Annotated in this window: 115 protein-coding genes and 1 riboswitch (2 of these 116 cut by a window edge); of the genes, 55 read left to right on the top strand and 60 right to left on the bottom strand. The window is 48.6% G+C overall.

What is annotated here, in order from left to right:
• The 8 genes from L9G74_RS04655 to L9G74_RS04620 all read right to left on the bottom strand — a co-directional run.
• Nucleotides 1–107 carry the 5' portion of a TonB-dependent receptor domain-containing protein gene (locus L9G74_RS04655; RefSeq protein ID WP_238895110.1) on the bottom strand. It extends 1,801 nt beyond the left edge of the window, so 107 of the gene's 1,908 nt are visible here — the first part of the coding sequence; the start codon lies at nt 105–107; the stop codon falls past the left edge of the window.
• Nucleotides 108–727: 620 nt separating this feature from the next.
• Nucleotides 728–1,768, bottom strand: a complete 1,041-nt coding sequence (locus L9G74_RS04650) for a DUF2157 domain-containing protein (protein ID WP_238895109.1) — start codon at nt 1,766–1,768, stop codon at nt 728–730.
• A gap of 41 nt (nt 1,769–1,809) precedes the next feature.
• Nucleotides 1,810–2,151, bottom strand: coding sequence for a hypothetical protein (locus L9G74_RS04645; protein WP_238895108.1), 342 nt, complete (start codon nt 2,149–2,151; stop codon nt 1,810–1,812).
• A 13-nt stretch (nt 2,152–2,164) separates the two neighbouring features.
• On the bottom strand, nt 2,165–2,506 hold the full coding sequence (locus L9G74_RS04640; RefSeq protein WP_238895107.1) for an immunity protein CdiI family protein: 342 nt from the start codon (nt 2,504–2,506) through the stop codon (nt 2,165–2,167).
• Between the two features lie 201 nt (nt 2,507–2,707).
• Nucleotides 2,708–3,205: a hypothetical protein gene (locus L9G74_RS04635; protein ID WP_238895106.1), complete on the bottom strand. Its 498-nt coding sequence runs from the start codon at nt 3,203–3,205 to the stop codon at nt 2,708–2,710.
• Nucleotides 3,206–3,214: 9 nt separating this feature from the next.
• A complete protein-coding gene (locus tag L9G74_RS04630; protein ID WP_238895105.1) occupies nt 3,215–3,457 on the bottom strand; it encodes a hypothetical protein in 243 nt (80 codons plus the stop codon).
• Between the two features lie 15 nt (nt 3,458–3,472).
• Nucleotides 3,473–4,252: a hypothetical protein gene (locus L9G74_RS04625; protein WP_238895104.1), complete on the bottom strand. Its 780-nt coding sequence runs from the start codon at nt 4,250–4,252 to the stop codon at nt 3,473–3,475.
• 2 nt (nt 4,253–4,254) lie between these two features.
• Nucleotides 4,255–5,052: a hypothetical protein gene (locus L9G74_RS04620; RefSeq protein WP_238895103.1), complete on the bottom strand. Its 798-nt coding sequence runs from the start codon at nt 5,050–5,052 to the stop codon at nt 4,255–4,257.
• A 227-nt stretch (nt 5,053–5,279) separates the two neighbouring features.
• Here L9G74_RS04620 and L9G74_RS04615 point away from each other — a divergent pair, with 227 nt between their 5' ends.
• From L9G74_RS04615 to L9G74_RS04605, 3 genes are read left to right on the top strand one after another with little or no spacing between them, the layout of a single operon-like run.
• Nucleotides 5,280–5,816: an SMI1/KNR4 family protein gene (locus L9G74_RS04615; protein WP_238895102.1), complete on the top strand. Its 537-nt coding sequence runs from the start codon at nt 5,280–5,282 to the stop codon at nt 5,814–5,816.
• Nucleotides 5,817–5,836: 20 nt separating this feature from the next.
• Complete coding sequence (locus L9G74_RS04610) at nt 5,837–6,124, top strand: DUF2306 domain-containing protein (RefSeq protein WP_238895101.1); 288 nt, start codon at nt 5,837–5,839, stop codon at nt 6,122–6,124.
• Nucleotides 6,125–6,154: 30 nt separating this feature from the next.
• Nucleotides 6,155–7,420, top strand: coding sequence for a hypothetical protein (locus L9G74_RS04605; protein ID WP_238895100.1), 1,266 nt, complete (start codon nt 6,155–6,157; stop codon nt 7,418–7,420).
• A gap of 292 nt (nt 7,421–7,712) precedes the next feature.
• On the opposite strand, the gene L9G74_RS04600 is transcribed toward L9G74_RS04605, so the two are convergent.
• From L9G74_RS04600 to L9G74_RS04540, 13 genes are all read right to left on the bottom strand, one after another.
• Nucleotides 7,713–8,543, bottom strand: coding sequence for a TIR domain-containing protein (locus L9G74_RS04600; protein ID WP_238895099.1), 831 nt, complete (start codon nt 8,541–8,543; stop codon nt 7,713–7,715).
• Between the two features lie 109 nt (nt 8,544–8,652).
• Nucleotides 8,653–8,967: a hypothetical protein gene (locus tag L9G74_RS04595; protein ID WP_238895098.1), complete on the bottom strand. Its 315-nt coding sequence runs from the start codon at nt 8,965–8,967 to the stop codon at nt 8,653–8,655.
• Between the two features lie 503 nt (nt 8,968–9,470).
• Complete coding sequence (locus L9G74_RS04590; RefSeq protein WP_238895097.1) at nt 9,471–9,791, bottom strand: hypothetical protein; 321 nt, start codon at nt 9,789–9,791, stop codon at nt 9,471–9,473.
• Between the two features lie 127 nt (nt 9,792–9,918).
• Nucleotides 9,919–10,359: a hypothetical protein gene (locus L9G74_RS04585; protein WP_238895096.1), complete on the bottom strand. Its 441-nt coding sequence runs from the start codon at nt 10,357–10,359 to the stop codon at nt 9,919–9,921.
• Nucleotides 10,360–10,567: 208 nt separating this feature from the next.
• On the bottom strand, nt 10,568–10,924 hold the full coding sequence (locus L9G74_RS04580) for a hypothetical protein (protein WP_238895095.1): 357 nt from the start codon (nt 10,922–10,924) through the stop codon (nt 10,568–10,570).
• 83 nt (nt 10,925–11,007) lie between these two features.
• Nucleotides 11,008–11,724, bottom strand: a complete 717-nt coding sequence (locus L9G74_RS04575; RefSeq protein ID WP_238895094.1) for a YwqG family protein — start codon at nt 11,722–11,724, stop codon at nt 11,008–11,010.
• A gap of 108 nt (nt 11,725–11,832) precedes the next feature.
• On the bottom strand, nt 11,833–12,351 hold the full coding sequence (locus L9G74_RS04570) for a hypothetical protein (protein WP_238895093.1): 519 nt from the start codon (nt 12,349–12,351) through the stop codon (nt 11,833–11,835).
• A 30-nt stretch (nt 12,352–12,381) separates the two neighbouring features.
• Entirely contained in the window at nt 12,382–12,909 is a 528-nt protein-coding gene (locus L9G74_RS04565) for a DUF3916 domain-containing protein (RefSeq protein ID WP_238895092.1), read from the bottom strand.
• 115 nt (nt 12,910–13,024) lie between these two features.
• On the bottom strand, nt 13,025–13,621 hold the full coding sequence (locus tag L9G74_RS04560; RefSeq protein WP_238895091.1) for a hypothetical protein: 597 nt from the start codon (nt 13,619–13,621) through the stop codon (nt 13,025–13,027).
• 10 nt (nt 13,622–13,631) lie between these two features.
• Nucleotides 13,632–14,252 carry a hypothetical protein gene (locus tag L9G74_RS04555; RefSeq protein WP_238895090.1) on the bottom strand — a complete coding sequence of 207 codons (621 nt, stop codon included), beginning with the start codon at nt 14,250–14,252 and terminating at the stop codon, nt 13,632–13,634.
• A 146-nt stretch (nt 14,253–14,398) separates the two neighbouring features.
• Nucleotides 14,399–15,553, bottom strand: coding sequence for an acetyltransferase domain-containing protein (locus L9G74_RS04550; protein WP_238895089.1), 1,155 nt, complete (start codon nt 15,551–15,553; stop codon nt 14,399–14,401).
• Nucleotides 15,543–17,654, bottom strand: coding sequence for a TonB-dependent siderophore receptor (locus tag L9G74_RS04545; protein ID WP_238895088.1), 2,112 nt, complete (start codon nt 17,652–17,654; stop codon nt 15,543–15,545). Before L9G74_RS04545 ends, L9G74_RS04550 begins: the two co-directional genes overlap by 11 nt.
• A gap of 57 nt (nt 17,655–17,711) precedes the next feature.
• Entirely contained in the window at nt 17,712–18,068 is a 357-nt protein-coding gene (locus tag L9G74_RS04540) for a hypothetical protein (protein WP_238895087.1), read from the bottom strand.
• 184 nt (nt 18,069–18,252) lie between these two features.
• Between L9G74_RS04540 and L9G74_RS04535 the strand changes: the two genes are divergently transcribed.
• From L9G74_RS04535 to L9G74_RS04510, 6 genes are all read left to right on the top strand, one after another.
• Complete coding sequence (locus tag L9G74_RS04535) at nt 18,253–18,678, top strand: Hsp20/alpha crystallin family protein (protein WP_238895086.1); 426 nt, start codon at nt 18,253–18,255, stop codon at nt 18,676–18,678.
• Nucleotides 18,679–19,019: 341 nt separating this feature from the next.
• On the top strand, nt 19,020–20,672 hold the full coding sequence (locus L9G74_RS04530) for an OpgD/OpgG family glucan biosynthesis protein (protein WP_238895085.1): 1,653 nt from the start codon (nt 19,020–19,022) through the stop codon (nt 20,670–20,672).
• A gap of 329 nt (nt 20,673–21,001) precedes the next feature.
• A complete protein-coding gene (locus L9G74_RS04525; protein WP_238895084.1) occupies nt 21,002–21,784 on the top strand; it encodes a hypothetical protein in 783 nt (260 codons plus the stop codon).
• Nucleotides 21,785–21,789: 5 nt separating this feature from the next.
• Nucleotides 21,790–22,584: a hypothetical protein gene (locus L9G74_RS04520; RefSeq protein ID WP_238895083.1), complete on the top strand. Its 795-nt coding sequence runs from the start codon at nt 21,790–21,792 to the stop codon at nt 22,582–22,584.
• A 354-nt stretch (nt 22,585–22,938) separates the two neighbouring features.
• Entirely contained in the window at nt 22,939–23,721 is a 783-nt protein-coding gene (locus L9G74_RS04515; RefSeq protein ID WP_238895082.1) for a hypothetical protein, read from the top strand.
• 319 nt (nt 23,722–24,040) lie between these two features.
• Nucleotides 24,041–26,161 carry a TonB-dependent receptor gene (locus tag L9G74_RS04510; RefSeq protein WP_238895081.1) on the top strand — a complete coding sequence of 707 codons (2,121 nt, stop codon included), beginning with the start codon at nt 24,041–24,043 and terminating at the stop codon, nt 26,159–26,161.
• A 67-nt stretch (nt 26,162–26,228) separates the two neighbouring features.
• Here the strand turns inward: L9G74_RS04510 and L9G74_RS04505 are convergent, their stop codons facing one another.
• A complete protein-coding gene (locus tag L9G74_RS04505; RefSeq protein WP_238895080.1) occupies nt 26,229–27,023 on the bottom strand; it encodes a TIGR00266 family protein in 795 nt (264 codons plus the stop codon).
• Between the two features lie 21 nt (nt 27,024–27,044).
• Nucleotides 27,045–27,251, bottom strand: coding sequence for a DUF4177 domain-containing protein (locus tag L9G74_RS04500; protein WP_238895079.1), 207 nt, complete (start codon nt 27,249–27,251; stop codon nt 27,045–27,047).
• A gap of 181 nt (nt 27,252–27,432) precedes the next feature.
• Between L9G74_RS04500 and L9G74_RS04495 the strand changes: the two genes are divergently transcribed.
• The 3 genes from L9G74_RS04495 (at nt 27,433) to L9G74_RS04485 (ending at nt 30,113) form a co-directional block, all read left to right on the top strand.
• On the top strand, nt 27,433–28,047 hold the full coding sequence (locus L9G74_RS04495; protein WP_238895078.1) for a LysE family translocator: 615 nt from the start codon (nt 27,433–27,435) through the stop codon (nt 28,045–28,047).
• 30 nt (nt 28,048–28,077) lie between these two features.
• Complete coding sequence (gene tsaA, locus L9G74_RS04490) at nt 28,078–28,560, top strand: tRNA (N6-threonylcarbamoyladenosine(37)-N6)-methyltransferase TrmO (RefSeq protein ID WP_238895077.1); 483 nt, start codon at nt 28,078–28,080, stop codon at nt 28,558–28,560.
• A 134-nt stretch (nt 28,561–28,694) separates the two neighbouring features.
• On the top strand, nt 28,695–30,113 hold the full coding sequence (locus L9G74_RS04485; RefSeq protein WP_326521503.1) for an MFS transporter: 1,419 nt from the start codon (nt 28,695–28,697) through the stop codon (nt 30,111–30,113).
• Between the two features lie 134 nt (nt 30,114–30,247).
• On the opposite strand, the gene L9G74_RS04480 is transcribed toward L9G74_RS04485, so the two are convergent.
• Both L9G74_RS04480 and L9G74_RS04475 read right to left on the bottom strand, forming a co-directional pair.
• Complete coding sequence (locus L9G74_RS04480) at nt 30,248–30,568, bottom strand: YbjQ family protein (RefSeq protein WP_238895075.1); 321 nt, start codon at nt 30,566–30,568, stop codon at nt 30,248–30,250.
• Between the two features lie 27 nt (nt 30,569–30,595).
• Nucleotides 30,596–32,536 carry a hypothetical protein gene (locus L9G74_RS04475; protein WP_238895074.1) on the bottom strand — a complete coding sequence of 647 codons (1,941 nt, stop codon included), beginning with the start codon at nt 32,534–32,536 and terminating at the stop codon, nt 30,596–30,598.
• A 366-nt stretch (nt 32,537–32,902) separates the two neighbouring features.
• On the opposite strand from L9G74_RS04475, the gene ppk1 reads away from it, so the two are divergent.
• From ppk1 to L9G74_RS04435, 8 genes are all read left to right on the top strand, one after another.
• A complete protein-coding gene (gene ppk1 / locus L9G74_RS04470) occupies nt 32,903–35,026 on the top strand; it encodes a polyphosphate kinase 1 (protein WP_238895073.1) in 2,124 nt (707 codons plus the stop codon).
• 32 nt (nt 35,027–35,058) lie between these two features.
• Nucleotides 35,059–36,507 (top strand): Ppx/GppA phosphatase family protein, encoded by a 1,449-nt coding sequence (locus L9G74_RS04465; protein WP_238895174.1) that lies wholly within the window; start codon nt 35,059–35,061, stop codon nt 36,505–36,507.
• A 712-nt stretch (nt 36,508–37,219) separates the two neighbouring features.
• Nucleotides 37,220–40,081 carry a TonB-dependent receptor domain-containing protein gene (locus tag L9G74_RS04460; RefSeq protein ID WP_238895072.1) on the top strand — a complete coding sequence of 954 codons (2,862 nt, stop codon included), beginning with the start codon at nt 37,220–37,222 and terminating at the stop codon, nt 40,079–40,081.
• Nucleotides 40,082–40,344: 263 nt separating this feature from the next.
• Nucleotides 40,345–40,545: a hypothetical protein gene (locus L9G74_RS04455; protein ID WP_238895071.1), complete on the top strand. Its 201-nt coding sequence runs from the start codon at nt 40,345–40,347 to the stop codon at nt 40,543–40,545.
• A 257-nt stretch (nt 40,546–40,802) separates the two neighbouring features.
• Nucleotides 40,803–41,108 carry a hypothetical protein gene (locus tag L9G74_RS04450; RefSeq protein WP_238895070.1) on the top strand — a complete coding sequence of 102 codons (306 nt, stop codon included), beginning with the start codon at nt 40,803–40,805 and terminating at the stop codon, nt 41,106–41,108.
• Nucleotides 41,109–41,213: 105 nt separating this feature from the next.
• Nucleotides 41,214–41,915 (top strand): aspartate/glutamate racemase family protein, encoded by a 702-nt coding sequence (locus L9G74_RS04445; RefSeq protein ID WP_238895069.1) that lies wholly within the window; start codon nt 41,214–41,216, stop codon nt 41,913–41,915.
• Nucleotides 41,916–41,937: 22 nt separating this feature from the next.
• Nucleotides 41,938–42,579, top strand: coding sequence for a LysE family translocator (locus L9G74_RS04440; protein WP_238895068.1), 642 nt, complete (start codon nt 41,938–41,940; stop codon nt 42,577–42,579).
• An 86-nt stretch (nt 42,580–42,665) separates the two neighbouring features.
• Nucleotides 42,666–44,198, top strand: a complete 1,533-nt coding sequence (locus L9G74_RS04435) for a carboxylesterase/lipase family protein (protein ID WP_238895067.1) — start codon at nt 42,666–42,668, stop codon at nt 44,196–44,198.
• Nucleotides 44,199–44,262: 64 nt separating this feature from the next.
• Here the strand turns inward: L9G74_RS04435 and L9G74_RS04430 are convergent, their stop codons facing one another.
• Complete coding sequence (locus tag L9G74_RS04430) at nt 44,263–44,736, bottom strand: CreA family protein (protein WP_238895066.1); 474 nt, start codon at nt 44,734–44,736, stop codon at nt 44,263–44,265.
• An 11-nt stretch (nt 44,737–44,747) separates the two neighbouring features.
• Complete coding sequence (locus tag L9G74_RS04425) at nt 44,748–45,965, bottom strand: GNAT family N-acetyltransferase (RefSeq protein ID WP_238895065.1); 1,218 nt, start codon at nt 45,963–45,965, stop codon at nt 44,748–44,750.
• Nucleotides 45,966–46,299: 334 nt separating this feature from the next.
• On the opposite strand from L9G74_RS04425, the gene L9G74_RS04420 reads away from it, so the two are divergent.
• The 7 genes from L9G74_RS04420 (at nt 46,300) to pstB (ending at nt 53,979) form a co-directional block, all read left to right on the top strand.
• On the top strand, nt 46,300–47,523 hold the full coding sequence (locus L9G74_RS04420; protein ID WP_438944548.1) for a multidrug effflux MFS transporter: 1,224 nt from the start codon (nt 46,300–46,302) through the stop codon (nt 47,521–47,523).
• A gap of 279 nt (nt 47,524–47,802) precedes the next feature.
• Nucleotides 47,803–49,524 (top strand): acetolactate synthase 3 large subunit, encoded by a 1,722-nt coding sequence (locus L9G74_RS04415; RefSeq protein WP_238895063.1) that lies wholly within the window; start codon nt 47,803–47,805, stop codon nt 49,522–49,524.
• Complete coding sequence (gene ilvN, locus L9G74_RS04410; RefSeq protein ID WP_238895062.1) at nt 49,524–50,021, top strand: acetolactate synthase small subunit; 498 nt, start codon at nt 49,524–49,526, stop codon at nt 50,019–50,021. Before L9G74_RS04415 ends, ilvN begins: the two co-directional genes overlap by 1 nt.
• 270 nt (nt 50,022–50,291) lie before the next feature.
• Entirely contained in the window at nt 50,292–51,335 is a 1,044-nt protein-coding gene (gene pstS, locus L9G74_RS04405; RefSeq protein WP_238895061.1) for a phosphate ABC transporter substrate-binding protein PstS, read from the top strand.
• Between the two features lie 69 nt (nt 51,336–51,404).
• Nucleotides 51,405–52,340: a phosphate ABC transporter permease subunit PstC gene (pstC, locus tag L9G74_RS04400; RefSeq protein WP_238895060.1), complete on the top strand. Its 936-nt coding sequence runs from the start codon at nt 51,405–51,407 to the stop codon at nt 52,338–52,340.
• Nucleotides 52,337–53,167 carry a phosphate ABC transporter permease PstA gene (gene pstA, locus L9G74_RS04395; protein WP_238895059.1) on the top strand — a complete coding sequence of 277 codons (831 nt, stop codon included), beginning with the start codon at nt 52,337–52,339 and terminating at the stop codon, nt 53,165–53,167. The genes pstC and pstA overlap by 4 nt, the downstream gene beginning before the upstream one ends.
• Nucleotides 53,167–53,979, top strand: a complete 813-nt coding sequence (gene pstB / locus L9G74_RS04390; RefSeq protein WP_238895058.1) for a phosphate ABC transporter ATP-binding protein PstB — start codon at nt 53,167–53,169, stop codon at nt 53,977–53,979. Before pstA ends, pstB begins: the two co-directional genes overlap by 1 nt.
• A 170-nt stretch (nt 53,980–54,149) precedes the next feature.
• Here the strand turns inward: pstB and L9G74_RS04385 are convergent, their stop codons facing one another.
• The gene (locus L9G74_RS04385) at nt 54,150–54,383 is read right to left on the bottom strand and encodes a hypothetical protein (protein ID WP_238895057.1); all 234 of its coding nucleotides are present in this window, start codon (nt 54,381–54,383) and stop codon (nt 54,150–54,152) included.
• Between the two features lie 51 nt (nt 54,384–54,434).
• Nucleotides 54,435–54,734 (bottom strand): hypothetical protein, encoded by a 300-nt coding sequence (locus L9G74_RS04380; RefSeq protein WP_238895056.1) that lies wholly within the window; start codon nt 54,732–54,734, stop codon nt 54,435–54,437.
• A 235-nt stretch (nt 54,735–54,969) separates the two neighbouring features.
• On the opposite strand from L9G74_RS04380, the gene L9G74_RS04375 reads away from it, so the two are divergent.
• Nucleotides 54,970–55,647 (top strand): CPBP family intramembrane glutamic endopeptidase, encoded by a 678-nt coding sequence (locus tag L9G74_RS04375; RefSeq protein ID WP_238895055.1) that lies wholly within the window; start codon nt 54,970–54,972, stop codon nt 55,645–55,647.
• Between the two features lie 134 nt (nt 55,648–55,781).
• On the opposite strand, the gene L9G74_RS04370 is transcribed toward L9G74_RS04375, so the two are convergent.
• The 5 genes from L9G74_RS04370 to L9G74_RS04350 all read right to left on the bottom strand — a co-directional run bounded on the left by L9G74_RS04370 (nt 55,782) and on the right by L9G74_RS04350 (nt 58,998).
• The gene (locus tag L9G74_RS04370; RefSeq protein ID WP_438944545.1) at nt 55,782–56,438 is read right to left on the bottom strand and encodes a Vat family streptogramin A O-acetyltransferase; all 657 of its coding nucleotides are present in this window, start codon (nt 56,436–56,438) and stop codon (nt 55,782–55,784) included.
• 21 nt (nt 56,439–56,459) lie between these two features.
• On the bottom strand, nt 56,460–56,957 hold the full coding sequence (locus tag L9G74_RS04365; RefSeq protein ID WP_238895053.1) for a P-loop nucleotide/nucleoside kinase family protein: 498 nt from the start codon (nt 56,955–56,957) through the stop codon (nt 56,460–56,462).
• 128 nt (nt 56,958–57,085) lie between these two features.
• Complete coding sequence (locus L9G74_RS04360) at nt 57,086–57,502, bottom strand: GFA family protein (RefSeq protein ID WP_238895052.1); 417 nt, start codon at nt 57,500–57,502, stop codon at nt 57,086–57,088.
• A gap of 16 nt (nt 57,503–57,518) precedes the next feature.
• Nucleotides 57,519–58,271 (bottom strand): alpha/beta hydrolase, encoded by a 753-nt coding sequence (locus tag L9G74_RS04355; RefSeq protein WP_238895051.1) that lies wholly within the window; start codon nt 58,269–58,271, stop codon nt 57,519–57,521.
• A 79-nt stretch (nt 58,272–58,350) separates the two neighbouring features.
• The gene (locus L9G74_RS04350; protein ID WP_238895050.1) at nt 58,351–58,998 is read right to left on the bottom strand and encodes an MBL fold metallo-hydrolase; all 648 of its coding nucleotides are present in this window, start codon (nt 58,996–58,998) and stop codon (nt 58,351–58,353) included.
• Between the two features lie 181 nt (nt 58,999–59,179).
• Here L9G74_RS04350 and L9G74_RS04345 point away from each other — a divergent pair, with 181 nt between their 5' ends.
• The 6 genes from L9G74_RS04345 to L9G74_RS04320 all read left to right on the top strand — a co-directional run bounded on the left by L9G74_RS04345 (nt 59,180) and on the right by L9G74_RS04320 (nt 68,523).
• Nucleotides 59,180–60,463 (top strand): alpha/beta fold hydrolase, encoded by a 1,284-nt coding sequence (locus tag L9G74_RS04345; RefSeq protein WP_238895049.1) that lies wholly within the window; start codon nt 59,180–59,182, stop codon nt 60,461–60,463.
• Nucleotides 60,464–60,868: 405 nt separating this feature from the next.
• Complete coding sequence (locus L9G74_RS04340; protein ID WP_238895048.1) at nt 60,869–63,277, top strand: TonB-dependent receptor; 2,409 nt, start codon at nt 60,869–60,871, stop codon at nt 63,275–63,277.
• Between the two features lie 68 nt (nt 63,278–63,345).
• Nucleotides 63,346–65,475, top strand: coding sequence for a S9 family peptidase (locus L9G74_RS04335; protein WP_238895047.1), 2,130 nt, complete (start codon nt 63,346–63,348; stop codon nt 65,473–65,475).
• Between the two features lie 185 nt (nt 65,476–65,660).
• On the top strand, nt 65,661–65,888 hold the full coding sequence (locus L9G74_RS04330) for a hypothetical protein (RefSeq protein ID WP_238895046.1): 228 nt from the start codon (nt 65,661–65,663) through the stop codon (nt 65,886–65,888).
• A 552-nt stretch (nt 65,889–66,440) separates the two neighbouring features.
• The gene (locus tag L9G74_RS04325; protein WP_238895045.1) at nt 66,441–67,391 is read left to right on the top strand and encodes a TerC family protein; all 951 of its coding nucleotides are present in this window, start codon (nt 66,441–66,443) and stop codon (nt 67,389–67,391) included.
• A gap of 445 nt (nt 67,392–67,836) precedes the next feature.
• A complete protein-coding gene (locus L9G74_RS04320) occupies nt 67,837–68,523 on the top strand; it encodes a hypothetical protein (RefSeq protein WP_238895044.1) in 687 nt (228 codons plus the stop codon).
• 239 nt (nt 68,524–68,762) lie between these two features.
• On the opposite strand, the gene L9G74_RS04315 is transcribed toward L9G74_RS04320, so the two are convergent.
• Genes L9G74_RS04315 through L9G74_RS04300 form a run of 4 tightly spaced genes read right to left on the bottom strand, consistent with a single transcriptional unit; the run spans nt 68,763 to nt 72,393 of the window.
• On the bottom strand, nt 68,763–69,893 hold the full coding sequence (locus L9G74_RS04315; RefSeq protein WP_238895043.1) for an ABC transporter permease: 1,131 nt from the start codon (nt 69,891–69,893) through the stop codon (nt 68,763–68,765).
• Nucleotides 69,883–70,803, bottom strand: coding sequence for an ABC transporter ATP-binding protein (locus L9G74_RS04310; RefSeq protein WP_238895042.1), 921 nt, complete (start codon nt 70,801–70,803; stop codon nt 69,883–69,885). The genes L9G74_RS04315 and L9G74_RS04310 overlap by 11 nt, the downstream gene beginning before the upstream one ends.
• Nucleotides 70,800–71,744, bottom strand: coding sequence for an HlyD family secretion protein (locus L9G74_RS04305; protein WP_238895041.1), 945 nt, complete (start codon nt 71,742–71,744; stop codon nt 70,800–70,802). Before L9G74_RS04305 ends, L9G74_RS04310 begins: the two co-directional genes overlap by 4 nt.
• On the bottom strand, nt 71,731–72,393 hold the full coding sequence (locus L9G74_RS04300) for a TetR/AcrR family transcriptional regulator (protein ID WP_238895040.1): 663 nt from the start codon (nt 72,391–72,393) through the stop codon (nt 71,731–71,733). Before L9G74_RS04300 ends, L9G74_RS04305 begins: the two co-directional genes overlap by 14 nt.
• A gap of 833 nt (nt 72,394–73,226) precedes the next feature.
• On the opposite strand from L9G74_RS04300, the gene L9G74_RS04295 reads away from it, so the two are divergent.
• Together L9G74_RS04295 and L9G74_RS04290 are read left to right on the top strand one after the other, a co-directional pair.
• Complete coding sequence (locus tag L9G74_RS04295; RefSeq protein WP_238895039.1) at nt 73,227–73,700, top strand: magnesium-dependent phosphatase-1; 474 nt, start codon at nt 73,227–73,229, stop codon at nt 73,698–73,700.
• Between the two features lie 20 nt (nt 73,701–73,720).
• On the top strand, nt 73,721–75,193 hold the full coding sequence (locus tag L9G74_RS04290) for a hypothetical protein (RefSeq protein WP_238895038.1): 1,473 nt from the start codon (nt 73,721–73,723) through the stop codon (nt 75,191–75,193).
• A 76-nt stretch (nt 75,194–75,269) separates the two neighbouring features.
• Here the strand turns inward: L9G74_RS04290 and L9G74_RS04285 are convergent, their stop codons facing one another.
• Entirely contained in the window at nt 75,270–76,202 is a 933-nt protein-coding gene (locus L9G74_RS04285) for a class I SAM-dependent methyltransferase (RefSeq protein ID WP_238895037.1), read from the bottom strand.
• A complete protein-coding gene (locus L9G74_RS04280; protein WP_238895036.1) occupies nt 76,202–77,320 on the bottom strand; it encodes an AI-2E family transporter in 1,119 nt (372 codons plus the stop codon). Before L9G74_RS04280 ends, L9G74_RS04285 begins: the two co-directional genes overlap by 1 nt.
• A gap of 82 nt (nt 77,321–77,402) precedes the next feature.
• Between L9G74_RS04280 and folX the strand changes: the two genes are divergently transcribed.
• The 4 genes from folX to L9G74_RS04260 all read left to right on the top strand — a co-directional run bounded on the left by folX (nt 77,403) and on the right by L9G74_RS04260 (nt 80,044).
• Nucleotides 77,403–77,771, top strand: coding sequence for a dihydroneopterin triphosphate 2'-epimerase (gene folX / locus L9G74_RS04275; protein WP_238895173.1), 369 nt, complete (start codon nt 77,403–77,405; stop codon nt 77,769–77,771).
• A gap of 199 nt (nt 77,772–77,970) precedes the next feature.
• Complete coding sequence (locus tag L9G74_RS04270) at nt 77,971–78,867, top strand: TIGR01777 family oxidoreductase (RefSeq protein WP_238895035.1); 897 nt, start codon at nt 77,971–77,973, stop codon at nt 78,865–78,867.
• Between the two features lie 64 nt (nt 78,868–78,931).
• On the top strand, nt 78,932–79,162 hold the full coding sequence (locus L9G74_RS04265) for a hypothetical protein (RefSeq protein ID WP_238895034.1): 231 nt from the start codon (nt 78,932–78,934) through the stop codon (nt 79,160–79,162).
• A 270-nt stretch (nt 79,163–79,432) separates the two neighbouring features.
• The gene (locus L9G74_RS04260; RefSeq protein WP_238895033.1) at nt 79,433–80,044 is read left to right on the top strand and encodes a hypothetical protein; all 612 of its coding nucleotides are present in this window, start codon (nt 79,433–79,435) and stop codon (nt 80,042–80,044) included.
• 122 nt (nt 80,045–80,166) lie between these two features.
• Here the strand turns inward: L9G74_RS04260 and L9G74_RS04255 are convergent, their stop codons facing one another.
• The 3 genes from L9G74_RS04255 to L9G74_RS04245 all read right to left on the bottom strand — a co-directional run bounded on the left by L9G74_RS04255 (nt 80,167) and on the right by L9G74_RS04245 (nt 82,196).
• Nucleotides 80,167–80,562, bottom strand: coding sequence for a hypothetical protein (locus L9G74_RS04255; RefSeq protein WP_238895032.1), 396 nt, complete (start codon nt 80,560–80,562; stop codon nt 80,167–80,169).
• A gap of 152 nt (nt 80,563–80,714) precedes the next feature.
• Nucleotides 80,715–81,302 (bottom strand): GNAT family N-acetyltransferase, encoded by a 588-nt coding sequence (locus tag L9G74_RS04250; RefSeq protein WP_238895031.1) that lies wholly within the window; start codon nt 81,300–81,302, stop codon nt 80,715–80,717.
• Nucleotides 81,303–81,572: 270 nt separating this feature from the next.
• Nucleotides 81,573–82,196, bottom strand: a complete 624-nt coding sequence (locus L9G74_RS04245; protein WP_238895172.1) for a 2OG-Fe(II) oxygenase — start codon at nt 82,194–82,196, stop codon at nt 81,573–81,575.
• Nucleotides 82,197–82,496: 300 nt separating this feature from the next.
• On the opposite strand from L9G74_RS04245, the gene L9G74_RS04240 reads away from it, so the two are divergent.
• Both L9G74_RS04240 and L9G74_RS04235 read left to right on the top strand, forming a co-directional pair.
• The gene (locus L9G74_RS04240) at nt 82,497–82,745 is read left to right on the top strand and encodes a type II toxin-antitoxin system Phd/YefM family antitoxin (RefSeq protein WP_238895030.1); all 249 of its coding nucleotides are present in this window, start codon (nt 82,497–82,499) and stop codon (nt 82,743–82,745) included.
• Nucleotides 82,735–83,037 (top strand): type II toxin-antitoxin system RelE family toxin, encoded by a 303-nt coding sequence (locus L9G74_RS04235; protein WP_238895029.1) that lies wholly within the window; start codon nt 82,735–82,737, stop codon nt 83,035–83,037. The genes L9G74_RS04240 and L9G74_RS04235 overlap by 11 nt, the downstream gene beginning before the upstream one ends.
• On the opposite strand, the gene L9G74_RS04230 is transcribed toward L9G74_RS04235, so the two are convergent.
• The 8 genes from L9G74_RS04230 to L9G74_RS04195 all read right to left on the bottom strand — a co-directional run bounded on the left by L9G74_RS04230 (nt 83,034) and on the right by L9G74_RS04195 (nt 89,475).
• Entirely contained in the window at nt 83,034–83,246 is a 213-nt protein-coding gene (locus L9G74_RS04230) for a hypothetical protein (protein ID WP_238895028.1), read from the bottom strand. The genes L9G74_RS04235 and L9G74_RS04230 overlap by 4 nt on opposite strands.
• A gap of 91 nt (nt 83,247–83,337) precedes the next feature.
• Complete coding sequence (locus L9G74_RS04225; RefSeq protein ID WP_238895027.1) at nt 83,338–83,613, bottom strand: hypothetical protein; 276 nt, start codon at nt 83,611–83,613, stop codon at nt 83,338–83,340.
• Between the two features lie 77 nt (nt 83,614–83,690).
• Nucleotides 83,691–84,242, bottom strand: a complete 552-nt coding sequence (locus tag L9G74_RS04220) for an NAD(P)H nitroreductase (protein ID WP_238895026.1) — start codon at nt 84,240–84,242, stop codon at nt 83,691–83,693.
• Nucleotides 84,243–84,320: 78 nt separating this feature from the next.
• Nucleotides 84,321–85,166 (bottom strand): DUF6279 family lipoprotein, encoded by an 846-nt coding sequence (locus L9G74_RS04215; RefSeq protein WP_238895025.1) that lies wholly within the window; start codon nt 85,164–85,166, stop codon nt 84,321–84,323.
• 84 nt (nt 85,167–85,250) lie between these two features.
• Entirely contained in the window at nt 85,251–86,321 is a 1,071-nt protein-coding gene (locus L9G74_RS04210) for a phosphotransferase (protein ID WP_238895024.1), read from the bottom strand.
• Complete coding sequence (gene pnuC / locus L9G74_RS04205) at nt 86,318–86,953, bottom strand: nicotinamide riboside transporter PnuC (RefSeq protein ID WP_238895023.1); 636 nt, start codon at nt 86,951–86,953, stop codon at nt 86,318–86,320. Before pnuC ends, L9G74_RS04210 begins: the two co-directional genes overlap by 4 nt.
• Before the next feature lie 11 nt (nt 86,954–86,964).
• The gene (locus L9G74_RS04200) at nt 86,965–87,228 is read right to left on the bottom strand and encodes a YkoF family thiamine/hydroxymethylpyrimidine-binding protein (protein WP_238895022.1); all 264 of its coding nucleotides are present in this window, start codon (nt 87,226–87,228) and stop codon (nt 86,965–86,967) included.
• A gap of 81 nt (nt 87,229–87,309) precedes the next feature.
• Nucleotides 87,310–89,475: a TonB-dependent receptor gene (locus tag L9G74_RS04195; protein WP_238895021.1), complete on the bottom strand. Its 2,166-nt coding sequence runs from the start codon at nt 89,473–89,475 to the stop codon at nt 87,310–87,312.
• Between the two features lie 56 nt (nt 89,476–89,531).
• A riboswitch (TPP riboswitch) is annotated at nt 89,532–89,644 on the bottom strand.
• A 180-nt stretch (nt 89,645–89,824) separates the two neighbouring features.
• On the opposite strand from L9G74_RS04195, the gene L9G74_RS04190 reads away from it, so the two are divergent.
• Both L9G74_RS04190 and L9G74_RS04185 read left to right on the top strand, forming a co-directional pair.
• Nucleotides 89,825–90,664: a hypothetical protein gene (locus L9G74_RS04190; protein ID WP_238895020.1), complete on the top strand. Its 840-nt coding sequence runs from the start codon at nt 89,825–89,827 to the stop codon at nt 90,662–90,664.
• 44 nt (nt 90,665–90,708) lie between these two features.
• Complete coding sequence (locus L9G74_RS04185) at nt 90,709–91,011, top strand: hypothetical protein (protein ID WP_238895019.1); 303 nt, start codon at nt 90,709–90,711, stop codon at nt 91,009–91,011.
• Nucleotides 91,012–91,020: 9 nt separating this feature from the next.
• On the opposite strand, the gene L9G74_RS04180 is transcribed toward L9G74_RS04185, so the two are convergent.
• The 5 genes from L9G74_RS04180 to L9G74_RS04160 form a co-directional block, all read right to left on the bottom strand.
• Nucleotides 91,021–91,407: a hypothetical protein gene (locus tag L9G74_RS04180; protein ID WP_238895018.1), complete on the bottom strand. Its 387-nt coding sequence runs from the start codon at nt 91,405–91,407 to the stop codon at nt 91,021–91,023.
• Nucleotides 91,408–91,469: 62 nt separating this feature from the next.
• Entirely contained in the window at nt 91,470–91,997 is a 528-nt protein-coding gene (locus tag L9G74_RS04175; RefSeq protein WP_238895017.1) for a CbrC family protein, read from the bottom strand.
• 91 nt (nt 91,998–92,088) lie between these two features.
• Nucleotides 92,089–92,805: a hypothetical protein gene (locus L9G74_RS04170; protein ID WP_238895016.1), complete on the bottom strand. Its 717-nt coding sequence runs from the start codon at nt 92,803–92,805 to the stop codon at nt 92,089–92,091.
• Nucleotides 92,806–92,866: 61 nt separating this feature from the next.
• Nucleotides 92,867–96,190 carry an ankyrin repeat domain-containing protein gene (locus L9G74_RS04165; protein WP_238895015.1) on the bottom strand — a complete coding sequence of 1,108 codons (3,324 nt, stop codon included), beginning with the start codon at nt 96,188–96,190 and terminating at the stop codon, nt 92,867–92,869.
• A gap of 247 nt (nt 96,191–96,437) precedes the next feature.
• Entirely contained in the window at nt 96,438–96,857 is a 420-nt protein-coding gene (locus tag L9G74_RS04160) for a DUF7716 domain-containing protein (protein ID WP_238895014.1), read from the bottom strand.
• A 528-nt stretch (nt 96,858–97,385) separates the two neighbouring features.
• Here L9G74_RS04160 and L9G74_RS04155 point away from each other — a divergent pair.
• Nucleotides 97,386–99,359, top strand: coding sequence for a TonB-dependent receptor plug domain-containing protein (locus L9G74_RS04155; RefSeq protein WP_238895013.1), 1,974 nt, complete (start codon nt 97,386–97,388; stop codon nt 99,357–99,359).
• Nucleotides 99,360–100,066: 707 nt separating this feature from the next.
• Here the strand turns inward: L9G74_RS04155 and L9G74_RS04150 are convergent.
• Both L9G74_RS04150 and L9G74_RS04145 read right to left on the bottom strand, forming a co-directional pair.
• Nucleotides 100,067–103,135: a DUF748 domain-containing protein gene (locus L9G74_RS04150; RefSeq protein ID WP_238895012.1), complete on the bottom strand. Its 3,069-nt coding sequence runs from the start codon at nt 103,133–103,135 to the stop codon at nt 100,067–100,069.
• A gap of 148 nt (nt 103,136–103,283) precedes the next feature.
• A complete protein-coding gene (locus L9G74_RS04145) occupies nt 103,284–103,892 on the bottom strand; it encodes a BUD32 family EKC/KEOPS complex subunit (RefSeq protein ID WP_238895011.1) in 609 nt (202 codons plus the stop codon).
• Nucleotides 103,893–104,345: 453 nt separating this feature from the next.
• Between L9G74_RS04145 and L9G74_RS04140 the strand changes: the two genes are divergently transcribed.
• The 9 genes from L9G74_RS04140 (at nt 104,346) to L9G74_RS04100 (ending at nt 112,724) form a co-directional block, all read left to right on the top strand.
• Nucleotides 104,346–104,999, top strand: coding sequence for a hypothetical protein (locus L9G74_RS04140; RefSeq protein WP_238895010.1), 654 nt, complete (start codon nt 104,346–104,348; stop codon nt 104,997–104,999).
• Nucleotides 105,000–105,001: 2 nt separating this feature from the next.
• Nucleotides 105,002–105,676, top strand: coding sequence for an ABC transporter ATP-binding protein (locus L9G74_RS04135; protein WP_238895009.1), 675 nt, complete (start codon nt 105,002–105,004; stop codon nt 105,674–105,676).
• Nucleotides 105,673–106,926, top strand: a complete 1,254-nt coding sequence (locus L9G74_RS04130) for an ABC transporter permease (protein WP_238895008.1) — start codon at nt 105,673–105,675, stop codon at nt 106,924–106,926. The genes L9G74_RS04135 and L9G74_RS04130 overlap by 4 nt, the downstream gene beginning before the upstream one ends.
• The gene (locus L9G74_RS04125) at nt 106,919–107,713 is read left to right on the top strand and encodes an outer membrane lipoprotein-sorting protein (protein ID WP_238895007.1); all 795 of its coding nucleotides are present in this window, start codon (nt 106,919–106,921) and stop codon (nt 107,711–107,713) included. Before L9G74_RS04130 ends, L9G74_RS04125 begins: the two co-directional genes overlap by 8 nt.
• Complete coding sequence (locus L9G74_RS04120; protein WP_238895006.1) at nt 107,710–108,990, top strand: hypothetical protein; 1,281 nt, start codon at nt 107,710–107,712, stop codon at nt 108,988–108,990. Before L9G74_RS04125 ends, L9G74_RS04120 begins: the two co-directional genes overlap by 4 nt.
• Nucleotides 108,990–110,048 carry a sensor histidine kinase gene (locus L9G74_RS04115; RefSeq protein ID WP_238895005.1) on the top strand — a complete coding sequence of 353 codons (1,059 nt, stop codon included), beginning with the start codon at nt 108,990–108,992 and terminating at the stop codon, nt 110,046–110,048. The genes L9G74_RS04120 and L9G74_RS04115 overlap by 1 nt, the downstream gene beginning before the upstream one ends.
• Before the next feature lie 2 nt (nt 110,049–110,050).
• Complete coding sequence (locus L9G74_RS04110) at nt 110,051–110,821, top strand: LytR/AlgR family response regulator transcription factor (protein ID WP_238895004.1); 771 nt, start codon at nt 110,051–110,053, stop codon at nt 110,819–110,821.
• 136 nt (nt 110,822–110,957) lie between these two features.
• Nucleotides 110,958–111,527, top strand: a complete 570-nt coding sequence (locus tag L9G74_RS04105; RefSeq protein WP_238895003.1) for a LemA family protein — start codon at nt 110,958–110,960, stop codon at nt 111,525–111,527.
• 93 nt (nt 111,528–111,620) lie between these two features.
• A complete protein-coding gene (locus L9G74_RS04100; RefSeq protein WP_238895002.1) occupies nt 111,621–112,724 on the top strand; it encodes a hypothetical protein in 1,104 nt (367 codons plus the stop codon).
• Between the two features lie 72 nt (nt 112,725–112,796).
• On the opposite strand, the gene L9G74_RS04095 is transcribed toward L9G74_RS04100, so the two are convergent.
• Nucleotides 112,797–113,207: a GFA family protein gene (locus L9G74_RS04095; protein WP_238895001.1), complete on the bottom strand. Its 411-nt coding sequence runs from the start codon at nt 113,205–113,207 to the stop codon at nt 112,797–112,799.
• 123 nt (nt 113,208–113,330) lie between these two features.
• Between L9G74_RS04095 and L9G74_RS04090 the strand changes: the two genes are divergently transcribed.
• Complete coding sequence (locus tag L9G74_RS04090) at nt 113,331–113,822, top strand: aldo/keto reductase (protein ID WP_238895000.1); 492 nt, start codon at nt 113,331–113,333, stop codon at nt 113,820–113,822.
• Nucleotides 113,823–113,947: 125 nt separating this feature from the next.
• Here L9G74_RS04090 and L9G74_RS04085 read toward each other — a convergent pair whose 3' ends face one another.
• Nucleotides 113,948–115,343, bottom strand: partial view of a TonB-dependent receptor gene (locus L9G74_RS04085; protein ID WP_238894999.1) — the final stretch only. It continues 1,406 nt past the right edge of the window; the window shows 1,396 of its 2,802 coding nt (coding positions 1,407–2,802); its start codon lies beyond the right edge, outside the window — the gene reads right to left on this strand; the stop codon is at nt 113,948–113,950.

The following is a 115,343-nucleotide window of genomic DNA, read 5'->3' as shown; positions in this document are numbered from 1 at the left end:
GCACTGGCGGTAACGACAATACGTTCCATATCACCATCATCAGCCCAAATCTGTCCACTGACCATTAAAGCCAACGCGCTCAGCGTTAATGCTGCTGTTTTTTTCATCCTTTATCCCTCAAGAAAATTAACTCATCGAGAATCATGCCCCGCTAATGGCTTACTTGAGGTTGCTGATATTGTTTGGCTGTTATCCAAATGCAACGCGTGTGAATTGCAGCGCGGCGAGCGACGCATAGTCAACTAAGTGCAACAACGGTCAGCAGCTCACAAGACATATTTGGGGGGAAGCGTCTCGAAAACGGGGCGAGGTTAGCAATCGCAACAAACAATTACAAATGATATTTATTCGTATTTGCTTTTATAAATAGGTTTTTACCAAAAAGTGTTTAATCTTTACTTTAGCATCATCTAACTAAGCTAAATTTCAGTATCTTACTGTACGGTTTAGGATTTTTTGCTTACCTCAGTAACCGCAGTAATAAGCAAAAGCCACGAAGATAAGCGTCATTGATGAAGTTAGCCACCGAGCAGACATTCATCTCCTGCGCTAGCGCAAGCAAGACGCGGTGAGTTACTGGCAAGAGTCCTCGCGTTAACAAAGCACTGTTAAACGTTGACCATGGCAAAGCGCTACTGCCAAAGCGGCAACCACTGATGTGTTTCCAGTTCAAAGATCCGCTGCTAAAAACCATTAATGAAACTGGCGCATAGGCAGCTAACCACCATTATGACAACACGTCTTTACTCGCCAACAACTCCTGCACTACCGCAGGCAGATAACAGCGTACTTTTTGGGTAATGCTCTGTTCATGTTTTTGCCATAACACGCCAAGATAGACAATCAGCAAGCCTAGCAGCGTCAACGACATCGGAAACAACCAGCTATCTTTGAATACATCATCCGCCAGATGCCCGAGATAAAACGTACAACCCAAGGCGCCGAACACTACAAACACCCGCCGCACCAGCACAGCACCGACAGCGATCATCAACAAATTAATGCCGAAATACCCTAATTTGGCGAGTTCACTATCAGATTCTTGCGTGGTCAAACCGCACCAAAATGCCAACACACCAAACAGATAGATCCAAAAAGCGTAATCGGCACTATGGCGCGCACGAATATCGACCCAAAACGCCAGCGCTATCATCAACAGCCCTGCATACATCGACACCAACTTGCGCAGTTGCCAACTGTAGTCATCGCCTGCCAGCATGACGGTAACGTCCATTGTCAGGTACCACAGCGTCACCGCAATCGGCATCAACATGAACGGATATTTGAGTTTCCACGCCATGATCACGCCTACCGACAAGGTGCCTAGCTCCATATATAGCCAATACCAACGCACATAATGGTGATAGTCACGATAGTTACCCGCCGATTCCGGCCACAGCCCCAACGCTTGTTGCACACCATAGATAGCTAACGGCGTTAAAACCACCACAAACGTGGCGCAGATACCAGCAGGAATAACCAGCGATTGTTTGGCAAACCAGCGCGTTAACGATAGCCCTAACAGCGCATACACCAGCGAAATCGCCACAATACCTAGGCCGCCAAATGCCTCCCAGCCAAGGTTCATAAACAGGCTCATGGCACCAATGGCAATCAAACCACCGACATAATAGAGAATATGAGTAAAGCTGAATTGGGCTTCGTTGCGGCTTTGCTGCTCGAAAAAGCTAAACAGTCGCTCCGCCTGCTCGGCTGAAACTATCTGCTGCTCCACCGCTTGCTTGAGCCGTTGACGGGTGAGTTTCATAAAGACGTCCTTGCTTTAAATAAATAATCACCAAGCGACAGTTAACATTCAATCACCACATCGCCCGGGCCGAGTCGCACATGGTTAAGCGGCTGTTCGAGACACTCCACCTCGCACCAGTCAACTGGATTATCCGATTCACAATCTTCGATAATGCGATACTCACTACTGGGCGTATTACACAGCTGCGCCGGTAGACGGGTGAAGTTCGCCGCGGATGTTACGCCGTATTGATCACATTGAGAGAGTAAACTAAGCGCCGCTTCCAGTTGCTGCTTTTGCGCGATAAGTTCGGCCTTCACCGCTGCGTCTTGCGGGGAATGTAACTGCGCCACAACTGCCGCCAGTGCATGTTTTAGCGTGACTTGCGCATAATCCGCCATGTGCCATTAATCCTTATTGCTGCGAGTCAATAACTTGCCGAGTGTTACTGCTAATATCAAAGTAAACCCAGTCAACCTCGGTCATGCCCTGACTTAAACACTCCCGCTGTAGTGCTTGTATCAGGTGATAACCTTGCGCAACAAAACTGGCTTTTTCCGTAGCATCGGCAAAACCTGAGACGACCGGATTATCCGCTACATACGTGGCTTGATATTGCGCATCCCACGCATCAATCTGCTGCTGCAACTCAATCGAAATAGCCAACGATACGGGATCAATATTTTCGCTGACACCGCCATCAATACTGCACCACAGAGGGAAACACTCATAGTCAGCCATTAGCATTATTTGCATTAACACTCCTTATTGAGTCTTTCCGTTGCTGGTGAATGGTTGTTCGTTCTTATCACCCGATCTCGCCTCCATTACGCTCAGTGATAGCACCTTAAAAAACTAATCAGCTGCAGCAACTTAACGCTTGGCGGCGGTTCAGTGGCTGACATGCCACTGAACCGCCGTCACTCAATGTCCAACGGCGCAAAATCTATTCGCTGCTTACTCAATAATACTCGCCATGAACGCTGCCTTGGCCGCCTCAAATTCATCATAATTGGCACTGTTATCAGTAGTTAAAAACTGCAACCAATGCTGAGTTTCTGACGCTGTGAGTTGGAACTGCTGGCAAATGTTTACTACCGCCTCAGGCTCATCCTCAAAGCAGTCGTAGGCACGGCAGAAAATCGCAAACATCAGTTGACGGTAATTGGCATATTCTTGCCTCACTGCACCATCCTCGGTGAAGAGTTCGATAAAACACTGCTGCTGCGGATGATGGAACACCATAGTCGAAAAATCAGCATCGGCAATCACGGGCATCAATACCCCTTGTGAATATGCCGCTTGTTCGGCGTCCGTCATCAAGAAGTATTCTTCTGGGCAACCAACCAAAATGGTGATGTCATCCTTGGCATACTCCCCGGCATATAACCGCTGAAAAAATGCCGGAAATCCCATCTGCTCAAAATACGCTAACGCCTGCGCTTTGGTCGTCATCGTTTTACCTCAAATGCAAACGGCACAAATTGTATCAAACCACTGTTTTTGCTGTGGCGTCAGCGGCGAGCCGACTTTAACGGCACCGCCAAGCTCATGCAAAAATCCCTTGCCTGCTGGCATCTGCCCCCGCGCCAGCCCATCGTCAATATGTTGCTGCCACTTGGCTAATTGCGCGCCAGTAAAATAGTCGTGCGCCAGCGCTGCCATGGCGGCGTAACATTCTTCGTTTGTCGGCCATTCGAGAGCCATCGTACCTTTCCTCGGTTATTCGGTATAACTCAGTAATAACAACGGCTGGTGAGTCACCACCTGCTCAACTTGCTGTAGCTGTTCAGGAGTGATATCGCGGTAAACCTGCTGCATTAACATGAGCAGTTGCGTGACATCAGCGCCGGTTAACGCGCGGGTTTGGTAAAAGCCTAAATAGCTAGCTCCCACCCCAAGCAACCGATACCCAAAATCACGCTGTAGCCGCTCCGCCAAGCGATAGCTTTCCATCGGTGACAAATCACTGCTGAAATAGCCATTAGGTAAGCCAAGCAGTGCCTCAAGCGGCTCACTGACTGGCACTTTGATCAGCAATATCACATCATCAATCACGCTAAGCGGTTGCTGGTTGGCGCGCAAAAAATCTACTTCATAGTCCGTGGTAAAACCGATATTGCGCTCAATCACTTGCTCAAAACTGGTCTCGGCTAACCGCTGCTGAAAATTGGTTTGGCGAATGATCATTTCGGCGGGAAGCGTCACATAGCCAACGTGCTTGCCATCTTCAAAGCGCGTCGCTGGCAAATGCGACAGATCTAACGCGGTGCTGAGGGTGCGAACGTCATCGAGGTCATGCGATAAGCAAGCATGACAAGAGGTGTAATCGGCTTGTGCCAGATCATCTAAGGTGAGCAACCATTGATGGTCTGGCTCGGCGGCGCGCTGCTGCTCGTAGAATGCCAACACCTCATCAAAACTTTGGTAGTCGGTCAGTCGATAATAATCACAACATAAATCAACGCGTTCATGCGGCGCGCTGCGGAATTCCGTTTTCATTGTTAGCTCCTCATATCCTCAAACAGTTGCGGCAACTGCTGCTGCCAAGTAAACCACTCGGCCATGGTGATACCAAAGGTCGGTGCCGTCAGCGTTGGCGTGATTGGACTTTGCGCTTTGATGAGTTCGACCTGCCCTGCTGGATCGGGCAGCCAATTTAAGCCAGCCACATACCATTGCTCGACTCGCGCCTCACCAGCGCGTGGTAACGTCAACGCGGCTACGCCGTCAAGCTCAGCCAATTGCGGCGGTTGGCTGAAACGTTTGGCAAATAGCTGTATAGCGGGCATCTGGTTATAGCCATACATATCAAACACGTAGGCGCAGTAGTAATAGTCGCCATAACGAATGCTAACCACATCACCTTGGCGGAAAAACGTCGGGCTGTCGGCTTTATTGGGTTTGCGGGCAATGAGGCTAGTTGGCGTGCTGAGCAGCGTTTTCAGCGCATCACTTTGGCGGAAAAATTGATCCGACAACACCACGCGCTCATTCAATAGGTCGATATCCTTGAGCGCTTGCGCAGTTAAAACGGTATCGACTAAACCATACTTGTGCAGCAAAATCGCCATTAACAGGCGGTTTTTGTAGGAATAATACTGCGGAGATTCACTATTGGGTTGTGGGTCCGTCAACGCTAACTGCCAACGATGTTTGAGCGGATTGATGATCAGTTCCTGTGGGCTTTCACCTTGGCTGAGGCTACGCCACTGCCAATTTAATAAGCCACGGATATCCGTCTCCATCGTGTTGATGTACGAGCTGTTAACGATCTGTTTTGCTATCGCGCCATGTTCCATATGCTTAACGTCCTAACGACTGTTTCCAGTAAAACAACTTGCGCGACACCATACTGGCTGTGACATAATAAGTCACGCAATTGCACCGTTTTTATTTGTTATGCTCACCTATCGGCTTTTTTGACACGCCTAAGTCACACTCGGTCAGCAAAATATCAACACTCGCACCAGCAGTTACTCTGGCGGATTTAATACGGCTAGAGTGTAGTAACGGATAGAGTTGAATTATGGGTTTTAGCGAATATTGTCAGCGACTTAGCGCCTTGTATCTGGCTCAACAAGTGCCATTTAACTTAGCGGCACCAGCCACTGACGCCGCACTGCTTGCGGCCGAACAACAACTCGGTTTTAGCATCGCCCCAAGTCTGCGTAGCGCTTGGCAAGTGGCCGATGGTGGTGACAGTTGGCAAGCCATGTTTGCCCGTCCAAATTTCCTCACCGGGTATGATTTTTTATCGCTGCAACAAGCGTTGGCCGCGCGAGCGAGCATGCAACGGCGTGCGCCCAACTATGCCGACTATCAAGCTCCCGAACCGCGTGACTCACGCATTGATACTGGCTGGTATCAAGCTCATTGGTTGCCTTTTGCCGCATTCGGCGGTGGTGAGTTGCTATTGATATTTGATCACAAGCAGCAACAAATCATCGGCTTTCAACACGATCCCGATGCCATAGTGTGGGTGTGCGACGATTTTTCGCAACTACTGCACGCCTCACTGACGGCTTTTGAACAAGATCCTGATGAATTTATTTTCCCTGAATAACCCAATACCACGGAGTTTTTATGCAGTGTCCCGCATGTACTGAGAAATTTAGTGCCCGCAAAATCAAAAAGGTGCGCGATGGTCAACGCGGCATGGAGTTTCAATGCCCGCATTGTAGCGAGTGGCTGTTTAACGAACCTAAGATGGTCAAACTGAAAATGTTTGGTGCGCTGGTGATGCTAGTCAGCGCTGTGTCTAGTTTCTTTATCCACGACGAACAGCTACTGCAAAGCCTGTCTTGGGTCACTTTCAGCGGTGCCGTTATTGCACTGTTTGCCATTTACAAAGGCAAGTTGCTGAAAGCATAAGCTAAAGGAATACAATACAAGGATGTTGCTATGAGTGAAAAAGTAAACTGTATCAGCGCCGATTGTGCCGCGATGATCCTACCAGAAACCGCCGAACGTACCGGCGGCTTGTGTATGCCATGTCAGCGAAAACAGCAGCAACAAGCTGAACAGGCTTATATCGCCGCCAATCGGCAAGATATTGATCCCTATGCCGGATTAACCGATGCGGTCGAGATTATTAAACAGCGCCATGTGCAGCGGCCGTTTAATAAGTTAATCCGCTATGCCAGCTACCAAGGCGATATCACCGCGTTATATCAGCAGTTAAACCAATCCCAAGTCGATGATTTGATCGCGCACGACATTGCGCGCCATCAAGCAGGCGACAATGATTACTTTAGTGACTTGTCGTTAGAGTTGGCCGCATTCAGCCAAGGCGATCTCAGCCGCTTGCAACACTATCTACTGCAACACCATGCTGATGCGCCCGCGATGATCTTTCGCAGTGCCGATGCAGCCATGACGCAGTTATTGCTTGAGCGCATTGAGCAATACCGCACAGACCGCGGCGAGCTCAACAATCTACTTTGCGCATTAGCGTGGATTGGCAATGCACAAGTCGTGCAGCAATTTGCCGCGTGGCGCCGCACACCACCGAATTGGGCGTCATTGCTTTATTGCCCGCCGTGGCAATATGCCCATGAAGCTGGCTGGGAGTTGGATGCCAATGACCAACGGCGCAACTTGTACTTTGATGCTTGTTACCCGTTAGAAATCACCGCTAACCGCAGCGGTCATCATGCGTTTACCACCGAATCCACGCCCTGCCCGCAATGTCAGCATCCGCTCACGATCATGCTAGGTATAGATTTAACCGCGCCTGAGTGTCGATTTCTGCCATTTGATGGTGATGTATTAGCACTAAAGAACTGCCAAGTGTGCAGCTGTTTTGGCGGCGCAGAGTTATTCACCCGTATTGGTGCTGGAGGCGCCAACTGTTGGCTCGATACCGAGGCCGTTATGCAAGAAGATGATTGGGAACTCGCCCCCGCGACCAATTTCAAACTAGGCAAGCAGCGCCCCGCCTGGTTTGCCGCGCATGAATTTTTAAGCGCCACCACCCAATCACAACTTGGCGGCTTGCCTGCTTGGGTACAAGATACCGATTATCCTTGTTGCCCGCAGTGCCAACAAACTATGACCTTTGTCGCGCAAATCAGCCGCGCCGAGACAGAGGAATATGGTGAAGGGATGCATTATCTGTTTGTTTGCCCAAGCTGCCAGCTCAGCACTGCTGGCTATCAGCAAACCTAAACATCAAGCTAGCGCAGGTGCGAACAACGCTTCGCACCACGCTGGATTTGTAAGCCATGTCGGCTCAAAACAACTGGCATGCTGGAACGTGGTAACGTTGGCTAACAAGCAATGCGTTAGCCTTTGCCTGCGGTTTTCAGTTCAATACAGACTGAAAACATATAACGTAACTCCAACGCGGTTGGGACATTTTTGAGTTAAAGCATCAACCCTAACTCGTCAATTTCGAATAAAAATTTCTATGGGTTAACGCCGCGTTCACCGGCTTGTCCGGTGCAACGCTTTGTTAGCCTTAAATTAGTTTGTTCATGTCTATTTTATAGCCAGACTGTTTCATCTCTTTTGCTAGTTGTAGGTGCCAAGCCGATCCTTCATCGAGACTAATGTATACGACACCACTAATGTCGTTTGGAAGCTCAAGCTTACCGTCAACTAGAGCGGAGACGTTTTGGCGACCAAGTCTACCGATAAGATAGCCATGTTCAAAAACCACATTCTGCCTCGCGCGAACATTCAAATTATCGGATTCTGACTTAACATTACCAACATCATCGGGGGTATATAGAACAATTGCGAATCCAACATCTGAATAATGCTCGATTTTTTCAATTATCGTTCTTCCAGAACTAGCTTTCTCATGAAGGATAATTGCTTCAAAGCCTAACTTCTCAACAAATCTAGCAGCTTTATTTTGAGCGCTTTCATCATGACCATGAACAATAAACACTCTAGTGGGCTCGCCTTCTTTAGCCTTTTCGGTATTGCTTTTAGTTTCTGTTAGGGCTTTCTTGTATCCGACAGCGCCTTCGATAAAGTCATCTGTTACATCTGTAGCTCTTCCAATTGCTTGGTATGTGTAAGATGGCCCTCCAATAAACGCAACTGATGATGCTTGATCCTCAGCTTTAATCTGAGGGATAAAAGACTCAATTGTTCTTTCGCTTTTTGAGATTGTTATTCGCTCTAGATCATTTGGTTGAACAGTTTTTCCGTTAATGACGATTGGCATTCCTTTCTCATAGGGCTCAACAAATCTTGAAATCAACTGTTCTTTGGTGAGATCTGTTTTGTACTCACCGTAATACTTATCTGATTTTGGTTTAATTATTACGTGATAGAACACGATTTCTCCTTAAAGAGGCTAACGCTTTGCTAATTGGCTGCCGCAGCGCAGCGTAGGCAGTCCAGTGAAGGCCATGTTGTTTGTGGCCGGAACGAAATTAAGCAATTTGTTATACGTTTTTGCATTTACTTTCTTCATGGCTGCCACTTGTTTTTAGCTGAACGTCTTTGACTGAAGGGTTGGCATTTGAAAGTGCGACATAAACCTCAGCAACCATAACTGGCCCTGCACAATAGTCAACGTCTAAGGTAACCAGTGAAAACTTTATTTGTTTCAACTTACTTTCTAATTCTGTTGAGTTCAGCTCTTCATCCGAGCTGTTGATTGAATAGCTGCTTTCCTTTACAAAAATTGTGACCGACTCATTGGCAAGTACTTTGCCACTAATTGCCAAAAGAAATACTAAAACCAGAATGTAACGCATGAATCCCTCCAAAACGTATAACATTTTATTCGTGCGCATGCGCGTTTACCTCGTTGGACCAGTTAAAACGCGCACAGTTAACTATTTGTATGTAATGAACTTATCAGCATTTTACTCAATTCACCATCTGGAAAAACGCGCATGTGCGTTTCTCAAACTTATTACCTAACCCATATATTTTATAACCAAATGAATTTATTGATATTTATTTATATTGGAATGTAAAAACGCGCATGGGGTTGGGATAAAAATCGCCATGATTTCAATATGACTGCATACCCGTACAGCTTTTAGGTATTTCAAAGAAGGACAACATTTGCGTGAAATGGATGAAAATTTGTAGGCGAGAAAGTCAGCATTTGACTGCACCACAGACAACGAGTTAACTCGTTTTGGAGCAAACTCGCAGCTAATTGGTGAGAGCAGCAATGGCGACGCTAAGTACAGATGAAACAACAAAAAGGCTATCGAACACCCTAAATGTGCGTGACAACATGCCCTGGTTAGCTTTGACTACAGCCTTTGTTTAACAGCCATTGCTGCAAGTTTTGCAGCCATATTTTTGAGTTGCCAGCACTGTGGTGATGGTTATTCTCAGCAAAGCATCGCACAAAGTTGTGAATTTCTTGTTCAGACATCTTTAGCATTAACGACACCTCAGCAATTGTCGCAGCGATTCCACGGTCTTCCGCAGAGGCAAATGCCGCTTGCCATATTTCAATATCCGTTTTGAATTCCACCCAAATATCTTGGTAGTACCAAGTCTCTAGTAGGTATACCAAGATTGGAAATTCGTCTCTTAACGCTGCTGCTCTATTCATCATGTAAACCGCTCAGAAACGGCGCGTCGCCTCAGTTTGTTATATGTGGTTCCAGCATAGGTTTTGAGCCAATTTAAACCGTTGCAAAAATGTCGAGCACGATGTTTTTACTGACAAGATTTTCGGTACTTTAACGCCCCAGCAGCCAATTTTCTGGCAACGTGATGACCATTTTTTCATGATCATACTCAGGTGCATTTTGGGCACCGGCATCTAACAGCTCTTGAGGAATCCGGCTGTTAAACCACTCCTCATCCAAATCCCCAAATTGGGCTAAATAATAGCTGACTTGGCATAGGTAATCATAAACGAGATGACGATAGCCGATAACGCCTGGCTGACTTTCAACTCGTTGTAATTGTTTGAGAACCCGCTCGATAAAGATAGGTATCATCTGATAATTTTTGCTGATAAATAGCGCGACGATTTGATTGGTAAAACACACAAGGCTGTATAAATTATCACTCATTCGATAACACTGAGCAGGGATCATTGCTTGGTGATTCAATAACAGATGAAACTTTTCAATTTCTTTTCTAGCTGATTTTTCATTTGAATTCGATGGATTCATTTTATTCCTCACGCCCAGATGGCAGCTAACGCTGAACTCAGTTGTAAAAGATCTAGCACGACATTTTGCAAGCAACTTAACCGGTGTCTTTCAGCGTTTTCTCCATTATGAAATGCATTTGCCACACTTTGGATATAACGCCACATACAACCTGAGCGGAAAAAAGTGCGACAACGCCAGACATCCGTATTACTTTGCCTTGTTAGGTTCATTGCTTCGTAAGTGTCGTGGCCTTTGAGGAGAAAGACAAAGGCCTCGCCTTGCCTAACCCATTATTCTCTATCGTGAGAGCATTGCCGTTTATCGCTATTATTGTTGCGATTTTCCCTCGGTCGCCAAAATCGATGTCAAGGTCATAGGGGTTGGAGGAGCCATTGACGCTATAAATTCCTTGTCCAATGTCTTCAGAGACTTGCAGATTTAGCTCGCTGTTTTCTTTAAAAATCATGATAATTTCTTGCCCTGCTGTTGTAGCACCTGCCCACCGTCCCTCAAGTTCACTTTCTATGCTAGGTTGACAGCCTGAAAGAAACATAAACATCACGGCTACGAATAACTCCTTCAACTTACTCTCCTTTTTTGAACATACCGTTTTATGTTGGTGCGCATGTGTGTATTTCCGAGACATGATTAATCATCCACAAGCACTCAACCCGCATCAGCTTTTAAGTCACTGAAATCAGCGTTAGCTAACTTGGCTTTTTCGATAAACAGCATCAGCATGTCGCCGTCGTGCCACAAAAAATCGAGCGCCTCATCTGAGGTAATGGTTAGCAGTGACATCCACTCGTCTGACGGTGTTGGGTCATACGCTAAGCTATAAAAAAACGGATAACCGAGCAGGTAATTTTCACTGTAACCGTCAAGCTCGGCTAAATCGTATAAGGCGTCAGTATCAAACGGCCAGTCTTGGCGTAAGTCTTTTCGCCGCGGAATTTCGATGCCGCAACTGAACTGCAATTTTTTCGCGGCGCTGACTTCAGCTTGAGGATATAACGTCAGTTCATTGATATTGGGATAGTAATAAGCCAACACGTAGCCGTCATCGCCCCAGAAAATCTCTCCGTCATCATCGTAAGCGTATAGCAATACCAGCAGCCCTGACTTAGGTAATAAGCAGCTACTATCGTTGATTTCAGCAAAGTTTATCTGGCCTAAAAAGCGATATTCCCCGAGTTCGTGAGTTGGCCAGACAAAGCCTTTCGGCAGTAGCGGTTGCCCACCAAAGCGGCTTTCGTGCGCTTCGGGCGCCTCGGTTGCATAGGTGATATCAACGCTAGGTTTACTGATCGCAGTTAAATAGTCGGCATGCGGCGCTAGCTCGGCATCGTGTTCAATAAAATGTTTGAGTACTTCTGCTTTCATGCTGCGCTCCTTGGCGGCTTGGTCAGATTTTTAATATCTAAATAGGGTTTACAGATGGCTAAAGCGGTCACGCCCGATCGTGCCCATCTGCATTACTGCAAATTATCTTTAGGCTGGCGACAAAAGGTGCATACCTTGCTTGCGAATACGCGCTAGCAACGGTTCCATGGTTTTTAATGATGCGAAATGCAGCCAGCAAGTGTCATCACCCCCCTGCTCAAACACCGCGTTAAACTCAGGTAACACCAACGTCAATTGCGGCTCAGTTGCTGATCGCAGTAAACGTTCGATGACTAAGTCAGAACTTTTGGGCGCCTTAAATATTAACCGCCCACCACAGCGATATTTTGCTTGGTAGCATGGCGTGCTAGTCACTAATAGCTGATAAAATTCACGCCATTGTTGCCTAATCGCCGGTTGTTCACTGGCTGAACGCTCAGTGAATTGCTGGTTAAACTCGGCTTGAGAGAGCCAATGACTGAACGGCGTGACCGCCAATAATGACCAATCCTCTATGCTTGTCTCACTACAAGCCGCCAATACAGTAAATTGTGCTGCTAACTGTTGCTGCAACTGTCTGGAAACAACGCGAAAAGTGCGCCGTTTACGGCCTTGGGGTATTGCCATGGGGTATTCCACTCCGAGTGCTAGAGAGCTTTACTCTGCCAAAAACGAGGCTTCATAAATTACGAAACGTTGCTCACTGTACTGTTGCAGTTGCCCGTCATCATCTTCATCCTGCCATTGCGTGAGATAGGCGCATTCAATGAAGTTTGCTGGCAGCGTAATGCCCAATTGCTGGCAGATCGACGCATCATTGTGTGGCAGTGCAATAAAACGATTGAAGTATTCTCGATCAAAAAACACCGTCACTTCGCTCGACCACAAACTTGGGTAACCAAGTAACATGGCTACCCAGGATTTGCCCTGTTCATCGGCAGGCCGTGCCGCCACCAGATGCTGCGCCGCCTTGATGAGTTGTTCCACCGCTGCGCGCTGCCATTCAAGTTTGGCGGTGGGGCCTTCTACCAACCTATCTAAGGTGGCTAGTTTGAAGTTGATGTACTTTGGTTCGCGCTCGGGATAATCATCCGCGAAACTGTCGGCCCAACAGGCAAGTGAACGCAGATGCCGTGCCGGATTACGCACTTTCTGCAACGGGCGATGAATGGATAATCTGCGCATTAGTCTATTCCTTTAAGGCCAAACGCTGAGTCAAAGTGATCACGGACGCCGTAACGGTCCAGATATAACTGTGGCAATCGTAACGCTTATATTGTCAGTCTGCGGGCGACAACGGCTAAGGAGAAGGAACCGGCCCCAACCGATAGCCTTTGTAACTGAACCCTATGGCACTGCGCTTACCAAACAGCATGATTTTTTGCTCAGCTTGGAGCTGCTGCCAATCGGCTTTTTGAATACCGCAAACATTTGAAAATAAGCCGTCGAACTCGTTAATGAACAGTTCACCGTCACAGCCTCTGTTGTAATAGCTGCTCGGTTTATGATCTACGGTCACTATCACAACCCGCTCTTCAGACGGCAGCATCATATGCAGCACCGACGGCAACCCTTTACAAATTCCCATCACCATCAACAGCGGAATGCCGACTAACATACCGAGTACCATTTTCCACGGGCTGCCAACCTGCAAACGACTACGTTCACGATAATCACGACTAATACATAAGGCGATGGTTACCACCAAAATCATGATAAGACTCAGGCCACCCGCCACCCAATAAAGTGCTTCAACCAGCCAAGTATCGATTAATACATTCACAAAAATCGAAATCAGCGAAGCGAATAAAATCACCATGAAAATGCAGGCGAACACCTTAGCAACGATATGGGTTCCCGGTCGAAAGATCGCAAATTTGCTTTTTTTAGACGCCATATTGTTCTCTTTATGCTGGGTTATTACCGCCTGAGCGTTTGACTTTGTCCCATGAGCTTTTATGACGAATATCGCGCTGATAGTCTTCTAACGGCTCACACCTTACCGTCCTGCAATGACTATCGATAACCTGTTTAATTGAGTCATTAACCACCAACATACTGGAATGGTGCTGATTAGCGACCACCGCGTGAGCTAATGAGACATCAGCAAGTAAACGCATATGATATAAATAAAACGGCCTTTCTGGCGGCCAATGCGGCATCGCTAACGGTGCCCAATCGGAATTATCTAAATCCCACAGCGCTTGTTGATGCAGTGGCCATAACACACAAAAGTCACTGCTTGGTTGACCAGCAAAAACACAAGGAATCGGGATTAACCGCACCGCGCTAGGCGCTAGCTGTGCAATCGCCTTCGCCAAGTGACGCCGCATCACCGTGAGCGGCATATTGACGGCAACAATGTCATCCACCTGCGACTCAGGCGCGAGAAAATGTAAGGTGGGCACCCGCCAGTTTGAAATATCATCAAGCTGTTTAAGGCCGTGGGGAGAGTCACCGCTTTTTTGGTCATACACACCAATCACTGAATCAGCGGCTTCAGCAATAAATTTAGGGTAATACAGCATCGAACAACGAAACTCCTTTTCGACAGCGATCCATATGACTAACCAAACACCAATGCCAGCCATAAAAAATTGCGGCCGATGGTAGCATAGCGCCACGCATTACCGCGAGCGCCCTGCTCCATCAACCACAATTAACGACGAGTATCTTACAAATACTTAACCCATTTTAACGTGGTGCGCCGTTTGAACGCAGCAAACTGCTTTGTTGGCCAATACAACAGCAGAATCAACCCCAAGCTGATTAGCCATATCTGCTCGATACTATTCACCCCAAACAACTCACCATAATTTGCGCCCCAAATCGCCATGGCAATTTGATACAGCAACAGCAGCAGATATAGGTGCAGCAAATAGAAAAACATGGGCGCACCACCAAACTGTGCCAACACTGCCGCCGCGCGCTGAGCGAAGCGCGAATTCAGTCGTTCCATCAAAACTAAACCGATAAACATCACCCCGAGCGTGAGCAATAAAAAGGCTAACGATGGTGGATATTTGGTGAGATTGAACAGCGACATGGCACTGGCAAGTACGGTCTCGCCGCTGTGCCACGGCAGCGTTTCGCCATAGATATTAGCGCCGCGCAGTATGGCAAATAACGCCAAGCAGCCCCAACCTAAACGCCATAACCAACGCTGGCGCAAGGCGGCATCGGTCGCTTTGTTATATAACGGCCCAGCCAGATAACCGAACACAATCACACCAATCCACGGCAGCAGCGGATAACTCACTTTGACGTTAATGACGCTATCGCTGAGCAGATAACCGCGATCGTGCAAAATCGTCCACGCACTGTAACCCCATTCACTCGGTGCGAACTGGATTGGCGTTAACGCGTTATGACCAAACACCAACAAGCTAGCGATGATAAATAAACTCCAGCGCGGTAGCTGTTGCAACGCCGCCAACGCCAGCATGCTGAGTCCAATCGCCCACATCACCTGCAAATACAGCGTGTGGTAACTGCCCATCCAACTGAAAGTGATTAACGTCACCTCAAGTAGAATCAGGAACAGCCCACGTTTCACTAAAAAGCCAGTTAACGGCCGATGGCCGCTCGGCCCGCTGTGCTGGTACAGCCACGCCGATAAGCCGGTGAGAAACACGAAGGTCGGCGCACATAAATGCGCCGCCAGCCGACTAAAATACAACGCAGGTGGCGTGGTGTTGATATCCATCGGATCACTCACCTGCTGGTGCAGGAAAAAGCGCTCGCGCACATGATCTAGCACCATAATTAGCATCACTAAGCCGCGCATCATGTCGATGCTGTTGATACGCTGTTTAATATCAGAAGCCATAACTGACGCTCAATTTGAAGTTGCGCGGTTCACCGGGATACGCCCACAACGCGTTGTAACTACTATCGATATATGATTTATCGAACAGGTTATTGGCGTTAACCGCCACACTGAGTTGCTCCGTCATCTGCCAGCGCACAAAAGCGCCATACAGTTGATACGCTGGTAGGCGGAAGCTTAAATCCGCCGCATCACCTAATCGGTCATCGACAAAGTGATAACTGATCCCAGCGCGTAAGCTGGCGTTAGCAAGGTAGAAATCACGGCTTAGTAACAACGCCACGGTATTACGCGGTACGTTGACTAACGGACTGCCTTTCGGGATCGGCACGCCCCAATCGGCATTAACGCTATCACTATCGGTTTGAGTATCTAACCAACTGTATGATAGCTGCACATCAAACCACGGCGCTTGATAGTTGGCATCTAACTCGACCCCGCGACTACGTGCGCTACCCAGCGGTGCTGAAAAGCCAACATTCACCGGATCGGACACCAGAATATTGCTCTTGTGCGCATCAAACAGTGCTAATGTGGCTTGCAAGCTGTTAGTTGACAGTTTGGCGCCGACTTCAAACGAGCGGCTCTCTTCTGAACCAAACGGTAAACCGTGGGCATCGGTGCCACTTAATGGCAAAAAGCCCTCAGAGTAACTGCTATACAAACTCACTTGATCATTGACCAAATACACCAGCCCTAAACGTGGGCTAAAACGCTGATCATGCCGCGACGAATCGGTATTGCTGGCGGTCTCTAAAATCTCTTGATTGATCACATCCATGCGCACACCGAGCAACGCTTGCCAATGCTCAGTAATATCGATTTGGTCTTGCACATACACGCCCAACGCACGTTGATGCTCAAGGTTTTCGTACAATAACCCGACCTCGGGCAACGGCTGGCTGCCATATTCCGGCGTAAAAATGTCGATGTCGTAGCTGCCTTTACCACCGCGATAGCGGTACAAGCCCGTCTTCAACTCATAACGATAGGCATCGGCACCGATCAACATATGATGAGTCAAGGCGCCGGTGTTCCACTCGCCGTTAAGTTCCAAGCGTACTGAGCTATCTTCCGACGCGTAATCACGATAACGCCGTTGACGGGTCAAGGTGCGACCATCGTCATACAGCGACTGACGCGATGCCGACAACTCGGTATCTGAAGAATAACCACGCAACGTCGAATGGCGATGGTTAAAGCCACCGGTCAGTTGCCAATTATCATTGATAAAATGTTCGAAGGTGATTTGGTGCCCGGCGGCATAAATGGAGGTGGCACCATCATCGGGCTCACCGAGATAACGTGAGTGCGGCACGGTATTAAAGTCATTGTTGAGCACCACAATGCCACGGTCGAACAGTTGGTCGCGCTTCAGCCATTCAAATTCATACAGCACCGAGGTATCACTCGATAGCTGCCAACGAATCGACGGCGTAAACGAGGTGGAACGTTGGCCGACAAAGTCGCGATAGCTGTCACTGTCGCTATAACTGCCGACCAAACGCGCCGCTATATCGTCGGTCAAACTGCCGGTGATATCACCTTCAATACGTTGATGATCAAAACTGCCCCACTCGGTTTTTAAATAACCTTGCGTCAGACTTTGTGGTTTTTTGGTGATGATATTGACCGCGCCGCCGGGCTCCGAACGGCCATACAGCGCCGAGCCGGGGCCTTTAAGCACTTCGATATAATCGATGGAAGCGGCATCACGCGGACCGCTAAAGCCACGGCCACCGCTAAAGCCGTTGATCAAATATCCCGCAGGCATGTTTTCGTTACCGGGAAAGCCGCGCAGTGAAAAGCTATCCCACATGCCGCCACTGTTATTTTGTCGCGCAGCCGAGGCGGTGAAATCCATCGCATCTTGTAGCGTGCTGACGCCTACATCTTGCAGCAGTTGATGATCTAACGTGGTAATCGCCTGCGGCAACGCCGCCGCTGGCACATCGCCGCGATACGCTTGGCGATATTCAATGGTGATACGTTCCACTTCATCCGTTGTGGTGGTCAATTTTTTTTCGTCGGCGGCCAAAGCGACGCTGGGAAATTGCGCATAGCTACACAGCAGCGCAACAGCAATAGGGCTGTACTTCATTGAGCTTGTCCTAATTGATAAGCAAAAATTACTAAAATTGTTTTATGTAATAACGCGTTATCTAAGAACGGGCGGGCCGCGCGCCAGTTGTTGGCGCACAATAAGCAGGGTTGGCGCTTGGGGAACCGGCGCAACTATGGTTATCGGGTGCTGTTCAACAACGGCAAGGCTGGGTAACGGCGTTGGCGCAGCGCCAACAATATGACCGCCATGACATAGCAGACAGTGGCTATGTTCATGAGGCACAATGCCCTCTTCAACTGCGTGGGCAGCAACCGATGTTTGAAATAGCGTTAGCCACAGGCCAAACACTATCCAAAGCCAACGATGACGACTGTTTCTGAGCTGCTGCATGTTGTAGTAGGACGGATTAATCGCAAAAAGTACTTGGCGCAGCACCCTACTTTGGCTCACGCAAATAGTCCAGTGAAAGTTAAATGAAAATCGTTGCTAACTGTAAAATTCATTGATGGGAAAACACGCAAAATATTTAATCAGCACCATTGAAAAGCAACCGCTGCCCCCCATATTGAGTAATAGGCAAGCAATTGCCTGACGTTGAATCACGTATGGATAACGAACCAATAAGGAGGTCATTATGAAATTACGTCCTTGGAATCCTGCCGAAGAATTCGACAGCTTGTTCAACCGTTTCGGTTCACTGATGGACTGGTCTAGCCCAATGTTTGCTGGACAACGTAGCTGGTTGCCCGCTACCGACATCAGCGAAGATGAAAAGCAGTACCTTTTGAAGGTTGAACTGCCAGAAATTGGCAAAGACGATATCAACCTCAGCATTGAAAATGGCTATTTAGTGCTGACGGGTGAACGTAAACACCAACATACCGACGATAAGCAGCACTTGTCTGAACGTTATTACGGCTCTTTTGTGCGTCGTTTTGCACTGCCCGATAACGTGAATGAAGCAGCTATCGACGCCAAATTTGATAACGGCATGCTGTATTTGACCTTACCAAAAACGGCAGAAGCGCCAAGCAACCGCCAAAAAATTGAAATCCATTAAGGCGGATTGTCATCCCGAGTTCCAACCATTACGCCACCTGGAAACAGGTGGCATTTTTTATGCTCAACCTGCACACTATATAAGCTACTTTCAGATAGTTGCACGTTTTTATTAACATTTTAGAAACCTAACTGAATACGGACAGAACAAATACATTGTTATCTTTTTTTAGGCCTTTCTACTCACTCAAAATATGATAGATTGCTTGCAGTTTTAGGCTTGTACGCCATTATTTGCTGCGTATAGGTCAAACAATCAACAGTTGCTGTTGGTTATCCCGTTTCCTGCCTTGAGGCGTTGCTTGTTGCAACAAATCAAGGCCCGAATTTCAGAGTGCGCTTATGTCATCAAATACATTGAAGTATCGCTGTCTAACTGGCTCTCAACGTCGTTCGTTTCTTGGCTTATCGCTACTGACTATGGCTGCTGCGGGCATGATGTTCGTTAGTCAGCTTTCTCATGCTGCCGGCTTAAAAGCGGTTCCCGCTCCCGGAGAAAAATTCAGTTATGCATGGCTCAAGGGATACGCTAGTGAGTTAGCTAAAACCCCTTACCAAAGCCATCAAGGTGAAATCCCGAGCAGCTTGACCAAACTCGACTGGGATGAGTATCAGCAAATTCATTTCCGTAAAGATAAAGCGTTATGGAAAGATGACGATGACAGTAAGTTTCGTGCCGAGTTGTTCCACTTGGGCTTATATTTCGATACGCCAATTCAAATCTACCAACTGAAAGATGGTGAAGTTGAAACCGTCAAATATAGCGGTTCACTGTTTGATTACGGTAAGTCAAAGCTGAAATCGAAAAAGCTGCCTGATGACCTCGGTTTTGCTGGTTTCCGCATGCAATTCGACGGTGATTGGCAACGTGACGTGATCGCCTTCCTTGGTGCTAGCTATTTCCGCGCCGTGGGTGAAGAGATGCAGTACGGCCTGTCGGCACGTGGTTTGGCTATTGATACCGCCATGGAAAAGCCAGAAGAGTTCCCTATCTTTACTGACTTTTGGATGGAGGCACCAAAACCGGGTGAAGATACCACCACCGTTTATGCGCTGATGGATTCACCTAGCGTCAGTGGTGCTTACCGTTTTGATATCACCCCTGGCAAACGCCTAAAAATGCGCGTGGATGCTGCGATTTATCCCCGTCAAGCGGTTGATCGCTTAGGCGTCGCACCGCTGACCAGTATGTATATGGTTGGTGAAAATGACCGCCGTACCAACTACGACTGGCGTCCAGAGATCCACGACTCAGATGGTTTGGCAATGCACACTGGTACTGGCGAATGGATTTGGCGTCCACTGGGCAACCCAGAAAACCTGCGCTTCAATGCCTACAGCGATGAAAATCCAAAAGGTTTTGGTTTGATGCAGCGTGACCGTAACTTCGACCACTACCAAGATGACGGCGTGTTCTATGAAAAACGCCCTCACCTGTGGATTGAACCCATCGGCAACTGGGGCAAAGGCTCAGTGCAGTTAGTGGAAATTCCGACACTGGATGAAACCTTTGACAACATCGTGGCGTTCTGGAATCCAGACGCACCCGTTAAACCGGGACAAGAGTTACTGTTTAGCTACAACATGTATTGGGGCGGCACCGTACCTTACGAAGTGAATCACGGTGAAGTGCATGACACCTATACCGGCATCGGCGGCGTTATCGGTAAGAAACGCCAATACTACAGCAAACGTTTCGTGGTGGACTTTAACGGCGGCGACTTAGCCAAGTTAGGTAAAGATGTGGAAGTTAAACCTGTGATCACTACCTCTGCTGGCCGCGTAGAGATCACCTCAGCTCGTCCGCTGCATTCGATTGATGGCTACCGTGCGATGTTTGACTTGGTGCCACCAGATGATAGCTCGACCGATCCAATCAACATCCGTCTATATTTGGAAGCAGATGGCAAACCGTTGACTGAAACTTGGCTGTACCAGTGGAATCCACCGGCTAAAGATCAGCGCGAGTTGCATAACGCCGGTCACCTGAAGTAAGTTATTCCATGCTAAAAACGCTGCCCCGGCAGCGTTTTTTATTTCTGTAACAACAACTTAGCAAACTGCTTAACGTTACCCCATCGCCCAATAAAATGTAAAAATGTAACTTCACCCTGTACCCAAGCGTTAAGTTGACATAATATGTCAAACTTTCGTGATTTGTCGTGGACGGCAATCAATAAGTTGTCACACCTATGGGCGGTTAGCTATGCCGATGATTGTACAGTCAGCAAAGCATGAGCGGCGTAGTTTCAACGTATTGCACGCTTTAGCAACAGCCCTAGCCCGTCGAGTGCTATCGTCGGCACAGTAAAAGGATTTTTAGCATGTTAACCCGATACGCCTTAGTCAGCAGTGGCATTCTACTTTTAAGCGCTTGTGAGCCTGCCGTACCATCTGACAGTGCTATGAGTTGCTTTAACCCCGACCTTTATCAAGATGGTAATCAATACCTTACTGCGATTTTTGCCGAAGGAAAGCCAACGTCCTTTGCCTTAACTCGCCTAATGAAGGACGACTCCCAATCACAGCCAACAGGCAAAAGATCGATTACCACACAAGTGTCACCAGATGTACGGCTCTTATCTTCCAGCCAACGGATCACTATTGATGCGGCCAATTACCGTTATTTGCAGCAAAGTGACGAATATCAGTTCCGTGCCTACAGCGTAAAGCAGGATTACTCTGCGGCACCACAGCCCACGGACTTTAATTTCGACACGCCAAATCAGTCCCGTAACTACAACATCAGTTTCACGTCAGAACGCATCAGGGGCAATGACGTCACCACAACTGCACAGCAGCACCAAGAAACCATCACGTTTGTGGGCATAGAGCCACTCACCACCCCAGCGGGAGCATTTACCACTTGCCGTATGCATACTCAGGGCGTCAACGCGGATGGTTCAAAAGCCAGTAGTATGACCACTTGGTACGCGCAGCAGTTGGGCATTCCGCTGCAAAGTGAGATAACGAGTAGTCGTGGAGAAACGCAAAAAACCGTGGTTATTCAAGCAACCATCAATGGTAAAACCTATACCGCCACGCCAACTGGCATTGATAAACAGCTATTGGCAGAGGCCTTGGCTTTTGCAAAATCACAAGGATGAACGTCATGAAAAGTATCGTACTCAGCACTACGATCTGTAGCACGCTACTGCTTGCAGGTTGCGGCGTACCCGATAATAGCGCGATGAGTTGTTTTAACGCAGATCTCTACCAAACCGACAATGCCTACCTCATGGTTGAATTTGATGGCAATCAGCCAACTTCCTATCTCAGCACAACACTGACAGCGGGAGAACACCCGCAGCAAGCGTCAGGTATAGGGCTGCAGCGTATGCATCAAGTCGATATAGGATCAGATATTCACTACCGCGAAACACTGGCTATCGATGCCGACAATCACCAATTTGCCCTGCAAAGCAGCGAGAAAAATTCCAGTTTTGGTGTGTTTAAACGCAAAGAAAATGGTGCACCACAATTGATTGACTTTAACTTTGCCAAACAGGGTGAATCGCGTCACAGCAGCTACAGCTACATCAATGAATTTGCCCTCGACGATGATCAAGATAGCGTGACCATGAATTATGAGCAGACCACCACCTTTCACGGCATCGAGCAAATCACCACACCTGCGGGCACCTTTAGTACCTGCCATATGGAAGTGACCACTAAAGTAACCAACGCCGACGATGGACAGCCGCACAAATTAACCATTCATACTTGGTATGCGCAGCAACTCGGGATCCCTGCCGATATGTCGATTTCAGGTGAAGAGGCGGTGTCAGCCAATCGATATCGTTTAGTTCATGCCCAAGTCAATGGTGACACATTTGCTCCGACACCCGCTGACATCGAAAAACTGCATTTAGCGGAGATTCTTGCGACGGCAAACACACAAGGATAAGCATGAAACACCGGCTCATTCCCACCATGAGTGGCTTTAAGCCCGCACTTTACTAGGCTGGCGCTGCACTCACTTATGTTAACTAAAGGCATAATGCCGCTCATGACGCTCTCACGATGTCTGTATAAAGTGCTCTCCAATGCTGCACAAGGTGCAGAACACGGCGTGTATCAAGAGCAGCAAGGCAACAAACCATACAGCCGTCGCTGATGGCTGTCGTTGCTTAAGATTGCAGCGAATAAACATCTAACTATGCTAAAACCCGAGGATTCCTATTAACATAACGTCAAATCACGGCACCATTATCGCTTGGACCGACTTAAGCGCCTATGGCAGCAAGCAAGGACACAATGCATGAAATACCCTTTGATACCATTAGCCGCCGTTATATTGCTGTGCGGCTGTGGTCCATCAATTCCTGAAAATAGTGCGCTGCAATGCTACAACCCCAATTTCTATCAAGCGGGTAATCAGTTTGCCTTAGCCACCTATGTCGATGGCCGCATGCAGAGTGTCCAACAATGGCAGATGAAAGCCGGTGAGTTTCACGATCAAGCCGCCGTGGTGACAGAGATTTCAACCAACTCGCTGCAACAGCCGTTAAAGTATCAACTGTGGGCGTCACGCTATAACCAAGTGGACGCCGAGCAATCGCAGTTTCTAGCATTAGCGGTCGAATTTAATAATCAACGCGATTTTGGGCTCATCAGCCGTACGTTTAGCCCTGCGGTGCCCGAGAGTTTCAACTTTCTTGAAGCTGATGAGAGCAGTGATTTCAGCTACCAAAGCGTGGAGCAGAGTTTAACTTTCGGCGTGGTATTTACCCATGAACAGCAATATCAGCGCACCACGCGTTTTGTGGGCATGGAGAGCATCACCACCCCTGCGGGCAGCTTTGATACCTGTCATCTGCAATACACCAAGCAACGGATCAATAACGATGGTGAGCCAGCCGAGCCACAAATAGAAGACGCTTGGTACGCCAAACAACTGGGTGTTCCTGTCAAACTCGCCAACGCTAACGGCGTGTATCAGTTGCTGTTGGAGGGACAGATAAATGACACCCGTATTACGCTGCCCTCTCAGGTGAGAAATCAGTTTAATCTGCCGCAACAAGCACCTGCTGTAGCGCAGTAAAAAGTGTTCAGCTAAGCGCATGGCTTCAGTGGTGCGCTTAGTTGCTAATCAGTTCTAGCCAAAATGGCATATGATCAACAACCTCCCAACCAACGAATATTCTTGCCGAAAGAACAAAACCACACATTCACAGTATAAAAAACTATCAACCAAACGACATTTAGAACATTTATTAATCAATTGTTATATCTAATATCAGTAAATTTTGAATCAGCGTGTTTTATGTGATATTGATCAACATACTCACAACTGATACTCATTATCATTTGCGTTAACTTTTACAGACGACGCATATCGCTTCTTAGATGGTTATAACAGCATGAAAAAACTGATACTTTCTCCAATCGCTTTAGCAATCACCGCTTCCGTATTCGCAACCCCTTCATTTGCAGACCCAGCAAAAACAAAAATTGACGAAGTCATTGTTGTTACCGCCAGTGGCATGGAACAAAAAATTATTGACGCCCCAGCGTCTATTTCTGTCATTAGCAATGAAGAGCTAGCGCAACGCAATTATCATGACTTGGCTGAAGCGCTAAGCGGCGTTGAAGGTGTGGACATCCGCAGCGGCACAGGTAAAACGGGCGGATTAAATATCAGTATTCGTGGTATGCCTAGCAATTACACCTTGGTACTGGTGGACGGCGTACGCCAATCTGCCAGTTCAGATGCAACCCCTAACGGATTTGGCAGCATGAACTCCGGTTTTATGCCGCCACTGAACGCGATTGATCACATTGAAGTGATCCGTGGTCCAATGTCGACCTTGTACGGTTCAGACGCCATCGGCGGTGTGGTTAACATCATCACTAAAAAATATGCAGACCAATGGGCAGGCAGTGTCAACGTGGGGCACTCAGTACAAGAAGATGACAAATGGGGTGATAGCACCAATGTTGGCTTCTATACCTCTGGTCCGTTGATCAAAGATAAGCTCAGCATCACGCTGCGCGGTAATAGCCAACATCGCCAAGGTACCAGCATGGAATCGCTGAGCGAAACCAGCGCCACACGTACTCCGTTCCCTACCGAAAGCGATCGTTATACCTTGGGCAGCCGCCTGAACTACAAGATTAACGCTAATCATCACCTGTGGTTTGATGGTGAAGTAGCGCGTCAAAAGTTCAACAACGAAAATAGCCAACTCGGTCCAGTGGGCACGTCCGGTGGTGGCTATGAAGACATGTTGCACTACGAACAAAACAAACTGGTGGTGGGTTACGACGCAAATTTCGATTTCGCCACTTGGAAATCGAACCTGCTGTATGCCACTACGGAAAACCGTGGTCGTGTGCTGACTGGTCAAAGCTTGCCAGCGGACTTAGCCTATATGATCGGTGAAGGCCGCGAGCTGAAAAACCGTAATATCATCTTCAACACTAAATTGATTGCGGGTTTAGGTGACGATCACCTGCTGACCACAGGTTTTGAATACTGGAACGCCCAAATGAAGGACGGCATCGTGCTGGCTAACAGTGGCGAAACCTTCAAACAAGATAACTACTCCTTATATGCCGAAGATCAATGGCAAATCTTCTCGCCGCTGCAACTCACTTTCGGTGCACGTTATGAGAAGCACGATGACTTTAGCGGCCACGTAAGCCCACGTGTTTACGCGGTGTACAATGTCGATGAAAACTGGACTGTTAAAGGTGGTGTGAGTACTGGTTATAACACCCCATCTTTGAGCCAACTCCATGATGGCGTTAGCGGTATCGGCGGTAACGGGACCACCAGCACTGTGGGTAACCCAGATCTGGAACCAGAAAAATCAACCAACTATGAAGCCGGTGTTTACTATGAAAACGCCAGCGAATTTAATGCTAACGTCACCTTCTTCTACAACAAGTACAAAGACGCTATCAACGGTTATGACCTCGGTGACAACATCACTTCATTCCGTAACATTGGCCGTGCTCGCGTTGAAGGGGTTGAGTTTGCCACCTCATTCCCAGTGTTGATCGATGAGTTACGCTTTAACTTAAACTACACCTACAACGACACTGAACAAGAAGGTGGTGTTAACGATGGTGCACCATTTAACGCTACGGCGAAACATATGGCGAATGCCCGTTTGCAATGGCAAGTAACTGATGACTTTACCGCCCGTATCTCTGCGGAATATCACGGTGAGATCCCACGTTACACCAGCTTGTACGACAACCTCACCGCAACACAACAACTGGTCCATGACGCGTTAGGCGCGAACATGAAAGCATGGACAGTGATCGATTTGGGGGCGACCTACAAGTTCAGTGATAGCATCACAGTGAACGCCAATATCGACAACTTGTTTGGTAAAGACTTCTCGGAAGTACAGTTGTATGGTGTTGGACGTTCAACCGAATATGCTGGTGAATACTTCAGCACCTCACGTTCAACCACAGGTTACGTGAACCCAGGTCGTAACTACTGGGTATCTTTGACTTACAGTTTCTAAGTTAACGACGCTAGCGACAAGGCGGAGCAATGCTCCGCCTTGTTTTTTTATGCATCGTTGTAGGGTATCAGCGGCCGTCAAACATGCGACCAATCCCTCCGAGGACTGAACCCTCGCCGCGATCACTGCCACCAGCAGAGGGGGCGTGCGCGATAATTCGGTCGGCCATGCGGGAGAACGGTAAGCTTTGCAGCCACACGGTGCCATGCCCTTCCAGCGTGGCTAAAAACAGCCCTTCACCGCCAAACAGCATCGACTTTAACGAGCCAGCACGTTGAATATCGTAATCAATCCCCGCAGTAAACCCCACCAAACAGCCGGTATCAACCCGTAATTTTTCGTCGCGTAACTCTTTACGGATCAAGGTGCCACCGGCGTGAATAAACGCCATCCCATCCCCCTGCAAGCTTTGCAAAATAAAGCCTTCACCGCCGAAGAAGCCCGCACCTAAGCGTTTGTTAAACTTCATACTGACACGCGTACCCAATGCCGCCGCTAAAAAACTGTCTTTTTGTAGGATCAGTTCACCACCGACATCATCCAAATCGATTGCCAGAATCGTGCCGGGATAAGGCGCAGCAAACGACACCCGCTGTTTGCTGTGACCATGGTTAGAGAAATGCGTCATAAACAAACTTTCACCGGTGAGCATACGTTTACCCGCGCCAAGCAAACTGCCAAAGAAGCCAGATTCAACCGCCGAGCCATCGCCCATACGCGCTTCAAATTGAATGCCCGATTCCATGTAAGTCATCGCCCCCGCTTCAGCAATCACGGTCTCGCCCGGATCTAACTCCACTTCGACCAACTGCATGCTTTCGCCGATAATTTCATAATCTACTTCGTGACACTGTTTACGCATGGCAATTCCTCTTGCACAAAATTAATAAGATACTGGCTGCAATGCCTCATCGTCGTTTTCTAACAGTACTAAACATGAGCCGCCGACACCAAAGGTGGCAGTAACTGGGCGGATAGTCACCACGCGCCAGCCTTGTTCACGGTATTTATCGAGCTGCGTATTTAACGCGTCAAGGTTCAAACGTCCGGACCAGAAATGTTTCTTTCTAAATTCCACCACACGTTGCATCAATTGCTCCCTGCATCACCTTAAGACATAATATGTCGCAGAATTTGACATAAAATGTCGAATGGTGCAACAGGAAATTCCACATGTTGACCGAGCCGATTAAAAATCCGACAAATGCCCCTATTGCAGCCGAACACCGCTTTTGATTATGCTCAGTTTTTCGCAGTAATCTTAGAAAACCATGCTGAACTACTCGTTGTTAAGTGTATTTATCCCTACCTTTCTATTGGTTTCCGCCACGCCGGGCATGTGTATGACGCTGGCGATGACCTTGGGCATGCAAGTGGGTGTAAGACGCACCAGCTGGATGATGCTCGGTGAGGTAATAGGCGTCGCATTAGTTGCCTTGGCGGCCGCGTTAGGCGTTGCGGCAGTGATGCTGCAACACCCGGATGTATTTCAATGGCTGAAATGGTTTGGCGGCGCGTATCTCATTTGGGTTGGCCTAAGTATGTGGCGTGCGCCAGCCACACTAGCAACGGAGCAGCAACCAACAGATGTAAGCCGCACGGCGTTAATGTCACAAGGTTTTATTACCGCCATTGCCAACCCCAAAGGTTGGGCATTTATGATTTCGCTACTGCCACCATTTATTGATCAATCAATGCCGATGGCACCACAGTTAACCAGCTTAATTGGCATTATCATGGTGTCCGAGTTGCTATGTATGTTGGCCTACGCCTCCGGCGGTAAAGGACTACGTGCAGCATTAGCCCATGGCAACAAAGTGGTATGGCTCAATCGCACCTCAGGGATACTGATGATGCTAGTGGGAGTATGGTTAGCGTTAGATTAGGCCTGACATAAAGGCAAAGGAGAGTTATTCATGGAAGTTTCGCACATCCACTATCAAAGCATTGGAGTGGTGCATAGCCCGTTCACCCAACAAGCTGGCACTCCGGTGCAGCCATCGCATGATAATGCCAGCCAAGGCATGATTGAGATTGCACCGCAATATCTTGAGGCACTGCAAGACTTGGCAGGATTTTCCCATATCTGGGTGTTATGCCATCTGCACCAAGCTAGACAGCCGAAGTTAGCCGTCACGCCGTATCTTGACGACAAACCACATGGATTGTTCGCAACACGGGCGCCAAGTCGGCCTAATCCCATTGGTATGTCATTAGTACGATTACAAAAAATTGAAGCTAATCGCTTATATGTGCAAGAGTTAGATCTGCTAGATGGCACGCCAGTGCTCGATATCAAACCGTTTGTCAGCCAGTTTGATAACCGCGAACATAGCCAGTGTGGCTGGTTTGAAACCGCAGCGAATAACGTCACCCAAGCCGATGATCGATTTGAGTAATCGAGTTGCGAGTTGCGAGTTGCGAGTTGCGAGTTGCGAGTTGCGAGTTGCGAGTTGCCTAGGATAAATGCCTGCGCATCAACATAGCCAACTCTATTTTATAGCCAGTTCATCGCTCCGTTAATGTTGGTTTGATGTCCCATAACGTAAGTTGCAAGATGATAACGATTGATCGCCGTACTTCTGTAGCTCTGCTGGTGGCAGGAGCTATGTTTATGCAGATTTTAGATGCCACCGTCATTACCACTGCCCTACCCGCGATTGCCGCTGATTTTGGCACAGCACCCGCCCATCTTTCCTTAGGTGTTTCTGCCTATCTCATCGCCATGACAGTGTTTATTCCGTTGAGCGGCTGGGCAACCGAACGCTTTGGCGCGCATCACATTTTTAGCGGTTCCATTGTCATATTTGCCTTGGCTTCTGTGCTGTGTGCACTCTGCCAAGATCTGACACAATTTACCCTTGCCCGTATTTTACAAGGTATGGGCGGGGCCATGATGGTGCCTGTGGGGCGGTTAGTGGTGCTACGCGACACGCCAAAATCGGAGATGGTGCGAGCGATCGCGATTTTGACGTGGCCCGCCTTGGTCGCGCCATTAATCGGGCCGGTATTGGGCGGTTGGATCGCCAGCCATTGGAGCTGGCATTGGATCTTCTTACTTAATGTCCCGCTAAGTGCGCTGGCACTATTGGCCGCTTGGCGGCTCATTCCAGCAACGCCACGTAGTGTTCAAGGCTTTGATATTAAGGGATTTGTGCTTAGCGGCTTGGGGTTTGGCTGCACGATGACCGGCATCGAATTTAGCAGCCGTGATGATATTGCCTTGAGTTTAGCATTAGCCATTTTGGCTACTGGCTTGCTGCTGTTGGCTTTTACCGTCAAACACTTACGTCATGCGCCACAACCTTTGTTTAATCTGGCACCGATTGCCGTGCGTACGTTTCGTGTATCTATTGTCGGCGGGTCGTTATTTCGTATCGCGATTTCATCGGTGCCGTTTCTGCTGCCCTTGATGTTTCAGGTTGGCTTTGGCTTTAGTGCCGTCACTTCTGGCGCGCTGCTGCTGTGGCTCTTTGCTGGCAACCTCGCCATGAAACCCGCCACTACCGCGATAATGAATCGCTTCGGCTTTAAAAAAGTTTTGGTGGTCAATGGCTTGATGGTGGTTATCGGCTTTGCGGCAATGGCCTTTATTAGTGCCGATACGCCAAAATGGTTGATTGCGACCTTGCTGTTTGTCAGTGGCATGAATCGTTCGATGCACTTCACCGCGATGAATACTATTGGCTTTGCCGATATTCCAACCAAACAGATGACGGATGCCAACACGTTGCAAGCCGTTATTATGCAGATGAATCTCGGTGCCGGCATTGCCATTGGCGCACTGAGTTTAGCCATTGCCAGCCTGATCAACGGTGGCAGTAGTGCTACCGCCTCAGCCGCCGACTTTGCCTTATCCATGTGGTTTATTGCGGGGATTGCCCTACTGGCAATTTTCGACTGTGCAAGACTGCCCGCAAACGCTGGCGCCAGCGTGCTGAAACATCGATAAGCGTCGCTAGGGGCTGTTTGTGGAGAATAACTACACGGCGCATCACCTGCCTTGCCTAAATCACGCTCAGTCAGCTGTAAAAACAATCAGCAAAGATAAACAGCCCCTAGCACCTCGGTAGATATGTAGTTGGGTTATGCCGGTGTCAGCTTAACCGCTGTGCCATAGGCCAGCATTTCGGACATGCCATTCATAATCGCGCTGGTAGTAAAACGTACGTTCACCACCGCGTCCGCATCGAGCTGTTCTGCTTGGGCAATCATCCGCTCAATGGCAATTTGCCGCGCTTCGGTGAGCATCTCGGTGTAGCCTTTAATCTCGCCACCGATAAGCGTTTTTAGCCCAGCCATAATATCGCGCCCAAGATGTTTGCTGCGCACCACGCTACCATTAACAACACCTAATGTGGCACTGACTTGATAGCCGCTAATGGTATCTGTTGTGACTATTTTCATGCTTCTTCCTCTGAAGGCTAAAATTGCTCATTGCACACTGAGCACGACATTCGGCTGCACGCCATCGTTGATGACAACCCTTGGGTCCATCGCCAGCAATTGCTGGTACAGTTGCGGCCGATACAGTTTTAAGCGGGCTAAACGCCTTTGATGATTAGGCTCTAGCGACACACACGCTTGCAGAATCTGTAGCGTACCAGCAAACAATGTATTGTCGAGATAACTTCTATCTAGGGCCATATCCAACGCATCAGCGCCATAATCATTGCTGAAAGGATCAACTCGCGCTTGCTCAAGCTGTTCAATAAATTGCGGTTGGCTACTGAACAACACCCCATATAGATTGCGCTGATATTGATCCGTGATATGCAGATCGAATCCTTGTTCGATTAACAACGTCATTTGGTCTGCATTGAGATGTTTCAAAATAGACAATGAGCTGGGTGCCGACAGCGTTTGTCGATTATTCCAGTAAGGTACAAGTGTGGGGAAGTTTATTAGATTCAATAACATGACATCTATATCATCCGCGGTTAACTCGGTCGTTTGTAACAGTTCGCCTAAGCCAACAACAGGATCGTCCTCCAGCATCGCATCGCGAAACGCTTGTTGGTGCGTTGGACGGCCAGCACTGCGGCTATCGAGATAGATATCCACCAATGCGGGATCTTCCGTCTGCAATGCCTCTAATAATGCATCGCCGCTAAATTGTTTGGCTAACTCATTAATTTTCATGTCTATTTGTCGGCCATTTAGTAGCTGTTCGATTTGACTGAGATCCATTTGTAACGCTTGGCAAGTGCGGAAATGTTCATTGCGCTTTTCCCTCGCCGCAGCGATGTCATTTAAAGCACGATCAACAGCGCCAGTGGCGGAGCCAGTTAATGCCATACTCGGCGTCAGTGCATTGGCGCGTTGTAAAAACTGTTTTGCCGCTTGGTGATCGCTCCCGCTCTCAGGGAACAAAGGCGACCCCAGCTGTACACCTGCCTCGGTATTAACGGTATAAGCTTTGTAGCCTTGGTCGACTAAATACTGCAGCATTGTCGACATCTGCTCATTATCGCTATTGCCCCAACTAGGATGGTTGAGGGCATTCTCTATTGGTCCAAAGTAACCCTTTAATTCTGTGGGATAGATGCCACGTTCGGCGAGTGCTTTTAATACCGGTACATTCAAAGCATAAGCAGCATAATCGGCAATATTCATCATAGGGACATTGGTTGCCATATTGATCACCAATGGCTTCTGGTTGAGCACTTGCGTCGGTGTTTGCTCTAGCAGGGTTAACAGTTGCTCTTGGGAAAAGGTGGTATAGTCTTGCAACATCAAGGTGGTGAGATCACCACTGGTTAGCTGATAGCCGCTCGCTTGCTGCGCAAACTGTTCTTGGTCCAGCGAAGTTAACTGGCTTAAGCCATCTCTGAGTTCATAAAACTGTTTAGCCGCATTCGCTTCGCTCAGCATGGTGATATGTTCGGCTAGCGACCATCGATCAAAAGATGGCTCTTGGCGGCGCTGTTCCAATTGTTGCTCACTCGGCTCAAAGCCCATTTGTTGCAGTTGTAGTTGACGTTGCGCGATATTGAGCTGAAGAACATAGTACCCTGACAGCCGCCCTTCCGGCACACGCATCAATAGCTGCTCATAGGATTCGCCATTAGCTAGCGCTGTCATTAGCGCATGGTTGAGCGGGTTGTCATATCGGCTTTGCCTTTCCTGCAAATTCTGTTGCTCTTGTTGCCAACATTCGAAGCTGGCTTTTTTGGCTTGCTCAAGCCGTTCTGGCAAAGATAATGGATGTTCAACATCCTGCGACATTGTGGCTGCTGGCACGTTCCAATCAATGCGTCTTGCGTTATTGTTCACGGCGGATGATGTGTTATCACTGCTGGCCGTTGGGTATAACCACCAACAGATGCCACCAGCCGCAATTACCACCAAACAGATCCCTAGCTTGGACTTCACCTACGACTCCTAATGGTTATTTGGTCAGCGCCAACGTTCCATGCAACATAGCATATTTTTCACACCAGCTTTACATCTTAAGATTACCCCAAACTGACACAACGCTCGGTAACGCTATTTCATTTGAGCACCGTGCTAGGGGCTGTCACAAGACAGACACTAAACTGTCATATAGTCTCAATTTGTCATATCAGCTTCACAATCTCTTGCTACTTTGCTCGCCACCATAAATGCGGAATTTTTGCCGACTCCTGGGCGTTCTCCAGCCTTGTGTATTGCTTTTTTAGCGGCCGAGTGCTTTGCTAATTAGCGATACACATTAAAGAGTTACCGCACCTCGTATACTCAGTGTCAAGGAATAAACCTGTGTCTCCATCGTCTGAAAAGTTTTCCATCGATAAAGAACTGTCGTGGTTATCATTTAATGAGCGAGTATTGCAAGAAGCGGCCGATAGTTCAGTGCCATTAGTCGAGCGAGTGCGTTTTTTGGGGATTTACTCCAGTAATATGGATGAGTTTTTCCGTGTTAGGGTCGCCGCCGTGCGGCGTTCCATGCTGTTATCGAGCCTGCAAGAAGGCCGCAACATCAGTAAGCACTTGATGGCAAAAATCCAAACCAAGGTGGTGTTATTACAGGAACGTTTCGACGCCATCTACAGCGAACTGATGCGAGAACTGGCACGGCGCAATATTTACTTGATCAACGAACAGCAGCTCAGTGATTTCCATAGTCAATGGCTACGCGCTTACTTTCGTGATCATCTCAAACGGCATATCGCCCCGCTGATTATCCATAACAATACCGATCTGATTAAGCACATTAATGACAACTCCACCTATCTGGTGGTTTGCTTATTTACCCCAGAGAAAAAACAGTATGCACTGGTGGAAGTTCCCACCAAAAATGTTGAACGTTTTGTGCAGTTGCCAGCTGAAAAATCCAAGCTCAAGAAACACTTAATCTTGTTGGATAACATTATTCGACACTGCGTAGATGAGTTGTTTGCGCCGTTCTTTGAGTATGACCACATCGAAGCTTATTCGATGAAATTTACTCGTGATGCTGAATTTAATCTCACCGATGAATTGGAACAAAGCCAGCTGGAAAAATTGACCATCGGCTTAAAACAACGACTCACCGCCGAGCCGGTGCGATTAGCCTATGACCGAGAAATGCCAGAGCATATGCTGGCAATGCTGACCACCCATCTCAAAATCTCCAATACCGAATGTATTATTCCCGGTGGTCGCTATCACAGTTTTAAAGATTTTATTGGCTTTCCTAACCCTGGCCGTAAACATTTAGTGAACAAGAAAATTGATGCGTTGGATTGCGCTATTTTTAAGCACTTCCCCAATAAATTTGATGCCATTCAACATCGCGATATCTTGGTGCACTACCCGTATCACAAGTTCTCCCATTTTACCGAGCTGGTGCGTCAAGCGGCCTACGACCCGAAAGTGCGCTTTATTAAGCTCAATATTTATCGCGTGGCGAAGAAGTCGCGCATCATTCAGTCACTGATCGATGCGGTGAAAAACGGCAAACAAGTCACCGCCATTATTGAATTGCGCGCCCGTTTTGATGAGATGAATAACATCGAATGGAGCCGTGAACTGGCTGAGGCGGGAGTGACCGTGCATCACGGCATCCCTAGCTTAAAAGTACACAGTAAGCTGTGTTTGATTGGCCGCGAAGAGCAAAACGGTTTGCAACTGTACGGTCATGTTGGTTCCGGCAATTTCAACGAAAGCACCGCCAAGATTTATACCGATGTGTCGCTGTTTACCGCTAACCAAGAGATTTGCAGTGAGATTGACCAAGTATTTGAGTTTATTCAACATCCCTATAAACGTTTTGATTTTAAACATTTAATTGTTTCCCCAGTCAATGTGCGGCCTGAACTGGAGCGATTGATTGATGCCGAAATTGCGCAAGCCAATATCGGCAAGAAAGCGGCAATCACACTCAAACTCAATAATTTGGTCGATGAAGTGTTGATCCAGAAACTCTATCAAGCATCAGCCGCTGGCGTGAAAATTAAGCTGCTGATCCGCGGCATGTGTTGTTTGTTATCAGAAATTCCCGGCATCAGTGACAACATTTCGGTCTATAGCATCGTGGATCGATTTTTAGAGCACTCGCGCATTATGTTGTTTTATGCGGGCGGTGAAAATAAGCTGTTTTTATGTTCCGCCGATTGGATGAGCCGTAACATAGACAATCGCGTGGAAGTGAGCGCGCCCGTGTACGATCCGGCGTTAAAAGCGGTACTGATGGATATTTTGGCGTTGCAGTTTGCGGACAATACCAAGGCGCGTATCATCAACAAGGAACAAAGTAACGTTTATAAACCCCGCGGCAACAAACGCAAAGTACAGTCGCAAATGGCGGTTTATCAATATCTCATCACTGCGGAAAAGAAATTTCAACAACAGCTAATTAGCGCCACCTCAACGGAAAACGGGGTCATAGGAGTGCCATCTTGAGCGATTCGTCAAAACACTTTGTTGCGGTAGATATGGGGTCAAACAGCTTTCACTTAGTGATTGCCCGCGAGCAGGATGGCAGCATTCAGCTACTGCATAAAGAGAAACAGTTAGTGCAATTGGCGGATGGTTTGAATGACGACAACCTATTAAGTGAAGAGGCAATGACACGCGGCCTTGCGTGTTTACAAGACTTCAAACAACGTTTTTCGGCAGTGCCGGGGCCAAGAGTGCGCTTGGTCGCCACCCATACCTTGCGGGTTGCCAGAAACCGCGAGCAGTTTATTCGCGCCGCCTACGATATTTTGCCTTATCCGATTGAAGTGGTGTCAGGTCACGAAGAAGCCCGCCTCATCTATAACGGCATCGTGCATAGCCAAGTGTTGGCCGCCAAAAACATTGTCATTGATATCGGTGGCGGTTCCACCGAAGTCGTATTGGGTAACCGCACCAGCGCCACCCGCCTCTCAAGCCTTCGCTGTGGTTGTGTCAGCTACAATCAAAAATTTTTTAGTGGTGGCAAACTCACCGCTGAAGCATTTAAACAAGCCATGACAGCCGCAGATAAACAGTTCGCCTCACTGTCTAAAGAGTATTTCACTGGCGATTGGGAACTGATATTAGGCAGTTCTGGCAGCGTTAAAGCGATCTGCGAGGCCATGCTGCAGTTTCATGGTGATGAACTCATCACCCTGCCCCGCTTAAAACAGCTGCGGCAACAGTTGATCAATTGGGGCCATGTCGACAATATCGTGCTCGACAATATCGAGAAAAAACGCACGCATTTACTCGCCGCCGGTCTTGCCATTCTCACCAGTTTTTTTCGCCGTTTACCGATTCTCTCGCTGACATTTGCCAACGGCGCATTGCGTGAGGGAGTCTTATATGAAATGGCGGGAATTGAAACCAACAGTGACATTCGCCAGCGCACCGTCGACAGCTTAGCGCAGCTGTATCATGTGGATCTGCCGCATGCAGAAAAAGTCCGTATGACGATGCTTAACCTATTTAATGCAGTCGCCGACGAATGGCAGCTACAACACTGGCAACGTACGCTGACCTACAGCGCAATTTTGCATGAGATAGGCATTCATATTAACTCGCGCGCCCACCATAAACATGGCGCTTATATTATCGCCAACAGCGATCTGCCAGGTTTTGGTGAGGCCCAACAACATATGTTGGCGTTATTAATTGGCAACCAACGTAAAAAACTCGACCTTGAACGCATTGAAACCATGGAGCCGGAGCAGAAGCTAACTACGGAACGATTGATCTGCTTAATTCGTTTAGCGGTATTACTGAATTTAGGACGAGTATCTGGTCGGTTATCCATTGCCAAAATAGCCGCATCAGCTAACAGCATTTCATTAACCTTCGCCGAGCCTCGGCATCGTTTTAGCCTGTTTGTCAAAGATCTGCAACGCGAACAAAAACAACTAAAAAGTTTAAATATTGACCTCAACTTTAGTTTTATTTAGCAAAATTTGAAAATATAAATATTCATTGGTGGTTAATTATGAAACGGTAATACGCTCACTAATTAACCATACTGTGACCGATATTTTTATTCGTCACCTACCAATCCGTTATGAATTGTGATTTCCATCAATAATTGCAAAAATCCCCACCGATATTTTCTTTATGAAATTTCTTCAACATTGCATTTGTTAATTTCATAACCAATATCAAAGCTCAGATAGTAAAACCACACAAATCTCATTAAAAACAACAATATAGATTAAATACCCATGAAATACGCGCTAAAAAACCTTGCTAGACAAATGAACAACTCAACAGATTCATCTAAGAAAAATCTCATCTTCAAAGAGAACAAATAAAACCATAAACCAACAACATTTAAACACTTATAAACAAAAAATAAATCAACAACAAACCACAAATCTCATCTTGTAAGTCACAACTAAAACTATTGTTAAAAAATATACACAAAAAGCAACAAGTAATTCAAAAAGCACCACAAATGGAAACGATGAAAATTTTAAAACCTCAAAAAATGGCTATTACAACCGTTTGCTATCGCGAATTCAAAAATGAAAAACAGCCCTCTTTGACACCATTGTTTTTTTAATATCGAGTGCTATATTCCCAAGCTTATTTTATTTATCCATGCGACTTTTGGATATTTTCAAATCAGATCAACTGATACCAATAATAATCATGAGGGAGAATATGCCGAGTAAATCTCGTCTAGCAGAAGTTATTGCGCTGTCTTTATTAGGCTCCGCAGTACTGTCCACATCTGCTGTCGCAGCCGAAGATGCCGCTGCAAATAATGATAAACAGACCTATGAACGCATTGAAGTCACAGGTTCTCGTATTGCCCGCGAAAACGCCTATGCGCCTACACCAGTAACCATGGTCACCGGTGAAGAACTGTTAGGTAGCGGTGTAACCAACATCGGTGAAGCACTGAACCAACTGCCAGCGTTAGGCAGCACTATGTCGCTGGCTAGTTCAGGTGGTAGCTCCATCGGTACTGCGGGATTGAACCTGCTAGATCTGCGGAACTTGGGGACATCTCGTACCTTGGTATTGGTGAATGGCAAACGTCACGTATCCAGCCAAAAAGGCACTTCAGCGGTTGACGTTAACACTATTCCTAGTGCGTGGATCGAACGCGTTGAAATCATCACTGGTGGCGCATCGGCTATTTATGGTGCAGATGCAGTTACTGGTGTGGTTAACTTCATCCTGAAGAAAAATATCACGGGTCTTGATATCAATGCTTCCATCGGTACCGCCGATGACAGCGATTTCCGTAAAAAACGTTTCTCAATCTCTTACGGTCAAGATATCGATGGTGGCCGCGGCAATGTGGCATTTGCCGCAGAATACTCTGGTCAAAATGCTCTGGGAGCGATGGATCGCGACGCAACCAAAACCTCATATGCGAACATGGCAAACAATGCCGAAGGCCGCGTCGACGACAACGACCCAAGTAACCCAGATATGATCCGCACACCGAATTCTGGTTACTACACCATGGGAAATGATGGCCGTTTCCAATTAAGTGATTCAGATTATTGGAAACGTTTTAACCGTGATGGTTCATTCTCGCGCGTTGATTTAGGCTCGAACCAGTACAGCAATTTCTGTACAGATTGTGACTCAATCAATATAAAACAATTCAATGAGTTGCAACCTAAGTTTGACCGCTACAACCTGAACTTTAAAACTAACTACGACATCACCACCGAAGATAGTGTCTACTTCGAAGCGAAATACTCTCGCACTGAAGCTTCCAATAGTGGTCAACCAGCATACTTTTTTGGCAACCCCAAAAATACCGTATCGATCGATAACGCGTTTGTTACTCCCGAACTGCGTGATTTGATGCAATCACAAAACGTCGACTCTTTTGTTGTTAACCGCTTCATGACTGACGCCGGAGTGCGTATTGAAGATGATACGCGTGAAACTCAACGTTATGTTTTAGGTGTCAAAGGCCTAATTGGCGAAGATTGGGATTACGATATCTATGCAGTGTATGGTCAAACTGACCTTGAACGTACCAACAAAAATAACCTGATCTATCAAAACTACCAATATGCATTGGACTCAGTACGCGATGCTGATGGCAATGCGGTATGCCGCAGTGCAACAGCCCGCGCCGAGGGTTGTACCCCGATCAATATCTTTGGTTTTGGTGCACCTAGCCGAGCCGCGATTGATTACATCAACGTCGATTTAACCGGCACCTCAACCATCAAACAGACAGTATTGAGTGGCAGTGTTGCCAATTCATCCCTGTTTGAATTGCCTGCTGGCTTCGTTGGCTTCTCAGCCGGTGTTGAATACCGCAAAGAACAAAGCGAAACCAAAGAGCCAGATTACGATAAAAAAACCTTCTTTAATGCGTTGGGCAATGATGTAGGCTCATTTAACGTCAAAGAAGTGTTTGCTGAACTGTCAGTGCCATTGCTGTCAGATTTGCCGCTGATCCGCCAACTGGATCTGGACTTAGCCGGTCGTTACGCCGATTACAGCACTATCGGCGACGCCACTACGTGGAAAGCGGGTTTGAGTTGGGAAATTAACGACGAACTGCGTATGCGTAGTACCTATGCCCGCGCGATTCGTGCACCAAACATCAGTGAACTTTATGGCGCAGCCAGCCAAGATTTCTTCCAAGTGAAAGATTCTTGCCGGTTAGATCGGTTAAATGAGCTAGATAACTCCAGCACTCGCGCCGCCAACTGTGCCGCTTTAGGTGTGCCAGCTGATTTCAACTCCGCCTATGACAGTAGCACCCTCGAAGGAGTAAGCAGCGGTAACCGCGATCTTAATCCTGAGAAATCTAAAAGTTTCACCTTGGGTCTGGTATATCAACCTAGCTTTATTGATAACTTAGCTCTGACAGTAGACTACTGGGATATCACCATTGATGACGCCATCAGCAGCATCGATGCGCAGGATATTCTCGATAAGTGCTTGGATTCAGAAACTGGTATCAACAACCAATACTGTGCCTTGATCTCACGCAACCCAGATAACCATCAAATTAACAATATCGTCGTTCAATCAATGAACTTGGCGAAGTTGGAAGCCAGCGGTGTAGATTTCGACGTACGCTATAGTTTTGATCTATTGGGCGGTGAATTGACCTCTGGCTTGATCGCCACAAAACTTATTCGCAATCGCCAATACAGTTTCCAAAATGACCCAAGCAGCTACGAAGACTTTGCAGGCACAGCAGGTCTGCCAGATTGGCAAAGTAATTTAAGCCTGAAGTATGACCGTGATAACTGGGAAGCCACTTGGCGTACCCGCTACATGCAGAAAGTGGACTTATACTCTGCTCAATCGCTGGCGCGCAACGCTAACCCAAGCAACGTGATGGACTACGGCACTTACGTTATCAGTGAAATGGCCATCGGCTATAAATTTGATAATGGCTTAGGGCTGAAATTCGGCGTGGATAACGTATTCGACAAGTCACTGCCTTTCGGTACTATCGGCACAAGTGCCTCTTCGGCCATGTACGACAACGTTGGCCGCTACTTCTACACCTCTGCCAGCTTTAGCTTCTAAGCTTTAGTTGCCAGCCCCAACATCAGCCATAACTCACTTTATGGCTGATGTTTCTCCGCGTTAAGACGCCCTTAGCACAAAAAGCACACCTTATGGTTAAATCGTATAAATTATATGCAAACGTTTGAGCAATATCACATCTGTTGTTTACATCTTTTTAGCATTAGGGTTATTTTGAGTTATATCAAATAATTAAGTACCAGAGTACCTACAATAACTTTCGCAGTTGTACACTCTGACTTAATTGAATCATGGATGGCATTATGTTTGATATTGGGCTGTTGGTAGGTGTTATCACCTTGATGATTTTACATCTGGCATTTGCTTGGAAAGCATTAAACTCAACATCGGTGATCGACCCCAAAAGGCGTACAAGTTGGACACTGCTCAGCTTCATCTTAGGCCCGGCAGGATACTACTTTTACTTGGGCACTATCCCATGTGAGTTGATCGACGGTGAATGATACTTATCGTTCCGAAGGCTGCAAACGCGTGCCAATTGTGCGTCTTATCACGACAAAACATCCGCTGACGTGAAATTCAGCTTTGTTGAATATATACCGCAGATTCCTCGGTATATGCAGGCAACATATGAATGATTTTTGTCCAACTTGTTACAGCACTATTCTCCTAAGGTATAAACGTTGAAAACTGGCAGGCCTTAACGTACAAGGCTAGTTTTATAGTGTTTCATTGCCCAACCCAACAAGGAATGTTGATTATGGAGACGACTAAAGCCTGCAGTGCCCTAGCTACCATCCAAGTCGGTGTCGCACGTTCAGATGGTAGACTCACCATTAACGGTAAACAGTTGACCTTTGAACCGCTGAATAAACAAGTCGGCTTTGGTCCCTACTTTCTCGACCGCGACGACATCCGCAGCGTCCGGCGCAATATCTTTCGTGAACATACCATTACCAGTCGATTACAGAGCGCCTTAGAGATCGAGCTGAACAGTGGTGAAACCTACCAGTTCATTATTGCCGACACCGACAAGTGGCTTAGTCTGTTACAACACGGTGATTAAACCTCCTCCCACCCCGCCCGACCGCATAGATGCCATGACGTGACGCCAGATCCGTGTCAACATAGACGCCCTACACCATGTTGTTGCATTCTTAGGGACAAGCATATGAAAACCATCGGTTTACTCGGAGGAATGAGCTGGGAAAGTACCCAACATTACTACCAACAGATTAATGAGGGAATAAAACAACAACTTGGCGGCTTACATTCTGCCAAAGTCGCAATGGTCAGTGTCGATTTCGCGCCCATTGCCGAACTGCAACACCAAGGTGATTGGCGGCAACTCAGCCAACTATTGATAAATGCCGCCCTACAAGTTCAAGCGGCGGGAGCCGATGCACTCGTCATTTGTAGCAACACCATACACAAAGTCGCCGACGAGATTGAAGCCAGCTTAACGATTCCACTGCTGCACATTGCCGATGCCACAGGCGCGGAGATCCAGCGCCGACAATTGAAAAAAGTGGCACTGCTCGGTACCAACTTCACCATGGAACAACCTTTTTATAAACAGCGCTTACAAGACAAGTTTGCTATTGAGGTTATAATCCCCGCCGCCGAACAACGTGCCTTGATCCATCAAGTGATTTATCAAGAGCTGTGCCTCGGTAAGATCAATGCCGCCTCCAAACAGCAATTTCTCGACATTATCGATCAGTTAGTGGCAAATGGTGCTGAAGCGGTTATTCTCGGTTGTACCGAAATTGGCATGTTATTACAGCAATGCGATCATGCGATTCCACTGCTGGACACCACGGCGATTCATGCAACCTGCGCGGTAAACTTTGCCTTGAGCAAATCATCTTAATCACTCAATTAAGGACGATGTGATGTTTGGTATTCATGATCTGGCGTTATTCATTTTGTCGGGTTTTCTGCTCAATCTCGCCCCGGGGCCAGATTCATTACTGATCATGGCAAAAACGGGCGCCCGCGGCTGGCGGGCAGGTAGCGTCACCACATTGGGCATTTGCAGCGGTATGTTTGTGCATATTGTCGCAGCGGCACTGGGGTTATCGGCGTTGCTAGCCAGCTCAGCGTTAGCGTTTACCGTGATCAAAATCGCTGGTGGAGCTTACCTTATCTACATGGGCGTAAAAGCCTTGCTTAGCAAAGCGAGCAGCGATACTGGCACTAGCGCCCCCACGGTTAACGCCAGCCAAAGCTATCGGCAAATGTATCTACAAGGGTTTATGACCAACGCACTCAACCCCAAAGTGGCGCTGTTCTTCTTGGCCTTTGTACCACAATTTATTGCGCATGACGCCAGCCACAAAGCGCTCGCCTTTGTCATCCTTGGGCTGATTTTTTGTATCAATAGCCTGATTTATTGCCATATTTTGGTAGGACTGACAGCAATTGCTCGCCAAAAAATCAAAAGTAATGGCAAAATTACCGCGATACTCAACAAAGTGCTGGGCACGCTGTTTATCTCTCTCGGCGTTAAGTTGGCCTTAGCCAGCCGCAGTTAATTGCGGCACTGATTTAACTCAAGCAGCAATTCTTCGCGCATCTGCCTTTGCTGTTCACCCACAAACAGACTCATCAAGAGGCGTTTATGAAACTTTTACATGGGGTTATTGCCCTTTGTGCATTATTTTTTCAACTGTCAGCCACCGCACAAAATGGCCCAATTGTACAAACCCAAGCGGGTCGTATTCAGGGTTTTACCGAGCAAAATGTCGATACCTTTCTTGGTATTCCCTACGCTAAACCGCCAGTAGGCGAGTTGCGCTGGCAACGTCCATTGTCGGCAACACCTTGGCGTGGCATTAAGCAAACCACCGAGTTTGGCCCGTCATGTATGCAAACACCGACAAAGGGCTTTATTCGTGAATTTAGCGAAGACTGCCTCACCATGAATATTTGGCGACCAAACAACGCCAAAGGGCCACTGCCGGTAATGGTATGGATCCACGGTGGTGGTTTTGTGATGGACAGTGCAGCCACCGATGTATACCACGGCCAAGAGTTTGCCAAAGCCGGTGTGATTTTAGTCAGTTTTGACTACCGCATGGGACGCTTAGGCTTCTTCGCCCACTCTTCGCTGGAAGGCAATCTGTTTAAAGGCAACTACGGTCTGATGGACCAGATTAAGGCGCTGCGCTGGGTGCAAGACAACATCATTCAATTTGGTGGCGACCCGCGTAACGTTACCGTGTTTGGCGAATCTGCTGGCGGTATGTCAGTCAATATTCTGCTCACCAGCCGCTTTGGTCGCGATTTGTTTAACCGCGCGATTATCCAATCAGGTGGCGGTCGCGATGTGATGCTGGGGCTAGAAAGCTGGCAACAAGCCAAGCAACAGGGCGAGACCTTTGCTAAATCTGTCGGCATTGAAGGTACTGACGCCGCTGCGCTGGCAAAATTACGCGCGCTACCCGTGGATAAACTCGTCGGCAACTTAGGGCTGTTCAACCTGCCAGAAAATGCCGCAACGTACAGTGGCCCGATGATTGATGGTCAAGTGATTGAGCAACCGCTGACAACCGCGTTCAGCAAAGGCGCTTTTGCCCGCATGCCATTGATGGTGGGTGCAACGGATGCCGATATCGGTTTTGTTAACCGCAAAGTAGCAACGCGTGCGGATGCTTTGTCAGTGTTTGGGGATAAAGCCGCGGCCGCAGATAAAGCCTACCCTGCCGACTTGCCACCTATGGCCGTGGCGGGTCAAATCGCTACTCAACAAGCGATGATTGAGCCAGCGCGTTATGTTGCACGCACGTTTGCCGCCAACGATTTACCCGTATGGCAGTTCCGTTTCGGCTATGTGGCCAGCGCCAATCAAGGCAAATGGCCGGGTGCATTGCACGCCAGCGACATTCCCTTTGTGTTTAATACCATTGCTGCCGCCTACGGCGATAAAGTGACCCCAGCAGATCAGCAAGTGGCCGATACCCTACTGCACTATTGGGTTAACTTTGCCAAAACTGGCAATCCCAATGGCGACCAGCTACCACAATGGCAGCAGCATGATGCCAAAGCTGACCAAATTTTATGGATTGCGCCAGAAGGTGCCGCACAGATTAAAAGCATCACCGATCCGCAACAAGCACAGTTGGATTTGATCAGTGAGTTAGCGGAACAATAACCTCGCGCTAGGAGAAACAGCAGCTCTTCAGCTGCTGTTTTTTTATGGTCTCTCAATATACGGATTATTTACTCGGCTGAACGGGTAGTTGCTGCCATGCTTTAGTGCCCCATAACGGCACGGTGGACAACGAATGTTTATGGCTGCCATTGGTCTCTTTGGTGGAGTACGACAGATAGATCAAGGTTTGATGCTCAGCATCGTAGATGCGGCGAACTTTCAGGCTTTTAAATAAAATACTGAGCGATTCTTTAAACACCACCTCGCCCGATTTACTCTTATCAATGCTGGCGATATCCGCCACGGTGATCTCACCAGTTTGCCGACAAGCAATGCTCATATCCGATGGATCAGCCAAGTCGAGATTGGCTTCAACACGACTAATATGGCAAGTCACCCCAGCAATTTTTGGATCGGTCACCGCATCCACCACCACATCTTTGGTGGTAAACCAGCCTAAACTCACTTTACCGACATCATCGCCACAACCCGCTAGCGTCAATATCAGTAACGGCACGCTCCAAAGTTTGTTGTTCATAAATATCCTTGTTAACTCGCTGTCTGCTTGTACGGCAGCGCAGCTACTAATTGCAGCATATAGGTTTGATTCTGCTTAATCTCAGCTTGGCAAAACTCACTGATCGCCTGCTCAAAAGCGGGCTCGGCAATCAAGTGCCACGAGTAAGTTATCACCGGTTCAAAACCACGCAGCACTTTATGTTCCCCCTGCGCGCCCGCATTAAAACACGCCAATTGGTGCGTAATGCAGTAATCAATACCGCGGTAATAACAGGTTTCAAAGTGTAAACCATCATACTCTTCAAGGCAGCCCCAGTAGCGGCCGTACAAGGTGTCACTGTCAGGGGCATGAAAATACAACGCACAGGCGACCGCTTGTGCATCTTCATCGCCATGGGCACATACCAGTAGCAGCTTGACGCTATCAGCCATGAATTCAGACAACGATTGAAAAAATGCTTGATTCAGGTAGCCGCCATGGCCGGAACGTTTGAGATAAGTCATGCGATAACACAGAAAAAACCGTTGCCACACGGCGGCGCTAATCTCCGAGCCACTGCGCCAACGATAATCCCACTCGGCCACTTGGCGCCGCTCTTTGCGGATATTTTTGCGCTTTGAGGAGGTTAATTGCTCGAGAAAATCGTCAAACGACTGATACTGCCGATTATGCCAGTGATATTGGCAGCCTTGGCGCGGCAATAGTCGGGCTTGCTGCGTTGGCGCATCAGTTGACGCGCGCATGGTTGCGGGCTGCAGGCTTGCCTGTTGCCATTCAAGCGATTCGGCCTCGGTCATAAATAACCCATGCCAGCTGGAGTGCTCCACCAACTCGCTTTGCAACACTTGGATGATTAAGCTAAATACGGTCTGCCGATCCACACCTTGTTTAATACCCAAACGCACGCCGGTGGCAGGCGTAAATGGCATCGCGGTGACAAGCTTAGGATAATAGGCCAACTGATAACGCTCATAGGCATCAGCCCATGCCCAATCAAACACGTATTCACCGTACGAATGCAGTTTGCGATACAGCGGCAGCACAGCCACCAACTCATCCTGTTGATACAGCACCAAATGCATTGGCAGCCAACCACTATCGGCGCTGGCGCAACCGCTCTGCTCTAGTGCGCACAAAAAGCTATGGCAATTAAACGGCGTGTCGGGCTGCATCACATCATCCCAAGTTGCTGCATCAATCTGGCGGATATCGTCCACCAGCTGCCATTTCCAAACACTGTCACGCACGGCTAAATTACCTTCTACTACTGTCGCGGTATTTTTAAAGCTACTCGTTTCACTAACTAGAGTCCAGCAGGCGCGTTAGCTAAGCGATGTGGATGACAGGCGTAGGTATCGCAGTAATATGGCAGTTAGTTGGCAATTCGCCGCCAAACCGTCCTGCAAATATTACCGTAACGGCGCTAAACACAGATAACCGCTTTAATTGGCACAAAAATCGCGCATTATAGTTCGACTATGCTTAAACAGTGTTATTGCATATTGGCAGCGGCGGCCGCACTGGTTACTATGCCCGCAATTAGCCACACCACTTACCATTCACCTTGTTTTTCATGGGGTTATTTTGACAACAAGTACACCGGGAAACCGCATTTCCCCCGCTTTGCCACTGTATCTGCTACTGCCGATGTTATCGGCAATTATGGCAATTACACCGCTGACGATTGATATGTATCTGCCCGCGATGTCAGTCATCGCCGACAGCTTTCACACTAATGTGACTCAGGTGCAGCAATCTCTGAGCGTATATCTAGCGGGTTATTCCGTTGGCATGCTTACCTTTGGGCCACTGGCTGACCGTATTGGCCGCCGTCCGCTGGTACTGTTGGGCTTGGCAGGTTTTGCCATCACTACTCTGGGATTAGCGCTGTCCACCAGCTTAACCACCTTTATGGTGTTGCGTTTTGTGCAAGCCTTTTTAGGTTCTGCCGCCACCGTGGTCGTGCCCGGCTACGTCAAAGAGATTTATGGTGAGAACACCGCCAAAGGCATGTCTTATGTCAGTTTGATTATGATGATTGCACCGCTGGCCGCACCGACCATTGGCAGCATTATTTTAGGCTTAGGCTATTGGCAATTGATTTTCTATCTGTTGTGCAGCTACGCCGCGCTATTACTGCTGTTAGTGGTGTTTAAATTACGCATGCCGTCAGATCATGACACCACTGAGCGCAGTAAAAAGTCCTTCTTGAAAAACTATGGTGTGGTGTTTTCGACCGCGGGCGTTAAACCCTATTTAGGCAGTGGCCTGCTATGTGCGTTCGCCTTTTTTAGCTACCTCACCGCCTCGCCATTTGTGTATATGGAAGTGTTTCAGTTAAGCCAACACACCTTTGCGCTGCTGTTTGGTTTGAATGTTGGTGCGCTTGCCATGGCGAACCTACTCAACTCGCGCATTGTGGTAAAACATGGCTCGCGCAAAATGCTGGCGTTAGCCACCGTCAGCGCCACCCTATTCAGCGCTGCGTTGCTGCTAGTGAATCTGTTGGCGTTGGATTACCACTTCACCATCGTCTTGTTAGTACCGCTGATGGCGTCACTCGGCATTATGTCGGTCAACTGTGATGCAATTGTATTGATGAAATTCAAACAGGAAACTGGCACCGCCACGGCGGTGATTGGCACGCTGCGTTTTGGTATTGGTGCACTGGCCGGTCCGATACTGGCGTTTTTCTATACTGGTACTGCTATGCCTTTCTGTTTATTGATGTTTTTAGCCGTAACAGGCGTAGGTATCTGTCAAATATTTGCCTTTCCCGGCACTTGGCGTCCCGCAGCTCGCTAGTCAACACCACAGCCACCGCCTAGCGGTGGCTGTTTGTTTTAGCGCACTTTTTAAGCAGTTAATTTGTTATTAATCGGTTAACTGCTTGCATCTCGAACAAATTTTCATAATATGGTTGCCTGTCTTGGAGACAGATAGGAACTCACAACCTTACAGGGTTGCGCTCATAGCACTGAGTTCAGGGTGGTGAAGAGTACCCTCTTCACTCTATTTATTAGCGATTACCGTCGCTGTAAAAGTTACTGTTTACCGTAACGGTATCTTATTGAGGAATGACAAATGGAGATGCTTTCTGGCGCCAGCATGATCGTCCGCTCGTTGATCGACGAAGGCGTTAAACACATTTTCGGCTACCCCGGTGGCTCTGTTCTAGATATCTACGACGCTCTGCACGAAAAAAAACAAATCGAACATATTTTGGTACGCCACGAACAAGCGGCAGTGCACATGGCCGACGGCTATGCGCGTGCGACCGGTAATGTTGGCGTGGTGCTGGTGACTTCTGGCCCCGGCGCAACCAATGCCATTACCGGTATTGCTACCGCGTATATGGACTCAATTCCAATGGTGGTGTTATCAGGCCAAGTGCCCAGCAACTTGATTGGTAACGATGCCTTTCAAGAATGCGACATGATCGGTATCTCACGCCCTGTGGTAAAACACAGCTTCTTAGTGACCGACCCACGCGACATTCCTAACACCATCAAGAAAGCATTTTATATCGCGTCCACTGGTCGCCCCGGTCCAGTCGTGGTCGATCTGCCAAAAGATTGCTTAAACCCAGCGTTACAGTACGAATACGAATATCCAAAAACGATAAAAATGCGGTCGTACAACCCAACGGTTTCTGGACATAAAGGCCAAATCCGCCGTGGCTTACAAGCGCTGTTACAGGCCAAAAAACCGGTGTTGTATGTCGGCGGTGGCGCGGTGATGTCAGAAGCCAGCGAGCGTTTGACGAAATTAGCTGAGCGACTGAACCTGCCAGTGGTAAACACCTTGATGGGCTTGGGCGCCTTCCCGGGCACTCACAAGAACAATTTAGGCATGTTGGGCATGCACGGTTTGTATGAGGCCAACATGGCAATGCACAACTGTGACCTGATTTTTGGTATCGGCGTGCGTTTTGACGACCGTACCACCAACAATGTCGCCAAATATTGCCCGAATGCCACTGTGGTGCATATCGACATCGACCCTGCATCGATCTCTAAAACCGTACATGCCGATATTCCGATTGTGGGTTCCGCTGAAAACGTGCTGGGCGATATGCTGGAATTATTGGACGATGGCGCCGAAGACGAGCAAGACAGCAACGCCATCGAGCAATGGTGGCAGCAGATCAGCCAATGGCGTGAACGCCAATGCTTGAGCTATGAGAAATCGGCCGAGCGCATCAAACCACAGCAAGTGATTGAAACACTGTACAAGCTGACCAAAGGTGATGCCTATGTCGCGTCCGACGTTGGTCAACATCAGATGTTTGCTGCGCTGTATTATCCGTTTGATAAACCACGCCGTTGGATCAACTCCGGCGGTCTAGGCACCATGGGCTTTGGTTTACCAGCCGCCATGGGCGTGAAAATGGCGCTGCCAGATGAAACCGTGGTTTGTGTCACTGGCGACGGCTCGATTCAGATGAATATTCAAGAGCTGTCAACCGCGCTGCAATATGGCGTACCAGTAAAAATCATCAACTTGAACAACCGCTTCCTTGGCATGGTGAAGCAGTGGCAGGACATCATCTATGCTGGCCGTCACTCCCAGTCCTACATGGACTCAGTACCCAACTTTGCCAAAATTGCCGAAGCCTACGGCCACGTGGGGATCGCCATCAAGCACCCTGACGAACTGGAAAGCAAATTGGCAGAAGCCTTGGCAATGGAAGACCGTCTGGTATTTGTTGATATCAGCGTGGATGAAACTGAGCACGTCTATCCGATGCAAATCCGTGGCGGCTCAATGAGCGATATGTGGTTGAGCAAGAAGGAGAAATGCTGATGAAACGCCGAATTATTTCTGTGCTGATGGAAAACCAACCCGGCGCTTTATCACGTGTGATTGGCTTGTTCTCTCAACGCGGCTACAACATTGATACCCTCAACGTTGCGCCAACGGACGATGCCACCCTGTCACGCTTGACCGTGACCGTGTTCGCCGATGAATCGATTCTGGAGCAGATTGAGAAGCAACTGCACAAATTGATCGACGTGCTTAAAGTGTCCAACATCACTGAGTCTGCTTATATTGAGCGTGAGTTAGCGATGATCAAAGTACGCGCCGTGGGCGATATGCGTGAAGAGGTCAAACGTATGGCCGATATCTTCCGTGGTCAGATTGTCGATGTGACCTCTAGCTTATATACCATTCAACTGGCGGGCACCTCAGAAAAGCTCGACTCCTTCATTGCCGCCATGGCCGAAGTGACCAAAGTAATCGAGGTTTCTCGCTCTGGTGTAGTCGGTTTAGCCCGTGGTGATAAGGCGATGAAAGCCTAATTACCGCTGCAAATAGCCGGATTTCTCCGCTATTTGTGACTGTCACAAACATGTCATATTAATAAGGCGCCCCGCGGCGCCTTATTTCATTTCCATTAACTAACAATCAGTTAGCTAAATTTTACTGCAAACTCTCGCGTCCAATTCCCGCTAAAAACGGCAAATTATTTCGTTATCACGCCGCACTGTCACATAGCTGTCATTTAACGGTGACAAACTGCTTCGCGTCAACTTACCAACGACAAGAATGTCAAATTTTAGGATTGATATATGAATAACTTGCTTAAGGGTGCGCTGTTTGGATGTGCCATCGTTTGTTCAACTTCAGCATTCGCTGACACAGTAATCAACGGTGCTGGTGCCACCTTCCCATACCCTGTTTATGCAAAATGGGCAGAGCAGTATAACAAAGAAACTGGCGTCAAACTGAACTATCAAGCTATCGGTTCTGGCGGCGGTATCAAGCAAATTATCGCAAAAACTGTTGATTTCGGTGCATCAGATGCGCCACTCAGCAAAGAAGAACTAGATAAACAAGGTTTAGTACAGTTCCCTGCTGTGATGGGTTCAATCGTTGCAGTAGTTAACCTGCCGGGTGTTAAAGCAGGCGAACTGAAACTGTCAGGTGAAGTACTGGCAGATATCTACTTAGGTAAAGTGAAAAGCTGGGATGACAAAGCCATTGCAGCTCTGAACGAAGGCGTGAAACTGCCTAAAACCCCAATCTACACCGTACACCGCTCAGACGGTTCAGGTACCACTTACAACTTCACTGATTATCTGGCACGCGTTAGCGGTGACTGGAAAGAACAAATCGGTGTGAACAAAGAAGTGGCTTGGCCAAAAGCGGCTAACCAATTGGGCGGTAAAGGTAACGCTGGTGTGGCTAACTTTGTAAAACGCACCAAAGGTGCTATCGGTTACGTTGAATTTGCTTACGCAAAAACTAACGACCTCGCTTACACCCAACTGAAAAACAAAGAAGGTCAATTTGTACAGCCTACTATGGCAGCGTTCCAAGCAGCAGCGGCTAACGCTGACTGGGCGAATGCTCCTGGCTTCAAACTGATTTTGAACGACCAACCTGGTGCGGATTCATGGCCAATGACTGCGGCTACCTTCATCCTGATGCACAAAGAACAAGCGAATGCGACCACAGCCAAAGACGTGCTGAAGTTCTTCGAATGGTCTTACGCTAACGGTGATGACTTAGCTGCTGAGCTGGAATACATCCCAATGCCAGACAACGTGGTAAACATGGTCGAAACCATGTGGCACAGCGATATCAAAGCAGATGGTAAAGCGGTTTACTAAGCCACTGCAATGACAATAGCCCTCACGCTGCTGTGTGAGGGCTAAGCCATTTCAAAAAAGTTGAGATTTATGAGAGCAATTTCAATAGTGGATTTTCCTTGGCAAGGTGACACCCTGTTCCGCCGCGCTTGTTTCGTCAGCGCCGGACTTATCTCAGTACTGATGTTCTGCATCATGCTGTCACTGGTGATGGGCGCTTACCCTGCCCTCGCTAAGTTTGGGTTGTCATTTTTTACCAGCACTGACTGGAACCCAGTCACCGAAGAGTTTGGTGCCCTAAACGCCCTCTACGGTACTATCGTTTCATCAATTATCGCCGTTGCCCTCGCCCTGCCTGTGGGTCTAGGTGTAGCAATCTTCCTCTCTGAGTTGTGTCCAGCCGCCATTTCTAAGCCGCTGTTTATCGCCATTGAACTGCTCGCCGCCGTACCTTCTATTATCTACGGCATGTGGGGCTTGTTTGTGTTTGCGCCGTGGTTCTCTGATGGCTTTCAAATTTGGGCCAGCGAACACCTCTCAGATGTGCCAGTACTCGGCACCATTTTTACCGGCCCGCCAATGGGCGTAGGTTTGTTAACCTCCGGCATCATTCTGGCATTTATGATTCTGCCAATCCTGACATCACTGATTAAAGAAGCGCTTTCAACCGTGCCTAAAGTGCTGCGGGAAGCCACTTACGGTATCGGTGCCACCCAATTTGAAGTGATTGTCAAAGTGCTGCTGCCAGCGATTAAAGGGCCGATCTTCGGCGCGCTGATTTTGGCACTGGGTCGCGCACTCGGCGAAACCATGGCAATTACCTTCGTTATCGGTGGCGCACAAAGCATCGATGCCAGCCTGTTTATGCCAGCAACCTCTATCTCGGCATCCATTGCCAACCAATTCAACGAAGCCACCGGCGATATGCACATCTCTGCGCTCATCGGTCTTGGTTTAGTACTGTTTATGATTACCTTCGTGGTCATGGGTACCGCCCGTGTCATGCTGCGGAGGAAAGCACAATGATCCGTAAATTTAAAAACCAACTGTTCAAATTGGCCTGTATGGCCTCCACCGCCATCGGTTTAGGGATTCTGGTACTGATCCTGTTCACCCTGTTCCAAAAAGGCATGGCAGGCATGAACTTGGCACTGTTTACTGAAGTCACTCCTGGCCCAGGCGGTGAAGGTGGCTTGCTCAATGCTATCGTTGGTAGCGTGATTATGACTGGCATCGGCATTCTCATCGCCACGCCAATCGGCATTCTGGCGGGGACGTGGTTGGCCGAATATGGTCAAAACTCCAAAACCGCTGACAGCATCCGTTTTCTTAATGGCATGTTGATGAGCGCACCATCTATTTTGATTGGTCTGTTCGTGTACGAAATCGTGGTAGTGACCAGCGGTCACTTCTCTGGTTGGGCTGGCGCTATCGCCTTAGCCATCATCGCCCTGCCGGTGATTATCAGCACCACTGAAGAGATGCTCAAGTTAGTGCCGGTACAACTGCGCGAAGCCGGTGCTGGCCTTGGTACACCAAAATGGCGCGTAACGCTGCAACTGAGCTATCGCGCCGTGGGTACAGGCATTGTGACGGGTATTTTGCTGTCTATCGCCCGTATCAGTGGTGAAACCGCGCCGTTGCTGTTCACTGCACTGAACTCCAGTTTTATGTCGGTAAATCCAAATGAGCCAATGGCCAATTTACCGGTCACCATCTATCAATACGCCATGAGCCCTTATGAATCTTGGAACCAACTGGCTTGGTCGGGCGCACTGCTTATCACCATGGCGATTCTGTTATTAAACGTAATGTCACGTGCATTACCACAATTGAAAAAGCGGAGGTCCTGATGAGTCAGGTAGCCCAATTGAAAGATTACCAACAACCACTATCGCAAGCGTTGGTAAAGCGCATGGATATCAAAGACCTAAACTTCTTTTATGGTAAAGATAAACGGGTACTGTTTGATGTAACTATGCCGGTCTATGAAAACCGCGTGACCGCCATGATCGGCCCGTCAGGTTGTGGTAAATCTACCCTGCTGCGTTGTTTGAACCGTATTTATGAACTGTACCCAGGCCAATACGCCGAAGGCGAAGTGACCTTAGGTTCAGACATCAAAGTACTCGACCGCCGCGTTGACCTGAACGACCTGCGCGCCAAAATCGGCATGGTGTTTCAAAAGCCAACACCATTCCCGATGACGATTTACGACAACATCGCCTTCGGCATTAAGTTGTACGAACGCTTGTCACGTAAAGAGATGGAACACCGCGTTAAAGAAGCGCTGGAAAAAGCCCAACTGTGGGATGAAGTGAAAGACAAGCTGCACACTGATGCCTCGGGTCTGTCTGGTGGTCAACAGCAACGTCTGTGTATCGCCCGCACCATCGCGCTGAAACCTGACGTGATTTTGATGGACGAGCCAACTTCAGCGCTCGACCCAATCGCCACCCAAGGGATTGAAAAGCTGATCACTGAGCTGCGCCGCGATTACACCATCGTTATCGTGACCCACAACATGCAGCAAGCTGCGCGTATCTCTGACTACACCGCCTTTATGTACTTGGGCGAGTTGATTGAGTTTGGTGAAACTGAGCAAGTGTTTAACCAGCCTCGCAACCAACGCACCAAAGATTACGTGAAAGGGACTTTCGGTTAATGCGTTAGCCGATTGAACCAATAACTGAACACTAAAAGCTAAAACCCTACCAAGTAAAAGGGGCATGAGTTTAAAACTTATGCCCCTTTTTATTGTGCAATGATAAACAGCGAGGCTGGGGAGTTCCGTGCCGCATGCAAACCTGCCACCCTGCCGAAGGATATGCTTGATTACAGCCGATATTTTTCATCTTGCTCTGGAAATTCAGCATCTAGTTGGATGCCTGCTTTGTGCAGCGCCGACGATGCACGAAACGCAATCCGCGCCCAGCGGTCCTTGGTGTCATCACTGACGTTATCAGGGATCTTGCGCCACTCATTACTCAAAAAAGCGATATCTTCTGGCGTTAGCCACAGCGCCATACGGCCTTGAGCCAGTTCATCTTCGGGATTGGTGGGTTTCATATCTGTCCTTGAAATAAAGCGGGTAAACATCGGGGGAAACAACCCGTGTGGTTATGCCTCAGCGAATTGTGTCAGCCACTGATATACCACCTGAGTGATAACGCTAACATCATGCGACGTCAGTTCCGCTAGCGGCTGTTGCCAATTGTAATCGCGGATCACCACCGCACGATAGTCGCTGCCGTAATAGCCAACATCAATCAACAACCCACCTTTTTTATGGGTAAGTTGCAGTATATCTTCGCACTTCTCGGCATGTCTCAGCCAAGCAGGATTGTTAGCAAAATCGTATGGATCAAAACTCAGCTGCCATTGGTTGATGGCTGGCGGCAGTTCGCTGTTGGTATACATCTGTTCCATCCTGTTGGAAATACTTCGTCAATATTGCGCTAAGACTAAGCAACAGTTGGCGTTATTCGGTGGCATTTACTACTGATGTCAACCGAAATGCCACAACAACAAAAAATTCGTATAAGCTTAAACGCGGTCAAAGGGCATAGCTTGCAGCGATATATCAGCAGAAGATTATGATTTGATTAAATTAAGTGCAACTCAATAGGCCCAATTCAAGGAAAGGACGACGTAAATGGCCCCGCTAGAAATTGCCCTATTAGCAATACTATTACTCTACCCGCTGCTAGATATTTTCTTCGCCAACAGATATCAATCTCACAGTAAGAGCGTTGACTACATCAAGATTTCACTAGAGTTATGGGCGATAACCGCGCTGCTACTCTATGCCTTTGCCCAAAGTGACTTAAGTGTTAGCGCTGCTCAGCTACTGCCCTCATCAACATTTAAAACCTATTTAGCGCTGACGTTACTACTGCTGTTTATCGGCTATCAGTGCTATAGCATCAATGCAATTAACGCTAATAGTGACTATCGACAACAGATTGCTGAACAATTTGAAAAAGCCGATGCCGCGATGTTGCATCTGCTGCCCAAGTCACGTCGCGAATTCTTACTGTTTTCCGTGGTGCTTTCCGTTAGCGCTGGCGTATGCGAAGAGCTGATTTTTCGCTGGTATCTGTACGAATTTCTGCAAACACATAACCACTGGCTTGCCGCAATCTTTGGCAGCAGTTTGCTCTTTGGACTGTGGCATATCTATTTAGGCTGGCAACACGTGCTTAGAGCCACGATTATTGGCGGCGCTCTATGTGGTATCTATCTGTATTTTGACAGCATTCTCTTCGTGATTCTGCTGCACATTTTGATGGATGTATACTCAGGCAGTATCGCTTACTACGCGAGAAACTAATGCTTCTTCTTACCACTTACAGCTTATGGCTTATGGCTTATGGCTTATGGCTTATAGCTTACGGCTTACAGCTTACAGCTTACAGCTTACAGCTTACAGCTTACAGCTTACAGCTTACAGCTTACGCCTAATTTTCACCACGCTTGCTGCAACGCTTGCAGGTCGCAGCCGACAATCGCTTCAAGGTTGTCAGTGATCTTTTCTGCACTCCAGTCCCACCAAGCAATATCGAGCAGTTGAGTGATGGTGTCCGGTTCAAAACGATATTTGATCACTTTAGCGGGGTTACCGCCAACAATGCTGTAGGCTGGCACATCGGCAGTCACCACGGATTTACTGGCAATAATCGCCCCGCTGCCAATGGTAACGCCCGGCATAATGGTTGCCTCGTAGCCAATCCACACATCGTTGCCAACGTGCGTATCGCCTTTATAGGGCAACTCGGCGGCTGTGGGCATGACTTTCTCCCAGCCATTACCGAATATTTGAAACGGGTAAGTGGAGAAGCCGGAGAGCTTATGATTGGCGCCGTTCATGATGAATTTTACGTCTTTGGCGATAGCGCAAAACTTACCAATAACCAACTTATCGCCAATAAACGGAAAGTGATAAAGCACATTGCTTTCAAAGCGCTCAGGGCCGTCTGGGTCATCGTAGTAGGTATAATCACCAACGATGATATTTTCAGAGGTGATGAAGTTTTTCAAATAACCCACTTGGGGAAATCCTTGCATTGGCGCTTTGTTGTCTGGGTTGGGTCCGTTCACAATCTCTCCTTGGCGGTTTGCCATAAACCCTCAGCGAACTTGCTGCTATAGCGGTTTAGCAACAGTGACAATATTTAAACCTTCTCGGGCTTCGGGCACTTCAAAAAATTGGCTGACATAGTGGAATACCGCTTCTGTATCAAAATTAGCGCGCTCCGGTTGCTCCAAGCGCCGTTGACCAATCTGCGCCAAACACTGCACATCGGTAACATCGAGATACATCAATTGATGCTCACTCCCCATCTCACCGCATAGCGATAAAAACCATGCGCGTTGTTTGGCGGTATTCGCGGGGAAATCCATCACTACATGCGTGCCGATATTGAGTAATGCTTGTACGTGTTTTCTCACAAACGGTTTGATGAGGTTGGCGTACTTAAGGTAATCATCAAACGACGTGATTTGCGCAGGAAAGTGCGCCGCTAACCACTCATCCTCCGAGATAAGCACAGCATGATTTTCAGCGGCGATCAGTTTAGCTGTTGTCGACTTGCCGGCACCCATCTTGCCGCAGAAAAAGAATAATTTTCCTTTGTTTTTCATACCATTCCTTTGCGCTACATCTTACAAAAGCGATTGAAACTAACGGCAGTTTTTATCGAGAAAGACGACGGCACACATCATCAGTCTTGCCTAAATCACACGATGTGATGCGTAACAGCTCAACCTTGCTAACTCGTCGCAGTATCACTAAAGCCAGCATAACTTGCAACGTCAGCCAAGCACCTTGACCAATCAGCTGCGCTCGCCATAAAAATCTTGGCAGTAGGCGCGATATCAACGGCCGAATCTAGACTACCGGCTGGCACCATCACCCAATCGTTCACCACTGCTGCGGTTGGCACCGCTGAACCACAGTGCTGACAGAAACTTTTTACATGGCGTGAGTTGGCATGTTGATAGGTTTTTACGTCTCGCTCACCAGACAACCACGTTAATTGTCCACTCGCGAATAGATTGGCGGCATGCGCACTGCCGGTATCTTTTTGACAGCGATGGCAATGGCATAGGTAAAAAGATTGAAATTCGCCACAGAGTTCAAACGTTACACTGCCACACAAACAAGTACCTCGATATGTTGCTGACATTTGCATATGTCCTTATTTAATGCAGCTGTTGCCTCAAGGCAGAACATGTCGCGCCACCAAGATACGCGGTGATTAGCATTGCCATGCTGCGTCTCAATTGTGGTGGACCGCTGTCCGCCATATCGTTATGGCGCGCGGCAGGAATTTGTACCACACAACTACCAAATCGTGTTTGCTCGGCGGTAGTTGGCAAAACACCTGCATCAGCGGGGAAATCACTGCCGCGAATCGACAACACACCAATCGTTTCACTTCTCGGCAAGGGCACGCGGCGGTTATCCAGCGTTATCACCGTTTTAATGTACGGCTGGCCTTCATTGGCAAGCCACGCGGAAATGTCACCGCCATTGGAATGACCAAACAACAGTAGTGAGTCAAAGTCATAATTTGGGTATTGCTCTTGAAGCGCCGCCCGCATGAACGCCAAGGTAGCTGCGCCACGGCGCCAATTTTCGCTACGGGTCTGGTACAGATTGCCGCTAACCGAGAGTGGTGGATCTTGCGGTAGCTCATGCGCAATCGCCACCGTTAAATAACCAAGCTGATTTAACGCATCCGTGGCAAAGCGATATTGGCTATGACCCATGCCGTAACCCGCACTCACAAACGCTACCGGACACGGTTGCTTAGCGGTACAAGCCGCTTGATGCGTGGGCGCAGCTATCTCCACTGGAATTTGTCGCTGACGCGCAGCATCTTCAATGATTTGCGCATCTGCGGTGTTGAACAAACACAAGTAACTTACAACAAACCCAAGTAAATATTTCAATCGAGTTCCTCGGTCAGCCCCAGCCAAGTGTCTACCGGATATTGATATCGTTCAGGCAAACACCTCGACAAGATAACGATTACGCCTCAAACAATTTGTCAGCCACGAATGGGTTGTGCTGACGTTCATCGGCAAAGTTCGACATTGGGCCGTGGCCGGGCACAAACTCGACATGGTCGCCCAGTGGCCACAGTTTATGGCGGATGGAGTCGATCAGCGCTTGATGATTTGAGCCAGGGAAATCATTACGGCCGATAGAGCCGCGAAACAACACATCCCCCACCCACGCTACCGATGCTTCATCACAGAAAAAGATGATATGGCCCGGCGTATGCCCCGGACAATGCGCGACTTTTAGCGTGATATTGCCCAGCGTAACGCTGTCGCCATCTTGCAGATATTGGCTCGGGACAAACTTATCTACCGCAGGGAAACCAAACTTTTGGCTCTGCATTGGCAGGTTCTCCAGCCAAAACTGATCCGCTTCATGTGGGCCAATAATGTCGACACCTGTGGCAGCGGCTAGTGCGGCGGCACCACCAACATGATCGATGTGGCCGTGAGTCAGCAAAATTTTATCTAAGGTTAAACCATGTTCAGCAATGGCCGCTTTAATGCGATCAATATCACCACCGGGATCAACCACTGCCGCTTTATTGGTTTGTTCACACCAGATCAGGCTGCAATTCTGTTGAAACGGCGTTACAGGAATAATCTGAAATTTCATAGGTTAAAACTCACTTTGCTGACACTAATAAGCAGCTAACACCATGATTAACTGCCGAGTAATGGCAGCAGTCTACCGCCTTTTACACTAAATATCTGCCCAGCGATTAGCCAACGGCTGCCGCCGGTCACAAAATCGCGTAGTATGGCGCCACTCTGTACGCTGCACGAAAACACTAACCATGACAGCACTAAATCATATTGAAGGCGCGGTAACCTTAAAACACACGTTTGCACTGCCGCTCGATTATCAACAACCTCAAAACACCATCACCGTGTTTGCCCGCGAAATGCGCGGCTTGCAAGCAGGCGCAGAGCAACTGCCCTTTTTAGTCTATTTTCAAGGTGGCCCCGGCTTTGGCGCACAGCGGCCAATATCCAATAGTGGTTGGCTAAAACGCGCGCTACAGCAGTATCGCGTGTTATTGCTCGACCAGCGTGGCACCGGGCTGTCCTCGCCTATCAGCTACGCCAGCCTCGCCCACCTAGATAGCGATGCTCAAGCGGCATATCTCAGCCATTTTCGCGCCGACAACATCGTGCGCGATGCAGAAGCGATTCGCGCACAACTTTCCCCCAATACACCGTGGACGGTACTAGGGCAAAGCTTTGGTGGGTTCTGTATTTTGCGTTACTTAACCGATGCGCCAGCAGGGCTAAAAGCGGCGTTAATCACAGGCGGCATTCCGAGCATCAACCGCAGCGCGGATGAAGTGTATCAAGCCACCTTTAAACGGGTGTTGCAGAAAAATACCGATTTCTTTCATCGCTTTAGCGACGCCCGCGCGCTGACCGACAACCTAGTTAACTACTTGCGCCAGCACGATGTCACCCTAGCCAACGGCGATAAACTGACAGTAGAGATGCTGCAATTGCTCGGCATCAACTTAGGCATGGAACAAGGCGCTGAGTCCGTCTATTACTTGTTAGAGCAAGCGCTGATCGATACTGCCGCGGGTCAAACACTCAACCCGCTGTTTTTGGCGCAATTCAATGAAATGCTCAGCTATCACACCAACCCGATTTACGCGATTTTGCATGAGTCGATCTATTGCCAGCAGCAAGCTTCCAACTGGGCAGCACATCGCGTGCGTGCCGGCTTGCCTGAATTTGCTAGCGATGCCGCATCCGTCCTGTTTACCGGCGAGATGGTGTTTCCGTGGATGTTTGACCAAATTACCTGGCTTAAACCGCTGAAAGCCGCCGCCGAAAAACTGGCCGCCAAAGCCGACTGGCCGATGCTGTATGACGTAAACACACTGCAGCAAAACACCGTGCCTGTGGCCGCCGCGGTCTACAGTAATGACATGTATGTGGAACGGCAATTTAGCGAAGAAACCGCGGCACAGATCCCCAACCTGCGTACCTGGGTCACCTCAGAATATGAACACAACGGCATCCGCATGGATGGCGAACATATCCTCGATAAACTGTTAGCGCTGATTAGCGGCGAGCAGTTGCGTTAATCCTGCATCATTTTAAGCGGGAGCATCACCCTGCGCCCGCTTAATATCACATCGATTGTTATTCGATTTTTTGCCGTTCGTTTATGAAAATACCCGCCGCATCAAGTAGACATTAGGCTTAGTTATATTCATATCAATAGCGTCTTAAGGGCGACGCCTTACGCCGATTTCCCGCCATTTGCTGCGGCAAACTCAGGCTATTGGCATGAATTATTTGAACGCCACCTCTTCAATAATTGCCACATCAAACCGCCAAATTGTTAAAGCATCCTCACCAAATTACATACTTTGCAAACATTTAAATAATTGACGTGACCAATTTGTTAAGGTTTGATGTATGGTGATGTGCAACATCAAATAATTTATACAGAAAACATAACAATAAAATTGCATTGAGGAAGATGTATGAAGTTATCCCGCCCCCAAAGGTTTAAGTTCAGCCTACTGCAAATGTCGCTATTAACTACGCTAGGTGTTATTCCGGCAGCCTATGCGCAAGCGGCTGAGCCAACCACAGATCAACCAACAGAAATCGAACGTGCCGCCATTGAAGGCAGCTCAGGCGATATTGAAAAAATCACCGTAACCGCACGTCACAAAGCCGAAACACTGTTAGAAGTGCCTATGTCCGTTTCGGCCGTATCCGCCGCTGAATTGGCCGACCGCGATATCACTTATGCTGAGGATCTTTATCGTACCTTGGCTGGTGCAGCCATGCCGGGCAATCAGTTGATTCTACGCGGTTTAAGTGGTGGTAATGATGCCGCGCCTGATACCACATCCACCTTTGTTGATGACGTGCCATTTAACTACACCAACCTTACCGATATTGACCGCATTGAAGTCTTACGTGGTCCACAGGGCACCTTGTATGGTTCCAACGCCATTGGCGGAACGGTGCGTATTATCACTAAGCAACCACAGTTAACCGATTTTGAACTGTTTGGCTCCGTGCAAGCGGGTAAAGAGCAGCATGTGGACGGCACAAACACCAACTATTCACTTGGTGTAAACCTGCCGTTGATTGATGACAAGTTGGCGCTGCGGGTGAACTATAACCGTGATGCACAGCAAGGTCAGATGGTTAACATGTACACCGGCAATCAAGCCGACAGCCATGATTCGTTGATCCGCAGCAAATTGCGTTGGCAAGCCACGCCAGCACTGAACATTGTTGCAGGCTACAGCCATATTGAAGAGAAAAGCCGTGGCACATCAACGGGTGACCTCGCCACACCTGGCTACTATTACGATTACAGCGCCACTGAAAACCCTGATGCAGCTTACGGCTACGATATCGATATTTTTACCGTAGATTGTGACCCTAACGTCAACCGTGCCGCCTGCCGTGGTGATGCCAACAGCAGTGTGCCGAGCCGTTTTCAAGTGTGGCAGCGGATGGACTCATGGAGCAAAGATAAGACCGACCTGTACACGCTAAACGTCGATCATGACAACCTGCTTGACATTGCCACCTTAAGTTACGCTGGGTCTTACAGACAAACCAAGAGTGACTCGCTGGATGATTTCGCCTATCTCGACTTTTACAACATGATGGACGATTGGATCATCAACGACACCAAAGAGAAGCGCCAAACCCACCAGTTACGTTTGCAAAATTACGATGCCAGCAGCCCTTGGTCGTGGACGATTGGTGCTTACTACGACAAATCCACCATGCCATATCTGCCGCACGCGCAGGATGAGTTTTTCAGTGGCAGCGATATCGATTCGGCGCTGTTTCTTGCCTTTTACGGTGCCGATGGCCGTCAAATTGGTTTAGATAACTGGAACGATCCCACCTTGATGTGGAATCTCACTTACTATGATGCCGTTTCGCGCGAATTAGCCTTTTTTGCTGACACCTCCTACCTATTTGATTTAGGTAGCTATGGTAATTTAGAAGTCAACGCGGGCATTCGACGCTTCGACCTACGCGATTCTACCCACTACTCCCAGCTCGGTATGTGGGGCAACACTGACAGCGAAACGACCGGTAAAGAATCGGGCAATCGCTATAAATTCAGCGTGTCATGGCGACCAAACAGCGATCTTTCCGTCTACGGCTTGTACTCCGAGGGCTATCGTCCCGGTGGCAACAACGGCCCGCTACCAAGCTTGTGTAACGAAGATCCCAATGCCGTCAACCGGAAAGACCGTTACACCTCAGATCAAATCAAAAACTATGAAGTGGGCGTTAAATCACGCCTATTTGGTGGAAAAATGGATTTGGCCGCCGCTGCTTATCAAATCGATTGGACTGACATGAAAACCAGCGTGTACATGGAAACCTGTGGTTTCTCCTTCACCGCTAACGGTGGTCAAGCCCGTTCACGTGGTTTAGAGCTGGAATCAACCACTTGGCTGACCGACGATCTGAAAATGCTGCTGAATGCGTCTTACACTAATGCGGAAGTTACCGAAGATAACGCCACCATTTCGGCGCAGAAAGGCGACGATATGACCATGGTGCCAAAATACAACGGTTATCTGGCGTTGGATCAAGGCATGGACCTGTTTAACCGCCGCGCCAATGTGCGAGTAGATTACTCCGTCTATGGCAGCTTCAAGAGCCACTTTAACGTACGCGATGAAGACATTTCGCCCGCCTATGGTTACGTCAATTTGTCTGGTCGTATGGAACTTAACGAAAACCTCAATCTGAGCCTGCACGTTAACAACCTGTTTGACCGTGAAGTGACCACCTACCGTCGTGCAATGATGCGCGATGAGAGCGATACCTTGTCGCCACTCAGCGTGCGCTATCTCGAAGGCCGCAGCTTCACCATCCGTTTAGATTACGCGTTTTATTAAGCGGCTCATTAACATAAACATACCGAGGGCAGCAATGCCCTCTTGTTCCTTTCTAAGTAAGCGAATTTATGAAACCAATACATTATCTTAGCGCCGCGATCATCAGCGCCATCGCTGGGCTATCACTCAATGCAAACGCCGCCGACAGCATCACCGCGCCAGTGGCTAAAAAAGTACCTCACGAGCTAGTGACCAACGGCCACAAACGGATCGACAACTATTACTGGTTGCGAGACGACACCCGTAAAGACCCGCAAATGCTCAGCTATTTACAGGCTGAGAACGCCTATGCCGATGCCGAAATGGCCGACACCAAAACACTGCAAAGCCAACTGTTTGATGAAATGAAATCGCGCATTCCGCTGCATGACAGTTCGCTTCCTATCAAATCCGGTCACTATTACTACGCTACTGAAATGGTGGGCGACAATGAATATCCCATCTACGTGCGCAGCAGCACATTGGACGGTCAAGACAAGCAAACTATCTTAGACGTCAACCAACTCGCCAAAGGCCATGCGTTCTTCAATTTATCGAATGTCGAGCCAAGCCCCAACGAAAAATTGCTCGCCTACACCGTCGATACGGTCAGCCGCAACCTATTTATCGCCAAGATTATCGATTTAAGCACTGGCAAACCGCTCAGTGATGAACTGGTCAATATCCAAGGCGATATTGTTTGGGGTAACGACAATCAAACGCTGTATTACATCAAGAAAAACCCAACCACCCTGCTCGGATATCAAGTGTATCGTCATACTCTTGGGCAAACGCAATCCGCAGATGAACTGGTGTATGATGAAACCGATCTGTCCTACTACACCTACTTACGCAAAAGCAAAGACAAGTCGACAATCTACATCGCGCACCAAGCCACCGAAGCCACGGGAGTGCACCTTATTGATGCCAATGACCCACACGCTAAACCGGTCGCATTTACCGCACGCGATCCACAGCTGATATATGACGTGCAAAAACGTGGCGATGATTTCTATATCCTCACCAACCTCGGTGCTAAAAACTCCCGCATTATGAAAGTCGCGGCCAAAGCGATCGGCGATAAAGCCCGTTGGCAAGAAGTGATCCCCGGCAGCGACACCGCACAAATCCAAGCCTTTGAATTGTTTAATGACTATTTAGTCTATCAGGTGCGTAGCGATGCCCAATCACATATCAAAGTGGTGTCGCTTAAAGATGGCAGCCAACGTGAAGTTGCCTTTGATGGAGAAGCCTATTCGTTAGACCTATACGGCAATAACGAACTGGATAACACCGTATTACGTTTGCAATACTCCAGCTTTACCACGCCAACCATTGATTATGATGTTGACCTGACTACGCTGAAACTGACCCAGCTCAAGCAACAAAAAGTGCTAGGTGATTTCGATGCAAATAACTACCTGTCGAAGCGGATTTTCGTTAAGGCCCGCGATGGTGCACAAGTGCCAGTCACTTTGGTGTACCGCAAAGATACCAAAATCGATGGTACCGCCCCGCTGTATCAATATGGCTACGGCTCGTACGGCGCCAACATGGATCCAAGCTTTAAACCCGAGCTAATCAGCTTACTCGATCGCGGTTTTGTCTACGCAACAGCACATATTCGTGGTTCGCAAATGAAAGGCCGTGGCTGGTATGAAGATGGCAAAAAACTCAACAAAAAGAACACCTTTAACGACTTTGTTGATGTCACCAAGAGCTTAGTCGCACAAGGTTATGGCGCAAAAGACAACGTGTTTGCCGTGGGTGGCAGCGCCGGTGGTTTGTTGATGGGCGCGGTAATAAACCAAGCACCGGAACTCTACAACGGTGTAGCGGCGCATGTACCGTTTGTTGATGTGGTCACCACCATGTTGGACGAATCAATCCCGCTGACCACCAACGAATACGATGAATGGGGCAATCCATCGCAGCCCAAGTACTACGACTACATGTTGTCGTATGCACCGTACGATAACGTGAAGAAACAAGCCTACCCTAACCTGCTGGTCACTACCGGTTTATTTGACTCACAAGTGCAATATTACGAGCCAGCCAAATGGGTAGCAAAACTGCGTGATTACAAAACCGATGATCACCTATTGCTGTTCAAAACCGATATGGAATCAGGCCACGGCGGTGCATCCGGCCGCTTTAATGGGCTACACGAAACCGCATTTGAATACGCCTTCTTCCTTAAGCTGCTAAAACAAAAGTAAGCATCGTTACTTATTGTTGAGTCATAATGGCGCATCCTCGGTGATGCGCCTTTTTCAGTTAAAGTGATTGACAGGAAACTGATAAATTCAATTTATACAAAGAGTTAGATGTGCGGTCATTTACTGACTTAATAGCTCATCTCGCATGCGTACTACTATGATGCCCAACCAGAAGGAGAGTGCATTTGAATATCAATGCTACAGTTATCGGCCAGTTTGTTGCTTTATTCGCTTTAATCATGGGTGCTGTTTGTTACTACCTAGCTCGCCGTAAAACACAAACCCCTATTTTGGCTGCTTTGCTCGGTATGGTGCTGTCTATCGTTCCGCTGTTTGGTCTAGTTTATTTGGTGATTCTGGTGCTTAAAAAAGATGTCAGTTCAACATCGGCTGCACACTTAACGCAGCGTTAAACGCAAGGAATATGCACTTGAAGGGATTTATACGAAACTATTTTACCGAATTTGGGCTAGCCGTCGCTGCGGTAATGGCAAGCCTCGCTGCCAGCATTGCATTGGCTAAGCTGACTAGCACGGAAAGTCTATTTAATATGTAGGTTAAAATTTAAACTAATGACCGCCTTTCCGTTAATCATTGGCCGAACTCATTTATGCCCCATTCATTGTTTCGGCGTCGTTCGCTGATAGCTCTCGAGTCATGGTTGATGACCAAATTTTTGTAATGCTACAGAGTGTCTATTGAGTCGCTCGCGATTCACGTTAAAAATAATCCCGCACTCAATTGACTAATTTTTCGCTAAACAATAAAGTTGCGTTTGCAAAGGGGAGTAACTTCATTGTCGGTAGATCGTCATCACGATGTTCATCACATCCGGTCGCCGAGCAGCCTGTTTAGTTAGGTTGTAAGTGAGACCTTGCCGGAAGGCGAGGTCTATTGCTGCTCAAAAATCAATGGCTGACACTTTCTGTGTTGGCCATTTTGTTTTTTAAAGGAGTAGTAATGTTATGAACACTGTTGGCACGCCGATGCTTTGGGGAGCTTTTGCTCTCATTGTAGTTACAATGCTTGCGATTGATCTGATGATTCAAGGTCGACGAGGCGAATATGGCATGTCCATTAAACAGGCTGCCGTCTGGTCAGTTATATGGGTATCAATATCATTAACCTTCAACGCGGGGCTTTGGTGGTATTTAAATAGTACAGCTGGTGATGAGGTTGCAGCGGCGCAGTCAGTCGCATTTTTAACTGGCTATCTCATCGAAAAAGCGTTGGCCGTAGATAACTTATTCGTATGGCTAATGTTGTTTAACTATTTTGCTGTTCCAGCGGCATTGCAGCGACGTGTGTTAGTTTATGGTGTTTTAGGTGCCATTGTATTACGTACTCTGATGATTTTCGGCGGCAGTTGGTTAATCTCTCAATTTGAATGGTTACTCTATCTATTTGGCGTATTTTTAATTTTTACCGGAGCCAAGATGTTTTTTGGTGGTGAGGAGCAAGAAAATGCGGCTGACAACCCCCTCATCAAATGGTTACAACGTCATCTGCGTGTTACCAATACACTAGAGAATGAACACTTTTTAGTAAAACATCATGGACTATGGTATGTCACGCCACTGTTTTTAACCTTGGTGATGGTTGAACTAAGTGATGTTATTTTTGCGCTTGATAGCATTCCCGCAATTTTTGCTGTTACGACCGATCCGTTCATAGTGCTGACGTCCAATTTATTTGCGATTTTGGGGTTGAGAGCTATGTATTTCTTGTTGGTCGGTATGGCAGATAAATTCTCATTACTTAAATATGGTTTAGCGGTCATTTTACTGTTCATTGGGTTAAAGATGATCCTAGTTGATTTTATTCATATACCCGTTGCGATTTCGCTTGGTGTCGTTGCACTGATCCTTGTCACAACGTTGGTTGCTAGTGTATGGATTAATCGCAAAAATCATTAACTACTGTGATGCAGCTGGGGCAAAAAACTAAGTCGATATACTTTTGCCCCAAAACGACTTAACTCATTGTCTGTGGCGCAGTCAAACGCAGACTTTCTCGCCTAAAAATTTTCATCCATTTCACTCAAATGTTGTCCTTCTTTGAAATACCTAAAAGCTGGACGGGGTATACAGCCATATTGAAATCATGGCGATTTTTATCCTAATTCCGTGCGCGTTTTTACATTTTAACATAAATAAATATTATTAAAATCATGCAATTATAAAACCTATGGGTTAGATAATAGGTTTTGGAAACGCGCATGCACGTTTTTCTAGATGGTGAATTTACCAAAATGCTGATAAGTTCATTACATACAGATAGTTAACTGTGCGCTTTTTCACTAGTCCAACAAGCTAAATGTGCATGCGCACTAATAAAATGTTATGTATTTGAGGAGTTTCATTGAAATCTTGGGTATCAAAATATCAAATTAGAGAGCGTAGAAGTCGATTAAAACGCCAGATCTCCAATGTAAATTGGCCTCCTGTCAGAGACAATTTACATTTGTTTATCGAGCAATTATTAAAAGACAATTCACCTGCACTTGATGAAATTTCTGTAGAAAAAACTAACGGCGATTGTGGTGAAAGTGGATTTATGGGTTTTGATTCACTCCAAGTTACACAGAAAGACCAACTTACTGGATCTGGTACTTGGATAATCGAGGAAAACCAGAAAAAAATAGAGTATCACAAAGAATACGGGGTTAGGTTGGACATAAATCACTCTCTTTCAGGCTCAATTAACGTCTTTCTTAATCGTTCAAAAAGTGAAATGACAGTTAGGAATAATCCAGACCTTTTGCTCTTTAATACAAATGACCCACTCGATTTAACGGATAAGAGAGTGATAAAATTTTTAAAAACTATGCTCTTTTACAGTGAGGTCACTAGTGTTGGGCGTAAGTCATCAGTATGGGATAAAGCGAAGCTCGCATTCCTTGAACTGCGAAGCCATATAAGACGAAAAAGTGCAAGCAGCTACATATATGATTTAGTGTCAAAGAGCCTTCTCAGTATTCTCAGTCTTGGGCTTGCAGCTGCGGCTGTTTACATAGCATACCTAACTCTATTGGCTACTCTTGGATAAAAAATACATAACAAGGCGTTTAAGACGGATTCACAACGCTTGGCATTTTTGGTTTGATTCAGCTTTTGTGTTTACAGCACAATGGGTTAGGTTTAGTGGTCTGCGTTGCTCACCACTTAACGCGGCGTTAAGCCATAGAAATTCTTATCCGAAAATTACGAGTTAGAGTTAAAGCTTTAACTCAGAATTGTCCCAAAACCAAGTGACCTACCGTATCAGGTTTTATTGCTCGACCTAACTCACTCCAGCCGTTTGGTAAACCGTTTGGCTGCTAGCACTACACCACCGCAGGTGAATAACAGCAGCCAGATGGCGTCTTTACTCAATGACCACACATCGGCGTCGCGCAGTACGATGCCGCGCACCATGCGCATGAAATGGGTGGCGGGTAGCGCTTCGGCAATCCATTGTGCTGGTACCGGCATGGCGTCGTAGGGGAACATAAACCCCGACAGCAAGATCGATGGCATCAGGATAAACACGGTCATCTGCATCGCTTGCAGCTGATTTTTGGTCAGGGTGCTAATCACTAACCCTAAGGTGAGACTGGCAAAAATAAACAGTAGTGATGCGACCAATAACGAGTCCAAACCGCCCCGCACAGGCACCGCAAACAACCAATGGCCGACGGATAGAATAATCGACGCCTGCACTAGGCCAACCAACACATACGGCACAATTTTGCCAATCATCAACTCCAGCGGTTTAACTGGCGTGACAATCAAAAACTCCATATTGCCCTGCTCTCGCTCACGCACAATGGCGGCGGAGGTAAACATCACCATCGTCATGGTGAGAATGATCGCCAGCAATCCCGGCACGATATTGACCACCGAACGCTGCTCTGGATTGAAGTATTGCACCACTGCCATACTCGGGACGGTTAAACTCACACCCTGCCCAGCTAACTCTGTCAGCGGCATATTGCGTAACGACCGAATAGCTGCGGCGACCATGGTATCGGCGCCATCCACTAACCACTGCGCGATTGGCTCGGTAACTTGCGAATAGCTGGCGCTGCTCGCAAAGGCCGGATGGTTCACCAAGCGGCTGGCAAAATCTGCCGGGATCACCAGCACCGCTTTCACCTCTCCGCGCGTAATCGCCGCCTCGGCGTCGCGGGTAGAAAAATAGTGCTGTTTAAAATCAACTACCTGCGTCGCCACCACCATCTGCTGCAATTGGCGACTGTAGCTGGTTTGACTCAAATCGACCACGCCCGCAGGCACATGGCGCACGTCGGTATTAATGGCATAACCGAACAGCAATAGCTGCATCAGCGGCAACATCACAATCATGCCGAAGGTCATGCGGTCACGGCGTAACTGCTTCAACTCTTTGATGATAATCGCCCATAACCTAGCCCACATGGCGGCCTCCGGTACAACTAACAAACACATCTTCTAGGCTCGGGCGGACCAGCGCTAACTCATAATCGCGGCAGATGGGGGTGAGCAACTCCATGGCATCAGCAACGGTTTTACTGACCAATACCCGCAGATGATTGCCCACTTGCGCGGCCGAAATGACTTCAGGCACTGCCGCTAGCTGCTGTTTCAGTTGGCGTAAATTGTCCCCCGAGATCTCGACTACATTGGCCGCCATTGCTTGCATTAACGCGCGTGGCGCACCATCAGCTCGCTTGATGCCGTGTTCTAAAATCGCCAAACCGTGGCACCGTTCCGCTTCATCCATGTAGTGGGTCGATACCAAAATGGTGGTGCCAGCGGCGCTTAAATCGAATAATCGCTCCCAAAAATCACGGCGGTTTTCAGGGTCAACGGCTGAGGTGGGTTCATCAAGAAACAGCAATTCAGGTTGGTGAATGGTTGCACACGCCAACGCCAAACGTTGCCGTTGACCGCCGCTCATGGTGCCAGCCAATTGCTGCGTGCGTTCGGCAAGACCGTACAGTTGCAGCAATTCATCAATGCGTTGTGTGGCGGCAGCGCCTTTAACGTTATAGATAGCGGCGACAAAGCGCAGGTTTTCCAGCACGGTGAGATTTTCATAGAGTGAGAATTTTTGCGTCATGTAACCGATACGGCTTTTTAACGCTTCCTCATGCCCAGCGAGAGGTTGCCCAAGCACCGTCACCTCGCCTGCGTCGGCAAGCAACAAGCCGGTTAACAAGCGGATAGCGGTCGATTTGCCACAGCCGTTGGGGCCAAGGAAACCGTAAATCGCGCCGCATTCAATGCTGAGCGATAGTTCATTCACCGCGGTTAACTTACCAAAACGCTTGGTGAGCTTATCGGCCTGTAGCGCTATCTTGCTCATGGCAAGTGCACCTCAACGGCAACGCCAGCGGGAAGATTTAGGTCACTTGGCAGATCAATATCGGTGAGATACATCAAGCGGGCGCGATCGCGCTCATTTAACGCATAAAACGGCGTGAACGCTGGTTGGCTACGAATATGCCGCACCGTACCGATTACCGCCTGCTCATAACCATCAATATTGACCTGCACGCTATCGCCTTGATGTAACTGAGTGAGCGCCGCTGCGGGCAAGTACACCCGCGCATAACACGGCACGGCGGCTAACAAGCTGACTAACTGTACGCCAGCGGGGACGCGATCGCCCTGCTTCCACGGCAAAATATCTACCACGCCCGCTTTAGGAGCGCGAATGGTGAGATCGTCTAACGATTTTTCGGCGGAGCGCAATGCGGCGCTGGCAGCATTGGCTTGTTGTTGTGCTTGTTCAATCTCTTCTGGGCGATTGCCATTGCGCAGTTGTTGCCACTGCTGGTAAAGCTGTAGTTTGCTGGCGGCGGTTTGTTCACGATTGGCTAAGGCAGTGTCCAATTCTGCTTGGCCGATCATCTGTTCGCTAAACAATTGGCGGCTGCGTTGATAGCTGCGCTGCGCCTCTACCGCGCTGGCGGTGGCTGCCTGATAGGCGGCATCAGCGGCGGCGATGGCTTCATCGCGCGCGCCCTTTTGCAGCAACGCTAGTTGTGCTTGCGCTAGATCCAACTCGGCTTTTCGTTGGGCCACTAACGCGCTGGCGATACGATCATCGAGCCGCAGCAGAATTGTGCCTGCGGCAACTTGCTGGCCTTCACTCACCGTTAGCTCAGTAATCTGGGCATTCACCGGCGCGCTGAGTAACATACGGTCGCGCTCAACCGTGCCCATCGCCACCGAGTTGGGTTGGTCACATCCCAACAAGCCAGTGACCAAGAGTAGTAACCACGCCCATTTATTTTGCAGCATGATGCGGCTCCTGAAGCTCGGCTAAGGGCGCAACAAATAAACCGTGCTGCATCACTTTCACATTGTGCTGCAACAGCGTTTGCATGCCGTTTCCATTCGCTTCTAAGTCAAACTGCTGCAGCAGCAAACGCGGCGCGATCAGCGGGAATACCATCAAACTCATAAAACTGAGCCGCACCATTTTCGGATCAAGCCCAGTCTTTAACTGCTCTAGTTCGGCCAACTGCTGCACCCATGCAGTGGCATCGGCCAAAATCTCCATAAATACCTCGCTAAGCACGGCGTAAGCTTCATTACCGCCGGGATTATTAAGCACTTGGTAGATAAAACGCGGTAACGCGGGGTGCGCTTGCATCATTTGATAATAAGCTTGCATCAATTGCTGTGGTGGCTGACTTTCACGAGTAAGCGTCTGCCTGAGCATGTTCATTACAGGCGCTAACGTTTCGCGCACCATGGTATCGAACAGCCCCGCTTTGGAGCCGAAATAGTAGCGGATCATCGCGGCATCGACATTGGCACGACGCGCTAATTCACGAATCGATACCCGTTCATAGCTATTGTGTAAAAAGGTGCTGCGGGCGGCATCAATCAATGCAGCCCGAACTTGCGATTCTCCCTGCGGGCGTCCGAGTTTTTGCGCGGCCATCGTTTCACTCCGTTAATTCCTCTACTGATGAATATAACCAATGATCGCGGATTCGGCTGGCGGATTAATTCCACAAAGAGGCAGTAAATGGCGAATAAATCGCAAGACTGCTGAATTGCGGCGATAAAAAAGTCCCCCTAATGGCTGTAAACAGCCGTTAGGGAGACTTGCTGTGATTGAGTTTGGTCGGTTGCTCAGGTGATGACTCGTAAGGTTGGTTGCCACCAACGAGTCGTGAGCCTCAATCTGATAACGCTTCTGGTTGTTCTTCTAATGGTAAAGACTCGATTACCTCATCTTTGATCTGGTAATAAGCATCTTGGTATTCGTGTAATTCCATGAAAACTCCGGTTTTTGTGCTTGATTTGGTTATTGTTACACGCAGTGCTGTTGTGTCCGCAGTACCGCAAGTGATGAACGTTCAACGAGCGCAGAACAAGGGGCAATGCTGTCACTCGCTGTCGATTCAACAGCGCCGAGTGTATCAGCAACCAGACATGAATTACAAAAAACTTTCACAAATAAAAGCAAAATCTATCTAATAACGGCTTTAGAAGCTGTTTTTAGCACTCATTTTGTAACTTATTACAAAATACTTTCACTTTAAGCAAAGATTGAATGTTGTCACCCGCCCGAGACATTTGCCACCGTTTGCCTTGGGCCTGAATTGCCACTGACATCGGGCCTGTTTATGCATAAAAATGTTGTTCAAGGAGTTGGCGAACGTCAAATTTCAAGGTAGTGTAATCGACTAAATATACGATAGGTCAATAAGTTGGCGTTTAGCTGACAATGTTCTACCGTAAACAGAGGCGCGGATAGCAAAGTTGTCGATGACAGACATTCAATTAGTCGTTTTTGATTTAGATTTCACCCTTTGGGATTGTGGTGGCACTTGGTGCGATCACACAGAGCCACCCTACCAACGTCGCGGCGATCACATTTGTGATGCTGGCGGCAACAAAATCAGCTTATACGCTGATGTCGCTAAAATTCTGCACTATGCTCAACAACAGCAATTACCGCTGGCGTTGGCCTCGCGCACTTATCAACCGACGTGGGCCAAAAAATTATTACAGCTGTTTGAAATAGATGATTTTTTTGAAGTACAGCAGATATTTCCTGACAGCAAAAGAACACACTTCGCCACCATTCAGCAACTCACGGGTGTTGCCTACAACAACATGCTGTTTTTTGATGACGAAATGCGCAACATCCAAGACGTAAGCTCACTCGGCGTTAAGGCCGTTTATGTTGAAAACGGCATTAGCTGGCCCATATTTCAACAACAGTTAGCCGCGGCATAACCAAGGAGATGGAACAACAGATGCGTAAGTTAATCACTGGAATCGCTTTAAGTGTCGCGCTGTGCAGTTACGCACAGGCAAGCGATATAACTCAACTCGATAGCAGTATCGATTTTCGCGCGGTCTATTGGCATGGCAACCAAGTGTGGGCATCGGGTACTGCTGGTAGCATCTACATGTCGGCTGACAATGGCAAAAATTGGCAGCAGATTACTGCACCGCAAAATAGCGATCAGCTGGAGTTTCGCGACATCCAACCGCTCGGTGATGGCAAAATACTGGTCATGAGTTCAGGTGAAGGCGATGATTCGCGCATTTACGCCACCAGCAACAACGGGGCAGATTGGCGCCAAGTTAACAATAGCGTCAGCCCAAAACAGTTTTATGACTGTTTTCAAATGATCGATAACCAAACAGGCTATCTCTACGGTGATTCGGATGAGCAAGGCTTGTTCGTGCTGCAAACCGACGATGGTGGAGATAACTGGCAACGGGTAGCACTGCCCATCCCCGCACAAGCGGGTGAAGGCGGTTTTGCCTCCAGCGGTACTTGTGTCAACCGTGGCAATAGCAACATTCAAGTGGTGATAGGTACGGGCAATGTTGAAAAACCACGCATCTTGCTGCGGGATAAATCCGGTTGGTTGTCGATTGATACGCCATTTGCCGGCGGTGCCGCCACAGGTGTGTTTTCAGTGCAATTAAGTGGCGATGACATCTATGTCTTTGGTGGTTCACTCAATGCGCTCGACAAACCCGCCGTTGGCTGGAAATACAATCTACTCGACCAACATTGGCAAGTGTTACCGCCAATTCCACTCAAAGGTGCGGTGTACGGCTCCGCCATTTTCAGCAATGGTGAGACTGAAACGGTATGGATCACCAACCCTAACGGCGTGGCCGTGCTAGGTGCCAACGGCGATTACAGCAAATGGGAAAAACGCAGCAAGCTAAATATGTGGAGCATTGCCTGCCGCGACAATGTGGGCTGCATCAGCGTTGGTCAGCAAGGCACCATGCAACGCTTTGTGCCAAGAACTAATGTTCCTGCGCCTGCGACGCCGCCAACTCCGGTCCCTGCGCCAGCAAGCCAAGCAACCCCCGCACCAGTTGAAGATGCGGCCGCTGAACCGGCATCCGCCGATGAACCTCATCTGATAGATCGCACAGCGCCTGTTACAGAGAGCACACCCGCGCCTGCGGATGAACCACAACCAGCTCCAGCTGAGCAACCGCAGCAACCAGCGGAATCAACGCCCGCGCCTACGGATGAGCCTAAGCCAGCACCGGCTGAACAACCACAGCCAGCCGCAGAATCAACACCCGCGCCTGCGGATGAGCCAAAACCGGCACCGGCTGAGCAACCGCAGCCAACGGTAGAACCAACGCCAGCGCCAGCTGATGAGTCAAAACCAGTACCAGCTGAGCAACCGCAGCCAACGGTAGAATCAACGCCTGTACCTGCGGATGAACCAAAGCCTACGCCGCATTAGTGCTTAACCTACCTAAAACAAAGCCCGAACATTATCGGGCTTTGTTGTATTTCACTGGCAGCATTTTTTAACACGACTAGGCGGAAACTTCCGCCGCGTGATAGCGATAATGCAACACCTTCAACGCGCGGTCAGCGTCTACATCGGCAAAAGCTGCTGGGTTAGCAATTTGTTCGATGAAACTTAATTGCGGTACAGCTTCAGCCACCTGCTCCATCAAAAACGCGCGGCTCAGTTCTGGCGCATTGAGACACAGCAACACATCGGCGCCGTCGTTTAGCAACTCTGGCAGATGGCGCAGCAAGCGCACATAATCTTTGGTGGCAACAAAGCTGCCCTTTTGGTTACTGGGCGGATCAGCAATCAACAGATCATAAGGGCCGAGCTTGCGCAGTTTGCCCCATGACTTAAAAATGTCGTGGCCGAGAAAACGCGCGCCAGCGCCTAAATCATTCAGCATGTGGTTTTGTTTGCCGGTCGATAACGCGCCTTTGGCCATATCAATGTTGACCACTTCATCGGCGCCGCCACTCAACGCCGCCACTGAGAAGCCACAGGTATAAGCAAACAGGTTGAGCACTTTTTTGTATTTAGCCTGTTCAGCCACCCATTGGCGCCCGTTGCTCATATCCAAAAACAACCCGTGGTTTTGCCCACGCAATAAATGCACATGGAATTTACGGCCACGTTCGCTGACGATATGCGGCTCGGGGATCTCACCCGCTAACAACTCGGTATGAGTTTGCCCGCCTGCGCGGTATTGATACACCAAATTCAACGGCAGTTGCAGTGCCGCAAAACGCGCGGCCAAACGCTGCTGCAGTTGCGCAACGGCTTTATCTTCTAACGCTTTAAACGAGGTTAACAGCAATACTGGCGCAAACCAGTCCAGACACAAGTGCTCGCACTCTGGCAATAAACCACCACGACCATGGATTAATCGCTCGGCGCCATTATCGGCTTGCGTGCTAGGGTTGATTGCATCAATTGCCTCAAGAAACAACTGCATTACTCGTTTTCACCTTGTTTATGTTCAACTGCTTTCACTGATTCATCATCATCCGTTTGACCGTTGGCTCGGTCATGGATTTCCTGTGCGCTGCTATCGTCCGCTAATAAAATGGCGAACTTACGTGATTGGGCATTATTCTCTAGCGCAATTTTCACCACCATGGTCAACGGCACCGACAGCAACATACCAACAGAGCCCAGCAGCCAGCCCCAAAAAATTAACGACAGGAACACGACCAGCGTCGATAAGCCAAGGCCGCGGCCCATAAAGCGTGGTTCCACCACATTGCCCATCACCGTATTGATGCCAACATAAAGAATGGCAACACCACCCGCGCCTGACGGGCCAAATTGCACAAACGCCAGCAGCACTGGTGGCAGCGCGGCAATCACCGAGCCGATATTAGGAATGTAGTTAAACAGGAAGGCAACCACGCCCCACAGCAACGGATAATCCACCCCCATCAGCCACAGTCCGATACCGGCAATTGCACCGGTGGCTAAGCTGACTAAGGTTTTGATCACCATGTAGCGGTTTACTGATTTCATAAATCGGTCGATTTGCGACATGCGCATATCGGGTTTGTCTAACGCCAGATGCAGTTTGCGCGGCAGCGATTCCGCCTCAAACAACATAAACACGATGGTGAGGATAATCAGGAATAGATTCGCCATCACGTTGCCAACGCCTGACAGCGTGTTGGTGGTCATCGACAACGCCATGCCAGGGTCAAAATACGCCAGCACTTGGTCTTTGGAGATACGGATATTGAACTGGCGCAGCTTATCTAAAATCCACGAAAACTGATCAACCAATTGCGAACGGTACTCAGGGAGATTCTTAGTAAAATCATTGATAGAACTGCCAACAATTGAGGCAATCCACAGGCCAGCCAACAAAATCAGCCCCATCATCGCTAACACCGCCAACCAACGTGGGCAACGATAACGCACAAACGTGCTGATGAGCGGACTGCAAATCATCGCGATAAATACCGACAACACAAACGGCACAACAATCGCGCTGGCCGCTTTAATGCCAGCGAGCACAATCACCAAAAATGCCATTACGGCAAAGCTACGCACGGTCATTGAGGGACGATAGCTTGATGTCATCAACAAATTTCCTTCTTGTTCGCCAACAAAGTTGCTAGTCTTACTAAATAAATTTCCAGCTCAAACAATAAGTAAGCTTATGATTAATCCAGAACTGGCTATTATACGCATTAAAAACCTCAGATTGCGCACTTTTATCGGCATCAAAGAGGAAGAAATCAACAATCGACAAGACGTGATTATCAACGTTGTCATCCACTATGCTGCTGATAATGCCTATCAGACCGATAATATGGAGCATGCGCTTAATTACCGCACCATTACTAAAGCGATTATCGCTTTAGTTGAGGAAAATCGCTTCTCGTTACTGGAGCATCTCACCGGTAAAATTTTAGAGATCGCCAGTGAACATGCTTGGGTAGAATACGCTTCAGTTGAAGTGGATAAACCCCACGCGCTACGCTTTGCCGATTCAGTATCAATGCAACTGAGCTGGCAAAAGCCAAAGTAATCAAACAAGGTGCGAACAGCGTTTCGCGCCTTTCTCTTGAGCCACATATTTGATGCGATATCCTATAGTTAATGGATAAAGATGTTGAGTGGTAGGCCGCCTTAATTTTCTTGTCATGCTGCATGCCGCTCTGAATGCCAACAACGCATAGTGACTGTGGACCATCTCGCCCATGGCACTCAACACAACGGATGCTGTCATGAAAATTCTACTTACCGGTGCGACAGGTTTAGTCGGTAGCGCGCTAGTGCCACTGCTAGAAACAGACCATGAATTGCTCATTGTGAGCCGCAATCCGGTCAAAGCTCGCCACAAGTTTGGTCAGAATCATCAGTACCTAGCGTCATTAGATCAGCTACATCATCTCGACGATGTGGATGCGGTGATCAATCTAGCCGGTGAACCGATTGTGGCAAAACGTTGGAGCGACCAACAAAAAGAGAAAATTTGCCACAGCCGCTGGGATATTACCGATAAAATCGCGCAGCTGATCAACGCCTCCAGCACGCCACCACACACGTTGCTGAGTGCATCGGCTATCGGCTTCTATGGTCGCCAAGGCGAGGCAAGGTTGGCAGAAGATGCGGTACCCCATCAAGAGTTTAGTCACCATATTTGTAATGTTTGGGAGCAAAAAGCCCAAGCCGCAGCCTCCAACTATACCCGCGTCTGTATCTTCCGTATTGGTGTGGTGCTGGCGGCGCATGGCGGCGCGCTAGCCAAGATGTTGCCCGCATTTAAGCTCGGGCTTGGTGGGCCGATTGGTGATGGCAAACAAGGCATGAGTTGGATTCACCTGCGTGATCTGCTGGCGCTGATTTGTTATCTGCTCAACAATCCTGAGTGCGAAGGCGTGTATAACGCCACCGCGCCGAATCCGGTCACTAATGCCGACTTTGCCAAAGCGTTGGGCAAGGCGCTGCATCGCCCAGCCTGTCTGCCAGCCCCTGCATTTATATTAAAGCTGGCGCTGGGCGAAATGGCCGACCTGCTGATTGAAGGGCAATTCATCGTCCCTAAACATGCGTTAGATGAAGGATTCTATTTTGAATTTGCCGAAATCAATGAGGCATTAGCCGATCTGTTCCCAGACTAAGCTCACCGAGATCGAGCGTAGCGGTGTTAATGCCGACGATGACAACATAACGCGAAAGAAGACCATGACCACATTTAATATCAGCCGTATTCATACCTCTGCGGGAATTTTTCGACTGTCGGGTACGCTCACCCTATTGGAAAATAACGCTATGCTTAACTACCATGCAGCGGAGTTTATGAGTACCGACGGCTGGTGCCAACTCGACTTAACTCGCAGTCAAACACAGCAGATACTAGAACGGATTAAGCCCGCCATCATCGAGCACTTAGCTGTAACGCCGTGCGCTGAGTAAAATTAAGATATCACTGCCAATGTTCAAATTGTTGAGCAGCGTGTTTAGCCTTCACAACTCCCCCCTCAAAAATTATTCATATATGCGATTTATCTCTAAAATTTCAGCCAGTTAAACATCCAAAATTGCGGTATTGTTTAGTCGCATGCCGTAACGAAAGCGGCTGTAATACTGACACGCAGGCTCCGGTCATCCTGTAGCAGAATTCGCGTGTAACCAAGCGCCAGTGGCGCTATGACTACCAATGAAAATCATGGATGAGGAACTACAATGCCAAAACAACTACTGTGCGCCCTGCTCATTAAGCTGCAATTTGTTATTACCCAATTTCACTCACTCATTACCACGTTTGTGCTAACCATTGTGCTAATCACCCCCACAGCCAGCGCATCCGAAGCCAGCGTCACCGCGCATCAGGTATTTGAAGGCAAACTATTTATGGCGTTGGTGCTGATGCAAGAACAAAACGGTGAAAGCGGCTTTAAGTTAGAATTTGATGACCCAGGCGCAGCGACAGGCGAAAGCACCATGCTATTGGGTGACTATCAAGCCACCGCCAATGAATTTGCTCTCAAAAATGGCATACAAACCTTACGTTATCGCATCACCGCCAAAAATAATGACGAAACCCGCACCTTTTACGTGCTGTATAGCGGTATCGTGAGTTTGCTAGCTGAGACCGACAAACATTATTTTTTCATCGCCGAAGAGTATCAAAACACCATTAGATATTACGCTATGTTTGATGCGGCACCGTCACTGGCTGACCTAAGTCCCATCATTAAGGACGCGTTAGTCAAACCAGATAGCGCTTTAATCGCTACGCGTTGGAGTGGGAAGGAATCTGAAGTATTGATCTTTAGTGATAAGTTAACCCAGTAACCGCTGGCCGATGTTTAACGGTAGTAAAGTCCCAAACTAAATGATTGGTGCCGTCCCATCAGACAGCAAAACGCCCGCAACCGCGGGCGTTGGTTTATCACGCTGTCAGGCCAAGAGCTGCGTTACATCTTCGCCATAATCCAGTAATTCAAGCGCTGCTCTGGATTCGCCAAAATCTGTTGGCATGAGTCTTTATATTGTTTCATCAAACCGCCCATGCCTTGCCCTGCGGTGGCGGCCATCATCTGCTCTTTCGCTTGTTCAATACCTTGAGTAACCGCTTCTTGGGTATCGTATTTACCCGCCAGTTCAGTCGCTTGCTGGGCTGAATTTTTTAGGCGATCACCTACCGATGCCATTTGCGGTGCATTCATCGCCGCCACCATTTGCGAGCCGATGTCGTAATACGCAGCACATTGATATAGCTCAGAAGAAAACGCTTGTTCGGCTTCACCCGCCAGCGCTGAAGTGCTTAGGCACAGCATGGCTGCACCGAGACAAATTGCACGAGTTGTCATATCTACTCAGTCCTTGAAGATCTAATGCCATGAAACTACTTTAGAAACTACTAAATTTCAAGAGACGTCAGAGAAGTCACGGCGACAACGCCGATGCGGAGGGAAGAAAACGTCAGGCAGCGCCGCAATGCTGCCTGATTAAACAGCAGCAGCTAGCTTTCAGCGTATTCACTCATCATCTGCTTGAGGTTATCTTTTACCTCAGGCCATTCACTATCAATGATGGAATACACCACGGTATCGCGTACCGTGCCATCTTTGAGGATACGATGATTACGCAAAATACCATCTTGCTTGGCGCCTAAACGCATAATGGCTTGGCGGCTCGCCTCATTATTAAAATGGGTACGAAACTCCACCGCAATCACATCCAGCGTTTCAAAGGCGTAGCTCAACAGCAGCAGCTTACATTCGGTATTGACTGCAGTGCGCTGCACACTCTTGCTGTACCAAGTGTAACCAATTTCAATATGGCGATTGGGCTGATCCCAATGACACAGCCGCGTGCAACCAACAATAGCGCCGCTTTCACGATGACGCACCGCAAAGGCTAGCCCTTCGCCGCGCTGCTCAGCTGCCATGGAATCCAGAATGTAGTCTTTCATCTCCTCTGGCGCGGGAATACTGGTGTACCACAAATTCCACAATTCGCCGTCAGCAACCGCAATAGAAAGTGCGGCCATGTGGTCAAGCGTCAGGGGTTCGAGAATGACATATTCGCCGGATAAAGTACCATCCATATGCACGAAGTTTCTCCTGTTCAAGGTTGAGATCTTATTAACCCCAACAACAACTTATTGGCAAACACTGCCAATAGGGTCTGTTTGAACTATCCCGAAATTCCCAGCAAAGCGCAAGTTAACAACCGATTTATTTGGTACTCACTATGGGGCAGACAACAGCAGGATATTTTGCCAGACGGACAAAAAGAGGAATTGGGCAAGCAAGCCGCGAGCTTAGCAACACATAACACCGTAAACTCGCGATTAACATACAGAAAGTGCAACAGCCTAAAAACCGTAATGACTGTTGCTCACACGGAACCAGCCAGCAATACTGCCACGGCCGCGTTGGGTTGGGCACACTTCGTGCGGGAAACGTTCACTCAAGAAAATAACCAAGGTGCCAAACTCCGGCAAAATGGTGTGCAGCAGTTGATCGTCCTCGTCGTACAACTTCAACTCACCGCCCTGCTCCGCTTGCCACTCATGATTCAAAAAGAACACTGTGGTCAAAATGCGGTTTTGGCTGCCGCGCAGTGCATCCAAATGTTTTTGATAAAACGCGCCGGGACGATACCAAGCGTAATGGCTTTCGTAATCAAACAGCCCCATAAACAGCCGCTGATTTAGCCCTTCGCGTAATGATTCCATAAACATGGTATAGCCGCTGTCTGGCTCACTGCTCGGTTCCAACCACCGAATACGATCAGAGCGAATATCATGGTTGAGTTGTTGCTCGCCGCCACGGCCAATCGCCGCAAAGCGAAAATCTTCTACGGGCGCTTCTTCTACCCGCAACCGCAGTGCTTCAGTGAGTTGTTGCGGCAATACATCACGTAAAATCAGGTAACCATCGCTCACCAACGCATCAGCGATAGTATCTAGCAGCGCATCATCAAATCGATTCATTATCGTTCCGGCTTAAATAGCCAAAGCGATAGCCGTTTGCTCGACACAGCGCTCTGGGAAACTTCCACTAAAAAGGCCTTCGCAAACAATGCAAAGGCCTTCAATCATTGATCGCGGATTCTATGGCAGTTCCGCTACAGCAACAACGTAATTCGATTCGTATGCTAATCATTTGTATACGAACAATCGAATACCACTAAACCGCATTACAAACACTATTCAACGTTCCCTGCAAGCAGCTTGTTATACATTGTGTACGCCGCTAAAATAACCACTATTAAGACCTAATTAGAGACCGAATAAATGACCAATAGAATTTTAGCTGATGTCGCTGCCAGCATTACCGAGTTAAAAGCGAACCCTATGAAAGTTGCAACCAGTAACTATGGTGAACCCGTTGCAGTACTTAATCGCAATGAACCTGCCTTCTACTGTGTACCAGCAGCTGCCTACGAAATGATGCTAGATCGACTTGAGGATTTGGAATTACTGGCGATTGCAAAAGAACGTGAAACGGAAGACGTTATTTCGGTAAATATTGATGAACTATAAACTTCAGTTCAAAAAAAGTGCACTTAAAGAGTGGCAAAAGCTCGGTGCAACTTTACAACAGCAGTTTAAGAAAAAACTGATTGAACGGTTAGCAAATCCACATGTACCCGCATCTAAGCTTTCCGGCGCAGATAACATGTACAAAATTAAATTACGCCAATCGGGCTACCGTTTAGTTTATCAAGTTGCAGATGATGTCATCACCGTGACCGTTGTCGCGGTAGGAAAACGTGATCGCAGTGATGTTTATCATAAAGCGATCAGACGCATTGAAAATCGCGACGTAGACTAACTACGTTTATCTACAATGAGGAAAGCCCAAACTACGTACATCGAAATTGCTATTTCTAAGGAAACTAAAGCGATAAACGCGATAGGTTCGACTTGGAATTCAATGGTACTACCACCTTTCAGTAAAATTTCGCCCCGAATAAGTCCTAAAATTGCATGCCCAATCAATACCACGGAGGCAATTAATGAGACCCATTTTTTAGAATTCATTTTTGTCCTTATCAATAATCTTCCGTACGGGAAAATACCAAAAGTTTTACTTCGCTAAGCACCGTAACCTCACAGGGGAAAGCTAACTGCATTAGCTTCTCTTAATGCGCACTACCTTCATGTATTCAAAGCTGAGCCCGGCTACCACGTCATGTGCGGGATAGTAGGTCAAATTGACACGCGCCCCCTTTAAACTCTGATACGGCCCTTTGCGCTTAAATTTAAACGGCGCATCGCAGCCTTCTACCATCAACGAATGCACAATCCACTCACCCTGTTCCCGTTGCGTGTGCGACAGCACTTTCATCAACTCGGAATGGATCAGTTGCTGATTTTTCTCTAGCAGTTTCTTCGGATCAGACTGCATTGTTACCACTCGGTTGGTTGGAGCTAAACCAAAAAAGCCACTGGATTAACAATGGCTTTCGTCGGCAATTACCGCAGTTACAGATAACGGACGAATTGGCTGCCGTCTTTTTGTGGTTTCAGTGGCATCTCAATCGCTGGGGTGCCGAGGTAGAGAAAACCGACGATCTGGTCATCAACTTCGAGTCCTAGTTCTTTGTTAACGGTTTCATCGAAGGCGAAGCTGCCAGTGCGCCAGATGCCGCCAAGGCCTTGGGCAAATGCGGCTTGTTGCATCGCCATCACGGCACAACCGGCGGCGAGTTGCTGTTCAAACTCTGGCACCTTGCTAATGTCGCTACGGGTTTTAGCCACCACGGTGATAATCATTGGCGCGCGTTTAGGCATATTGGCGGCTTTTTGTATGAAGTCGTCGTCAGCGCCCTGCTGGCTGGCGGCGGCTTCAAAAATATCAGCGAGTTTACTTAAGCCCTCGCCTTCGGCGACGATAAATTCCCAAGGGGTCAAACCACCGTGATCGGGTACGCGCGCGGCGGCGTCTAAAATCACTTTCAATTGGTCAGCGTTAGGAGCGGGTTTAGTTAACCGCGGGCAGGATTGGCGAGTAAGAAGAAGCGTTAGTGCATCCACAATGTTGTCCTTAATCTAATACATGCTCGCTAACACCATAGCAGGGCTAGCGAGCGATACTCAAATCTGGTGGCTAAATTAATCACCTTCTGCGGCGAGTTCGTCAAGATCTTCTATCAATTCATCGAGTTTATTGAGCAGATGTCGTTGCTGTTTTGCCGTTAATGTCGGCTGCAACGCTACCAGCCATTCGCCAAATTTATAGGTATTTTGCTGCAGTTTTTGTTGGTAATCCTGGCTACGCAGTTGCTGTGGCGCGGTCAGTAACATTTTAAGCTGAGTTTTAAGCTGTGGCGTATTATCGCGCTCAACCAGCGTCTGCTTAAACTGCCGATACCATTCATGGCGATACTCAAGCCACATGTCGGTGGTAAATTCTCGCTCGCTATTGTACTGATGCACAAGTTGTTTTTGCTGTTTTGTTACGCTGCCTAGCCAATCGTCTAAAGTATCTTCTAAGCGTTGGTCGGCTTGTTTGATCAACGCTTCATGACTTTTACCCGCATATTCTTCATCGAGTTCTTTTTGCTCTTTGGTGAGCTTGTCGTTGATCTGTGTCACCTGTTCATCCGACAGCGATTGCACTAACGGCCAAGCTTGTTCAAAACATTGGCTGAAAATGTTGTACCAATGGTCACGCAGCTTATCGGTAAATTGCAGCCAATAGTCAGGCGAGAAGTTGTTATCGCTGATATGTTGTCGAAAACCGCGCAGGTCGGCGGCATATTTGGGTAGCTCACTGGTTTTGTGCCATTTAATAAACCCGGTCAGCAACTGATCAAACTGATCGTCTTGTTGGTCATTAAGGCTAACGTAGTCCTCTAAGCCCCATTCGATGGCCCAATCCATGAAGTGATAACTCATTTTGGTGGAGCATGCTGTTAGCAAGAGCAGCAAGCTAGTTATCGTAAGCAGTCGTTTCATGCAGCGCTTCCCTGTCGAATTATTCAGCAAATGTTAATGTAATGGACCAATGTAACAGTTATTGGTTCCCGACCACCAATTGCTTCACTTTCTGACAAGTTGCCAATAGTTGTCAAACCAACTGAAAAATTCGCTGGCGTCTTTACACTGACCATCGGCCATTTGCAGTGCCCATGCGCAGGAATACAGCCAAAAGATGTCGAGCGCAGCTGGCAATGCCGCGAGCGCATCGACAGTAACATACGGGTGCTGTAGCAGATAACCGCCAATGAGCTGTTGCTGCGCCACGGGCGACAATTGATGTGTGGCTAATACACCCACCAGCTCAAACAGGGGATGTGAGCTACAGCAGTATTCAAAATCGACGCACATCAGCCGCTCAGCGGTGAGCAGCAAGTTATTGGCGCTTAAATCGCGATGGCAGTATTGATGCTGGATCAGCACCTCGTCGAGCTGCGATAACACGCTGCGGCAGTCAAACTGCTGCAACTGCTCAAACCGTTGTAACCAGCCTGCGCCGTCCTTAGCATTATGCTGAGCGAAGTTATTGCTATCGCGCATTTGCTGTAGCCGCTCGACATAGATGTGCCACTGCCGCGCTAAGCTGATGTCCAACGCGGGTGCGGGGAGTTGTCGCAATCCCAATAATAACGGCTGTAATTTGCTCAGTAGCTGCTGCTCGGTGTGATTGATTGGCAGTTGTTGACTGGCGTGCAATAGGCTCGCGGGTGAATGCCCTCGTACTTGGTCGGCAAGTTCAGCGCTGGACAGCGACTGCCGTGCGGAGAACTGCTGCCACGGTGTGAGGTTCGGCGCGTTGGCCGAGGTTTCATCCAACCACTGTGCCAGATAAAAACGGTTCAGCGGATCGACCCAATACAAGGTCGGCGCTAAACCGGCGGCTTCCGCTGAACGCCAACACGCCACCTCATTGGTGCGATCGCAAATGACATCGGTCACCGGTGCGTTAATACGCAATAAATAGCGCTGGGTCGCACCGCTTGTGTGCAATGCTGTAAGACAGAAACTGTGGTTACTCAGGCCGATGTCGATAGCGCGGAGGTCGCTCACTTGCAACTGCATCAGTTGCAGTTGCTGGGTTAAACGGCCAAACTCAGCAGCGGTGCAATACGCTAATAACGACTCGAGTTTCAACGTGCTTCAACCTTGGCCAGTTGCTGGGCGCGCCAATCGGAGCGCCATAACAGATAGCCACCAATCGCCAAGCCAACATATAACGCTGATAGCAAAGATGTCAGCATCATGCCTTTGCTGAAGTAGAGATAAATCGACACCAGATCAATCACCACCCAGTAGAACCAGTTTTCTAATACCTTTTGTGCCACCAAATAGGTGGTGAGTACCGCAAAACAGGTGGTGGCCGCATCGAGATACGGAAACGCCGCATGGGTGTAATTTGCCATCAAATAACCTACCAGCAAAGATAACGCAGTGGTCAGCGCAATCACCCAAGCGTGCCGCCCAAGCGACCAAGTACACACCGGTAAGCCCTGCTGCTCGCTGCCACCACGTTGCCACATCCAGTAACCGTATACCGCCATCACCATGTAGTAGACGTTGAGTACCGATTCCATCAGTAGCGACACTTTCCAAAACAGCACGGTATAAATGGCGGTACTGGCCAAGGCCGCGCCCCAGCACCATGCATTGGCTTTCATCGCCAATAGCAGATAAGCCAGCGCCAACAACACGGCCAAGCCTTCCCACAAATTCATGCCTTGCATTTCAGTGGTGGCTTGTGTCAACAGGTGCCACAGTTCGCTCATTATTGCGTCTCTTAGGTTCTGCGGTTCAAATCAAGCTCGCCTTCAACGAACTTACACACAAACATCGCTTTGCCCCACTTTGCGTCGGTGGCTTTCATCTCGGTAGCGAGAATGTGCATGATCTCATCACAATCGCCGCTGATCTGCGTACCCAGTGAGTGCGTTACCCGTTGAATGTTGGGGTAACTGTCGAGGCGCTTAATCAACCAGCGGATCGGCTCTTTGTAATCGCTTTCTGTCAGCGGATACATGCTAATTTCAGCCGTTAATTTCATGTTTCATCTCCTTGGTTTCGCCCCGTTCAAGCGGGGCTTTCCATGCAATGCTGGGTTTTACCGTGACTAACTGGCGCACGGTTACAAAAAGCGTAACTGGAACGTGAGTCCAAGTTGGCGCGGGTCGCCGTAGCGAATGTACTGTTTTTCAGCCCAATCTTGGTCTGGCTCGTTGCCGAAGTAAAAACCGCGCACGCCATATTGCTTGTCGGTCAAATTGCGGCCCCACAGATACAGCGCCCAAGTGTCGGCATCATAGCCCACTTTGGCGTTAACGATGCTATAAGGTTTTGAGCGCGAGTCGTTACTGTCAGAGTAGTAAAATTGACTTTTACCACTGCCGTTAAGGTTGGCAAACCAGCCCTCGGCGCTGCGCCAAGTGGCCCCTAAGCTGTAGGTCCAATGTGGTGAATGCGCCAGATCGCGCCCGCTTAAATCCACCTCGCTACCGTATTTATCTTGGTAGCGATAATCGCCATATTCGGCGCTGAGATAGCCTACGCTGCTATACAGTTGCACGCTGTCGCTAACATACCAGTTGCCCTCAAACTCGGCGCCATAGTTTTTCGAACTGCCAGCGTTTTCGGTAAACAGAATGAAGCGTTGTGGATCAGCCGGATTTTGCAGCGACGCGGCCACTTGTTGATCTTGACGATCCATATAAAACACCGATAAGCGGGTGTTTGCGGCACCTTGCAGCCAATCGGATTTGAGGCCGATTTCGTAGTTGTACAAAATCTCGGTATCAAACTCTTTTTTATCCGCCATGCTGGCCGGTAGCGTCATGTTGAAACCACCCGCTTTATAGCCGCGGGCGATGCGAGCGTAGCCCTCTTGGGTATCACTAAAGCTTTTGGTGAGCGCAATATGGCCGCCCCACATGGTTTCGCTGGGGTCAAAATTGTCGTTATTGCTATCGCGATAATCACTGCTGCGCCGCTCAATACGTGCACCGACTGATAACTTATATCCGCCGCTGAATGTGGTATCTAACTGACCAAATACGGCGTAATTGTCAGCATCGTACTTAGATTGCAGCACTTCATCAGGAAAGCCGTTATACACTGAATTCAAGTCGTTATCTTCGCTTAAATCCATCAAATACACGCCCACCAGCCAATCGGTAGAACCCGCGAAAATCTTGCCGGCGTCTTTGGAGCTTAAACGTAACTCTTGCGAAATGGTCTGGCGTTTGCCGCTTTGATCCCAGAAGTAGTTATATTCGCAGGCACCGCCATCACAATTGCGGCTAGCCCAATAGTCAGGGTTGGCCCAATCGCCGTCAAAACTATACTGATGATCGGAATTGGCAAAGCTGGTGAGCGACACCAACTGCGCGCTGGCAAAGCCGTCGTAGGTCAATTTAACGCTAGCACCGGTGGTCTTTTGTGAATCTTTGCCCGGTTGGTCGCTCAAGCTGGTTTCGCCGTTATTATCCAGCGTCCATGCATCGTAACCGTTATCAAAATCGGCAAACATCACGGTGGTATCAACTTGCAGATTGTCGGTGGCAAACCAACGCAGTTTCAGACGAGTGCTGAGTTCATCACGTTGGTTGGTGTCATCACGCTTGAGATAGCTATTATCTATGTAACCGTTTTGCTGATGCTGCTGCACTGCCACACGGTAGAGCAATTTGTCGCTCAATGGGCCGGAACTAAAACCGCTGAGCGTGCGTAGGTTGTCATCCCCCAGCGATAGCTCTAAACCATGTTCGCGGGTTTCGGTCGGGTCGTTACTTTTGAGGTAAATCAGCCCCGCTAACGCGTTGGCACCGTAACGTGTTCCTTGTGGGCCGCGCAGCACTTCAAACTGCTGCAAGTCATACATGCTCGACACCATGCCGAGACCAGAAAGGTCGATATCATCAATGATAAAACCGACCGAGGAGTTGGGTGCGCCCTTGTATTCCTCTTGCTCACCTACCCCACGAATTTGAAAGTACTTGGGCCGCGAACTGCCGCCAGACCAGTTGAAGTTAGCGATGTTATTGAGCATATCTTCAAAGTGCTCAGCGCCTTGGTCTTCAATGCGTTGCTGGTCTATCACCGTGACGCTGGCGGGCAGTTTGTCGACGCTGGTGCCGCGAAAATCAGAACTCACCACAAGGTGTTCGATAGTCGAACCATCGGGCGCAGCGCTGGTGCCACTCTGTGCCACATCAGGCGCTTCGTTGGCGATAACGGGGGTAACGATAGCTTGCGCGATAGCACTGGCAAGCAAGGTAGGCAGTAAAACTTTGTTCATTTGGACCTCAAATTTATACGTTTGAGATCCGGCATGCTGATTAGCGGTTGGATAATGTGCGAATTGTGGCCCATTCCTACGCCGGTACTAGCCGGATCAGGTTCTAAGGGTTCGCAGTCACTGCATCTCAGTCTGTTGTGCTTCACAACAAACACCCCTTGGCGCGCTCAAGTATACCTATTTTCGCTGTTAAGAAAACAGCCAATGTTTAATTTGTCATATAAATAGCGATTAAAACACAAAACCTTGCCGACGTGCATTGCACAGTAACACCAATCGGCTGTGACAATTGGCTGATAACATGGAATAATTCGCCGCTAACGTTAAGGACGAATCTTTCAAGGACGCTATGAAATCGCTGTTATTTTCCCTGCTACTCGCCGCTACTTATGGCGTATGTTGCCAGCAAGCCGCCGCGCAAACGCCCGCTCAATGTGAGTTAGCTGGTCTGAAGTTGGTACGTCATCAAGCCAATCAACTGTTCAAGCAGCAAGACTATGCCACCGCGCTGGAGCAACTGACCGAGTTTCAAAAACGCTGTAGCCGTGAGATGTATGATCTGCTCGGTCAGCCAGAACATACCAGCGATTATTACTGGCTGCAAAGCGACATTATGGCAGCACAGTTGAAAACACAGGCGTATAGCCAATGTATCAGCTCCGGCACGCAGATGTTGTTCGGTTGGATGTCTAAGTTGCAAGAGATGCCAGACACTCGCGTACATCGCGCCATCAGCTACAACCTCAAACAGTGCCAATCGCAATTTGAGCAACCCTATGCCGTCGATAAACTGAGCCAGACCGCCTGCCCTGTTAACGGTTTTACTGGCACCTTAATTAGCCAACAAGCTGATACCACCATCTGTTTATCGCCGCAGCTTAATCAGCAATACGACGATATGGTTGAACGCGATCGCGACCCCGCCGCGCAATTTGAATTATTGACCCAACAAGGTACTGAGCAGCAACGGCAAACAATCACTATTGGCAGCGGCCGCTTAGCAGATATGGATTTATGTGGTGTAGATAAAACATCGGCCGGCGTCGTCAATGGCCGCACCATCGTACGCTTGCAAGGCGGCACCGGCTTTTGTCATCCCGGTAACGCGTCATTTATCTATGATGGATTTTTTGAGCTGAAGCAAGGGCAGCTAGTGCTGCTTGATGAAGTGTTGTCTCCAGTACATTAACAAGCGACGGCGAGCGGAGTATGGAAAGTCAGCAGGGATTAGTCATGGATGAGACAGAATATGCCGCCACGCTGCTAACCGAGCGCCATATGTACGCGTGGACATTGCAGCAATATAGTCACATGACGGCCTCACAGGCGCTGGCACAAGCGAGCGCCTTTTACGCCTACCAAACAGCTGACGTGCCGCTACGCGAGTTAGTGTTCCATGAGGACGCATGGCATTGGGCGATGTTAACGCTATTGGGTGAATGCTATTGGCGGCAATACCCTGAATTTGAGCAAGTGTCGCCAGCTTATAACGCAGAGTGTGGGCGTTATCGGCAAGCTAACCTCACCGCGAAATAGTGAGACAGTTTAACGCTGTGTTAGATAAGCGGCGCAGTGATGCGGAAAAACCTGTTCGTAAAAGGGATAAGGAATCCCAAATATCTCAATCTGGTAGCCCTCATCCTGCATGCCCGCAATGGTAGCACCAGCGCCTTTGCAAGCGCCATTGATCACCACGCCGTGGTCATCAATCACCCGAAGCGCCGCAATTGACTGAGTAATAAGCAGTGCTAACGCGGGCTCATCTTCATTAAGCTCAATACCGTGATGAACACAGTAATCGCGCAACAATAGGTAAGGCGCAGCAATATCGACAAACACAATGTTGCCCATCACTACGCCCATCGGTGGATCGGCTTTATCTAACAGACTGTAACCAAGATATTGTTGTTCAAGATAAATATGGTATTTCACAACCACCCTGCCATCCTTTACATGTTTTTTGCCGGCGTTTACGTGAAGTTAACTGGCTGCGATTAGGTGTAATCCATGCTGTAAATCACCTCGCCACAGCTTGGGCATTTAAACTTATAAATTGCCGGATTACCGCCCGGTTGATAATGACTGAGCAACTGGTGCCAGCGCTCAATTGACATCATTTCATCATCCAAAAACTGCTGTAGCGGTTCGCCTTGCCACTGTGTCAATTCAGCGGTTTCGGCATCACCGTGAAATTCACAGGCCGTGCCACAATGGGACTGCCAAATCTCTTGCTGCCATGAGTGATAGCCGGGCGTGCGCTCACACACTTCATTGACGATCTCAAGCGGCACGTTGGCATCCAGTAGCGGGTAATCATCCACATATGAACCTTGGTATTTTTTAGCGGCCTCACCGCTGGCGATACACCAAGGGCAGATATGGTCAATTTGCTCAGCCGTATAAAAGCTGGCGGTATAGATATAACCGCGCGCCTCGCCGCAGCATTCGCAGCTCAGGTCGCTCTTTACAATAGCTCGAGTGGCTAACGGGTGAGGATGATATTTGAAAAAAGGCAGTTCCATGGTCCATCAAAATCCATTTATGCAGCCGCTGACGTTAGCAAATAACGAGCAGCGACTACGGGTAATAACAAGAAAAATTGGCTAATTGCGCTTATTTTGCGTAATAAACGGTGCTCCAAAAGTTAAACGCATCACCTTTGGCCTCGCACCAATCGGCAAAGTCCGGCTTGTCGGCCGCAGTGATGGCGGCATACTCTTCCCAGCAATCCAGCATTCTGGCTAACTCATCAACATCTTGCCGATAACGTTGTTGCTGTTCGCTGTTGGTCAATTTGGCGATGAAACCACGCGCTTCATCCAATATGCGCCGACTGGCCGGCAGCTCACCGAGAAACACGCCTTCGCCCAGATGGTGGCAGTGAAAATCAACGATGTGAATACAGCGATATGCCATCGCCCCAATGGCGATTTGGTCATTCGGATCGAGTTCCAATACTTTGTCGTAGCAGTCAAAATCGTTACGCGCTAATGCCAACCAACGCCAAGGGATGATGTTGTCTGGCTGCTCGTCGCGCCATTGTTCCATCACCTGTTGCTGCATCATCGCCAAGGGGAAGCTCTGAATGCTGTATACATCACGATGGCGATATACCAATTCCAGTAACTCTTGGCTTATCTCGCGCTGCTCCGCAATCGGCCGTTGTTGCACTTGCGCGACAAATGCGCGTAACTTAGCCAACGCAGGCTTTTTCAAACCACGCTCTTTGAGCTGGCAATATTCACTGAATAACTCATAGCCTGGGCGCGAGGCGTAATACTCGCTAATCGCTTTTAGCCCTTCAAAGTCCTGCTGACGCCAGTAATACATGCTGTTTCCTATATAACTACCGCAGTGACGACAGCAACACATCGCCACTGCGGCACACCAATTAGTTTACGCTCATGCCAACCGGCACCATGTTCATCAGTTCCACGCAATCGCGTAGCTCGCGTTGTGATGCTAACGCCAATGGTGACAAGCCTTCTTGGTTTTCTAAGCGTGGATTAGCACCTGCCGCTAACAAATTACGCACCACTGCTTGTACCTTTTGGTACTCCATCCGTTCAGAGTCAAAGAATAATGCCACGTGCAGCGCGCTATTGCCGCTGTCATCGGCGGCGTTAACATCAATCCCTAACGCGGCCATCTCATTAATTAACTCTGCATGGCCACGGAATGCCGCGTAATGCAATGGCGTAATTTGGCTGTCATTTGCCTTAAACGACAGTTGCAAGCGTCGAGTAAACAATTGGAACATCTCTAACGCCTGCCCGCTGTGTTGACGCTGTGCGATATAGTGCATCAAGTTGCTGCCTTCACCATCGAGCTGCTCGACCTTCTCCCGCACCACTGGATTGCCGCAGAGAAAGTTCACGTAACGCTCATGGCAATCTTTCACCGCGATCATCAGCGGCGTACGCCCATGAGCATCGGCTTTGTTAAGGTCGGCTCCGCGCTTCATCAAACGCACAAAGATATCAGCGTGGTCTTTGAGCATTGCCACCGTTAATGGCGTATAACCTTCCTCTTTGGTGGCGGCATTAATGTCAGCGCCGTGCTCCAACAGCAGATTAATAATCTGTTTTTTCAAACCTTGGTCGATACAATTTTCATCGCGCCCATATTCAACATGATTGTCATAGCCGAACGGCCGCCATGCTGCATTATGCAATGCGGTAAAACCTGCTGGATTGGCAATGTTGACATCGACCCCATGCGCCAGCAGTGCTTCAACCGCGGTTAAACAGCCATAAGCCGCAGCACACATTAGCGGCGTATCGCCGTCTGGGTCAAAACCGTTGGCATCAGCACCATGGGCTAATAACACTTCGACAGTGGCACGGCGGTCTTCTTTATCAATGAAGTTCCAGTTGCTGATCGCTCGATGTAGCGGCATGGAGTTATCAAAACCGCCACAGGCATTGACATCGGCGCCGTGCTCCAACAAAAACTGCACCAGCGCGGTATAGCATTTGGAAGATGCCGCCAGCAATGGCGAATTATTGATGGAGTTACGTACGTTCACATCCAGCATGCCACGCTTGGCTAACTCTTCAAGGAACGGCACTGGCTGCGCGGGATCTGGGTGCCTAAAACGCGACACCATATAGATTTCAAATACTTCGCCCGTCACGCACATCGGTTTATGCGGATCGGCGCCGTGATCGAGCAAGGCACGGAATACGTCGATATTGTTAAATTCACCAGCCGCCTCCAGCAGGGTTTCTTCGGTGCGATATTGACCCCAACCGCGACCATCATCTTGATAATCCGGCTGTAGCTCACGCTTCATAATGCCGTTAGCATCGGCACCGTGCGCCAGCAACAAACGGCACACATCAGCGCAATATTGGTATTTATCGGCATCGCCCTCTTCCGAGTAACAACGATCCAAGGCGTGATAAATGTAGCTGTGCTCTACGGCGACGGTAGTGCGGTTGCCGATGTTGCGTCTAAAGGTTTGGTCGATATTGTCTAAGTGTTGCAACAAGCACTCAATGGTTGGTAGTGCCACCTTGGCGGCAATCATACTGCGTAGCGGATTGCCCGATGTAGGGCTGCTAACATCCAGCTTCACGTCCAATCGATTCAATAATGGGCTGATATCATGGCCGAATTTGGCGTATTGTCCCCAAATTGCCAGCATGGTGCCACGCTCGCCGTCGCTATCGACAATCTCGCGGTTGATGTCCCAACCAATATCCAGCAGCGCCTCAGTTTGCGCCATAAACGCTGGTGGAGAGTAGCGACACAGCAACGCAGGTAACATGGCGCGCTCACTAAGATCCGTTGGCGAATCAAAATTAAAACTAAATTCTTCGGTAAATGGCAGCGGTTGCTGATATTCGGTAAACAATTTGCCGAGGCTACGCAGGGTTTCAACGCGGGTTTCAATATCGTAGCCACCACCACGTGGCGTCATGGTAAACAGCCAAGTGAAGATATTACTGCCGTCAGCACCGCGGAAATTGAGGTTGGCACCGCGTGCGGCCAACTTGCTCACCAGCGGCATCCGCTCAAACCACAGCGCCATAAACAGTGCCGAGCGCTCATGGCATTCAAGCTGGGCGCCGTTGTCGAGCAACCAATCAAAAATCTGTTCGCCGTACTCGAAGTTATCCATCCAGCCACACAGAATTTGCAGCGGGCTAAGCGTCATGCCTGCGTATTGAATGCCTTGGTTGATGTCAGCACCTTTGTCGATAAGGCCGGTCAGCATGGCCAACTTCTTCTCCAGCGGAATATTGCCCGCTTTAAATATCTCGACGAAGGTTTTGTTGACGTCGCCATCGGTTGGCATCTCTGCAACGACTTGCTGCATTTGCCGCACGTTGTTGACCATAATGCCGAGTGGCAGGCCTAATTGGCGCTGTTCATTCACCGCTTGCAGTGCTTTTAAATCGCTACGGCCAAAGTTTTCTAACGACAGGTACTTTTCCAACCCCGGCCTATCTTTTTCAGCAACATTCAGCCCCATCTCGAGCAACTTAACAAAGCTGGCATAACGACGATACTGCAAAATACGTTCTGGGAATGTCGGCTGGAATACGACTAAGTCCAGCGTTAAATCGCCATTTTTTGCCAACTGCTCTAATACGCGCGGCACAGTGGTGGCATTCAGTTTGGTTTGCGCATCCAATAGCGCAGGATTGGTGATGGTGCGCATCAATGGGGTGTTTTTTGGGGTTTCCGCTTTATTGACGTCAGCGCCGAGTTTTATCAACCACGCGACTTTCAGCGTATCAACGCGTACTTGCTCCTGCCCAACGTAGTAAGCCAGCACGGTTTGGTTGGTCGCGCGCAAATCAATAGTGTTGATGTCGGCACCATGCGCCAGCACCAGCGCAAAATAACGCTCGGTGATTTTTTCGTGATCCATCAAGGCGTGCAGCAACGGCATACCATCAATGTAGCTTGGTAAGGTTTCGCCATGGTCAATAAAGGCGTTTAACAAGGGCTCAGATAGCTGGCTTACGACAAATTCCATCACATATTGATCAGCATTTTCAGCGCCACTATCCACATCACAACCGAGGGATAACAACCAAGCCGCAATTTCAGCTTGCTGGTATAAGATGGCGTAATACAACGGCGCACGCTGCTGCTCATCAAGCGCATTGCAGTTCGTTGCATCAATTAATTTTTGTAGTTTTTTTAGACTGCCAGACTTGATAATAGCGTCGACAGAAGATGAGTTTCGACTAAAAAACATGCAAGACTCTCGTTAACTTCAGAGGGTAAAAAAGATTGGCCAATGACAGCCCGATTGCTGCTTGCCAACATCCATGAGGAGGGAACATTCATCCGTGAACTAAATGTTGCCACTTCCGCCACACCACCTTGATGATGGTTAGCGCGGCCAATAATGCCTGTATTCAACGACATGCACAACGACAAATTGACATAAAATGTCCATTTGTCACTAATGCACCTGTGTATTGCCGCTTGCTACACGGCGCTCAAACTAGCGCAGCAACGTTGTTTTGTGGCGCTGAAAAATCGAAAAAACAATCATGTTGCCAGTAATAACGTAGCGCTTTGAGCAAGGTGTCGTTATCCACTGCTCCAGCTAACTGCTGGCTAGCGCTGTACACCACATCCTCTATCACTTCACCGCTATAAGCCAACTCCCAACCTCGCGCTCGCACTGGCGCAGGTTTAAGTACTTCGTCGTAGTCATCATCGGCGACATCGTCGGCAACTTCCGCAGGTTCTCCAACATACACCGTATCAGTTAAGGCTGGACCGGCGTCATCAGCACCGCACCAATACACATCGAAATACTCTGGCGTGCCCTTAAGACTGGCGTTGCCCAATGTGCCATTGGCGACCGCTGACAGCACTTCGGTCATGGTGGTAAAACGATTATTGAACGACATGACGGCTCCTTGTAGTCGATATGATTGTTAAATGGTATCAGCGCTGGTTCGCTCGCCCACCGATGATACCATGAGCAAATATGCCACACGGCTCACACTCAGTTACCTTGACAATAATGGCCGTTTTTATAGCATATAGCGATATATAGTTAATTATATATCGAAGCATTTTAGGACTGAGTTTGTATATGGATGTTCAGCGCCACAACGCTCGCAATATGCCGCTAAAAAAACCGATGCAAGCGGCGATTATGCCACTCGTGCTGACCAAATCTTACTGCTCAAACCACATAAATTCCCTAGTAACCATTAAGCGGACATGCTCTCACGTAAGTGACGAGCAAACGCTTAATGCAGAGATAGTTGCGGGCGAAAGGCCGCGCTATTGATATTCCAAAAACAGATAAAACCATAAAAACATCATTGAATTACACGGTGTTACTTAATCTTCTAGCGACACCGTCTCTGGCGCCAAATTGGCGCCCAACTCGTTATATAAAAATATATACAGCGGTATAAGGTGTCATGATGAAAATAAAACAAATCTCGCTGGCAGTCTTCCTTGCTATGGGCGTGCAACACGTTGCGCTCGCAGACGATATTCCTGCTGCTGAGCGTTTAACTATTTGGGGAAGTCCGGTTGCAGAAACCAGTGCGCGGTTAGATCAACCAACCATAGAGCAGTTGGGCAAAACCAACGTGGCTTCAGCGTTAGCGGTTATCCCCGGAGTAGCGTTGCAAAAAGCTGGCGGTCGCAACGAATTACAAGTCAAAGTGCGGGGATTTGATAGTCGCCAAGTACCAGTTTATTACGATGGCATTCCTATTTATGTTCCCTATGACGGCAACCTAGATCTCGGCCGCTTTTTGTCTTCAAATCTCGAATCAATTGAAGTTTCCAAAGGCTATACCTCGTTGCTGCAAGGCCCCAATCAAATGGGCGGTTCTATCAATTTAACCACCCGGAAACCGCAACAAACGTTTGAAGCAGTTGCCTCCTATCGTCAAGGTTTCACCCGCAACAAAACCAACGCCTACGATGCCAACTTATCAGTTGGTACACGTAACGAACTGGGTTATTTGCAATTTACCGGCAGCCAACTGAAGCAAGATTTTCTGGGGTTACCCTATGGTACCGATAACCCGGTTGCGGGTAGCGATGGCAAAATGATCAATTCTGAAGCAGACGATAAACGCGGCATCATCAAACTGGGCATTACACCCAATGATGAAGATGAGTACACCTTTACTTACATCAATCAAGATGGCTCAAAACAAAACCCACCCTACACCGGTAATAGCGGTCAACGAGCGCGTTACTGGCAATGGCCCGCTTACGACAAGGAAAGCTATTACTACCAAGGCATCACCCATCTTGGGGAACGCTTCACGTTAAAGAGCCGCCTGTACCATGATGAGTTTACCAATACACTGATGATGTATAACTCGCTGTCCGCATTAGAACAACGTAATGGCTTTTATAGCCGTTACGATGACTACAGCAACGGTGCCGGACTGCAACTGAGTGCAGCCATGCGTGAACAAGACCAACTGTCGTTCGCCGCACATTGGAAAGAAGATGTGCACCGCGAAAAAGATGCACCAGATGGCGCATATGACCGCTACAAAGACCGCACAATCTCATTAGCGTCAGAATATCAGTGGGCAATCTCCAGCCAATTTGATGCGGTTGCTAGCGTGAGTTATGACAAACGCGAAAGCCTTGAAGGCATGCAGCATGAAAATGATGGCTCGATAACGCAATATGATGACAACGACCAACATGCTTTTAACTGGCAAGGATTAGTGAAGTATCACCTCAATGACAGCGATGCACTATCACTGTCGTTTTCTGATCGCAGCCGCTTTCCAACCCTAAAAGAACGCTACACCACTTCCCGCCCAGCCACAGGGCAAATAGCCTTGGTCAATCCACATTTAAAAGCCGAGCGTGCTCGGGCATTGGACCTCACCTACTCTGGCCTATTGGGGGCAGATTGGAGTTACGAAGCAAGTGCTTATTATAACCGTGTTGATGATGCCATTCTCGCTATCAACATTGATGCCAATACACTGCAAAACCGTAATAGCGGCCGCGTGAATTACGCTGGCGTAGACTTGGGATTGCAAGGAAAAATCGCTAATATCGCCGAGGTAGGCTTGAGCTACAGCTATACTCACGCAGATGTGAAACGACAAGAGATTGGCGTGATCACCGGCTTACCAAAACATATGGGCAATGCTTGGTTTAAGCTGACACCATGGCAACCCGTGAGCATTACTCTTGCCGAGGAAATACGCTCTTCAAGCGACAGCAATAGCGATGGTTCGCAAGTAGCCGCAGGCTTTGCCGTCACCAATATGCGGGTGGACTATCAAGTGTTAGAAAGCTTCAGCATTAACGCCTCGGCCAACAATCTGTTTGACCGCAGTTATCAGTACGATGAAGGCTTTATCGAACAAGGCCGTAACTTCTGGTTAGGCGTGGAGCTACGCCTATAGCGAGCACAGCGCCATAAACGTCAAGGCCGATGCGTTAACATCGGCCTTTTTGCCTACTTTAGCATGCGATTCTCGATATTAGCCTCGCAACGAATGTCACATACGTGACCAATAAACTCTATGCAACGCCAGTCCACAGCGCGCAAAAAGCTAAGCTGGCACCTCTCCCCCTCAAACAACCTCAGCTAGCACAACGTCATACGTGCAATGGTGACTATGTTCAGCTGACGCATTGCCGTTTTACTCCCCCAGCTAAGTTCACTTCACACGTGCCATGTTGATTGCCGTTGACCTCAATAAGCCCTCAAAGACAATCTATTAGCGGTTTGACTTCACCAGTGTGCGCGGAACAAAAAATGCTGTTTACACAGCACCAAAGCTCGTACTACCGATGAGCCAACCCCAAGAGTAACCATTTTCATGTAACCAGATAAAAGCAATTACATTATTGATTTCATTTGATTTATAAAACTTCATTAATACGCATAATCTATACAGTGTACATTCATTAATCAATAATTAGCTAATTTTCACACTACTAAAGCAAATGCATTGATTAGTGACTTTAATGATTGCACCGGGGATTGCGGTAGCGGGTAGCGGGTAGCGGGTAAGATAAAGCAGCGGTAGTGAGCAAAACAAATAGCATGGGAAAACGGAGCAATTAGACCACGATGGACGTTGCTACCCGCCGTGGTCTACTAAGATTAGTTGGCACTTAACGTCAGTTCTGCCTGCGCCGCTTGCTTGTTAAGTTTGGTTTTACTATTCAGTAAAAAGACACGTTCGGGCGCCATGGCGGCGTTATCGACCAAATACGCTTTAACGGCTTGGCTGCGCATCTGTGCCAGTGTACCAAGATCATCGTCAGTAACGTTTTGTGCATTGAGCAACTGGTTATAAAGACCGATATGCCATAGCGTGGTTAACGTCTCTTGATCAACGTTGCCTTTATCGTCCGTTGCCGCTTTTTCGGCGTGCATCTTTTGCGTTTCGGGATCGACCTTAAACTGCTGCTGATACATCGTCAGCAGCGCATCCGTTATTGGGCCACTCGCAGGAATGCGGCTGGCACTAAAATCTTCTGGCAGTGCCTCTACGCCACTTTGTTGCCGTAGCTGCCATTGCAACTTGCGCTCGGCCAACGCGCGGCTATCTTGCGGCTCATCAACCGAGGCTTGCACGTTCAAGGTCAGCTTCGGTCGTTCAGTCAAGGCTTGCGCCAGTTGCTGCAGTTTCTGCTGTTCGTCGTTGCTCAGCTTGGCCGAGCCTGACTCAAATGCGACGAGGTTAAGCTCTTCATCGCTACCAAACAATCCACCGAGGAATGAGAACGGTGCGGTAACCGCTTTGGTAATCACATTGGTGAACGCTTGCCAAACGATGCCGCTGATACTGAAGTCCGGGCTATCAATGTTCCCCGATACCGGCAGGCCCAAATCGATGACGCCGTGACGATCTTGCAGCAGTGCAATCGCCAAGGTCACTGGCAAACTGGTCGCCAATTTAGAATTAGTCGGTTTACCGAGTTTTAACTGGTCAATCACTAAATGGTTATTGCCGTTGAGGTGATTGTTTTCCAACTGATAGTTGAGCGCTAATGTCAGTTGGCCTTTATCGATGTAATAACCTGCGTAAGTTCCGGAGTATGGATTGATACTGGTGAGTTCAACACTTTTGAACAGCAAATCCAAATCGAGATAAGGTTGCGGCAGTAACGGGTTAATCTCCCCTTTGAGCGACATCGGCGCATAGCGGTCGATATTGCCAGCAATATCCACACTGGCCTTGGTGCCAGGCACCGACGACAAACTGCTGATGTTACCGTGCAGTTGCTCAATGCCAGTGGCAAAGTTAGGCGTTAACGAGTTGTCGGCAAAAAACGCACGGCCATCTTTGACGTTGACGCTCGACACGGTGACTTTAAATGATGAAGCCGCGTTATCAGCTGGCGTTTGCGGGCTAGCCACGGTTGCCGTTGCGGCTGGGCGTTCCACCAACAAATTACCGATATTTGTGCTGCGGTCATCATTGATGGTGACCACCGCAAACGGTTGAGCTAGGGTCACGTTGCCAATCAACAACTGCTGCTGAGCTAAGTCAAAATCGACGGTATCCACCGCCAATTGCTGCCAACGGGCCAAAGTACGGTGCTTAAATTTGTCTTTAATATCCAGCTCATCAATAGCCAAGTCGCCTTGATAACGCGCTTGCCCGGCGGCATTAGCACTAAACTCACCTTGGCTACTCAACCGCCCTTTGGGCAGTTCGACATTAAGATATTGGCTGATATACGGCTGAAATTGATGCAGTTGTAAGTCAGTTAATTGCAGCTCGCCACTGGCCTGCTTAGCGGAGATATCTAGGCTACCGCGACTATTCAGGTGACCGCTGGGATCAGCGCCCTGCTGCGACACATCTAACGCCAACTGATATTCTACTGGTGATGACAGCGCACTATCGAGGCTACCGGTAGTTAAATTGATTGGATACGCCCGCCAATCGACACCTTGGCTCGCGAGTTGTTCGCGCAGATTGATGTCGGCATTATTCAGGCTAAAGGCACCCAACTTGACCAACCAAGCGCTATTCGCTGAGCCGTTATTGTTAGCGGCGGTTGAGATATCAGCGCCATGCGCGTCAGTCGCATTGGATTGCGCCGTAGTGGCTTGCGGTATCAGTAGCGGCAGCAACGCCAGTCCTTGCTGATCTACACGGCTGTTCAACCACAGGTCATCGGCGGTAATTTGCGCGACATCGACCTGTTGCGTCTGACTATTCAACGCAATGCCAGTTACGGCCAAATTCGGCAGTTTAATCACCGCCGCATCACCATCATCTAATTGCAGCTTACTTAAGTTCACTTTGGTATTGCTCAGTGAATAGCTGAGAGGCCCTTGAGCTGGTTGATGAACGGCGAAATGACTATCAATAGATAAGGCACCACTACTGAGTGACGCCGCCATCAAAGGCTGCACATATCCCCAAAATGGAGGCAGCGTCAATTGATTCAATTGCAGTTCACCGGTGAGCTGTAGTGGCGCCAACTGTAACTGCCCTTCGGTGGTAAAGCGGCTACTATCTTGCCCGGTAAAACTTAATTGATACTGGTTAACCGGCACAACATCAGCGCTGTCTGGCGCGCTTGGCTGAGATTGATAACGGCTGCCGAAGTTATTCACGCGCAGGGTAATATCGTGGTACGCCAACTCGACCGCCGCGGTATGGTCAATAAATCCCAAGCGACTATTGAGCAACGCTAGTTGAGCAATGCGCACATCGGGCAGCGCTCCGTTGGCCGTGTTTGTTGTAGCTGTTTGCTCAGGTGCAGTCGCCAAGCGCGTCACAATATCATCAAAGTTAAAGCCTACTTGACCATTGACATTCACCTGCCGACGGATCTGCCCAGCTAACTCATCAAGCGTTAGATGATCAATACACCAAGCCTGCTTAAAGAGTGACTGCCAAAAATTCACCTCGGCCTCTACATGCCCAAGGGCAATAAGCGGCACATCGTTGTCCTTGCTGGCGACTTCGATACCATCAAGGCGAACACGCAAGATAAATGGGTTGATTTGCAGTTGTGACACCGACACTTGGCGCCCGAGCAAGGTGCTGAGTTTTTCCGGCGCCAAAGAAAGCGCCACCGCAGGTACAATGGCGCCGAGTATGAGCGCGTATAATAGATAAGCGACCAACAACCAAAAGGAGATTTTCAGTAACCGCGGCGTTTTGTGATACATAGCGCCAACGCCTTTGAGACGAGAAGCAAACATGCTATTTCCCTGAAAAGTGACCGTTATCCTCATTGCGCAACATCATAACGCCTAACCAAGGCTAATAGAATGTAACCTGCTGATTATTTTAAGTTCACTTTTTATAAGGCGTCGGCTGTTATCACCACAACTAAGGTTAACGATACAATTACTGGGTGAGCACTTTACTTATTTTCTGTGGTTTTAAACGCAGCAATAAAAATGCCACACGCAGTGCATTACCTAATTGCACTTTAAATGTTTGTGAAAAAGATAATAACTGCGGCTGGTTTTGAAACATCAGCCGATATAAATGATAGTGCGACACTTTTTTTGCTACAAACCAGTCAATACGCCAGCGACCTTTTTTCAGCGTCGCACGTTCAAAATCGACTAAACCAACTTTATCTTCATCGACCACCACGTCACGTATCGGCATAGAATGACGCGCAACTCCGGCTTTCAGCATCTCTTCTACAATAGCCGAAAGCTGTTTAAGATGTTGTTCACTCAGCTTTTCTGTCGAACTCCCTGGCAGGCGGGACATTTCTATACGGTCGGCATTGTCATCATAGGCGAGTAAACTTGGCGTACCATTCACATGCTGCAAACGACGCAACGCCTCTTTTTCGATATCATAACGGCGGTGCGAATTTCGTTTGGGTTTAAATAATTTTGTGACAGAATTTGGATTAATTTTTAGCAGCATTTTATCGGTTTCATACACACCATTGATCACTTTCTTGTGAAACTGCTTAGGTTCATTATTTATATTCATAACGGCTATTCAATTTGATATCGACTCGCGTCCAGCAACGAGCGTTAATTAACAAGTCCATTTGTTGTCATTGATTAACTAATGGCATACACATGGTGATTTGTAAGATCCATCTATTTACAACCTGTTAAAAATGGCACTACACAGAACATTTCAGGCTATTTTTTAAGCTAAAAATGCCATTTCTTAAGGTTAAATTAAGTATACAGGTTTTTTTAGGTTTGCCATCTAGGCAGATTAATTTATTCAGCCTCCCTTAAGCTTTGTATGATAATGCGATAAAAATATCCAAAACTGCCGTTTGCCACCTGCATATCGTTTTCACGCTCGCCACCATGCCGTTCGTCGCGCCCATTAACCGTTTACGCACGCTAAGCGCCGTCTGTCGCAAAGCGCTGCGACATCATGCTCGCCCGCATAAGCTCAACCTGTTTTCATTACAGGGAGAGAAAAATGCACACATCAACATCAAGCCACCTCTTAGCGGCATTACTACTTGGCAGTATGTACTGCACTAGCAGCTTAGCCATCGCAGCGCCATCAACTGAGCTGATTGCCGAATACAACCAAGCGGCTGCTGGCAAAGGTGATATGTCAGCAGTTCTGACGCAACTGACCGAATTGAAAGCTCAGCAAGGCGCTGATCCGTTGACCTTAGTGTATTGGGGCAGCGCCAAGACCATGAGCGCCTCAGACGAATTTTGGCCGTGGCGTAAATACCAAACCGCGGAAGATGGGCTGAGCGCCATCGATAAAGCGGTGCAACTGCTAACGAGTTCTAACAGTGATGAACACCGCTTAGGGCTGGATGCGGCCAGCTTAACCCGTGCGATTGCGGCGGTGACCTATACCGCCGTACCAAAAATGTTTAACCGTTTTGAGCGTGGTTATGACCTGTTTATCACGCTGCTCGAATCTCCGCAGTTTCAAGCCGTGCCCGCTCAGTACACCGGTTGGATTTACCAACGGGCCATCAGCACCGCCATCAAAGCCGATGATCTGGCCCAAGCCGAACAATGGCAGCAACAGTTGGCCCGCTTTGCTCCATCAGCGCCGCTAACACAAGCCACAGCGGCGATGATCGCTAGCGCGCACAAAGGAGCCTAACCATGTTGCGCTTCAATAATATTGGTAAAAACTATGCCGTCGGCAAACAGCAGGTGGCGGTGCTGCAAGGTGTTTCTGGCGAGCTGGCGGCGGGTGAGATGGTGGCACTGTGCGGCCCATCGGGCTCTGGCAAAAGTACCCTGCTACAGATTTTGGGTGCGTTGGATTTACGTTATCAGGGCGAAATTGAATTTGCCGCTAAGCCGTTTCCACGTACCGCCCCCGCCGCCACCTTACTCAGACGGCAACAACTTGGTTTTATCTTTCAACGTTTTAACTTAGTGCCAGTATTAACCGCCGAAGAAAATGTGATGCTGCCGCTGCAACTGCGTGGTTGGTCAACCGAGCAGCAGTTACAGGCGGCTCGCGCCATGCTGACGCAAGTGGGTTTAGCGGCACAGTTGCAGCAAAAACCTGCAGCGCTCTCTGGCGGACAACAGCAACGGGTGGCGATTGCCCGTGCCATGGTCAGTCGACCAGCGTTGGTGATTGCCGATGAACCCACCGCGAGTTTGGACAGTGTTTCGGCACAGCAAGTGATCAATCTGCTGCGTGAGCTGTGCCATCAATCGGGCAGCGCAGTGCTGGTTGCCACCCACGATCCGCGCATGGCCGCCAGTTGTGACCGCACCATCAGGTTGCACGATGGCCGCATTCTGATGGAGGCCGCAGCATGAAACGGCTTATTCCCCACTCGCTGCGCTTAGCGTGGCGCAATATCTGGCGTAACCAACGTCGTAGTTTGCTATCACTGCTGGTGATCGCGATTGCCATCTTCGCCATTACCGCCATTGCTGGCTTTGGCTTATCCACCTATGAATCGCTGGAGCAAGCGGCAATCCGCACCAATGGCGAGTTGCTCTTGAGCCGTCCCGGCTATTTGAAAGAGCAGGAAGAAACTCCGCTGGCCGATGGGTTAACCGATAGCCAGCAATTAACCGCGCAACTGCTTAGCCGCGATGAAGTAAAACAAGTGGAACCGAAAGTGCTGTTCTCGGGCTTGATCTCTAACGGCCAGAAATCGGCAATTTACCTTGGGCAAGGCGTTACCCCGAGCTTGTTTGATTTGCAGGGGCCGATGCTCACCGTCAGTCAAGGTCATGCCTTATTGCCCTCCAGTTCGCCACGGTTTAAGACTGATGAACCTGAGATCATGCTGGCGACCGATTTAGCGCAATCGTTGAAACTCACTATTGGTGATTGGGTGACACTGATGAGCACCACCAGCAGCGGTGCGCTCAATGCACTGGATGTGAAAGTGTGCGGCATTTTCAGCACCGGCGTGCCGGAACTCGATAAACGCCAGCTGTTTGTCGCCCTCGATACCGCCCAATCTTTGCTGCAAAGTCAGCGTGTCAGCACCCTATCGGTGTATCTGCAACGCAGCCAATACACGGGCGGGATGAGTCAATGGGTTCACCAGCAACTCAGCACCGCGCAGCAACCGTTGGAAGTCACGCCTTGGTACGAAAGTGCATTTTTCTATCAAAAAGTCCGCTCACTGTATGACCGTATCTTTGGTGTGATCGGCGTGATCCTTGCTTTGGTGGTATTTGCCGCCCTGTTTAACACCCTCACCATGTCGGTGACCGAACGCACCACCGAGATTGGCACTCTGGCCGCCATGGGCGCATGGCCCCGTGAAATCATCGGCGGTTTTATGCGTGAAGCGGGCCTGCTGTCGCTACTCGGCGCCTTAGTGGGCGGCGTTGCTACCGCATTGCTGTGCTTAAGTTTGTTACAGCTCAACATTCAAATGCCGCCACCGCCGGGGCGCACTCAAGGCTATCCGCTGACCATTCTGTTCTCTATCGATGTCTGGCTGGCTAGCAGTTTGCTGGTACTACTGGTGTGTGTGCTGGCAGCGTGGCTCGCTGCGCGCAATGGCGTCAACAAACCCATTACCGAGGCACTGACTTATGTGTAACCGTTATCTGTTGATCAAATTAGGTCGCCGTGTGTTGTTGCTAGGATTAATTTGGCTAGGATTGCTGTTCAGCATGCAGACATCAGCAGCGACTGAACAACTCGATGCCGACACCATGCTGCAAGCTGCCGATAATTATCGCTTGGGTAGCGATCAAGCGCGCGTCGTCACCGAAGTGAGCGAGTATCAGCAGCAAACCTTGCTCAACCAACGCCGTTACCATGTGTATATCAACGGCAACAACTCATTGGTGATGTTTAAATCGGCGGCAGAGTTGGGGCAAAAGATGTTGATGCTCGGTCAACAATATTGGCTCATTATGCCGCGCAGCAGTCGTCCTATTCGCATCACGCCGATGCAAAAACTGCTCGGCCAAGCCTCGATTGGCGACATCGCCACGCTTACTTGGCACCGTGATTACGACATCACCGCTATCAGCGCCGCTGAGTTAATGATTGATGGCAAACAATACGCCTGTCAGCAGTTAACCCTTAACGCCAAAGCTGACAGCAACAGCTACCAGCGCATCACGTTGTGGATTAACCAGCAGGATAATTTCCCGCTGCAAGCAGCGTTTTATCTCACCTCTGGCAAGCTGGCAAAAATGGCGCAGTTTACTGCTGGCGAGCTGAACGGCGAGCGCCGCGTGGTCACCATGCGTTTGCACGATAAACTGCAACCGCAAAAGCTGACCGAAGTGCGCTATCTCGACATCAGCCAGCAAGCCCTACCAGCAAGTTACTTTAACCCAGCGTTTTTAACCCGCACCGCACTGGAGCAGCTATGACGTGCTCGCGGTTAACGCCTTGGTGGCTGGCGCTGTGCTACGGCAGCGCTTTGAGTGCCGCTGGCGCGACCGCCGCCGACTGGCAATGGGATTGGCAAAGCGGTATTGCCAGTAACCATACCCAAGCCAGTCGCTTTTTTGCCGACGCGGGTAGCAGCAACCAATGGCAATCCTTGCTGTCGCTGCAATTGACCGAAGGCAACTTACGCGGCACAGCCAATCTACAACATAACCAGTCGCTGGACGGTGCAGGCAGTGCGCATCATGGTTCGCTGAGCGCACTTTACTGGCAGCAAAGCTTGAATGAGCAGGCGGATTGGGAACTGACCCTTGGCAAGATGCAACTGGACTGGGGCGTGGGTTATGGCTATCGGCCGCTGAATATTTTCAGCGACTATCAACGCCATCCGGTGGGCATTCAAGTCGAGCAAGGCGCACAACTCGCTATGCTGACCCACTTTACCGCCGATGGCACGTGGCAGTGGTTAGCAAGTCGCTCACACTACTCCTCAATTGCGCCAGCACAAACGCAACAAGGATTGGGCATGCGCCGCTATTGGTTTGATGGTGTCAACGAGTGGCAAGCGTTGCTGTATTGGGATCAGCAGCGGCATTGGTTGGCGGGCGCTTCGCTGGTCACCGTCATCGGCGAGAGTCTGGAACTGCATGGTTCCGTGCTCTATCAGCAGCAATATCTGTCACCTAAGTTGCCCCCCATTAGCGAAGCTACCTCGCCCATCACCTTGCCAACACAGCAACACAGTTGGCAAACGTTGCTCGGTTTTACGTGGGCGAACAGCACGGGCATACAAGTTATTGGGGAATATTGGTTTGACAGCCGCAGTTGGTCAAAACGTGATTGGCAGCAAGCGCAAGCACTGGCGCAACTGGCGTTTGATAACGCAGCAGTGAATCAATCTACTGTTGATGGCGCCACGCCGACAGATGCGCCGCGCCATGCAGCGCGCTATGGATACGGCTACCGTCACGCCAATATCATGCAACATACGCTGCTGTTGCATTGGTCAGCTAGCACGCGTTTTTGGCAACAAATGAGCGACTCGCTGCCAGCGTTCAGCACCAGCATTGACCTGCTGTTTGGTCCAGCGGACGGTAGCGTGGTACTCACCCCGAGAATGCAGTACCAACTGCGGGATGACAGCAGCAGCTTAACCTTGTCACTATCGTGGCGATATTATGGTGGCCGCTCGAATGCTGCTTTTGCTAATCTGGGCCAACACAGCGTCACTTGGCTGGGACTAACAGGACGTTTTTAATGACATATTCGCTTAGCCAACAGCAGCGCCGCCTGCTTATGCGCGCACTGATCATTGCGTTGGCGTGCAGTTTTATCGCCGTATTTACGCGATCTATCTGGCATGGCGATTTTACTATCCATCTCGCCATTAGCCTTGGCTATGGTGTTGCAGCTATGCTGTCGTCGGCAGCGCTACGATGGCTACTGCCTCGATTTCATCAAGCAGGGCGCACACTACTGAGCATTCTTCTTACCTTGTTACTGGGGGGTATCAATGACGTTTATTGGGTGCTCGGCGGCTGGGAAATACAGCACCTACCCAAACTATTCCCTGGCATGTTACTGGCGCTGACCATCACCGGTGCCCTCACCTTTGGCTTTTACTTTTTTGAGCAAAAATTTCGTATTCAGCATGCATTGGAAGTGGCCAAAAGAGAGCAAGCTGAGCAACAGCAAGCGCTACTACTAGCAGAGTTAAAACAGCTACAAAGCCAAATTGAGCCACATTTTTTGTTTAATACGCTAGCGAACATCAACGCACTCATCAGCCTTGAACCGGCCAAAGCGCAACAGCTGTTATCTCGGCTCACCTCCTTGTTGCGGCACAATCTGCACGCCAGTCGCCGCACACTGGCGACGCTGGGCGATGAACTGGCACTGCTGGAAGATTATCTCGCTATTCAGCAGATGCGTTTAGGTGAGCGACTGCACTACCGCATTGATGTCAGTCATGAATGTCGTCAATTGCCTTGGGTACCGATGCTGCTGCAACCGCTGGTAGAAAATGCGGTGGTGCACGGTATTGAGCCGAGCAGCAATGGTGGCGAAATAACGATCAACGCAGTGTTGACCGAGCACACGCTGCAACTGATGATCAGCGATAACGGTGTAGGCTTTAGCGAAAACGCCAGTAGCAACGGACACGGCTTAGCACTTAACAATATTCGCCAACGACTCAAACAGCTGTTTGCTGAACAAGCCAAGTTACAACTACAACAGCGCCAACCTAGCGGCGTAACGGCCAGCATTAGCGTGCCACTCCAACAATTACAACAATTGACCGAAGGAACTCACTAACTATGGCGGCCGATCACCGTGCCATTATTGCCGATGATGAACCGCTGCTGCGGTTTCACCTCAAACAGATGTTAGCCGAACTGTGGCCTTCATTAACCATCAGCGCCATGGCCGAAAACGGTGAACAGGCTTTGACGTTAGTATCCGAATGGCAACCCGACATCATTTTTTTAGATATTCGTATGCCTGGCAGTGATGGCTTAACGGTAGCGAATTGCCTCAGTCAACTCGCCAACCCGCCACTGATTGTGTTTGTCACCGCCTACGATGAATACGCAGTTAACGCCTTTGAAAACAACGCGGTAGATTATCTGTTAAAACCGGTCATCGAGGAGCGCCTCGCCCACTGCTGCCAACGCTTACAACAGCGATTAACTCAGCCAGTTAATGCCGACTACCAGCAACTATTGCAGCAATTAACAGCCCAGTTATTGCCAGCCATGCCGAAGTACAGCAAGTGGCTTAAAGCCAGCAAAGGTGAAGATATTCATCTGCTGGCTACCGAGCAGATTTTGTACATTCGCGCCGAGGACAAATACCTCACGCTGGTGGTCAACGATGGCGGTCAGCAGCACAGCTATTTGCTGCGACAATCATTACGGCAACTGTTGGCGGAGTTAGATCCCGAGCAATTCTGGCAGATCCACCGTGCCATTGTGGTCAACGTGGCGCAGATCAGTAAAGTACGCCGCACACTTACCGGCATGGAGGCTATCGTTGCTGGCAGCGCCCTACCCATCAGCCGCGCAATGCAGGGTAAATTCAAAAGCTAACTGGTTAACCCACAGCACTGATTCTGTTAAAGTAGCTGCGGACTACTGACCTTTAGTGTTTGATTTTTTGTTCGAACGAGATGCTCCATAAAGGTCAACAGCCCTAATGTTTATTGCTGATTGTTAAGGAAAACTGATGAGCCCAACCCTGTTAATCGTCATCATCGTTTGCGTGGTGATTGCCGCGATTATTTTGATCCACAACGCCATTATCGGCCGTTTTAATGCAGTGCAACGGGCGTGGAGTGATGTGATAGCGCAAGAGCGGCAAAAGAATAAAATTCTGCCAGCGTTGGAAGAAGTGGCTGCGAAATATGCCAGCCATGAAAAACAACTGCTCGAAAAGGTGACCGAGTTACGTCAAAGCCTGACGCAATTGTCGGCCGACACTATCGACGTTAAAACACTGAGCCAAACAGAGAGCCACATGGGCGCCTTGCTCAAAGGTTTAACGCTGACGGTAGAAGCCTATCCCGATCTAAAAGCCTCAGAAACCTATCTGAAGCTGATGCGCGAAATCACTGAGCAACAAGACAACATTGGTGCAGCGATTCGTATCTTTAACCGCAATGTTGAGCAGTTTAATAACGGCATCCAAATTTTCCCTAACTCTATCGTCAACAGCATGTTTACCCATAAACATACACTGCAAGTGTTTGATGACAGCGAAGCCGCTGCCGGTTTTGAATACAAACCGAATTTCTAACCCATCCAATAGACGCCAGCGGTGAACGCTGGCGTTAACCATTTCAAGACAGGGAAGCGACGCTGCCAACTATTGGCGGCCAACACATACGCCATGACAGAACCAAGTATTACTGGAATAAAACGGTTGTTCTGCAATCCACAGAATGCCCAAGTCAACCTGCTACTCAAAAGTATGAAACAAGATTTACGGCAGGTAAAAGATGAGCAAGCACTCTACCGCCTGATGCATCCCGCCTTGAGTTTTAAAGGGAAAATTGCCTACAACAACACGCTGCAATGGTGGTTAGTAGCGATCAGCATATTACTGTTAGTGCTGTTTTATTTTCTGACTCAAGGCTTGCCGCTGTTTCAGATGTTGCCCGAATGGGCGGCTGAGCCAGCGTGGAATGCCTGGTATTTTCTGCATCAACTACCGCTGGGACCGTGGTCGCCATGTGTATTACTGTTAGTCGTCGCCGTGTTTATCATTATCTCGCGCCGCAGTCGTCTCAATGGTTTAACCCAAGCGATTTGGCAAAAAAACTTACTGCTGGATAATCAACTGACCGAAGTGAACTGCGCCCCAGAAACACAAGCCGATGCCTACAAATTGCGTTTTCGCGAGTTTCATCGTGGCAACCATAAACAAAGCATCGATCGCCTCTACCGCGGACATCACCAAGGCGAACAACATCAGTTCGATTTTGAGGCGTTTGATTTCCACTACGTCGATAAACACACCACCACCACCACTGATAGCAAAGGCCGCACCAGCACCCGCACCACGTACACCCACTACCACCGCTACGGCATCATTCTGCCTTTTGGCTATGTCAAAGACTTGAGCGTATTGGGTTATAGCAGCAGTGGTCATCGCGGCACTAAATGGCAACCGGCATCGCTAGATTTTCGCCGCGCCTTTACGGCTCGCGCCGAGGAAGAGATGACCGCTGCGCGCTTTTTTAAACCTGTAGTGGTTGAGATTCTGCTGGATCTCAAAGATGCCGTGCGTCAGGTGAATTTGGAATTTAACCACCAAGGGGATTTGTGTATCACCGTCGCCGATGCTGATCTGCTGAGCACCAATTGCCCGGTATCGTTAGATGAACCGCAGCAGTTATTGAAGCTGCTCAAAGAGCAAACTCGATTAGAAAAATTGGATAAATTACTGAATGTTACCCACAAACTGATGGTGTACAACGACAGTAATTTCTAAGCAACTCGCTTAGATATTTCATTAAGGCCATGTCTATCGCATGGCCGTATTACGTCTAAGAAACCCACATGCTTACGCTTCTGGAAATCCAACGAAGCGTTTGGCGCTGACACCCGCTTGATGCCACGGTGCTTGTTCGTCGCAGAAGATTTGCGCCTGTACCGCGATACTTGGAGCATCAAGCAAACATCCAGCAGGCACAATAAGGTATTCACCACTCTTATTGACAAACGGCAGTGCGGAACCGCATTCACGGCAAAATACTTTAGAGAAGGTGCGCGTAGGATGGTCATAGCGTTTCAGTTGGTCTTGTCCGCTCAACCATGTGAGGTTTGCTGGTGATGTAAACAAGTTAGCAGCATGTGCCGACCCGGTAAGTTGGCGGCATTGCTGGCAATAGCAAAAATAGAAACGACTAAATTCATCCTTAACCGTAAAACTCACGCTGCCGCAACAGCAACTACCTTTAAGCGTTTGGCTCATAGTATTCCTTAAAATGAGGTGATTTCTTTAAGCAGATTAATCAGCGCCGACACACAAAACAATACTTATCTTTGCTGGTTACTTCTTCAGCAGGCAGAGCGTTATTTAGGCAAGGCAGGTGATGTGCCGATCGATATTTTGAAGGTAACCGCGAAGGAAGATGCCCAGAAAGCGGGCAAAATCTGCGCAATTGGCCTGTCTAACTTCCAGAAACAAGATATCGACAACATCTTGGCATCTTGCACCGTTAAACCAGTGGTGAACCAAATCTTAGCCCGCGCGACCAATGTACCGACTGAGTTGATTAAATACTCGCAAGATAAAGGCATGCTGGTTGAAGCCTATTCACCCGTAGGCCATGGCGAGCTATTTAAAAACGATGCGATTAAAGCGATGGCAGAATCATACGATGTATCGATTCCGCAACTGTGTATTCGCTATGTATTGCAGTTAGGCTTATTGCCACTGCCTAAAACCGCCAATCCTGCGCATATGCAGAGTAACGCTGATGTAGACTTTGTTATCTCTGATGCCGATATGGCGACCTTGAAGGCTATGGAACGTATCAAAGATTACGGTGATGCCAGCGGTTTCCCGGTTTATCAGCAAGACTAACCCGTTCAAGTGCTCACCCAATTTCCCGTTGCTCACTCAACGCTGTGTTAGTTATTGATAATTAGGCCCCGCCAGTGTTAAGCATTGGCGGGGCCTAATACCTTCTCGTATCGTCATCTCACCGACTAGAACGAGGCGGTAATCCCCACGGTATAACGCGGGCCGGTGCGTTCATACAACAAGATCTCGTTATCGTAGCGCCCTACTTTCTTAGTTTTCTCATCCGTGACGTTAATGCCTTCAGCATAAACCTGAAGCGATTCCGTTACGTCATAGCTCACGCGCACATCCACTTGCTCATAATCTTGCACATACGTTGGCTCACCACCGAAGCCACGAGCGTTCTGCAAGAAGCGGTCACGACGGTTCCACGCCACCCTTGCTTGAAAACCATCTTTGTCATAAAAGCCGATGACGTTATAGGTATTGCCAAGCCCCACCAGCGCAAAGGTTTGGGTGGTATCTTCAACATTCAGCTCGGCATTACTGTCAACAATCGTGGCATTGCCCGTAACACCGAAGCCACTCCAAAAGCCGGGCAAGCTATCAAAGGTGTATTGCGCGCCGATTTCAAAGCCATCAACCGCCGCCTTTTCCATGTTGTCCACTAAGCTGACTTCAAAGATAGGATCGCCGTTAAATAGGTTCTCTGAGTCGAGGATAGGAAATGCGCGATCTTCAACAGTGCTCACCAAGAAATTCTTCACATCTTTACGGAAGTAACCTACGGTAAGGTAACTGCTCTCTTGGAAATACCATTCCAGTGACACGTCGATATTGTCAGAGATAAACGGTTTTAAATCTGGGTTACCACTTGAGGCAGATAAGTTACCAGGACGAGTTGAGCCAATAGTGGTGCGTGGTGATAAATTGCCTAACGGTGGCCGAGTTAGCGTTCTTGACCACGCCATACGCGCAATCAAATCGTCAGTCAGATTTAACCGAAAATCTGTCGTTGGTAGAAAGTAATCATACTTGTTGGTTTGTTCTACGGCGGCCTCGCCATCAAATATAGCGGTATACAGATCCGCGGCTGCTCGCACCATATCAACCATCACTTGCGACACACCTTTAGCGGTGGTTTCGGTGTGTACATAACGGGCGCCGACGTTCCAGTTCCACGCCATATCGCCCCAGTAACCGCCAAAGCCTAAGTTGAGATAACTGGAGATAATCTCCTCCTCTACCCTAGATGAATTGGGTTGCACCGCAATACCAAAGCCGTTGGTGCTCGCCAGTAGCGCAGCCATGGTTCCGGGAGGTGCATTGTTGGCCGCATCTGCCGCCGCCATCGCCTCATCCGATTCCAAATAGGCAATGGCTTCATCAATATCAAACGTCAACCAACGGCTTGGCAACCCACTAATACCACCAAGATAATCGGAGCCAATGCCGGTTTCGGAGAATAGTGAATCAGGCACATCAACGGCAAAACCACAGTACGCGCATGTCACTTGCGGATCGGTGACACGGATGGTGACGGCTTGTTTCTGTTTCGAATACTGCACACCGAAAGCCACT

Source organism: Shewanella electrica, assembly GCF_022321485.1.
Lineage (GTDB): Bacteria > Pseudomonadota > Gammaproteobacteria > Enterobacterales > Shewanellaceae > Shewanella > Shewanella electrica.
Note: the sequence above shows the minus strand (reverse complement) of the source record. Positions and strands in the feature narration are given on the sequence as shown.

Coding starts and splice junctions, on each gene's coding strand:
- L9G74_RS04445 (WP_238895069.1), top strand. CDS start 41,214: ATGAAAACCATCGGTTTACTCGGAGGAATGAGCTGGGAAAGTACCCAA.
- L9G74_RS04095 (WP_238895001.1), bottom strand. CDS start 113,207: ATGAGCCAAACGCTTAAAGGTAGTTGCTGTTGCGGCAGCGTGAGTTTT.
- L9G74_RS04145 (WP_238895011.1), bottom strand. CDS start 103,892: ATGAATATAAATAATGAACCTAAGCAGTTTCACAAGAAAGTGATCAAT.
- L9G74_RS04595 (WP_238895098.1), bottom strand. CDS start 8,967: ATGCGTTACATTCTGGTTTTAGTATTTCTTTTGGCAATTAGTGGCAAA.
- L9G74_RS04455 (WP_238895071.1), top strand. CDS start 40,345: ATGTTTGATATTGGGCTGTTGGTAGGTGTTATCACCTTGATGATTTTA.
- L9G74_RS04615 (WP_238895102.1), top strand. CDS start 5,280: ATGGGTTTTAGCGAATATTGTCAGCGACTTAGCGCCTTGTATCTGGCT.
- L9G74_RS04435 (WP_238895067.1), top strand. CDS start 42,666: ATGAAACTTTTACATGGGGTTATTGCCCTTTGTGCATTATTTTTTCAA.
- L9G74_RS04195 (WP_238895021.1), bottom strand. CDS start 89,475: ATGAACAAAGTTTTACTGCCTACCTTGCTTGCCAGTGCTATCGCGCAA.
- L9G74_RS04575 (WP_238895094.1), bottom strand. CDS start 11,724: ATGAAAGCAGAAGTACTCAAACATTTTATTGAACACGATGCCGAGCTA.
- L9G74_RS04365 (WP_238895053.1), bottom strand. CDS start 56,957: ATGAAAAACAAAGGAAAATTATTCTTTTTCTGCGGCAAGATGGGTGCC.
- L9G74_RS04225 (WP_238895027.1), bottom strand. CDS start 83,613: ATGCAGTCTGATCCGAAGAAACTGCTAGAGAAAAATCAGCAACTGATC.
- L9G74_RS04260 (WP_238895033.1), top strand. CDS start 79,433: ATGCCAAAACAACTACTGTGCGCCCTGCTCATTAAGCTGCAATTTGTT.
- L9G74_RS04385 (WP_238895057.1), bottom strand. CDS start 54,383: ATGAAACCCACCAATCCCGAAGATGAACTGGCTCAAGGCCGTATGGCG.
- L9G74_RS04640 (WP_238895107.1), bottom strand. CDS start 2,506: ATGCAAATAATGCTAATGGCTGACTATGAGTGTTTCCCTCTGTGGTGC.
- L9G74_RS04325 (WP_238895045.1), top strand. CDS start 66,441: ATGAACACTGTTGGCACGCCGATGCTTTGGGGAGCTTTTGCTCTCATT.
- L9G74_RS04105 (WP_238895003.1), top strand. CDS start 110,958: ATGAGCCCAACCCTGTTAATCGTCATCATCGTTTGCGTGGTGATTGCC.
- L9G74_RS04280 (WP_238895036.1), bottom strand. CDS start 77,320: ATGACATCAAGCTATCGTCCCTCAATGACCGTGCGTAGCTTTGCCGTA.
- L9G74_RS04155 (WP_238895013.1), top strand. CDS start 97,386: ATGAAAATAAAACAAATCTCGCTGGCAGTCTTCCTTGCTATGGGCGTG.
- L9G74_RS04200 (WP_238895022.1), bottom strand. CDS start 87,228: ATGAAATTAACGGCTGAAATTAGCATGTATCCGCTGACAGAAAGCGAT.
- L9G74_RS04360 (WP_238895052.1), bottom strand. CDS start 57,502: ATGTCAGCAACATATCGAGGTACTTGTTTGTGTGGCAGTGTAACGTTT.
- L9G74_RS04285 (WP_238895037.1), bottom strand. CDS start 76,202: ATGCAGTTGTTTCTTGAGGCAATTGATGCAATCAACCCTAGCACGCAA.
- L9G74_RS04185 (WP_238895019.1), top strand. CDS start 90,709: ATGGATGAGACAGAATATGCCGCCACGCTGCTAACCGAGCGCCATATG.
- pstA (WP_238895059.1), top strand. CDS start 52,337: ATGATCCGTAAATTTAAAAACCAACTGTTCAAATTGGCCTGTATGGCC.
- L9G74_RS04230 (WP_238895028.1), bottom strand. CDS start 83,246: ATGAATTCTAAAAAATGGGTCTCATTAATTGCCTCCGTGGTATTGATT.
- L9G74_RS04375 (WP_238895055.1), top strand. CDS start 54,970: ATGGCCCCGCTAGAAATTGCCCTATTAGCAATACTATTACTCTACCCG.
- L9G74_RS04515 (WP_238895082.1), top strand. CDS start 22,939: ATGAAATACCCTTTGATACCATTAGCCGCCGTTATATTGCTGTGCGGC.
- L9G74_RS04535 (WP_238895086.1), top strand. CDS start 18,253: ATGAAATTACGTCCTTGGAATCCTGCCGAAGAATTCGACAGCTTGTTC.
- L9G74_RS04530 (WP_238895085.1), top strand. CDS start 19,020: ATGTCATCAAATACATTGAAGTATCGCTGTCTAACTGGCTCTCAACGT.
- L9G74_RS04625 (WP_238895104.1), bottom strand. CDS start 4,252: ATGAAAACGGAATTCCGCAGCGCGCCGCATGAACGCGTTGATTTATGT.
- pstC (WP_238895060.1), top strand. CDS start 51,405: ATGAGAGCAATTTCAATAGTGGATTTTCCTTGGCAAGGTGACACCCTG.
- L9G74_RS04525 (WP_238895084.1), top strand. CDS start 21,002: ATGTTAACCCGATACGCCTTAGTCAGCAGTGGCATTCTACTTTTAAGC.
- L9G74_RS04430 (WP_238895066.1), bottom strand. CDS start 44,736: ATGAACAACAAACTTTGGAGCGTGCCGTTACTGATATTGACGCTAGCG.
- L9G74_RS04605 (WP_238895100.1), top strand. CDS start 6,155: ATGAGTGAAAAAGTAAACTGTATCAGCGCCGATTGTGCCGCGATGATC.
- L9G74_RS04370 (WP_438944545.1), bottom strand. CDS start 56,438: ATGGCAAACCGCCAAGGAGAGATTGTGAACGGACCCAACCCAGACAAC.
- L9G74_RS04150 (WP_238895012.1), bottom strand. CDS start 103,135: ATGTTTGCTTCTCGTCTCAAAGGCGTTGGCGCTATGTATCACAAAACG.
- L9G74_RS04505 (WP_238895080.1), bottom strand. CDS start 27,023: ATGCGTAAACAGTGTCACGAAGTAGATTATGAAATTATCGGCGAAAGC.
- L9G74_RS04295 (WP_238895039.1), top strand. CDS start 73,227: ATGACAGACATTCAATTAGTCGTTTTTGATTTAGATTTCACCCTTTGG.
- L9G74_RS04565 (WP_238895092.1), bottom strand. CDS start 12,909: ATGCGCAGATTATCCATTCATCGCCCGTTGCAGAAAGTGCGTAATCCG.
- L9G74_RS04335 (WP_238895047.1), top strand. CDS start 63,346: ATGAAACCAATACATTATCTTAGCGCCGCGATCATCAGCGCCATCGCT.
- L9G74_RS04165 (WP_238895015.1), bottom strand. CDS start 96,190: ATGTTTTTTAGTCGAAACTCATCTTCTGTCGACGCTATTATCAAGTCT.
- L9G74_RS04630 (WP_238895105.1), bottom strand. CDS start 3,457: ATGGCTCTCGAATGGCCGACAAACGAAGAATGTTACGCCGCCATGGCA.
- L9G74_RS04555 (WP_238895090.1), bottom strand. CDS start 14,252: ATGCTGTATTACCCTAAATTTATTGCTGAAGCCGCTGATTCAGTGATT.
- L9G74_RS04495 (WP_238895078.1), top strand. CDS start 27,433: ATGCTGAACTACTCGTTGTTAAGTGTATTTATCCCTACCTTTCTATTG.
- L9G74_RS04590 (WP_238895097.1), bottom strand. CDS start 9,791: ATGATGAATAGAGCAGCAGCGTTAAGAGACGAATTTCCAATCTTGGTA.
- L9G74_RS04110 (WP_238895004.1), top strand. CDS start 110,051: ATGGCGGCCGATCACCGTGCCATTATTGCCGATGATGAACCGCTGCTG.
- L9G74_RS04315 (WP_238895043.1), bottom strand. CDS start 69,893: ATGTGGGCTAGGTTATGGGCGATTATCATCAAAGAGTTGAAGCAGTTA.
- L9G74_RS04130 (WP_238895008.1), top strand. CDS start 105,673: ATGAAACGGCTTATTCCCCACTCGCTGCGCTTAGCGTGGCGCAATATC.
- L9G74_RS04650 (WP_238895109.1), bottom strand. CDS start 1,768: ATGAAACTCACCCGTCAACGGCTCAAGCAAGCGGTGGAGCAGCAGATA.
- L9G74_RS04570 (WP_238895093.1), bottom strand. CDS start 12,351: ATGGCAATACCCCAAGGCCGTAAACGGCGCACTTTTCGCGTTGTTTCC.
- L9G74_RS04120 (WP_238895006.1), top strand. CDS start 107,710: ATGACGTGCTCGCGGTTAACGCCTTGGTGGCTGGCGCTGTGCTACGGC.
- L9G74_RS04215 (WP_238895025.1), bottom strand. CDS start 85,166: ATGAAACGACTGCTTACGATAACTAGCTTGCTGCTCTTGCTAACAGCA.
- pnuC (WP_238895023.1), bottom strand. CDS start 86,953: ATGAGCGAACTGTGGCACCTGTTGACACAAGCCACCACTGAAATGCAA.
- L9G74_RS04170 (WP_238895016.1), bottom strand. CDS start 92,805: ATGTATTACTGGCGTCAGCAGGACTTTGAAGGGCTAAAAGCGATTAGC.
- tsaA (WP_238895077.1), top strand. CDS start 28,078: ATGGAAGTTTCGCACATCCACTATCAAAGCATTGGAGTGGTGCATAGC.
- L9G74_RS04135 (WP_238895009.1), top strand. CDS start 105,002: ATGTTGCGCTTCAATAATATTGGTAAAAACTATGCCGTCGGCAAACAG.
- L9G74_RS04190 (WP_238895020.1), top strand. CDS start 89,825: ATGAAATCGCTGTTATTTTCCCTGCTACTCGCCGCTACTTATGGCGTA.
- L9G74_RS04500 (WP_238895079.1), bottom strand. CDS start 27,251: ATGCAACGTGTGGTGGAATTTAGAAAGAAACATTTCTGGTCCGGACGT.
- L9G74_RS04415 (WP_238895063.1), top strand. CDS start 47,803: ATGGAGATGCTTTCTGGCGCCAGCATGATCGTCCGCTCGTTGATCGAC.
- L9G74_RS04610 (WP_238895101.1), top strand. CDS start 5,837: ATGCAGTGTCCCGCATGTACTGAGAAATTTAGTGCCCGCAAAATCAAA.
- L9G74_RS04585 (WP_238895096.1), bottom strand. CDS start 10,359: ATGAATCCATCGAATTCAAATGAAAAATCAGCTAGAAAAGAAATTGAA.
- L9G74_RS04635 (WP_238895106.1), bottom strand. CDS start 3,205: ATGACGACCAAAGCGCAGGCGTTAGCGTATTTTGAGCAGATGGGATTT.
- L9G74_RS04350 (WP_238895050.1), bottom strand. CDS start 58,998: ATGAAATTTCAGATTATTCCTGTAACGCCGTTTCAACAGAATTGCAGC.
- L9G74_RS04510 (WP_238895081.1), top strand. CDS start 24,041: ATGAAAAAACTGATACTTTCTCCAATCGCTTTAGCAATCACCGCTTCC.
- L9G74_RS04300 (WP_238895040.1), bottom strand. CDS start 72,393: ATGGCCGCGCAAAAACTCGGACGCCCGCAGGGAGAATCGCAAGTTCGG.
- L9G74_RS04290 (WP_238895038.1), top strand. CDS start 73,721: ATGCGTAAGTTAATCACTGGAATCGCTTTAAGTGTCGCGCTGTGCAGT.
- L9G74_RS04250 (WP_238895031.1), bottom strand. CDS start 81,302: ATGGATGGTACTTTATCCGGCGAATATGTCATTCTCGAACCCCTGACG.
- L9G74_RS04345 (WP_238895049.1), top strand. CDS start 59,180: ATGACAGCACTAAATCATATTGAAGGCGCGGTAACCTTAAAACACACG.
- L9G74_RS04160 (WP_238895014.1), bottom strand. CDS start 96,857: ATGTCGTTCAATAATCGTTTTACCACCATGACCGAAGTGCTGTCAGCG.
- L9G74_RS04140 (WP_238895010.1), top strand. CDS start 104,346: ATGCACACATCAACATCAAGCCACCTCTTAGCGGCATTACTACTTGGC.
- L9G74_RS04560 (WP_238895091.1), bottom strand. CDS start 13,621: ATGGCGTCTAAAAAAAGCAAATTTGCGATCTTTCGACCGGGAACCCAT.
- L9G74_RS04240 (WP_238895030.1), top strand. CDS start 82,497: ATGACCAATAGAATTTTAGCTGATGTCGCTGCCAGCATTACCGAGTTA.
- L9G74_RS04125 (WP_238895007.1), top strand. CDS start 106,919: ATGTGTAACCGTTATCTGTTGATCAAATTAGGTCGCCGTGTGTTGTTG.
- L9G74_RS04450 (WP_238895070.1), top strand. CDS start 40,803: ATGGAGACGACTAAAGCCTGCAGTGCCCTAGCTACCATCCAAGTCGGT.
- L9G74_RS04265 (WP_238895034.1), top strand. CDS start 78,932: ATGACCACATTTAATATCAGCCGTATTCATACCTCTGCGGGAATTTTT.
- ilvN (WP_238895062.1), top strand. CDS start 49,524: ATGAAACGCCGAATTATTTCTGTGCTGATGGAAAACCAACCCGGCGCT.
- L9G74_RS04465 (WP_238895174.1), top strand. CDS start 35,059: ATGGGGTCAAACAGCTTTCACTTAGTGATTGCCCGCGAGCAGGATGGC.
- L9G74_RS04100 (WP_238895002.1), top strand. CDS start 111,621: ATGACAGAACCAAGTATTACTGGAATAAAACGGTTGTTCTGCAATCCA.
- L9G74_RS04620 (WP_238895103.1), bottom strand. CDS start 5,052: ATGGAACATGGCGCGATAGCAAAACAGATCGTTAACAGCTCGTACATC.
- L9G74_RS04440 (WP_238895068.1), top strand. CDS start 41,938: ATGTTTGGTATTCATGATCTGGCGTTATTCATTTTGTCGGGTTTTCTG.
- L9G74_RS04255 (WP_238895032.1), bottom strand. CDS start 80,562: ATGACAACTCGTGCAATTTGTCTCGGTGCAGCCATGCTGTGCCTAAGC.
- L9G74_RS04480 (WP_238895075.1), bottom strand. CDS start 30,568: ATGAAAATAGTCACAACAGATACCATTAGCGGCTATCAAGTCAGTGCC.
- L9G74_RS04305 (WP_238895041.1), bottom strand. CDS start 71,744: ATGCTGCAAAATAAATGGGCGTGGTTACTACTCTTGGTCACTGGCTTG.
- L9G74_RS04485 (WP_326521503.1), top strand. CDS start 28,695: ATGTCCCATAACGTAAGTTGCAAGATGATAACGATTGATCGCCGTACT.
- pstS (WP_238895061.1), top strand. CDS start 50,292: ATGAATAACTTGCTTAAGGGTGCGCTGTTTGGATGTGCCATCGTTTGT.
- L9G74_RS04460 (WP_238895072.1), top strand. CDS start 37,220: ATGCCGAGTAAATCTCGTCTAGCAGAAGTTATTGCGCTGTCTTTATTA.
- L9G74_RS04545 (WP_238895088.1), bottom strand. CDS start 17,654: ATGAAGTACAGCCCTATTGCTGTTGCGCTGCTGTGTAGCTATGCGCAA.
- L9G74_RS04645 (WP_238895108.1), bottom strand. CDS start 2,151: ATGGCGGATTATGCGCAAGTCACGCTAAAACATGCACTGGCGGCAGTT.
- L9G74_RS04380 (WP_238895056.1), bottom strand. CDS start 54,734: ATGTATACCAACAGCGAACTGCCGCCAGCCATCAACCAATGGCAGCTG.
- L9G74_RS04235 (WP_238895029.1), top strand. CDS start 82,735: ATGAACTATAAACTTCAGTTCAAAAAAAGTGCACTTAAAGAGTGGCAA.
- L9G74_RS04520 (WP_238895083.1), top strand. CDS start 21,790: ATGAAAAGTATCGTACTCAGCACTACGATCTGTAGCACGCTACTGCTT.
- L9G74_RS04115 (WP_238895005.1), top strand. CDS start 108,990: ATGACATATTCGCTTAGCCAACAGCAGCGCCGCCTGCTTATGCGCGCA.
- L9G74_RS04310 (WP_238895042.1), bottom strand. CDS start 70,803: ATGAGCAAGATAGCGCTACAGGCCGATAAGCTCACCAAGCGTTTTGGT.
- L9G74_RS04175 (WP_238895017.1), bottom strand. CDS start 91,997: ATGGAACTGCCTTTTTTCAAATATCATCCTCACCCGTTAGCCACTCGA.
- L9G74_RS04270 (WP_238895035.1), top strand. CDS start 77,971: ATGAAAATTCTACTTACCGGTGCGACAGGTTTAGTCGGTAGCGCGCTA.
- L9G74_RS04340 (WP_238895048.1), top strand. CDS start 60,869: ATGAAGTTATCCCGCCCCCAAAGGTTTAAGTTCAGCCTACTGCAAATG.
- L9G74_RS04550 (WP_238895089.1), bottom strand. CDS start 15,553: ATGGCTTCTGATATTAAACAGCGTATCAACAGCATCGACATGATGCGC.
- pstB (WP_238895058.1), top strand. CDS start 53,167: ATGAGTCAGGTAGCCCAATTGAAAGATTACCAACAACCACTATCGCAA.